The following is a 115343-nucleotide window of genomic DNA, read 5'->3' as shown; positions in this document are numbered from 1 at the left end:
AGCCGCGAACAGAACCAGAGACTGCTGCGCGACAGACATTGGCGCATACTGTTTCTGTTTCAGAAGCTCGGTCACTTTCTGACCATGGCTCAGCTGTTTACGTGTTGCATCATCCAAATCGGATGCGAACTGGGAGAACGCAGCAAGTTCACGATACTGTGCCAGAGCGGTACGAATACCACCGGACAGTTTTTTCATGATCTTGGTTTGCGCTGCACCACCCACACGGGATACGGAGATACCTGGGTTAACCGCAGGACGAATACCGGCGTTAAACAAGCTAGATTCCAAGAAGATCTGACCATCGGTAATCGAAATTACGTTGGTCGGAACGAACGCGGAAACGTCCCCTGCTTGAGTTTCAATGATTGGCAGAGCGGTCAAAGAACCGGTTTTACCTTTCACTTCACCCTTGGTAAAGGCTTCAACGTATTCAGCGTTAACACGCGCAGCACGTTCCAGCAAACGGGAGTGGAGATAGAATACGTCGCCAGGATAAGCTTCACGACCTGGTGGACGACGAAGCAGCAAGGAGATTTGACGATATGCAACAGCCTGTTTAGACAGGTCGTCATAAATAATCAGAGCGTCTTCACCACGATCACGGAAGTATTCACCCATGGCACAACCGGAATACGGTGCCAAGTATTGTAATGCTGCTGATTCAGAAGCCGTCGCAACAACCACAATGGTGTTAGCCAATGCGCCATGCTCTTCCAGTTTACGTACTACGTTGGAAACTGTAGAGGCTTTCTGACCGATAGCAACATACACACACTTGATGCCGGAATCGCGCTGATTGATGATCGCATCAATCGCCAGTGCAGTTTTACCTGTCTGACGGTCACCGATGATCAATTCACGCTGACCACGACCAATTGGGATCATGGCATCGACTGACTTATAGCCAGTCTGGACAGGCTCATCAACGGACTGACGTTCGATAACGCCAGGTGCGATAGCTTCAACAGCTGAGAAGCCGTCGTTTTCTACCGGACCTTTACCATCAACAGGTTCACCCAGAGTATTGACGACGCGACCCAACAAGCCACGACCGACTGGAACTTCTAGGATACGGCCAGTACATTTAACCTTCATGCCTTCGGCAAGATCGGCGTACGGACCCATAACGACTGCACCAACGGAGTCACGCTCCAAGTTCAGTGCGATTGCATAACGGTTGCCTGGCAGTGCGATCATCTCGCCCTGCATAACGTCGGCCAGACCGTGTACGCGGATGATCCCGTCACTGACGGAAACAATAGTACCTTCATTGTGAGCTTCGCTCACTACATTGAACTGAGCAATGCGCTGCTTGATCAGTTCGCTGATTTCGGTGGAATTCAGTTGCATATGCTCCAGTCCCCTTAAGACTGCAAGACGTCCGCCAGGCGTTCTAGACGACCGCGAACGCTGCCATCTATCACCATATCGCCTGCACGTATTACTACGCCGGCCATTACAGACTTATCAATTTTGCAATTCAGCTTAACTTTGCGTGACAGACGTTTTTCCATCGCAGCGGCAATTTTAGCCAGCTGTTCGTCATTCAGTGGGCTCGCTGAGCTCACTTCAACGTCGACGGTTGACTCCAGCGAGGCACGCAGTTGAATAAACTGCTGCAACACCTCAGGAAGAACCAGTAAACGGCCATTCTCCGCCATAACTCGAATGAAGTTCTGTGCGGGTTCATCGAGCTGATCACCACAAACTGCAATAAACGTCTTAGACATTGTTTCTGGTGCTACCGCACCGGAAAGCAATTCAGCGATTTGTTCATTGCGAGTCACTTGGGCAGTAAACGCTAGCATATTCTGCCAACGATCCACCGCTTGGTGCTCAACAGCAAAGTCAAAAGCTGCTTTGGCGTAGGGGCGAGCTACAGTTACAAATTCAGACATCAGCCCCTCCCTCCTTACAGTTCAGCGACCAGTTTATCAACGATGTCGCTGTTAGCAGCTTCATCCACGGAACGTTCGATGATCTTCTCGGCGCCAGCTATAGCCAACATCGCGACTTGCTTACGCAACTCTTCACGAGCGCGCTTACGTTCGGCGTCGATCTCTGCCTGCGCTTGCGCCACGATTTTGTTACGTTCCTGTTCAGCTTCTGCTTTAGCTTCATCAAGGATCTGAGCTTTGCGTTTACTTGCCTGCTCAATGATCACCTGTGCTTCTGCTTTCGCTTTCTTCAGTTGGTCGGTCGCATTGGCTTGCGCTAAGTCCAAATCTTTTTTGGCACGCTCTGCAGAAGAGAGACCGTCAGCAATTTCTTTTTGACGCTTCTCAATGGCAGCCATGATCGGCGGCCATATGTACTTCATACAAAACAGGACAAACAGGACAAACGCGATGGCCTGGCCGAGGATTGTTGCGTTAAGATTCACAGCACAATGCCTCTTTCAAAGTTAATAGTTTGGTGTAGTTTCACAGTAGAGAAAACTCTACTTACGCGACAGCAAACATCACGTACAGGCCCAGACCAACAGCGATCATTGGGATGGCGTCAACCAGACCCATGACGATAAAGAACTGTGTACGCAGCAGAGGAATCAGGTCAGGCTGACGTGCAGCGCCTTCCAAAAATTTACCACCCAGGATGCCGATACCGATCGCAGCACCGATTGCCGCTAAACCCATCATTATAGCGGCAGCCATGTACAGCAGATCCATATTCAGGTTTTCCATGACAGTCTCCAGTTTATTTCAGTTAAAACGCAGTAGTGTTATAAGAAAATCAGTGCTCTTCGGATGCCATCGATAGATAGACAATCGTCAGAACCATGAAGATAAAGGCTTGTAACGTAATGATCAGTATGTGGAAGATAGCCCAAGGTAAACTGAGCATCCACTGTGACCACCACGGCAACAGGCCAGCAATCAGGATGAAGATCAACTCACCCGCATACATGTTGCCGAACAGTCGCAGACCGAGTGAAACCGGTTTGGACAGCAGGCTGACACCTTCCAGAATTAAGTTAACTGGAATGAATATCGGGTGATTGAACGGCTGCATCGTTAATTCTTTTACGAAGCCGCCTACACCTTTCATTTTAATGCTATAGAACAGGATCAGGATGAATACACCCAATGCCATGGACAAGGTAATACTCACATCAGCCGTAGGTACCACACGCAGTGCCGGTAACCCAAAGACACGTTCGCCGATGAGAGGCAATAAATCGATTGGCAGTAAGTCCATCATGTTCATCAATAAAACCCAAACAAACACGGTCAGGGCTAATGGTGCGATGACTTTACTTTTGCCGTGGTACATATCCCGAACGCTGTTATCGACAAACCCGATAATAAGCTCAACTGCTGTCTGCAATTTACCCGGCACGCCACTGGTGGCACCCGCTGCAACTTTGCGGAAAATAAGCAGAAAAACTAACCCCAGCACGACAGAGAAGAACAAAGAGTCAATGTTCAACGTCCAGAACGTTGCAGGGCCAGGTGAGTGGGGATTGACCAACTCAAAGGTACGCAGGTCCAACTGAAGGTTATTCAGGTGGTGTCCTATGTAATCCCTTGGAGTAGAGATTTCTCCTGATGCAGACATGATGCCTCTTACCCTTTTGTAGTTAAATGCGATAACCGCTAAATACGATAACTGTTAAGTACGGTAGCCGCTTATCACGGCCGGTGCCAATATCTGCACAATTAGCACCGCTAAATAGGTTAAGCCTAGTGGCACAAATGCTGCTTTAAGCAACCCTAACGCCACAATCAGCAAAATTATCGTCACGATAACTTTTAACCCTTCACCAATGGCGAACGACCATGCAACACGACCCGGAGCTGCTGTTTTTGCCTGATGACGACTAGCAAACAACATAAATACGGCATTAGGTAACCATGCTGCCAGCCCACCTGCCAGAGCAGATACACTCCATTCCAGGCTTTTCAAGCCAAAAGCAGCACTGAGAACAACAAAAGTCATTAACTGCAACAACAGTAACTTTCGTGCGATTTTCCCACTGTACAGGGACACAGGCATGACGTTTGTTCTCTCTGAACCACACTTAGGGTGTACTGAGTGGGGTATAAAACTGCTTTTTACCCCATTGAGTCAAGCAGCAAAAAACGTGCAAATTATACGGGCCACTCAAACGAATTCAATCGATAAGTAACGAAAAGGTGAACAATTATTCAATTTTTTTACTTTTAGGCTTTTTTCACAAGATTGCTCTCGGAATATAACCCCATTTAAATTGTCCTATGATTCCAACTATTATCAATAAAGCGTGTATTGGATCACAAAAATTAAAACTAATTAATTTATAGCTCATAACGACCCGCTTTGTCTTTAACGAAAAGAGCGAATAAAAACTTCTATAAATCATAATGTTAAATTAAAACCATTATCAAACAATTTGTCTACTTAGTAAAAACGTCCCATTGACATTTCAGATAAGATTCATGCAACAGTTCAGATACATAAAAAACATCATATTCTCAGAAAAATAATGACCAAAGTTATTATTCACCCGATTCCGATATAGTTAAGACAGATGCCACCGTTGGTTTTGTAAACAAAAAGTAAAATATAATCATTTAGAAGCAGAGTAAAAGAATAAATACTCATCAAACGAAAAAACAATAAGTCAGGTAAAGCGACAGTCGTTAGCGAAAAATTTATTACTTTTTGTTGATAAATAGCAAAGTTAGTTTGACTTAAGAATGACCAAATGACGTTCACCATCTAACTCAGGCACCTGCAAACGAACAACAGACTCAAGAATGATACCTTCAGGCAAGGTCAACAATTCATCGTCTGGCCTAACGCCTTTAAGTGCATAAAAACGCCCTTCAGGCTTGCCAGGTAAGTGATGACACCAAGACAACATATCTTGTAGCGATGCGAATGCGCGGCTTATCACACCGTCAAATGGCGGCTCTGCTGCGAAGTCTTCAACCCGACTTTGCACTGGTTCGATATTGCTTAAACCCAGTTCATGCTGTACTTGTCGTAAAAAACGTACACGCTTACCCAAGCTATCAAGCAATGTAAAGTGAGCATTAGGACGCACAATGGCTAGAGGGATCCCTGGAAGCCCAGGTCCCGTCCCTACATCGATAAAACGCTGACCTTGTAGGTACGGATTAACCACAATACTGTCCAAAATATGCCGGACCAGCATCTGCATCGGATCACGAACAGAAGTCAGATTATAAGCTTTGTTCCACTTATGCAGCAGTTCGACATAGCCTATCAGCTGTAATTTTTGCTGATCGGGTAACTCAATACCTGCCGAGTTGAGTAGTGAATCTAATTTTTTTAACACAACAATATCCCCTGACAAAACGTTCAGTCAGCATCTAATGGGCCAATACGGAAATGATAATCGAGCTTGGTGAAGGTTTGTATCGTTCGTTTTAGCTTATAAGGCAAAAAACAATCTGGCTGTACTGATTATTATCTCATGATACAGCCAGATTGGATTGTTATGCACTGCGGCGCAACAATCCCTGTTTTTTTAACCAGACTAACAAAATCGAGATAGCAGCTGGCGTGATACCAGAAATGCGTGAAGCCTGCCCGATCGAGTTAGGTTTATGATCATTAAGCTTAGCAATGACTTCATTCGATAAGCCAGAGACCTGACGATAATCGAGATCGGCTGGCAATAAGGTATTTTCATTGCGTAACTGTTTTTCAATCTCTTCCTGCTGACGGGCGATATAGCCTTCATATTTTACTTGAATTTCAACTTGATCCGCTGCTTGAGGGTCCGTTAGCGTTGGACCAAAAGAAGGCAAAGTCGTCAACAAGCGGTAGTCAATTTCAGGACGACGTAGTAATTCTTCACCGTTTGCTTCTTTTGACAATGGTGCTTTCAATAATGCATTGATCTCATTAACGTTCTCTGAGTTAGGATGCACCCAAATATCACGCAAGCGCTGACGCTCTTTTTCGATCTGCTCAATTTTCTGGCTAAAGTGAGCCCAACGTTCATCGTCAACCAACCCTAACTTACGCCCCATCTCGGTTAAGCGTAAATCGGCATTATCTTCACGTAGCATCAAACGATATTCTGCACGTGAGGTAAACATGCGATAGGGTTCTTTGGTGCCTAAGGTGCTCAAATCGTCCACCAGCACGCCAAGGTAAGCTTCATCACGACGAGGTGACCATCCGTCTTCATCGTTCGCAAAACGGCCCGCATTAAGCCCAGCAAGCAGCCCTTGAGCCGCTGCTTCTTCATAGCCGGTTGTTCCATTGATTTGTCCGGCAAAGAACAAACCTTGAATATATTTACTTTCCAGCGTTGGTTTCAGATCACGTGGATCAAAGAAATCATACTCAATGGCATAACCTGGTCGAACAATACGCGCGTTTTCTAGCCCTTTCATCGAACGGACAATTTGCATTTGAACATCGAAAGGCAAACTGGTTGAAATACCATTCGGGTAGATCTCGTTACTCGTTAAGCCTTCAGGTTCAAGGAAGATCTGATGTGAATTACGATCAGCAAAACGCATAACTTTGTCTTCGATCGATGGGCAGTAACGTGGCCCGATCCCTTCAATGATCCCTGCATACATTGGGCTACGATCGAGATTATTACGGATCACTTCATGCGTTTTTTCATTGGTATAAGTGATGTGGCACGCCATCTGCTCAGGGTGCTGTTCTGCATGACCAAGGAAAGAAAATACGGGAATAGGTGTATCACCTAGCTGAGGAGTCAGCTGGCTAAAATCGATGGTTCGCGCATCAATACGTGGCGGCGTACCTGTCTTCAGGCGATTAACACGTAGTGGTAATTCTCTGAGGCGCTGTGACAGTGAGATTGACGGCGGATCACCGGCTCGGCCACCACTGTAATTTTCTAGCCCAATATGAATTTTGCCATCAAGGAAAGTCCCCACCGTGAGGACAACCGCTTTAGCACGGAATTTAAGGCCCATTTTAGTGACCGCACCAACAACGCGATCATTTTCAACGATGAGATCTTCTACAGGTTGTTGGAAGATCATCAAGTTAGGCTGATTTTCTAGTGCGGTACGGACAGCTTGGCGATACAGCACTCGGTCTGCTTGTGCACGAGTCGCTCGCACCGCTGGCCCTTTGCTGCCGTTTAGTATCCTAAACTGAATCCCGGCGAGGTCGGTTGCTTTTGCCATTAAGCCACCCAGAGCATCGATCTCTTTGACCAAATGTCCCTTACCGATACCGCCAATCGCTGGGTTACAAGACATCTGTCCCAGTGTGTCGATGTTATGCGTCAGCAATAAGGTCTGACGTCCCATGCGTGCCGCTGCCATTGCAGCTTCCGTGCCGGCATGGCCACCACCAATGATGATGACGTCAAATTGATCTGGATAAAACATGGTACTGCACCTCGCCGTTATGCGAATTTCTGTGTTTGCCCTGGGGTGGGGGATTCTACTCAAGTTTAGACGATCGACCAAGTAGCTTAGGATCGCCTTTAATTAAAAGAAGATCTTTTTATTTAAAGATCTCTTTATTAGATCTCTTATTAGGATCATGATCCTCTGTGGATAAGTGATTATTCACATGAAAGATCATAGGATTAAGGACGATCTATTGTTGTGAATGATCGGTGATCCTATTGCGTATAAGCTGGGATCTAAATGGCCTGTTATGCACAGGCACTTTGAGGTCACAAGGTTGTTATGTGGATATATACTGGTTTTACCCTGCTTTTAAGCATACTTATACACATTCGTTCGCGTGATCTTTAAGCAAATTAGAGCAAATTAATCCAATTTTTAACCCATACCTCAGCTGGATCCTCAGGAATTTCGTGTTGAATGACGTCAATTTCTAAAATATCACCCAACCTTTTTGCTCCCTGAACGATCAACTGTTGATCCAATCGTCTTATGGCACCGCAGAAAGTGTCATATTCTGAACTGCCCAAACCAACTGCACCAAAACTGACCTGAGACAAATCCGGCTTCTGTTGTTCGATTTGTTCTAATAATGGTTGTAGGTTATCGGGTAGATCACCTGCGCCATGGGTTGATGTGACAATCAGCCACATACCACTGAGCGTGAGTTCATCTAATTCTGGACCATGAAGCGTTTCTGTTGTGAAACCCGCCTCTTCTAATTTCTCAGCTAAATGTTCAGCAACGTATTCCGCACTGCCAAGCGTACTGCCACTGATCAAGGTAATGTCAGCCATATAGAACCCAACCGAAGTAATGAGCCGGTATTGTACGCTGTGAATCAGCTGGGATCTACCTGTGGATAATGTGGGTATAGTTATGATTGGATTACGGCACGATGGTCCGCATGATGGGGTTTTGCAGGGAAATGAGTGTCTCTGTAGATTGGATCTCATCAATCGTCTGGATCTTGTTGATAAGTACTTGTTGAAGGGCGTCGATTGATTTACACATCACTTTGATAAAGATGCTGTAATGCCCTGTTGTGTAATAAGCCTCAGTCACTTCTTCTAAACTTTCTAGTTTTTTCAGTGCTGAAGGGTAATCCTTGGCACTTTTTAAAATAATCCCGATAAAACAGCACACGTCATAACCCAGTTTCTTTGGATTTACATGCACGCAAGCCCCGGTGATGATGCCTGCCTGACGCATTTTCTCTACTCGTACATGAATGGTGCCAGGACTGACACCAAAATTTTTTGCTAATTCAGCATAGGGTGTACGTGCATTTTCCATTAATGCGTTGAGGATGCCGCGATCGAGATTATCGATCTGATAAATTTCGCCCATAATAGCCCCCTTTTTTTATTGAATATTCAATTATAGCGCTAAAAAAATGAATGATTAAAACTGTAATGGTAATATTTATTATTGGATATTGAATTTAATACTCATTCTGTTGCTTAATCGATGACAAGCCAAACGGCATAACCAAATTTGCATAACACGCAACCACGAATTGAGAAGACGGCAATGAAAAAACAATTTATCCAAAAACAACAACAAATCAGCTTCGTAAAATCCTTCTTTTCTCGCCAATTGGAACAGCAATTGGGTCTGATTGAGGTTCAGGCACCCATTCTGAGCCGCGTGGGCGATGGTACTCAAGATAACCTTTCTGGTTCTGAAAAAGCCGTTCAGGTCAAAGTGAAAACCTTACCAGATGCTACTTTTGAAGTGGTTCATTCATTGGCGAAGTGGAAACGTAAAACCTTAGGGCGTTTTGATTTTGGCGCTGATCAAGGTCTGTATACCCATATGAAAGCATTGCGTCCTGATGAAGATCGCCTGAGTGCTATTCATTCTGTGTATGTTGATCAGTGGGATTGGGAGCGTGTCATGGGGGATGGTGAACGTAACCTGGCCTACCTGAAATCCACCGTTAACAAGATTTATACCGCCATAAAAGAAACGGAAGCTGCTGCTAGCGCTGAATTTGGTATCAAACCATTCTTGCCAGAGCAGATTCATTTTGTGCATAGCGAAACCCTGCGTTCTCGCTTCCCTGATTTGGATGCGAAAGGCCGTGAACGTGCCATCGCTAAAGAGTTGGGTGCCGTCTTCCTCATCGGTATCGGTGGCAAGTTAGCCGATGGTCAATCCCATGATGTGCGTGCACCAGATTATGATGACTGGACGTCGCCTAGCGCGGAAGGTTTTGCTGGCTTAAACGGTGACATCATTGTCTGGAACCCTGTGCTGGAAGATGCTTTCGAAATTTCGTCCATGGGGATTCGCGTCGATGCTGAGGCACTTAAACGCCAACTCGCCCTTACGGCTGATGAAGATCGTTTAAAACTGGAATGGCACCAATCACTGCTCAAGGGGGAAATGCCACAAACCATCGGTGGCGGTATTGGCCAATCCCGTTTAGTGATGTTATTGCTGCAACAACAACACATTGGTCAAGTTCAATGTGGTGTGTGGGGGCCTGAGATTAGCGAGAAAGTTGCTGGCCTGCTGTAATACGCTTCATACTTGGCGTAGCAACGGGGTTAGCTGCAACGTCAAGTATTTTAGGGATATTATCTCCTTAGACCTGCTATTGCTGAATAAGCTGTAGCGGGTTTTTTTAACGTAAGTCGTTTTTTACTCTATGCTGTAGGTGGCATAATTATATGCCTCGTATCATGTTTTCTTTATATAACTACATGCAAGGTCGCTGACGTTATGGCCCTAATTCACCCCTTTCATCATTATTTACATGCTCGCCCAAGATTGTTGTTTTCAGCTGGCGCAGGTGTCATCACATATTTTCTGCTACCCACGCATTACACACTTTTATTGCGCTTGATGGTGAGCTGGAATGTTTCCGCTTGGCTCTATTTACTCTTTCTATGGTTGCAACTGTTACGTACTAGCCCTGCCCAAATCGGCAAAATAGCTAAGGTGCAAGATGAAAGTGCCACCATGGTTTTGACGATCGTCAGTATGGCGTGTTTAGCCAGTATTCTGGTGATTTTGTTTGAATTGAGTACGGCAAACCAATTGTCAGGTTCAGCCAAAGCATTTCATTTAATCCTGACGGGGCTGACGTTGTTGGTGTCATGGTTATTACTCCCGACGGCATTTACCATGCATTATGCCCATTTATTCTATCTCCCTCGGGATAAGTCAGAGACCATTCTCCCTTTGCTTTTCCCTAAAGAGGTTGCCACCCCTTCCTATTGGGATTTTCTTTATTTCTCATTCACGATTGGGGTAGCTTCACAAACCGCGGATGTTTCTACTGGGACGTCGGATATTCGCCGCGTGGTGTTATTGCAGTCGGTCTTATCCTTTATCTTTAATATGACGATATTGGGGCTATCGATTAACGTCGGCGCCGGCTTATTGAATTAACGTTTCCAGCGGCGCATTAAGCGGCTTTTTAAGCCTGTATCAAAGCGCCAAATATGATCAAAAATACGCATGATACCGGGCTTGCCATAGGCCGACATTGCCACAGCATGGAAACGGTGTTGGTGTGCTTGTTGCTGGATTTTTATCTTGCGGATCAACTCATCGGGTAGCCGTTGGGCAATGAAGTCTGAAATGATCACTGCATCAGCGTCATACCACTCTCTCTCCTCCATTTTGTTTAACGTACTGGCGAGGCAAGCGGCTAAATCAGTACCACCATGAAAATGCTGGCTGAGAAAACGTATCGCTTGTTCAATGCCGCTGGCTGACGATAATTCGTAGTGAATGATTTCGCTAGCAAATAGCATGATGTAACAGCGGCGATTATCAGCCAAAGCAATACGCAGTAGTGCCAAGCAAAATGCCTTGGCGCACTGTTCGTTAAATCCCCCCATGGAGCCTGAAGTATCCACGCAAACAATAAAAGGGCCGCGCGGTTGTTCATCGTGACTCTTCAGGCTAACGGGCCGTTGTAAGGTTTTTTCCTGCCAGTTATCCCCCTGCAAACGGTAGGTCAACAAACGTCGTTCCAGTAAACGGCGGTAAAACTCAAATTCCAGTTCACTCATCCCCAACATCACCAATTCTGTTGGTAGTAGCCGCAAAATATCATTGCTTTGATGAATGCCACTAACTTCTTCTGGCACGGTATCGGGCTGACGCACCATTAAGGTATAGGGCTCGTAGCGTGCATCGGGTGTGGGTTGTGCTTTAGCTGAACGGCTACGGCCCAATTGCTCAGCTAATTGCTGCAATTCAGGTTGATGCTGTAGAAAATCACCGTATTGCAGTAATAATTGATAATCACCGCGCTGTAGATGGCTTTGACTCATATCCCAAAGCCGCCCAGCGGCACCATCATTGGTAGCCAATATGGGTTCTAGCGCCCCACTAAGCGCGAGTCGCTGTTGTAATTCGGCTAAAAGTTGTTCTCGTTCTTGCTCGAGCAGTTGGTGATGAATCGTGATGGTTTGTAGCGTGAGGCTGATGCGCCAACGCTGCAAAAATAGCGTTTGTAGGCTATCGCCAACTTGTGGATTTCTTGCTAAATCAGCGGATTGTAGCAATGTATACGCCTGCGCAGCGAAGGGAGAATGCATCTGTTGCAACTGCGCTACTATCTCTGGCAGGTGAGCATAAAATTGCGGACTGCTCTCCAATAGGCTCTGTTGGTATAAGACAAATTCATTCGCTAGGCTTGGGGGAACTTTCGCCTCACGGATACGTTGCTGCAAGTTTTGCTTCCAGCCGGGAATATCCTTCATCAATGCGCGTTTGATACGCGGGAATTTTTCAAAAAATAGCGCCAATTGAGGTGATGCCAGCAATCCCACCACCATCTCTTCAATTAGCTCACTTTCACTGATGGAAAGCAGCAGATCGAGTGTTGCCAAGCTGAGCATCGATTAGTGCCCACTTAATTTTTGTTGCTGCTGTTTTAGTTGTTCTGCAACCTGCAACAGACTCGCTTCTATTTTTGCCAGCCAAGCAGAAGGAGTGAACAAACAGGGTTGATGCTGGCTGAATAACCGCCGTTGCTCGTTCAGGTTATTTTCAAGTTCTGCTAATGCCACCAGCAACTCCGGCGGCACGCTGGTGGTCACCGCGCCAGGCTGGGAGAGTATTGATGACTGTCGACTCACATCTAATACGGTGATATGTAGGTGATCATCAATCTCTGCATCGATGGATTGTGCATAACCGATACCATTTAACTTCGCGCGTAAAACGCCCCCTTTACTTAACCATTGAGCGAGAGCATCTTTCTCAATTTGTAGGTGATTGACTTGAATATCATGCAAGTTAAGCGGTTTTTGCAGCAAAAGTGTTAGCGTACTGTCGGTAAGTGATTCTGGCAGTACATATTGCTGTTTACGGCTGAACATACCATTTTGTTTAGTTACGGTGAGTGCTTGATGGTCGCTTTGTTGTTGTTGATGCTGTAACCATTGGCCATGAATATTTTGCAGTTTCATGAGTAAACTATGCTGCTGATATCCCTGTTCCGTTAACAGTTGCTCAAGTTGTTGTTGCAATAGTTTTAGGGAACTGAGGTCATGCCACAGGCAATCTTTCAATAGAATTAAGTCAATCGGGGTAACTTCGGTTCGGCCACTGAAAAAAGCGCTGGCTTGCAGTAGGCGCAATGCTTTTTTCCAACGCCGATCAGAGACGTAAGGCGCATGTTCTTGTGCACTGAGCTGCTGGCGTAATTGAAAAATAAGCTCGAAACAGTGGTCGGGTAAGGTAATTTTGTCGATTAAAGGTTGCCACTGTTGGAACTCTTCATCGCTGATACTGAGGTTTTCTGCCACCGGATTATGATTTTCGTTTTGTCGGCTGAGTAACAGTGAACGGAAATTTTGCTTCTCTTGTACGCGATCTAGCCATAGGCGGATCAGCATTCGGTCATAAAGTGCTTCTAGGCTACTGTCAGCATCGGGTAGCTCATTGGACGCAGTCACCAGTAAGCGCATCGGGATACTGTCTTCTCGGTCACCATTACGAAAACGCCGTTCGTTAATAGCCGTCAACAAGGTATTCAGGATAGCGGGGCCAGCTTTCCAAATTTCATCAAGGAAGACGATTTCAGCTTCTGGCAGGTAACCACTGGTCATGCGTTGATAACGCCCTTCTTCTTTTAGTGCCTGAATGGAAAGCGGGCCAAATACCTCTTCAGGTGTGGAAAAACGAGTCATCAGGTATTCAAATGCTCTGGCATGACGGAAGGCAAATTTCAGGCGGCGAGCAATCAAGCTTTTAGCGATACCCGGCGGACCGAGCAGGAAGACACTCTCACCACTGAGCGCAGCTAATAAACACAGGCGGATAGCTTCCTGTCTTTCATACAGACCACTTTCAAGGGCACTGCTCAATCGAGAGATTCTTTCAGCTAATTGCGATGATTGCGCCATAATTGTTCTACATGTTCCGTTAGTTGATTGATTTTTACCTGATAAGAGCAAATAAATCCTCTTTTTCTGAGTAAGATAGCGCTTTGATTACTAATATATTTGTATTACAGAACATTTGTAGCCGACTCATTTTGACCATTATCATATTACTATTTAAGAGTAGGCAATCTATTGAAATGGTGCATACTGTGCGCCTTTTAGTGGGCGTCAAGTTATACCCATCATCAAAATGAACGGGGTAAAGAACGGGGTTTCGCGGTTCTTAAACGCACACATCAGGCTATGGACGTTCTAGCAAAAAGAAATCAACTATGAGCACAGACCATAAACAGTCTTTATCGGCGGTAACCTTAGCAGCAATTGGGGTCGTTTACGGGGATATAGGGACTAGCCCGCTCTATACTTTGAGAGAGTGCTTTTCTGGTCATTATGGATTTGATGTCCGCCCAGATGTGGTGTTTGGTTTTTTATCGCTGATTTTCTGGATGCTCATCCTGATCGTCTCGGTTAAATATCTCACCTACGTGATGCGCGCGGATAACGCCGGTGAAGGGGGCATTTTAACGTTAATGTCCTTAGCGGGGCGCAATACCTCTTCCCGAACCACATCAATATTGGTCATTCTTGGGCTGATTGGCGGCAGCTTCTTCTATGGTGAAGTTGTCATCACGCCAGCAATATCGGTCATGTCAGCCATTGAAGGGTTAGAAATTGCCGCGCCTGCGCTTGATCCTTATATTGTCCCCTGCTCTATTGCGGTATTAACGCTGCTTTTTGTGATTCAAAAACACGGCACGGGGAGCGTTGGGAAACTCTTTGCCCCCGTCATGCTGGTGTGGTTCCTAACACTGGCATTACTCGGTTTGCGCAGTATTATCGCGAATCCCGAAGTTTTATCGGCACTGAATCCAAAATGGGCGATAGCATTCTTTACGGAATATAAAACGGTCTCATTTTATGCCCTTGGCGCAGTGGTACTGGCGATAACTGGGGTGGAAGCGCTGTATGCGGATATGGGGCATTTCGGTAAATTCCCTATCCGTTTAGCGTGGTTTACCGTGGTGTTACCGTCATTGGTACTGAACTATTTTGGTCAGGGTGCATTATTACTGAAGAACCCTGAAGCCATCAAAAATCCCTTCTTCCTGTTAGCGCCAGATTGGGCATTGATCCCACTGCTAGTGCTGGCGACACTGGCGACAGTCATTGCTTCACAAGCTGTTATTTCCGGCGTTTTCTCGCTCACTCGGCAGGCTGTGCGTTTAGGCTATTTACCGCCGATGCGCATTATCCATACCTCCGAAATGGAGTCTGGCCAGATTTACATTCCAGTCATTAACTGGACGCTGTATCTGGCGGTCGTACTGGTGATTGTTGGCTTCGAACGCTCCAGCAATTTGGCTGCCGCTTACGGTATTGCCGTAACGGGAACGATGGTTATCACCAGTATTCTGTTCTGTACGGTGGCGCTGAAAAATTGGCACTGGAACCGTGCTTTTGTCGGGTGCCTGCTGGTGGTTTTGCTGCTTATCGATGTTCCGATGTTCTCAGCCAACGCATTGAAATTGTTCTCTGGCGGTTGGTTGCCACTTTCTCTCGGTCTCGTGATGTTTATCATCATGACCACATGGAAGAGCGAGCGTTTCAGCTTACTACGGCGTATGCACGAACACGGTAATTCACTGGAGGCGATGATTGCGTCACTAGAGAAATCACCGCCTGTACGGGTGACAGGCACTGCGGTGTACATGTCTCGGGCAATGAATGTCATTCCTTTTGCATTACTGCATAACCTTAAGCATAACAAAGTGCTACATGAGCGGGTTGTGTTACTGACGTTGCGAACCGAAGATGCCCCTTACGTACATAACGTCAAACGGGTGACTATTGAGCAGCTCTCGCCGACTTTCTGGCGAGTGGTTGCCAGCTACGGTTGGCGCGAAACACCGAATGTGGAGGAAATTTTCCACCGCTGCGGCCTAGAGGGCTTGCCGTGTCAGATGATGGAAACCTCGTTCTTTATGTCCCACGAATCGCTCATTTTAACTCGGCGACCTTGGTATCTATTCCTGAGAGGCAAACTGTTTATTGCCCTTAGCCGTAATGCACTGCGGGCTGCCGATCAGTTTGAGATCCCCCCTAACCGAGTGATTGAGCTCGGGACGCAAGTCGAGATTTAACCTAGAGGCCGCGATAATAAGCGGCCTTTCTCATTTCAATGCCCCTCTCATTTATTCATTCAGCGAAACGTTTCGATGGCGATCACAATTTCATCAATTGAGGTTTGCCTTCTGCGCTATTTTTTCTAAACTCAGTATCAGCGAAACGTTTCGCTGTTGGAGTTGAAAATGAAAAAAGGCGCATTACTGAATTCTGAAATTTCTGCTGTTATCTCCCGCTTGGGTCATACCGATCAGCTGGTGATAGGTGATGCGGGGCTGCCGATACCGGCAACCACCACACGTATCGATCTGGCACTGACGCAAGGTGTCCCTGGTTTCCTACAGGTTCTTGAGGTGGTAACACAAGAAATGCAGGTTGAGATTGCGTACCTTGCACAGGAGATCGTCAAAAATAATCCGCAACTCCATGAAGCGTTACTCGCCCAGTTAACACAACTTGAGCAGCACCAGGGAAACCAAATAGTTTTACGCTATATCAGCCATGAAGCTTTTAAAGAACAAACTAAACAAAGCCGGGCAGTGATTCGTAGCGGGGAATGTTCCCCCTTTGCTAACATCATTCTCTGCTCCGGCGTAACCTTCTGAGGCATTTATGCAACCTTTGCTGCAACTGAAAGGGATTGATAAAGCCTTTCCCGGCGTCAAAGCACTCTCCGGTGCCGCGCTCAGCGTCTATCCTGGCAGGGTGATGGCACTGGTGGGCGAAAATGGGGCGGGAAAATCGACCATGATGAAAGTGCTGACGGGTATCTACAGTAAGGATGCCGGCAGTCAGCATTTCATGGGTAAAGAAGTGGTGTTTAATGGCCCAAAAGACTCGCAGGAAGCGGGCATTGGCATTATTCATCAGGAACTTAACCTGATCCCGCAACTAACCATCGCAGAAAACATCTTTTTAGGACGCGAGTTCGTTAATCGCTTTGGTGGCATCGATTGGAAAAAGATGTATGCCGAAGCTGATTTACTGTTGGCGCGCCTCAATATTCATTACAGCAGCCACCGGCTGGTGGGGGAATTGTCCATTGGTGATCAGCAAATGGTGGAAATCGCCAAAGTGCTGAGCTTTGAATCCAAAGTCATCATTATGGACGAACCCACTGACGCCCTTACTGATACCGAAACCGCTTCTCTATTTAACGTCATTAAAGAGTTGAAAGCTGAAGGCCGTGGCATCGTTTATATCTCTCATCGGCTAAAAGAAATTTTTGAAATTTGCGATGACGTTACTGTTTTCCGAGATGGGCAGTTCATTGCAGAAAAACCGGTTAGCGAGCTGACCGAAAATACCCTGATTGAGATGATGGTTGGCCGCAAGTTAGAAGAGCAATATCCACGCCTGAATTTACCCCGTGGCGAAAAGCGCTTGCAGGTCAAACAGCTGTGTGGCCCAGGCGTGAGTAATGTCAGTTTTACCTTGCATCGTGGTGAGATCCTCGGCGTGGCGGGTTTGATGGGCGCGGGTCGCACGGAATTGATGAAAATCATCTATGGCGCGCTACCACGTAAGTCCGGATTTATTATGTTGGATGGCCGTGAAGTGGTTACCCATTCACCTCAGGATGGTTTAGCAAACGGCATTGTTTACATTTCTGAAGATCGTAAGCGGGATGGCTTAGTGCTTGGCATGTCAGTTAAAGAGAATATGTCTTTGACTGCACTACGTTATTTCAGTCGCACGGGTGGTTCACTCAAACATGCGGACGAACAGCAGGCAGTCGCCGATTTCATTCGCTTATTTAATATCAAAACACCGTCCATGGAACAGCCTATTGGTTTGTTATCCGGTGGTAATCAGCAGAAAGTCGCGATTGCGCGCGGTTTGATGACTCGTCCGAAGGTATTGATCCTTGATGAGCCTACGCGTGGAGTTGACGTCGGGGCCAAAAAAGAGATTTACCAGTTAATCAATCAATTCAAAGAAGAAGGGTTGAGCATCATTCTTGTTTCCTCAGAAATGCCGGAAGTGCTCGGTATGAGTGACCGTATCCTTGTGATGCATGAAGGCCAGTTAAGCGGCGAGTTCTCGATTGAACAGGCTACCCAAGAAGTGTTGATGGCAGCAGCCGTCGGCAAACAATTTACTGATAAGTAGATTATCAATAAGCCCATTATTAATCAGTCGATCATCAATTAGCTGATTATTAATAGGTCATAGCGCGTAGAGCAGGAGTAACCAGATATGAGTTCCCAAACGATCCAGACAAAACGCTGGTTCAGTAAAGAATGGTTATTAGAACAAAAATCACTGATTGCGCTGCTGGTGCTGATTGCTGTGGTTTCGTCACTAAGCCCAAACTTTTTTACCGTCAATAACTTGTTTAACATTCTCCAGCAGACATCCGTCAACGCCATTATGGCCGTTGGGATGACACTGGTTATCCTGACTTCCGGTATTGATCTGTCAGTGGGGTCATTATTGGCACTGACCGGCGCAGTGGCCGCCTCAATCGTCGGATTAGAAGTTAATGCCTTGGTGGCCGTTGCCGCAGCACTGGCTCTGGGGGCATTCATTGGTGGTATTACTGGCGTCATCGTTGCCAAAGGTAAAGTGCAGGCGTTTATCGCCACACTGGTCATGATGCTGTTACTGCGTGGCGTGACCATGGTTTACACCAATGGTAGCCCGATCAATACCGGTTTCACTGATGTGGCAGACACCTTTGGCTGGTTCGGTATTGGTCGCCCATTCGGCATTCCAACGCCTATCTGGTTGATGGCAATCGTCTTTATTGCTGCATGGTACATGTTGCACCACACCCGTTTAGGTCGCTATATCTATGCGTTAGGCGGTAATGAGTCTGCCACACGGCTCTCTGGTATCAGTGTTGATAAAGTTAAAATTATTGTTTATTCGCTCTGTGGATTGTTAGCGGCATTGGCGGGAATTATCGAAGTGGCTCGCTTGTCGTCTGCGCAACCCACGGCCGGTACAGGTTATGAACTGGACGCCATTGCAGCCGTCGTTCTAGGCGGTACGAGCCTTGCGGGTGGGAAAGGGCGGATCGTCGGCACGCTGATCGGTGCGTTAATCCTCGGTTTCTTGAATAACGGTTTGAATTTATTGGGCGTCTCCTCTTACTACCAAATGATCGTGAAAGCAGTGGTTATCTTGCTCGCGGTGTTGGTAGATAACAAAAAGCAGTAGGCTATTTTACGCAGCAATAATGCCTACTAAATTGAATTTGCTAAATCCCTACAGGAATAGTGACCATGAAAATGAAGAAACTGGCTACCTTGATCTCAGTTGTTGCATTAAGCGCCACCGTCAGTGCTAATGCGCTGGCAAAAGACACTATCGCATTGGTTGTTTCCACGCTGAATAACCCGTTCTTTGTTTCAATGAAAGAGGGTGCCCAAAAAGAAGCAGACAAACTGGGTTACAACTTGGTGGTCTTGGATTCGCAAAACAACCCTGCTAAAGAGCTGGCGAACGTGCAGGACTTAACCGTTCGTGGCACTAAAATTCTGCTGATTAACCCAACAGACTCAGATGCTGTGGGTAACGCAGTAAAAATGGCAAATCAGGCTAACATTCCAGTTATCACCCTTGACCGTCTGGCTAACGCGGGCACTGTGGTGAGCCACGTTGCATCTGATAACCGTTTCGGCGGCAAAATGGCCGGTGATTTTATTGCCAAGAAATTGGGTAGCGATGCGAAAGTTATTCAGTTGGAAGGGATTGCTGGGGCATCTGCCGCCCGTGAACGTGGCGAAGGCTTTAAACAGTCAATGGAAAAGAACAAATTCCAATTACTGGCCAGCCAACCTGCTGATTTTGACCGCACTAAGGGCTTGAACGTCATGCAGAACTTGCTGACTGCGCATCCGACCGTGCAGGCTGTTTTTGCTCAGAACGATGAAATGGCATTGGGTGCATTGCGTGCCTTGCAGACCGCAGGCAAAACAGATGTGCTAGTGGTAGGGTTTGACGGCACCGACGATGGGATTAAAGCGGTTGAAAGCGGTAAACTGGGCGCAACTATCGCTCAACGCCCTGACCAAATTGGTGTGATTGGCGTTGAAACAGCAGATAAAGTCTTAAAAGGCGAGAAAGTACAGGCTGTTATCCCCGTTGACTTGAAGTTAGTCACCAAATAAAGATCAATTAAAATACCCATGGTAATTGAAGTTGCAGGAAATAATCCTGCAACTTCAAGGACAAAGGAATAAATACGATGGAAACAGGTAAGCTGGTGGTCCTCGGCAGTATCAATGCCGACCATATTCTGAACATTGAGCAGTTTCCACGTCCGGGTGAAACGGTGATCGGGAAGCAGTATAACGTTGCTTTCGGTGGCAAAGGCGCGAATCAGGCTGTTGCCGCTGGCCGTAGTGGGGCGAATATCGCGTTTATTGCTTGTGTGGGTGAAGATGATATTGGTGAACGAGTACGTCGGCAATTAGCCAGCGATAAGATTGATACCACTCCAATCGAGGCTGTTGTCGGAACGACTACAGGTGTGGCACTGATTTTCGTCAATGGTGAAGGTGAGAACGTTATTGGTATCAACGCGGGTGCGAATGCTGCTGTGACACCTGACTACCTCAGCCGATACCAACAACAAGTCATTGATGCTGAAGCATTACTCATGCAATTAGAATCCCCACTTGAGACAGTGATTGCTGCGGCTAAATTGGCGAAGCAGCATCAGACGAAGGTGATTCTAAATCCGGCCCCTGCGCGTGAGCTCCCCGATGAGCTGTTAACGCTGGTGGATATGATTACCCCGAATGAAACCGAAGCTGAGCGTTTAACGGGTATTCATATTGAGCAAGATGACGATGCCGCGAAAGCCGCACAAATTTTGCACGATAAAGGGATTGCAACAGTGATCATTACTTTGGGTAGCCGAGGCGTTTGGCTCAGCGAACAGGGTAAAGGTCAATTGGTTGCAGGTTTCAAAGTGAATGCGGTAGATACCATTGCTGCTGGTGATACGTTTAATGGCGCTTTACTCACCGCATTATTAGAAGGCCAAACAATGGGCCTCGCAGTACGTTTTGCTCATGCAGCCGCCGCGATTGCAGTGACTCGTGCGGGGGCGCAACCCTCTATTCCATGGCGAGCTGAGATCGACCGCTTCTTACAAGGCCAGGTATAACTTTGGCCACTATGAAAGATGTCGCCCGTTTAGCGGGCGTCTCAACATCGACTGTTTCCCATGTGATTAACAAAAATCGCTTTGTCAGCGACCCTATCCGCGACAAAGTGCAATCGGCTATTCGTCAACTCAACTATGCCCCTTCTGCGTTGGCCCGTAGCCTAAAACTGAAACAAACTCAGACTATTGGCATGCTGGTCACCGCCAGTAGTAACCCCTTTTATGCTGAAGTGGTTCGTGGTGTAGAACGCAGTTGTTATGAGCGCGGTTATAGTTTGATTCTGTGTAATACCGAAGGCGATATCGATCGCATGAGCCGTAGTCTTGAAACCTTAATGCAAAAACGGGTCGATGGTCTGCTGTTAATGTGTACCGAAAGTCATCGTCCTTCCCAAGATATTCTGCGTTGTTATCCCTCGTTGCCGATCATAATGATGGACTGGGCACCGTTCGAGGGCGTGAACGATGTCATTCAAGATAACTCGTTATTTGGCGGAGAAATGGCAACCTCATATCTGATTGCCAGAGGCTATACCCGAATCGCCTGTATTGCCGGGCCACAGGATAAAACTCCAGCGAAAGAACGTTTGGAAGGTTACCGTCAAGCCATGACACGTGCTGGTTTACCGGTGCCGAATGGCTATGAAGTTGCCAGTGATTTTGAATTTGGGGGTGGTTTGGCCGCCATGCAGCAGTTACTTGAACTGCCGGAGCCACCTGATGCCGTGTTTACCAGTAATGATGCCATGGCTGTTGGGGTCTATCAGGCCTTGCATCAGGCTGGGTTATCGATTCCGCAAGATATGGCTGTTATCGGCTACGATGATATTGAAATCGCACAATACATGACACCACCGTTAACCACGATTCATCAGCCAAAAGATGACCTTGGCGAACTGGCCATTGATACGCTGATTCATCGATTGAATAACCCGGAAGCGGAACCACAAATCCTGATTCTCACTCCCGAGTTGATCGAGCGTGGGTCGGTCGCTATTCGTTAAACTTCACTCTCTGCAGGGCGCGAGACTTTTTTAACATTGCGGCCCTGAATTAAGTTGTCGCCATCTTTTGGTTTGAGTAATAAGAACACCGCAGAGGAGAATAATGTCACCACGCCCATCGTAATAAAGGTGTAATGGAAGTGATCGACATTATTGCCAAACGACATCCCATCATAAAACCGTAATACCACCGCACTGATGGCAACCCCAAAACTGATAGCTAATTGTTGAGTAACAGCCAGAACACTGTTGCCTGAACTGGCATTGTTATCGGTTAAGTCTGCCAAGGTGATGGTATTCATGGCCGTGAACTGAGTCGACATCGCCATACCCAAAACAAAGAGTGGCAAGATCATCAACCAAGGCGACATGCCCGGTGATTGCAACGCAAATAATGCAATTAGCACACCGATAATGGCAGTGACACTCACTAAGACTTTGCGATAGCCCAGCGAACGTAATACCTGCGTCACGGCTGATTTCGCCATCATCGAACCAATGGCCGTGGGTGCCATCATGCAACCGGCAATAATGGCGGAGTAACCAAATCCAACCTGTAACATCAGTGGCATTAAGAACGGTACGCAACCTGTTCCTAATCGTGAGGCTACGTTCCCCGCAATACCCACCGAAAAGGTTCTGGTTTTGAATAGTGGCAAACCAATTAATGGATTCGGGTGGCCTTTGGCGTGGAATATATAGAAGAGAAGCATCAACAAACCGCTAATTAGCGTCAGGGCAGGTAGATAACTGGCAATATCGGGTCGCCCCATGATCTCTAAACTGACGGAAATAAGCACCAAACTACTACCGAACAGCAGGAAGCCGATAAAATCAAACGCGCGTTTAGGCATGGTGAAGTCAGGCATGAATTTACGTGCGTAAATAATGCCTAATATACCGATTGGGATATTAAGGATAAAAATCCAGTGCCAAGTGGCGTAAGTCACCAGTAGTCCGCCCAGTAGCGGCCCCAAAACTGGCCCAATTAATCCTGGAATCGTGACAAAATTGAGTACCGGTAACAATTCACTACGCGGATAGGCTCGAATAAGTGCAAGCCGAGCGACGGGCATCATCATCGCCCCACCGATACCTTGAATCACGCGTGAGGCAACGAGAAATGGCAATGAGCCTGACAGTGCACACAAAAGCGATCCCAGCGTAAAGAGAGATACCGCCAAAATAAAAACCCGCCGAGTGCCAAAACGGTCTGCTAACCATCCACTAACAGGAATCAACATGGCGACGGTTAGGGTATAGCTGATAATGGCGGATTGCATGGTCAATGGTGACCTGTTGAGGCTTTCCGCGATTGATGGCAAAGCGGTATTCAGTATGGTGGCATCCAAAGCCTGCATAAAGAAAGCCATGGCGGCTATCCAAGGAAGACCCGCCATGCTACGCGCAGATTTTATCATTGTCCGTCCTGATTTTATCGAGAGAGTGTTAGTACCCTCTTTCTATATAGAGATATAAATAACATCTCGCGGCTAATCTTTCTCTTTTAATAACACTTGGCAGGCTAATAAGGCCCCTTGGCTATCACTGGCGAGAATGGCATCAACAATATCCTGATGGTGTTGCAGCTGAAGTACTTCATCGCCGGTAATGGCACGAAAATAACTGTGATATACCGAACTGAACAAATTAGCGAAAGACGTCAAGAATGGGTTACCACTGGCTTCATAGATTAACTGATGAAACTGAGCATCCACCTGAATCCATCGCTCACGGTTAAAGTGGTTATGCAGCGCCCGCATCTCTGCAATTAATGAAGCTAGCAGCACGCGCTGTTCCTCATTGGCATTTATTGCGGCGAGTGAACAAGCTTGCGGCTCAAGTGATGTCCTTAATATAAGGAAGTGCTGCATCACTTGATCGAAATTCTCTTTGTTCATCCACCAGGTCAATAATTCCTGATCAAGGTAGTTCCAATTTGTTTTGGGCATCACTCGGGTACCAATACGGGGGCGTGGTAATAACATCCCTTTTGCTGCGAGCATTTTCACCGCTTCACGCACTGCTGTACGACTGACACCAAACTGTTCACCCAACTCTATCTCGCCAGGCAAGATGCTACCGGCCTCATATTCACCTATTAGAATGCGCTGACCAATTTTTTCGGCCAACAGATATGAAAGATTACGTTGGGCGGCCTGTTGTTGGGTATTGAGTTGCATGGTGATTTGTCCTATCTGTCTTCTTATATTTCTATTTTACTCTACTGTTTCATTCATAGATTGAATGTTTAGCGTAATAATTGTTTAAAAACCCGCCTATTACTTCATTATTGCTGAAAAAAAACACGGTTGAAAACTTTTTTGAAATTAAGGGTTGCAGCCTGTCAGGAACTCCCTATAATGCGCCTCCACTGACCGGGAACAACGACATAAACATCGCCGGGTTAGGAAGTGATAAGCAAGTTCTTTAAACGAAAGTTAAAAAGAAAATCTTGACACTTCAGCGGGAAAGCGTATTATCTGCCTCCCGCGTTACCGTCAGATTAACCGCAAGGTTAACAGGTAACGAACGCTCTTTAACAATTTATCAGACAATCTGTGTGGGCACTCGCAAGACGATATCGAAGCCTGTTTCGACAGGCAGAAGCAATATCAAAGTCTTGAAGAGTGACCAAAGCAGTAAACATTTGAACCTCGGTTCGAATGCATATTTGCAGAAAGTAATCTTTGAGCATCGCTACCTCGGTAGCAAATCAAACAAATCTTAAATTGAAGAGTTTGATCATGGCTCAGATTGAACGCTGGCGGCAGGCCTAACACATGCAAGTCGAGCGGCAGCGGAAAGTAGCTTGCTACTTTGCCGGCGAGCGGCGGACGGGTGAGTAATGTCTGGGGATCTGCCTGATGGAGGGGGATAACTACTGGAAACGGTAGCTAATACCGCATGACCTCGAAAGAGCAAAGTGGGGGACCTTCGGGCCTCACGCCATCGGATGAACCCAGATGGGATTAGCTAGTAGGTGGGGTAATGGCTCACCTAGGCGACGATCCCTAGCTGGTCTGAGAGGATGACCAGCCACACTGGAACTGAGACACGGTCCAGACTCCTACGGGAGGCAGCAGTGGGGAATATTGCACAATGGGCGCAAGCCTGATGCAGCCATGCCGCGTGTGTGAAGAAGGCCTTCGGGTTGTAAAGCACTTTCAGCGAGGAGGAAGGCATTGTGGTTAATAACCGCAGTGATTGACGTTACTCGCAGAAGAAGCACCGGCTAACTCCGTGCCAGCAGCCGCGGTAATACGGAGGGTGCAAGCGTTAATCGGAATTACTGGGCGTAAAGCGCACGCAGGCGGTTTGTTAAGTCAGATGTGAAATCCCCGCGCTTAACGTGGGAACTGCATTTGAAACTGGCAAGCTAGAGTCTTGTAGAGGGGGGTAGAATTCCAGGTGTAGCGGTGAAATGCGTAGAGATCTGGAGGAATACCGGTGGCGAAGGCGGCCCCCTGGACAAAGACTGACGCTCAGGTGCGAAAGCGTGGGGAGCAAACAGGATTAGATACCCTGGTAGTCCACGCTGTAAACGATGTCGACTTGGAGGTTGTGCCCTTGAGGCGTGGCTTCCGGAGCTAACGCGTTAAGTCGACCGCCTGGGGAGTACGGCCGCAAGGTTAAAACTCAAATGAATTGACGGGGGCCCGCACAAGCGGTGGAGCATGTGGTTTAATTCGATGCAACGCGAAGAACCTTACCTACTCTTGACATCCACAGAACTTAGCAGAGATGCTTCGGTGCCTTCGGGAACTGTGAGACAGGTGCTGCATGGCTGTCGTCAGCTCGTGTTGTGAAATGTTGGGTTAAGTCCCGCAACGAGCGCAACCCTTATCCTTTGTTGCCAGCACGTAATGGTGGGAACTCAAGGGAGACTGCCGGTGACAAACCGGAGGAAGGTGGGGATGACGTCAAGTCATCATGGCCCTTACGAGTAGGGCTACACACGTGCTACAATGGCAGATACAAAGTGAAGCGAACTCGCGAGAGCAAGCGGACCACATAAAGTCTGTCGTAGTCCGGATTGGAGTCTGCAACTCGACTCCATGAAGTCGGAATCGCTAGTAATCGTAGATCAGAATGCTACGGTGAATACGTTCCCGGGCCTTGTACACACCGCCCGTCACACCATGGGAGTGGGTTGCAAAAGAAGTAGGTAGCTTAACCTTCGGGAGGGCGCTTACCACTTTGTGATTCATGACTGGGGTGAAGTCGTAACAAGGTAACCGTAGGGGAACCTGCGGTTGGATCACCTCCTTACCTCACGATACGCATTGCGTAGTGTCCACACAGATTGTCTGATGAATGTAATAGAGCAAAGCACCTGTTGATGAGGGTGATGATTGTGCGATAAAACCTCGGCATCGAGTTTTAACTGCATCAGTCGTTCGAATGTGTCACCACATTCTCACCTTTACACAAAAATACTGAATCAGTGATTCAGTAGTCATTTTTGTGTCCCCATCGTCTAGAGGCCTAGGACACTGCCCTTTCACGGCTGTAACAGGGGTTCGAATCCCCTTGGGGACGCCAATCCGATAATGTGTGAAAGACATTATCACCGGTTCTGCGAAACCGAAAATATCTTAAAGATGACTTTCACAAGTCGTGTTTAAGCTATTGCTCTTTAACAATCTGGAACAAGCTGAAAATTGAAACCATACAGCTGAACATTATCTCACCGTAGAAGTATCGGGATAATCAGTAACCTGTGTGAGAGTCTCTCAATAATCACAGCATGAAGGTCTTTATCTTCACGATAAAACATCTTTGGGTTGTGAGGTTAAGCGACTAAGCGTACACGGTGGATGCCTAGGCAGTCAGAGGCGATGAAGGGCGTGCTAATCTGCGAAAAGCGTCGGTAAGCTGATATGAAGCGTAATAACCGACGATACCCGAATGGGGAAACCCAGTGCAATTCGTTGCACTATCGTTAGATGAATACATAGTCTAACGAGGCGAACCGGGGGAACTGAAACATCTAAGTACCCCGAGGAAAAGAAATCAACCGAGATTCCCCCAGTAGCGGCGAGCGAACGGGGAGGAGCCCAGAGTCTGAATCAAGTGGTGTGTTAGTGGAAGCGTCTGGAAAGTCGCACGGTACAGGGTGATAGTCCCGTACACCAAAACACACTGCTTGTGAACTCGATGAGTAGGGCGGGACACGTGACATCCTGTCTGAATATGGGGGGACCATCCTCCAAGGCTAAATACTCCTGACTGACCGATAGTGAACCAGTACCGTGAGGGAAAGGCGAAAAGAACCCCGGCGAGGGGAGTGAAATAGAACCTGAAACCGTGTACGTACAAGCAGTGGGAGCACCTTCGTGGTGTGACTGCGTACCTTTTGTATAATGGGTCAGCGACTTATATTTTGTAGCAAGGTTAACCGAATAGGGGAGCCGTAGGGAAACCGAGTCTTAACTGGGCGTCTAGTTGCAAGGTATAGACCCGAAACCCGGTGATCTAGCCATGGGCAGGTTGAAGGTTGGGTAACACTAACTGGAGGACCGAACCGACTAATGTTGAAAAATTAGCGGATGACTTGTGGCTGGGGGTGAAAGGCCAATCAAACCGGGAGATAGCTGGTTCTCCCCGAAAGCTATTTAGGTAGCGCCTCGTGAACTCATCTTCGGGGGTAGAGCACTGTTTCGGCTAGGGGGCCATCCCGGCTTACCAAACCGATGCAAACTCCGAATACCGAAGAATGTTATCACGGGAGACACACGGCGGGTGCTAACGTCCGTCGTGAAGAGGGAAACAACCCAGACCGCCAGCTAAGGTCCCAAAGTCATGGTTAAGTGGGAAACGATGTGGGAAGGCATAGACAGCCAGGATGTTGGCTTAGAAGCAGCCATCATTTAAAGAAAGCGTAATAGCTCACTGGTCGAGTCGGCCTGCGCGGAAGATGTAACGGGGCTAAACCATGCACCGAAGCTGCGGCAGCGACGCTTAGGCGTTGTTGGGTAGGGGAGCGTTCTGTAAGCCGTTGAAGGTGGTCTGTGAGGACTGCTGGAGGTATCAGAAGTGCGAATGCTGACATAAGTAACGATAATGCGGGTGAAAAACCCGCACGCCGGAAGACCAAGGGTTCCTGTCCAACGTTAATCGGGGCAGGGTGAGTCGACCCCTAAGGCGAGGCTGAAAAGCGTAGTCGATGGGAAACAGGTTAATATTCCTGTACTTGGTGTTACTGCGAAGGGGGACGGAGAAGGCTAGGCTAGCCGGGCGACGGTTGTCCCGGTTTAAGCATGTAGGCGGAGTGACTTGGTAAATCCGGTTGCTTATCAACGCTGAGGTGTGATGACGATGCACTACGGTGCAGAAGTAGTTGATGCCATGCTTCCAGGAAAAGCCTCTAAGCATCAGGTAACATGAAATCGTACCCCAAACCGACACAGGTGGTCAGGTAGAGAATACTCAGGCGCTTGAGAGAACTCGGGTGAAGGAACTAGGCAAAATGGTGCCGTAACTTCGGGAGAAGGCACGCTGGCGCTAGGTGAAGAGACTTGCTCTCGGAGCTGAAGCCAGTCGCAGATACCAGCTGGCTGCAACTGTTTAATAAAAACACAGCACTGTGCAAACACGAAAGTGGACGTATACGGTGTGACGCCTGCCCGGTGCTGGAAGGTTAATTGATGGGGTCAGCCGCAAGGCGAAGCTCTTGATCGAAGCCCCAGTAAACGGCGGCCGTAACTATAACGGTCCTAAGGTAGCGAAATTCCTTGTCGGGTAAGTTCCGACCTGCACGAATGGCGTAATGATGGCCAGGCTGTCTCCACCCGAGACTCAGTGAAATTGAACTCGCTGTGAAGATGCAGTGTACCCGCGGCAAGACGGAAAGACCCCGTGAACCTTTACTATAGCTTGACACTGAACATTGAGCCTTGATGTGTAGGATAGGTGGGAGGCATCGAAGTGTGGACGCCAGTCTGCATGGAGCCAACCTTGAAATACCACCCTTTAATGTTTGATGTTCTAACTCGGCCCCATAATCTGGGGTGAGGACAGTGTCTGGTGGGTAGTTTGACTGGGGCGGTCTCCTCCCAAAGAGTAACGGAGGAGCACGAAGGTTAGCTAATCACGGTCGGACATCGTGAGGTTAGTGCAAAGGCATAAGCTAGCTTGACTGCGAGAGTGACGGCTCGAGCAGGTACGAAAGTAGGTCTTAGTGATCCGGTGGTTCTGAATGGAAGGGCCATCGCTCAACGGATAAAAGGTACTCCGGGGATAACAGGCTGATACCGCCCAAGAGTTCATATCGACGGCGGTGTTTGGCACCTCGATGTCGGCTCATCACATCCTGGGGCTGAAGTAGGTCCCAAGGGTATGGCTGTTCGCCATTTAAAGTGGTACGCGAGCTGGGTTTAGAACGTCGTGAGACAGTTCGGTCCCTATCTGCCGTGGGCGTTGGAAGATTGAGAGGGGCTGCTCCTAGTACGAGAGGACCGGAGTGGACGAATCACTGGTGTTCGGGTTGTCATGCCAATGGCATTGCCCGGTAGCTAAATTCGGAAGAGATAACCGCTGAAAGCATCTAAGCGGGAAACTTGCCTCGAGATGAGTCTTCCCTGGGGCTTCAAGCCCCCTGAAGGAACGTTAAAGACGATGACGTTGATAGGCTGGGTGTGTAAGTGCAGCGATGCATTGAGCTAACCAGTACTAATGATCCGTGAGGCTTAACCTTACAACACCAAAGGTGTTTTGGTGGTATTGAGAGATTTTCAGCGAAGTTCCGAGATTGGGTTGACTGGCTGCGCGAAGAGACGTGTAGCGGGTTGATTGAAACAGAATTTGCCTGGCGGCCATAGCGCGGTGGTCCCACCTGATCCCATGCCGAACTCAGAAGTGAAACGCCGTAGCGCCGATGGTAGTGTGGGGTCTCCCCATGCGAGAGTAGGACACTGCCAGGCATCAAATAAGCCGAGACCCCATGCCAAAAGCGTGGGGTTTTTGCTATGGGTCAAAGTCAAAAGAAAAGCCTTCTGCACAGCAGAGGGCTTTTTTTATGCCGTCATTTAAAACTATGATGCCATCAGCTTAAAAAATACTTTATGCGTAGATAATAGCTCGAGATCACGAGTGCTCGACTATCACTTTGTTTTATTTCCATTTTTTTCTAGCCAACTGCAAATGAAAGCAGCGATCTCTTCCGGTTGGTTGATATCCAACTGCTCAACCGTGCTCTCGACCTGAGTGTCACTCGCCAACGCGATAACGTATTCATCAATCAAGCCGGCAAATGGCTTACCCACAGCTTCTCTATAAAGTGCTATTTTGCTGATCGGCTCATGTTTAAATCCTTCAACTAAGATTAAATCAATCGTCGAGGGGTCTAAGCGGCTGGCAAGATAGTGCAGATCTAAGGGAGATTGTTCGGGTGTTTCAGTCATCAATGCCCAGCGGCAATCACTTGCAACTAACGTCTGATGAGCTCCAGCCTTGCGTAACTCATAGCTATCTTTCCCTGGAGTATCAATTTCCATATTGTGGTGGGTATGTTTGATTAAGCCGACCCGAATTTGTCGCTGCAGCAGTAAGGGAATCAAGCTTTTCAGCAAAGTTGTTTTTCCTGTGCCGCTATAGGCGGCTATACCTAACAGTGGTGGTGTACCTTTGTTCATCACATCCCTCTTTTACCTTGTTCCCATAATTCGCAATCAGTGGGAGTATTTAGGTTGCTGAATTGGCTGGCTTGTTCACGAAACATCACAGGTTGCGCATGTAGGCTCTCCATGAATATCATTAATTTACGATCGCCTTGTGCCAAGAACTCAGTTAGGAATGGCTTCAAACTCACATGCATTAAAGCCAATGTCGGATGCGCTCGTTCACCATCGTGTACATAAGCTGCCAGTGCCTGCTGCTTCCCGAGCCACAGTTGAGAAACTAAATTTGAAGGAAGCATAGGAACGTCACAGGGAGCGAATATTACCCATTCGGTATGTGAATAGCTTAATCCTGCATGCATCCCTGCCAGCGGCCCGACAAAGCCTGTAATGATATCGCTTATGACGGGTATACCACTGACTTGATACAACGCCTGATGACGATTAGCATTAATGATGACTTCATCGACTTGAGGTTTTAATCGGTCAAAAACATGTTGAAACAGCGGTTTACCATTGAGAAGAATAAGTCCTTTATCGTTTCCCCCCATTCGGGATGAACGGCCTCCAGCAAGAATAACGCCTGTTATATTGGGCTGCATTGCTACCTCTCCGCTATATTCAACTCACTGCAGAATTGTATCGTTAAATAGAGGATCGGTCAGGATTTACTTTTATTGACAGTAGCCTCTCTTTCCCTGTGTGAATATCCCTGTTACTTTGTCTGCATATTTTTGAACAGGATAAATTTGCTATGAAATGTCATCGTGTTAATGAACTGATTGAGCTTTTACATCCGGCCTGGCAGCAAGAGCCGGATTTGAATTTGGTGCAATTTTTACAAAAACTGGCAACAGAAGCTGGTTTTGAAGGTGAGTTTTCAGATCTAACAGACGATATTCTTATTTATCATCTGAAAATGCGTGGTTCAGCTTCGACAGAAGCCATACCTGGTTTGAAAAAGGATTTCGAAGAAGATTTTAAGACAGCCATATTACGCGCGCGTGGTGTCATTAAAGATTAGTCATACTCCTTATCTGCGTAGAAAGGGCTTTGATGATACTATTTCTTATTCTCAGCGCGTCGCTGTCACTTATATAGATTGAATGTTGTTATGAACAGCTCTGCTTTTAATTTTCAGACGTTGTCTCCTGATCTCATTATGGATGCCCTTGAAGGGGTAGGACTACAAGTAGATTCAGGATTAACGGCGCTTAATAGCTACGAAAACCGCGTTTATCAGTTTATGGACGAAGATCGTAAACGCTACGTGGTGAAGTTTTATCGCCCCGAACGCTGGAGTGACGAACAAATTACCGAAGAGCATCTGTTTTCGTTTGAATTAGCAGAGTCAGAGATACCCGTTGTTGCCCCATTGCAGCTAAATGGACAGACCTTGCATACTCAAAATGACTTTTACTTTGCGGTATTTCCAAGTGTCGGCGGTCGCCAGTATGAAATGGATAATCTTGAACAATTAGAATGGGTTGGGAGATTTCTTGGCCGGATTCATCACGTTGGGCGTGATAAACTTTTTGTTACTCGCCCCACGATCGGTATCGAAGAATATCTAACTGAGCCACGCCAGTTGTTGGCCAGCAGCAACTTAGTGCCCGCAAAACAGCGGGATAATTTTCTGGCGGCGACCGATCTATTGATCAGCACCATCAAGCAATATTGGCATACCGATTGGCAACCACTACGGTTACACGGCGATTGCCACCCAGGTAATATTTTATGGCGTGATGGGCCAATGTTTGTTGACCTAGATGACGCCAGAAATGGCCCAGCTATCCAAGATCTTTGGATGTTGTTACATGGTGAACGCAGTGAGCAATTAATCCAGTTAGATATATTGCTGGAGGCTTATAGTGAATTCACTGATTTTGATTCGCGAGAACTTGCACTGATTGAACCTCTGCGTGCGATGCGGATGGTTTATTACCTTGCCTGGGTCGCCAGACGTTGGCAGGACCCAGCATTCCCTAAAAGCTTTCCGTGGATGGCTGAGTCTGATTTTTGGCTACAACAGACTAAGCTATTTACAGAGCAGGTTAAACTGTTGCAGGTACCCCCTTTGCAGCTGATGCCAATGTACTGAAGCAAATTAATGTACTGAAGCAAATTAATGCACTAAAGCTAAGATAGATAATGGAGATAGTTATAGTATGAAAAATGTTTGGTTGGCTCTCGTTGGCATGGTGATGGCATTTAGCGCATCAGCGGCACAATTTACAGACGGTACTCAGTACCAGACGTTGAACAAACCTGTAACAGGTGAACCTCAGGTTTTGGAGTTTTTCTCTTTCTATTGCCCACACTGCTACCAGTTTGAAGAGATTTACCATGTTCCTGAGACAGTAAAAAAAGCACTGCCGGAAGGGACAAAAATGACCCGCTATCATGTTGAGTTCCTTGGTCCATTGGGTAAACAACTGACTCAGGCATGGGCTGTTGCCATGGCATTAGGTGTTGAGGATAAAATCACCCCACTGATGTTTGAAGGCGTGCAGAAAACTCAAACCGTTCAAACTCCTGATGATATCCGTAATGTCTTTATCAAAGCGGGTGTAAGTGGTGAAGACTATGATGCGGCATTAAATAGCTTTGTAGTGAAATCGCTCGTTGTTCAGCAGCAAAAAGCAGCTGAAGATTTAGAATTACGCGGTGTTCCTGCAATGTTTGTTAATGGCAAATATATGATTAAAAATGATGGCATGGATACCAGTTCAATGGAAAATTATGCTAAACAGTATGCGGATGTTGTTAAGTTTCTACTGACGCAAAAGTAAATATACGTAAATAGGCGCTGGCTTTCGTTAGCGCCTATTTTACTTATTCAATACTTAACACTAAACGTCGATTTTCAATTTTATTCCTTTCTATGCCGTAAAATCTTCATATTATCTAGAATCTAGGTGGTGCATCTGAATGCCTATCTTCTATATTTTGTCGTGTTGCTTTCAATGTTTTCATCTATTTCAATGATGATTCGCGATGGATATTTCCGATGTCTAAACGCTAAAGTTAGGAAACGACGTGTAATAAAAACAGACATAAGATGGGTAACGAATATGTGAAAATTATTTATCTTAAGTTCATAACTAAATAAGTAATATCCACAATTTAGATAAAGGAAAAATGACAGTAAAATAATAAGCCAATAGCCATAACTTAATGATAATAATGAATTTAATAATCAGTCCTATCATAAAGGGCGAACGAATATAATCTGCACATATTTTTACTCACAAAGTTATCCACAGGATTGATCTTGACGATCTTCACGCAAAAATGTTCTCTTTTGCACAAGAATGGACGCTAAGATTCGTCTCTTGCCGTTAGCTATGGCATTCTTAGCGTCAGACCTTGCTGAATAAAGATGAAGAAACTCTATGGCCCAGATTGCAGAAAACCCATTGATCCTCGTTGACGGTTCCTCTTACCTCTATCGTGCTTACCATGCTTTCCCGCCGCTGACCAATAGCAGCGGTGAGCCAACTGGTGCGATGTATGGCGTGTTGAACATGTTGCGCAGTCTGTTGCTGCAATATCGTCCAAGCCATGTTGCGGTTGTTTTTGATGCTAAAGGAAAAACGTTTCGTGACGAGCTTTTCGCGGAATATAAATCTCATCGCCCTCCTATGCCCGATGATTTACGGTTGCAAATAGAGCCACTTCACCAAATGGTAAAGGCGATGGGATTGCCTTTATTAGTGGTTTCTGGCGTAGAGGCTGATGATGTCATTGGTACATTGGCACAAGAAGCAGAGAAAGCCGGTCATGCTGTATTAATTAGTACGGGTGATAAAGATATGGCGCAACTAGTTACGCCGAATATCACTCTCATTAATACTATGAACAACGCTATTTTAGGGCCACAGGAAGTGTGCGAAAAATATGGCGTTCCTCCTGAATTGATTATTGATTTTCTCGCCCTCATGGGTGACTCATCGGACAATATTCCAGGAGTGCCTGGTGTCGGCGAAAAAACAGCGCAGGCCTTATTGCAAGGTCTGGGTGGGTTGGATGCACTCTTCAGTAATTTAGATAAGATTTCTACGCTGTCATTCCGTGGCTCAAAAACGATGTCTGCCAAGTTAGAGCAAAATAAAGATGTTGCTTATCTTTCCTATAAACTTGCCACCATTAAAACGGATGTTGAACTGGAGGTGACCTGCGATGAACTGACCGTTTCCTCACCGGATGACGAGCAGTTACATCAGCTATTCGCCCGTTACGAATTTAAGCGTTGGTTGGCAGATGTCGAAGCCGGTAAATGGCTAGACGGTAAAAAAGAGCGACCAACAGGGCAGGGCAACAATAAAGCGTTTGTTGCAGCAGAGCCGGCACCGGCCGCTGAAGTGACGGCGGTATTATCGCAAGATAATTACCAAACCATCTTGGATGAGAAATCCTTAGCGGATTGGATTGAACGCTTGAAAAAAGCGGAAGTCTTCGCCTTTGATACTGAAACTGATGGCCTCGATACTCTTAGCAGCAATTTGATTGGTCTGTCTTTTGCTGTCGCGCCGGGTGAAGCTGCTTATCTGCCGTTAGCGCATGATTATCTTGATGCCCCTGAACAGCTCGATCGTGATTGGGTGCTCGCGACGCTAAAACCGCTGTTGGAAGATGAAAAAGCGCTTAAAGTTGGGCAAAACCTCAAGTTTGATCAAAGTATGCTGGCGCGTTATGGCATTGATCTGCGTGGAATCGCTTTTGATACCATGTTGGAATCTTATGTTCTAAACAGTGTAGCGGGTCGTCATGACATGGATAGCTTGGCGGAACGGTATCTCAACCATAAGACCATCACTTTTGAAGAGATTGCCGGTAAAGGAAAGAATCAGCTGACGTTTAACCAAATTGCATTGGAGCAAGCTGGGCCATATGCATCAGAAGATGCTGACGTCACCCTACAGTTGCACTTGGTTCTATGGCCAAAATTGCAGCAAAGTGATGGCTTGAAGCGAGTGTTCCAAGATATTGAGATGCCATTGCTGCCAGTATTGTCCCGCATTGAGCGTACCGGCGTATTGATTGACCAAAATATATTAGCAGCGCACTCCAAAGAGCTCACTCTTCGTCTCGATGAGCTGGAAAAACAGGCTCATGAGCTGGCTGAAGAACCTTTCAATTTGGCATCACCTAAGCAGCTACAGGTGATTTTGTATGAAAAACAAAAATTGCCGATTTTGAAAAAAACGCCTGGCGGCGCGGCGTCCACTAATGAAGAAGTGCTCGCGGAGTTGGCGCTGGATTATCCCCTGCCGAAAGTCATCCTCGAATACCGTGGATTGGCAAAGCTAAAAACAACCTATACCGATAAGTTACCGTTGATGATTAACCCCGTCTCGGGCCGGGTCCATACCTCTTATCATCAAGCTGTAACGGCCACAGGGCGTTTGTCATCCCGTGATCCTAACCTGCAAAATATTCCGGTGCGCAATGAAGAAGGGCGTCGTATACGTCAGGCTTTTATCGCGCCAAAAGGTTACCGCATCATGGCGGCCGACTATTCGCAGATTGAGCTGCGAATCATGGCACATTTGTCACAGGATGAAGGATTGTTGGCTGCGTTTGCTGCTGGGAAGGATATTCACCGCGCGACAGCGGCAGAAGTCTTTGGTTTGCCATTAGAAAACGTGACAACCGAGCAGCGTCGTAGTGCTAAAGCCATTAACTTTGGCTTGATTTATGGCATGAGCGCATTTGGTTTAGCGCGGCAGTTGAATATCCCTCGTGGTGAAGCACAGCGTTATATGGATCTCTACTTTGAGCGCTATCCGGGTGTGCTGGAATACATGGAGCGCACTCGCAAACAAGCCGCGGATCAAGGCTACGTCACCACATTGGATGGCCGCCGTCTCTATCTGCCTGATATTCACTCACGGAATGCCACTCGTCGTAAGGCCGCTGAACGTGAAGCTATCAATGCGCCAATGCAAGGAACTGCTGCCGATATTATCAAACGAGCGATGATCGCGGTGGATGCTTGGTTGCAGCAAGAATCTGAGCCTTTGGTGCGGGTTATCATGCAAGTACACGATGAATTGGTATTTGAAGTGCATGAAAGTGTATTGGAAAGTGCTGAGCAGAAAATCCGCGAGCTGATGGAGCAGAGTATGCAACTGGCGGTACCTTTGAAGGTTGATGTCGGGGTTGGAGATAATTGGGATCAGGCACACTAACTGAATGGGTAAGTGATGATAAATAAAGCACTTTATGTAATTAAGCTACATTTAGTGCCAATATTACTGGGAATGTGTGCGCTGAATCGTGCCAATTTGTGTAACTATACAACAAAAAATTCTTTTGCCCCGCGAAAAAATGATGTAGAGTTACAGATGTAGGGTACAGAGGTAAGATGTTCTATCTTTCAGACCTTTTACTTCACGTAATCGGATTTGGCTAAATATTAGCCGCCCCAGTCACATGTTGACTGGGGCGTTTTTTATTGTGCTTTTGCAACAAAATAGGCGAATTTTTAGTCAGAAAGGAACATTGCGAAGCATAAAGCGTTCGCGCCAAACATGGCGCAGCTTGAGATAATCGTTGTCGTAGTGGGTTTCTTTTTACAGCGCAGACGGTATTTTTACGATCCGACGGTTGTCTGCGCCATTTTAACTTTTGTGGTGGGATGTGTTACTCGTCTTGATCGTCATACTCATCAATCATGACTTCTGGTGGGATCTCGCTGAACCAAGTATCAAGTTTTTCCCGCAACTTATCGACGCCAATCTTTTTCAATGATGAGAAAGCCTCAACCTGAATATCCCCCATAAAAGGAACAATGGCTTCTCGTACCATATTCAGTTGTGCCTTACGAGCACCTGATGCCAGCTTATCTGCTTTAGTCAGTAATAGAAGAACTGGCGTGCCGACGGCAACAGCCCAAGTAATCATCTGTTGATCTAGATCTTTCAGTGGGTGGCGAATATCCATCAACACAACCAACCCTTTCAGGCAGTTGCGTTTCTGCAAATACTCCCCTAGTGCGCGCTGCCACTTGAGTTTCATCTCTTCTGGCACTTCAGCATAACCATAGCCAGGTAAGTCAACCAGACGCACACCTTCAACCACTTCAAATAAGTTAATTAGCTGGGTACGCCCCGGCGTTTTACTGGTTCTAGCCAGGCTTTTCTGGCTAGTTAACGTATTGAGTGCGCTAGATTTACCGGCATTTGAGCGGCCAGCGAATGCCACCTCGATACCTTCATCACGTGGTAGATGGCGGATATCCGGAGCACTGATGACGAAATGTGTCATGTGGTAGTTATAGTTTCTAATAGTCAAAATTTGTCGTCTCCGTGAGAGATAGCTTACATCGGGCGATTATAACTGCATCAGGACCAAAAAAGGGGGTTTATCTTCTTTCCCTTCCGAACTTGCTGCCATAAGAGAGATTGCTTACGCTCGTTGCATCACTTATCAAGGTATGCACATTGGGATTCGGCAGCTTTTTATTTTCCCTAATGAAATTGCCATTTTTGTGAGTTAGCGGTCATTGTCGCGAAAGTTAATAGCCTATCATTGAGGAATTGTTAAGAAAGTCTTTATTAAAATTGAGCTATTCTCATCAAGAGCTATTTCTCTTATAAGTTTTTTTTTGAATAAAAACAAACAGATGTTTGTTTTCTGGTTGCGCGGGATGTGCTAGCAAGGAGCAAATTTACTTAGGATGAGTAGCTGATGCTTAAGGAACGTAATGGATATACGATGAGCCAAGGATGATACACGGAGCGAATGTAAAAGGATGTTCAAGGATGCAGGCCGGAGCGCCGGATGAGTTGCCTCCAAGGTTGGGGGAACGGTAAGGATGGCGTATTGCAGGATGGAGAAACCGGGATGTTATGTAAGTGCAAGGATGCGCTGTAAGGATATCCTTCCGCAGAAGGTGCGAAAAAAGGCGACAGGTTAATCTGCCGCCTTTTTTCTTTCTCTGCTTTCTGCTAGATTCCGGCCCAATCCGATACCCAATATATTTTAAGTTGACGGGTATATACTCAATCCAATTCCATACTCATTAAGAGCACAGGTTATGAAGCAGCCAACTAAAGCACCACGCGCGAATATTGCAGGCCCGAAAAGCTCTGGCACACCAAAGCGCATTAAAAAGACCCGCGTAGAGCTTGATCTTGAAGCGCGTGAGCGTAAACGTCAGAAAAAACACAGTGGCAATCGCTCAGGTGCGAGAAGCAACGTTGAGAGTAGCAATAAGAAGGGGCAAACCCAGTCTCAAGAGAAAGATCCGCGCTTAGGCAGCAAAGTGCCTGTCCCGCTGGTGGTTGATAGCAAGGTAAAAGCTAAGCCAACCACTAAGCCGGTGGCAAAAACCGAAGCTAAACCTCGCCTGACGCCAGAAGAAGAGCTTTCTAAGCTGGAAAATGATGAACGCTTAGATGCATTGCTGGATCGCTTGGATAACGACGAAGTATTGAGCAAAGAAGATCAGGCTTACGTTGATCTGACGTTGGACCGCATTGATGCCTTGATGGAGCAATTGGGTATTGAGCTGGGCGACGATGAAGACGACGAAGAGAAAGAAGAAAAGCCGGAAGATATTTTGAAATTGCTGAAAGGCGGTAATCCAAACGACAAATTTTAAGCGATGCAATGGATCATTCCGACAATAGCCCTACTACTAACATGTTATCTATTGTGGTTATTGGGTAAACTATGGCGGCTGTCGCAACGTCGATCACGTTTGCGCAGCGCTACTGCGGCCAGACAACGAAAACATCTGCCCCTTAATCGGCCCGGTAAGCGCAAATATCGGAAGGAGTGAGCATGTCTGAGCACGCGATAGTTTGGGATTTATCCCTGATTCAAAAATATAATTATTCAGGGCCGCGTTATACCTCGTACCCTACAGCCCTTGAGTTCAAAGAAGATTTTAATGAAACGGCTTTTCAGCATGCGGTAAAGCGTTACCCGCAGCGGCCATTATCGCTGTATGTGCACATTCCGTTTTGTCATAAACTTTGTTACTTCTGCGGCTGCAATAAGTTGGTGACGCGCCAGCAACACAAAGCGGATGAATATCTGGCGGTGTTGGAAAAAGAGATCCGCCAGCGTGCCGTGTTGTTCGCCGGCCGTCAGGTCAGCCAAATGCATTGGGGCGGCGGTACACCCACTTATCTGAATAAAACGCAAATCACCCACCTGATGAATTTGCTGCGTGATAATTTTGATTTCCTGCCCGGTGCGGAGCAGTCGATTGAAGTGGACCCGCGTGAAATTGAGCTGGATGTGCTTGATCATCTTCGTGCTGAAGGTTTTAACCGCCTGAGCATGGGGGTGCAGGATTTCAATAAAGAAGTTCAGCGCTTGGTTAACCGTGAGCAAGACGAAGATTTCATTTTTGCTCTGATTGCGCGCGCTAAAGCTCTCGGCTTCAACTCAACCAATATCGATTTGATTTATGGTTTACCCAAACAAACACCTGAGAGTTTTGCATTTACCCTCAAACGAGTGGCGGAGCTCAACCCTGATCGCCTGAGCGTTTTCAATTACGCCCATTTACCGAGTCTGTTTGCCGCGCAGCGCAAAATTAAAGATGCAGATTTGCCTAGTGCAGAACAGCGGTTAGATATTTTGCAGCACACCATCCGTTTCTTAACCGAATCCGGCTATCAGTTTATCGGGATGGATCATTTTGCTCGTCCAGACGATGAGCTGGCTATTGCACAGCGGGAAGGGAAGTTACATCGCAATTTCCAAGGCTACACCACCCAAGGCGAGAGTGATTTACTCGGTTTAGGGGTTTCAGCCATCAGCATGTTGGGCGACAGTTACGCGCAGAACGAAAAAGAGTTGAAAACTTACTATGCCTGCGTGGAACAACGAGGCAATGCATTGTGGCGCGGCCTGACGATGACTGAAGATGATTGCTTACGTCGTGATGTGATAAAAACGCTGATTTGTAATTTCCAAATCAGTTATCAACCGATTGAACAGAATTATGGTATTCGTTTTGCGGATTATTTTGCTGAAGATTTTGAGCTACTCGCGCCCTTTGAGCAAGATGGGCTGGTGGAGCGGAATGAAAAGGGTATTCGAGTCACACCACGTGGGCGCTTACTCATTCGTAATATTTGTATGTGTTTTGATATCTATCTACGTCAACAAGCGCGTAAACAGCAGTTCTCCCGCGTGATCTGATGATAAAATCCACCCTCAGCGTTGAGGGTGGTCTTCACGTCGAACCGGTGGCAGGATCTCCAACAACTCGTTCCTACTCCATCCCCAGTTCTTTCAACTTACGCGTTAGAGTATTGCGGCCCCAGCCTAACAGGCGTGCTGCTTCCTGCTTGTGGCCTTGAGTGTGGCGCAATGCCGTGGTTAACAGCGTCCGTTCCATCTCGGGTTGTGCTTCTGATAATAAATCTTGATGGCCTGAGCGCAGTGCACGATCTGCCCATTGCGCCAGCAGCGTTGACCAATTATCCGGTGTCCGCTGGCCAGAAGCATCTGGCGTGCTGGTTTCAAACAGCTCAGAGGGAAGGTCTTGGATCAGCACTTCTTGCCCAGCAGCCATCACGGTCAGCCAACGACAAGTGTTTTCCAGTTGGCGAACGTTACCCTGCCAAGGTAGGCGAGTCAGCGCGACTTCCGTTTCAGGGTGCAGATTCTTGGCTTCTACCCCCAGCTCTTTGGCGGCCACTTGTAAGAAATAGCGAGCCAGACGCGGGATGTCTTCACGGCGTTCACGTAGCGGCGGCAAATGTACCCGAATGACGTTGAGGCGATGGAATAAATCCTCACGGAATTTCCCCTCCTGAACCCGTAATTCGAGATTTTGGTGAGTCGCAGCGATAATACGCACATCGACTTTAACCGGCGCATAACCCCCGACCCGATAGAATTGCCCATCAGCCAGTACCCGCAACAGACGAGTTTGCACATCCAGCGGCATATCACCGATCTCATCTAAAAACAGTGTGCCGCCATCAGCTTGCTCGAAACGGCCCTGACGCACCTGATTAGCACCAGTAAACGCGCCTTTCTCGTGGCCAAACAGCTCAGACTCAATCAAATCCTTCGGAATTGCCGCCATATTCAGGGCGATAAAAGGTGCTTTCGCGCGCGGGCTATGACGGTGCAACGCATGAGCGACCAATTCTTTACCGGTCCCTGATTCACCGTTGATCAATACACTGATTGATGAGCGGGACAACCGACCAATGATGCGGAAAACGTCCTGCATCGCCGGTGCTTCACCGATAATATCAGCGGTTGGGCCACTGGCGGGCTGGCTACGTGCAGGTTGCTGCTGCTCTTGATAATGGCTGATGGCTCGTTCAACCAGAGCGACCGCTTCATCGATATCAAAAGGTTTTGGCAGATAATCAAACGCACCTTGCTGATAGGCGCTAACCGCGGCATCTAAATCAGAATGTGCCGTCATTATGATGACCGGGAGCATTGGGTGACGCTGCTTAATCTGCTTTAGCAGTGCCAATCCATCCATGCCAGGCATACGAATATCTGACAACAACACATCTGGGGTTTGAGTCGCCAATGCATCCAACACCTGATTAGCGGTATCAAATGTTGCGCAGTTCAGACCGGCTCCTGTCAGTGCGCGTTCAAGCACCCAGCGGATGGAGCTATCGTCATCGACGATCCAGACTATCCCTCGTTGCATAGAAACCTCACTGGCGAATAGGCAGGTAAACCGAGAATTCGGTGTGTCCCGGCCAACTGTTAAATTCAATTTTACCCGAATGTTGATCGATAAGATTTCGGGCAATCGATAAGCCAAGGCCCGTACCGCCTTCGCGACCACTTACCATTGGATAAAAAACGGTATCTTGTAATTGCGTTGGTATACCAGGGCCATCATCTTCAATATCAATTCTTGCCGCTAAACGATAGCGCATGCCGTGAAGAGTGACCTGAAAAGCGGTGCGCGTGCGTAGAGTAATGGTGCCACCTGCTTCACCCAAAGCCTGTAATGCATTGCGGGTGATATTCAGCAGCACTTGTTCAATTTGGTCTGGATCATGGGCCAGCTCCGGCAAGCTCGGATCATAGTCACGGATTAACGTCACATTATCGGGTTTTTCCAGCGAGACTAACTGGCAGACTCGTTCAGCGACCTGATGGATGCTTTGCGTTACATGCTGACCGGGCCGTTGTGGGCCTAATAAGCGGTCAACCAAATTACGTAAACGGTCAGCTTGTTCGATGATCACTTTGGTGTATTCCAGCAACGCCGGATCAGGCAATGCCTTGGACAATAATTGAGCTGCTCCACGCAAGCCGCCCAATGGATTTTTGATTTCGTGAGCCAGCCCTCGCACTAAATCACGGGCTGCAACTTGCTGTGCATGCTGCAATTGCTCTTGGCTTAGCCGACGTTGATTATCCATCGGTGCCATTTCCAGCAGTATAAAACCTTCCGGCAGTGATTGTGCCGTCAGTGACAAAATATGCGCGCGGCCATCAACAACAAGCGTCACTTCGTTATCGGTAAAACCTTGCCCAGTCTCCAGACTTTCCCGCATCAAAGTGATATTCAGGGAAAAATAGCCTAATAGTTCAGGGAGGGGTGTACCGAAAAGTTTACGAGAGCTTTGCGCCAGCAGTTGTTGCGCAGCAGGGTTGGCATAATGAATTGCCAGAGAGTCATCTAATAGCAGAATGCTATTAATGAGAGAATTAAGGATCTGCCCAGCATCGGGCAGCGTGCCTGTTGCCATTACGCAGACTCCTGCACATTTTAGGTGCATCAATACCCTTTATCATCGACATTCACGGCTATCGCGCGAATTCAATTGTCTTGGGTATAATTGATTAGCTATTTGAAAGGTGGAGAAAAAAGCCCATCTAAAGATGGGCCAAAAGTTTCCACGGCAACAAAAAAACTAAAGCTAAAACTGAAAATTAAACGCTGTAATACAGTTCGAACTCAACTGGGTGCGGAGTCATACGAACGCGGTCCATTTCTTCTTTACGCAATTCGATATAAGCATCGATAGCGTCGTCAGTGAACACGCCACCACGGGTCAAGAACTCGCGGTCTTCGTTCAATGCAGCCATTGCTTCGTCCAGTGAACCTGCAACTTTTGGAATCTCTGCTTCTTCTTCCGGTGGCAAGTCATACAGGTTTTTGTCCATCGCATCACCAGGGTGGATTTTGTTGATGATGCCATCAAGGCCAGCCATCAGCAGTGCTGCGAAGCACAGGTATGGGTTAGCAGCTGGATCCGGGAAGCGCGCTTCAATACGGCGTGCTTTCGGGCTCGCAACCACAGGGATACGAATAGATGCTGAACGGTTACGGGCAGAGTATGCCAACATGACCGGCGCTTCGTAACCTGGGACCAAACGCTTGTAAGAGTTAGTCGTTGGGTTAGCCAAGGCGTTGATTGCTTTAGCGTGCTTGATAATACCGCCGATGTAGAACAGCGCCATTTCAGACAAGCCTGCGTATTTGTCGCCAGCGAACAGGTTAGTCCCGTTCTTGGACAAAGACATGTGGCAGTGCATGCCTGAACCGTTATCACCAAACATTGGTTTTGGCATAAAGGTCGCTGTTTTACCAAATGCGTGTGCCACGTTGTGTACCACGTATTTGTAGATCTGAATTTCGTCAGCTTTTTTGGTCATGGTGTTGAAGCGGGTAGCCACTTCGTTCTGACCTGCTGTGGCGACTTCGTGGTGATGCGCTTCAACCACCAGACCCATTTCTTCCATGGTCAAACACATGGTAGAACGCAGATCCTGTGAAGAATCGACTGGAGGTACTGGGAAGTAACCGCCTTTCACAGCTGGACGGTGGCCTTTGTTGCCGCCTTCATATTTAGTGCTTGAGTTCCATGCGCCTTCGATATCATCGATAGCGACGTGTGAACCACGAATGCTGCTACCAAAACGAACGTCATCGAACAGGAAGAATTCTGGCTCTGGCCCGAACAGGACGGTATCGGCGATACCTGAAGATTTCAGGAAATCTTCAGCACGTTTAGAGATAGAACGTGGGTCACGGTCATAACCTTGCATGGTGCCTGGTTCAAGGATGTCACAACGGATAATCAGTGTGGAATCTTCGAAGAACGGGTCCATAACAGCGGTGCTGGCGTCTGGCATCAGTACCATGTCGGATTCGTTAATGCCTTTCCAGCCACCAATCGAGGAGCCATCAAACATTTTGCCTTCTTCGAAAAAGTCAGCGTTGACTTGATGAGCTGGAATGGTGATGTGCTGTTCTTTACCTTTGGTATCGGTGAAACGCAAATCAACAAATTTTACTTCGTGCTCATTCAGCATCGTCAAAACATGTTCAGCGGACATACTTATATCTCCTGGATTTGTCATAGTCGTCGTCGTGGAACGATTACCGTGTATTACTAATAGGGTTATGGCCTTCGTATCACTCAAAACAGCAAACTTGTCACTATTTATTTCGTACAGTTATTCGCGCTAACGAATCATGCTAAAATACATTGCGAAATCTATGCCAACTTTCCAAACCCCCCGTTTATGCCATATCATACGGGGTCTACTGATAGTCAGTATGCACCAGGATAGCAATATTGCACTGTTCTGGTGCTTCATTTGCGCCATTGAGCACTATAATGGTGCAAGAATGGGCCGGGAGGCTATTTTTGCACCGTGAAAGGGATCACAAACTAACCGCCGTTAGGTTGTTTATAAGAGAAGTTTGTGATCTTGTTTAGTCCCTCGCTTATTACGTGTACAATAGCGCGCTATTTCTAAATGCCTGAGGCAAAAAAGCTGTGATCGAGAATCTGCGTAACATCGCCATTATTGCGCACGTTGACCATGGGAAAACTACCCTGGTCGATAAGTTGCTACAACAATCTGGTACTTTCGGTGAACGTACTGAAGCAACTGAACGTGTAATGGACTCCAACGATTTGGAGAAAGAGCGTGGGATAACCATCCTCGCGAAAAATACCGCCATTAACTGGAAAGACTACCGCATCAACATCGTGGATACCCCAGGACACGCCGATTTCGGTGGTGAGGTTGAGCGTGTAATGTCTATGGTTGACTCTGTGCTGCTGGTCGTCGACGCAATGGATGGCCCGATGCCGCAGACCCGTTTCGTGACCAAAAAAGCATTTGCTCATGGTCTGAAACCTATCGTGGTAATTAACAAAGTTGACCGTCCGGGCGCGCGTCCTGATTGGGTTGTGGATCAGGTGTTTGACCTGTTCGTGAACTTGGATGCTACCGACGAACAACTGGACTTCCCTATCATCTATGCATCTGCATTGATGGGTATCGCCGGTGAAGACCACAATGATATGGCGGCAGACATGACCCCGCTGTATCAAGCAATCGTTGACCATGTGCCTGCGCCAGACGTAGACAGCACCGGTCCATTGCAGATGCAAATCTCCCAGTTGGACTACAACAACTACGTAGGTGTTATCGGTATCGGCCGTATCAAACGTGGTGTCGTTAAACCTAACCAGCAAGTGACTGTTATCGATAGCGAAGGTAAAACTCGCAACGGTAAAGTCGGTAAAGTACTGGGCCATATGGGTCTGGAACGTATCGAAACCACACTGGCTGAAGCGGGCGACATCATTGCTATCACCGGTCTGGGCGAGTTGAACATCTCTGACACTATCTGTGACGTGAATGCTGTTGAAGCATTGCCAGCACTGTCTGTAGATGAGCCAACTGTGACCATGTACTTCTGCGTTAACACCTCTCCGTTCTGTGGTAAAGAAGGTAAGTACGTGACTTCACGTCAGATCCTTGACCGCCTGAATAAAGAGTTGATCCATAACGTTGCACTGCGTGTTGAAGAAACTGAAGACGCTGACGCATTCCGCGTATCTGGCCGTGGTGAACTTCACCTGTCGGTTCTGATCGAAAACATGCGCCGCGAAGGTTTCGAGCTGGCTGTATCTCGTCCTAAAGTTATCAACCGTGTTATCGACGGTCGCCATCAAGAACCATTTGAAAGCGTAACGTTGGACATCGAAGAACAGCACCAAGGTTCAGTCATGCAAGCCATGGGTGAGCGTAAAGGTGATGTGAAGGACATGGTTCCAGATGGCAAAGGTCGTATTCGTTTAGACTATATGATCCCAAGCCGTGGCCTGATTGGCTTCCGTACTGAATTCATGACCATGACTTCAGGTACTGGTCTGCTGTACTCCACATTCAGTCACTACGACGATGTGCGTCCGGGCGAAATCGGCCAACGTCAAAACGGCGTACTGATCTCTAACGGCCAAGGTAAAGCAGTTGCATTCGCCTTGTTCAAACTGCAAGACCGCGGCAAACTGTTTATCGGTCACGGTACAGAAGTGTATGAAGGCCAGATTATCGGTATTCACTCACGTTCTAATGACCTGACTGTAAACTGTCTGACCGGTAAGCAATTGACCAACATGCGTGCATCCGGTACTGACGAAGCAACCACTCTGGTTCCTTTCCTGAAGAAAACGCTGGAACAGGCTCTAGAATTCATCGATGACGATGAATTGGTTGAAGTGACCCCGCAATCAATCCGTATCCGTAAGCGTCATCTGACGGAAAACGATCGTAAGCGTGCAGGTCGCGGTCCTAAAGAAGGTTAATTCTTCTTTGTTCTTAGGGCGCCGAAAGCGCCCTGAGTTCTTATCCTCTTCGTCCTTGAAGCTGCAGCTGTGTTAGCTTCACTTGTTCACCTGAATCACTTACTGATGTAAGCTCATCGGGACTCACTCTCTTGCTGCCTTGCTGCAACTCCAATGCCTTTGAGGATATCCTCTGTCAGGTTGAAACCGCCGCTGTGTTAGCTTCACTCGCTCACCTGAATCACTTACTGATGTAAGCTCATCGGGATTCACTCTTTTGTTGCCTTGCTGCAACTCCAATGCCTTTGAGGATATCCTCTGTCAGGTTGAAGTCGCCGCTATGTTAGCTTCACTCGCTCACCTGAATCACTTACTGATGTAAGCTCATCAGGACTCACTCTTTTGCTGACTTCAATATTTTATTTTTTCTGATTGAACCCTCCTTTTTCTTCCTCTCCCTGTTCAGCCTAACCTTTTCCCGATACAGTGAAACTCACCATCTAATTGGGAGAGCGCCATGCTGTATATCTTTGATCTAGGGAATGTGATTGTTGATATCGACTTTAAACGCGTGTTGGGTGTCTGGAGTAAATTAAGCGGTGTGCCACTGGCGACATTGAGTGAGCGCTTTACCATGGGTGAGGTGTTCCAGCAACATGAGCGAGGGGAAATCAGTGATGAAGATTTTGCCCGTCAACTCAGTGACGAAATGGGCGTGGCCCTCAGTTTTGAACAGTTTGCTGAGGGATGGCAGGCGGTTTTTGTCTCGTTACGCCCTGAAGTGATCAAGCTAATGCATAAGCTGCGCGAGGACGGGCATCGGGTCGTGGTGCTATCCAACACTAACCGGCTGCATTGCAACCACTGGCCACAACACTACCCTGAAGTTGCCGCTGCTGCTGACCATATGTATTTGTCTCAAGATCTGGGCATGCGTAAACCGGAAGCCAGGATTTATCACCACGTATTAGAAGCGGAAAATATCCCAGCGGAACAAGCCGTGTTCTTTGATGATGTTGAAGCGAATATCGTGGCAGCGAGAATCGAAGGGATTACCGCTATCCATGTCACTGACCGAAAGGTCATTCCTGATTATTTTTCCTGATAAGTTCTTCATCCAACCATGAATGGGTTAGCCTTAGTGATCACGCTAACCCAACATTGGGCCAGATCGTGTTGACTGAGAGACGAACATGGCAAATTCTCTGCGTTATCGCTTAACCACCCCTTTAAAGCCCTGCATCACATTTGGGCGAATGCTTTACACCCGAATAGATAAAGATGGGTTAACGATGCTTGCTGGCCATTTAGCTTATGTATCGCTGCTATCGCTAGTGCCGCTTATTACAGTTGTTTTTGCATTATTCGCCGCTTTCCCGATGTTTGCTGATATCAGCATAAAATTGAAAGCCTTTATCTTCGCCAATTTTATGCCCGCCACAGGCGATATTATCCAAAACTATCTCGAGCAGTTTGTCGCGAACTCAAACCGGATGACGGTCGTCGGCACTTGCGGGCTAATTGTGACTGCATTACTGCTGATCTACTCGGTGGACAGTGTGTTAAACCAGATTTGGCGCAGTAAGACTCAGCGTTCACTGGTGTTTTCATTTGCGGTCTACTGGATGGTTCTGACGCTGGGGCCAATTCTGGTCGGTGCCAGCATGGTGATCAGTTCGTATTTGTTATCGCTACAATGGCTAGCGAATGCACAAGTCGACAGCATGATTGATGAGATATTACGGTTGTTCCCACTATTAATTTCCTGGGTTTCTTTCTGGTTATTGTACAGTGTGGTCCCCACCGTAAGGGTGCCTGCTCGCGACGCGCTGATTGGCGCATTGGTTGCCGCCTTGTTCTTCGAGCTAGGTAAGAAAGGATTCACGATGTATATCACCCTGTTCCCTTCCTATCAGTTGATTTACGGGGTGTTAGCCGTTATCCCCATATTATTCCTCTGGGTTTACTGGAGTTGGTGCATCGTGTTACTGGGGGCGGAAATTACGGTCACCTTGAGTGAGTATCGAGCACTGCGCCATAAAACGAACATAGAAGAGAACCAGAGTCAGGAGATGTAGGGCCTTATGATTGCGTTGATTCAACGGGCGCTCAGCGCCAATGTGGTGGTAGATGGGAATATTGTGGGTGAGATTGGCCCAGGATTATTGATATTACTCGGTGTGGAACAGGGAGATACCGAGCAAAAAGCACAACGTTTATGTGAGCGGGTGTTGGGATATCGTATCTTTGGTGATGAAAACGACAAAATGAATCTCAACGTCCAGCAAGCAGGGGGCAGTGTGCTGGTGGTTTCACAATTTACCTTGGTTGCCGATACCCAAAAAGGCATGAGGCCGAGCTTCTCCCGAGGAGCAATACCCGCAGAAGCGGATCGTCTTTATCAGTATTTTGTTGCTCAGTGCCGTGAGCGTGGTGTAAAAACTGAAACGGGATTATTTGCAGCGGATATGAAAGTCAGCTTGGTCAACGATGGCCCAGTGACGTTTTGGTTACAAGTTTAGCGGTTGGATATGACTTGGGCTTATGACATGGATTGAGGGTTAAGCCATAGATTTTATTGATAATATTAAAGAGAGAATGTGCCTATGTACCACTTGCGTGTGCCCATAACAGAACAAGAACTCAAAGACTATTATCAATTCCGTTGGGAGATGTTACGCAAGCCATTGCACCAACCCGTGGGTTCAGAAAAAGATGCTTATGACGCGATGGCCCATCACCAAATGGTGGTGGATGAGCAGGGTAAACCCGTTGCCATTGGCCGGTTGTATATTAATGCTGATAATGAAGCCGCTATTCGTTTTCTGGCCGTTGACCCCAATGTCCGTGATAAAGGGCTAGGGACTCTGGTTGCGATGACCTTAGAGTCGGTGGCGCGTCAGGAAGGCGTGAAGCGGGTTGTTTGTAGCGCCCGTGAAGATGCAGTCGATTTCTTTGCCAAGTTAGGGTTTGTCAGCCAAGGGGAGATAACCGCTCCGCAAACGACGCCCGTGCGCCACTTTTTAATGATTAAGCCAGTGGCGACCATGGATGACATTTTGCATCGCCCCGATTGGTGCGGTCAGTTGCAACAAGCATGGTATGACCATATTCCACTCAGTGAAAAAATGGGCGTACGTATCAGCCAATATACTGGCCAACGTTTTGTGACCACTATGCCAGAGGCGGGCAATCAAAATCCGCACCATACCCTATTTGCAGGCAGCCTTTTCTCGCTGGCAACCCTGACCGGCTGGGGGTTGATTTGGCTATTACTGCGCGAACGCCATTTAGGCGGCACCATTATTCTCGTTGATGCACACATCCGCTACAGTGCACCGGTAACAGGTAGGCCGCGAGCAGTGGCTGAACTGAGCTCGCTAAGTGGCGACCTGGACCGGTTAGCCCGTGGCCGGCGCGCCAGAGTGCAATTAGACGTAAAATTATTCGGCGATGAAGATGCGGGTTCCGTCTTTTCGGGAACTTACATGGTTCTCCCCGTTGCTGCTGGGGATGATGCCGTCCGCTAAAATCGGCATGTGTACTATTTTTTTATACTGCTCGCCCAAGCACTGCCCGTTCAACCGGTAACCGATGAACGGGCCGCTTTTATTCCCTCCCCGTCATTTCCTTCACGATTTCTTTTTCCTGTGACCGTCCGCACTATTTACGGAATTTCTTAGAAGGACATGTGCAATATCCAATAGATAACTTACAGTTATATATTCGTGATAATCTTTTCTTCCATTTTAAAGGTGAGGTGATCAGTCTCATATTAGGCAGGTGTCCAAAAAACAATGTCACTAAACTTGTTGATATAAATTAATAAAAATTAATTTAGTTGTTAATTTTCCCCATATTGTCATCACAGAAATCACCTCCAGATGGTTCGATTTTATTTCCCCATCCTTGGTGTCAAGGAGGGAGATATGCCGGTAGATGATAGCCATTCATCAATTAATGTTATTGGTTCATCCGAAGCCTTTAGACAACTTTTACGGTTAGTTGAGAAGGTTGCACCTTCGCAGCAAAGCTTGCTGATTTGTGGCCCTACCGGTTGCGGAAAAGAAGTGATTGCTCAATTAGTCCATCAACATAGTAAAAACCCGTCAGCACCTTTTATCGATCTTAACTGTGGGGCCATCCCTGAGCACTTGGTTGAAGCGGAACTATTTGGCCATGTGAGAGGCGCATTTACGGGTGCTGCGGGTGATCGGCGAGGCCATTTGGAAATGGTCGGAAGTGGCACCCTCTTCTTAGATGAAATTGGTGAAATGCCATTATCGGTACAGCCTAAACTGCTACGCGCATTAGAAACACGCACTTTTCGGCCCATCGGCAGTAGTGATGTGCGCCATTTTAAAGGGCGAGTGGTTGCCGCGACTCACCGGAACTTACTGACTCAAGTCAAAAGCGGGGTGTTTAGGGAAGATCTCTATTACCGCCTCGGGGTCATCACGCTGGATATTCCTGCCCTCAACCAGCGCAAAGAGGACATTCCTGCATTAATCGAATATTTCGCCTCACTGCAAACTCACCGTTTAGTCTTCAATGCCCACGCCATGTCTCACTTACAACAGTATCCTTGGCCGGGAAACGTGCGAGAACTACGTAACCTAGTGGACAGGTTAGCGGCATTATCGGATACCCACTTAATCACTCGCGAAGTACTCGACACGTTTATGCCGACTGCGCAGCTTGAGGTGAAACTATCATCGGATCTGCTTGCTGACGCCATGCTGGCACTACCGGGAGGCGATAAACTGGAGGTGGTGGAACAATTACTGATTGAGCGTGCATTACAGCGCACGACGGGAAATAAAACAGCCGCGGCACAATTATTGGGTATCAGTCGTAAATCGGTGGAACGGCGTATCCATGGCCGGATGGATAAGCGGCCCATCGCCCTACAGCATTTGCAAACCGGAATGCGCCTCATGCAAAGTGCTGCCTATCATGAAGCCATCGCGGATTTACAAAAAGGCTTACAACTGTTGGCAGGAATTACGCTAGATGAAGAAGTTCGGCAGCTACATTACAACCTCTATCGTCAACTGAGCCTCAGCTATCAAATATTGCATGGTTGGTTAAGTCATGATGCGCTGAAATATCATAACGATGCCATTTCATTGGGAAAAAAAACGGGTGATGAATCCGAGCTGGCGGGGCTGTTTTTTTGGCGTTGGTCAGCGCAGCTAATGGCGCTGGAATTACCTCATGTGCGTACTCTGGCCCAGGAGTTGTTGCAACACGGGCAAACAGAAAAAACAGCATTGATATGGGGTGAAGCGCATATCGCATTAGCCAGTACCCTGTTTTGGCTTGGCGATAATCAGGAGGTCTTGACCTGCTTGGCTCGTAGCAAATTACTCAATTCTTCCGCTGAATATACCGACCAACAAGGCTTGGATTTATTCGGCATGGCACTAACGTTAGAAGGGTTGGCATCATTTCAACGGGGTAAGTTTAAGCGAGCCAAAGAGATAGCCAAAAAACTGGAATTACGAGGTCATGATGAGACGTTAATTGTTTTTCATCGTGTTATCTCTCTACGAGGGGCAGCATGGCTGGCCTGTTTATTCGAAGACAGGGGTCGTTTAGGACCCTTAACCCACGCATTAGAAATACAGACACAGCAATATGGCTTTGCTTTTTATCAGGGACTGGGGAAGGTATTAAAAGGGTGTTATCTGCTGATGCAGCATGATTATGTGCAAGCAGAACAATATATGATCGACGGTTTTGATACCCATCTATTCAGCGAGGGCGGGAAGCTCTTTCACTCCTTCCACGCATGGAAACGTGGCGAACTATTACTCCTCTCCGGTCAGCCACAACAGTGCGACATCTTGATATCTCAGGCGTTAGATTTGGCGTTCAAACACCAAGAGCGTGCTTATCTCAGTGAGCTGATGATTATCCAAGCTCGCGCCAGATGGGCATTAAGTGATGCCACCGGCGCTGAACAAGGGTTCCGTTGCGCCATCGCGACCGCGCAGGCATTGGGTATTGTGCCCGCTCAAATCGCCGCAACTCATGAGTTGGCCAGCTTATTAGCGCAAACACAGCGAAAGCCGGAAGCCATTACCTTGCTGTCCAGCATCCTGAAAAGCATTGATTCTCAAGGGGGCCCACCCATTGTCAGCCGAGCCACTCAATTATTAGCCGAGTTAGATCAACCGAATTAAATAGGCATCAGCCTTCGTGGTCGTTTTCGGCCAATCTTCTTTTTTCCTTGGACAGAATCGTCCACTTTATGGGTTTTTCTACACTTGATTAATTAATTAATGATTGAAAATCAATGTGTTAATTGGTTGGCACGCCGGTTGCAATTTGTACTGTGGGTAGCGAAATAAACGAGCTACCTCATGATGTCTCCCTCTAAATACATAAGGAATACAATATGAGTACTCTATATACAATCAACGTAATCAATAACAGCCCAACAGCGCAGGATTTCTTCTTCTTCCAAAAACCGGCAATTTATACCGGTGGCGCTAAAGTCTACTCCAACAGTATCTACCAAGAAGTGTTGCAGCCGTTCGCTAGCTCAGGTTCTGTGCTGACCTTTGAATGCTTAATGCAATTCTATGCTGGTGCTCAAACTCAGTTACCGAATCTGTCGGTCGGGCAAGACTCTGGCTACATCACCTCTAGCCAACCTATCGATTTAACCTCTGCGACGGCGGGGGTACAAACCGCAAACACCACACTACTTTCAGTGGACCCTTCGCTTGGTTTGTCACCTGCCAGCTATACCGAAGGCGTACAACCCGGTGCTTATCGCATTATCACGCCTGCGTTCAACCCGATCACTGAAGTGTTGAATGCAGGGTTAGCAGTGCAAAGCGCCAGTGGTGGCACGGTCCTATCTAGCTTTATCAATGCTGAGCCGAGCAAAAATATCGATTGCCAACCGGTGCTGAGTTTCTACGTCCAAACAGGGACTTACCAGCCGGGGACGGTGATTAATTTCTCCACTTCATCCGTCGGTTCTGCAATTTGCGATACCACGCAAGGCATCACCGCCTTTAACGTGACCTATAACCCTCAAGGTACATGGACGGTCACTGCAGCGTCTTAATGCTTCTCTGAAGACGGCCAGCCTGATCAACTGCGCCGTTCCTGTATGACCACTTATGTTGAATTTTACGATTTCTATTAGGAGGCTATATGCCGAATCTGACAACCAGCATTCCACTGAATCTACTGTTAGGCCAACACCCAAACCCTGTTAACCAATTGACGCAACCACCGGCCAGTAATGAATGCGGTGCTTATGCACTCACTGCCACATTGGCTGCCTTTGCGCCTTGGCCGGAAAGTACCATCATTATCTATAAGGACAATACGAATGTGATTACCCAAGGTGATGATTTTGTTACGGCTAAGAGCAAAATCTATGGTCTAACAGGCATACTTAACCCCGCTGGAGGGCCAAACGTGGCAGGTGGAGGATACAATTCACCGGCAGCAATGGCCGCAGTTGCGATGGATTTCCATCGTGCAGTATCGGTGAATATCACCACTGAAGGGTTAATTGTTTTAGGGGAGGCGTATCCTGATGAACAGGCTGCGTGTGTGGATGTTGTTGGCCCAGAACATGTTCACACGAATGCCAATTACGCCGCGCCTAACGCTGGGGAAGTGCAATTGATTTGTGTGACTTCTGGCCCACACGCGCTTCATATACTGGCACGTGATTCCGATGGGTTGTATTACGATCCCGGCACCGGCATTCGTGATAACGATTGGGGTGATCCAACCGTAGATAAATTTAAGCAAGAGAGTGGCTATGAGTTTGCTGGTTTATGGTTAACTATTAGCTAGTGAATCTACGTTATAAAGCAGTCTACCTTGTAAAACAGTCAACCGATAAACAAAGTCTATCTGGGTTGTTTATCGGTTAGCCTAACGCTGCAATGCCTTTCATCGATAGTTCGCTACTTCGTATTCGGTGCCGAAATGGCTACTACGTTTTTAGCGCGCTTATTGGCTTACGTTGCTATGCACTTCACCATGCTGCATCACTTGATTAACTTGCTGCCCATGGCTGTCAGTGGCTTGTAAGGCGCCATTAACGGTGGGTTTCAATGGGGTATCTGCTGCCAGACTGCCTTTTATCTGCAATTTCAAATTACCCAGACCTTGCAGTGGTAACGCTGGCCAGCCCCAGTTTTGCAAAATATCCAAATCAACAGAACGGCCGGTCAACGACAATGAGAATGCTCGAGCAGGGTTTTGCTCAATGCTGGCGGTCGCTTCCAGTAAGCCCGCGCGGGTAAACGCACTTAACTCGCTCAAGGCAATTTGTTGTTCATTGGCACTTAACGACAGAGACGGGCGGCGAACATCATTTTTATTGAAGGTCGCATTACCTGCGTTCAACATCAGTGACCCCGACCAAACACCCCACTGATGATTTTTGGCTAACAGTAAGTTGGTGCCAGCCATATCCAATGACGTTATCTGGAAAGGGAAGTCTGGGCTGATATCAATCAACAAGTTACGGCTACCATTTAATTTCCCCACATAGACGTCAGACAGCCACTTGGGCAAAGTTTGTTGCCATTGCTGTTTCCAATCGCTGGGTAAGGTATAAACCAGAGCGACTAGGGTCAGTTCATTCAGTTGCAGGCGATGGGTATCACGAGCCCAAAGCCCTTGAGTTCTTAGCAGGCCATCCTGCCAACGTGTTGAGAACTGATTAATCGCCACGCCAGCGGGCGATAAAGCAAAGGTGGCGATCGGGTCAATCAGATGAATATTACCTTTAATAATATCGCCTGCATTGAAGGACATTTCTCCCTCATCACTTTGCCAATCACCCTGCTTAAAGGTGATGTTTTTTAGCATCAGGTCGAGATCATTGAAGGCCCAATTATTCCCTTCGACTCGTGCATCAATCAAATCCAAACGTTTCAATGTTATTGGCGGCAGTTTTAAAAAAGTATCCCAAACATCGTCTACGGTCGCGGAGGTTTGCAGGCGAATATTACTGAGGCGCAGGCGATCCACTATCCAACTGCCATCAGCGGATTGGCTGGCATTACCTGTTAGTTCCCCTTGAGCGATATCAGCACCGAATGTCGTCAGTGTCAGTGCATTTTTGTCTATCGAACCTTGCACATAGAGTCGCTGTGCGACGATGCCATTAATGGTCAATGTACCGGCACTAAACTGAAATTTAGCATTTTCCCCCAGACTATTACCTGCCATCGGCTGCCACGGCACTAACCCCCCCGTGACTTGCTGGCCAGTCATTTTCCATTGGCCTGCTGAATTTGTTGGCTCAATCGTCGTATTCAGCACCATATTGGTTAATTGCAGGGTATCAGCCTGTAAAGGCAGTGGGGAGGGACTGTTGCTAAGGGTTAAACTGCCATTTTGCAAATTCAGGCTAAGAAGATGACGAGGTTCGGTGAGTTGCCGCCAGCTCAGACCAAGGAGCGTCTGTTGGGCTACAAGTAGAGGGGGCTGATTGTCGCGCCCGAACGTCACATCAGTCAAACTGATTTGCCCAGGTGTGGACCAGGAGTGATCTATCTTCCCCAGAGAAAGTTGATATTCGCTGTTATCACTAACCCAGCGGCTCAGCCATTCGGCGGCCCAGCGGGTCTGGAGTAATACGTAGCAGAGCACTACGGATAGCACCAAGAGTAATAATAACGTTAGCAGCACTTTCCCGAGAAATTTCATCTGGTAAATCCACGCCTTTCGATACAAGGAACTCTGTTTATGCCGCAAATTGTCCATTAGCTCAAGCGACAATCTATCATCAGTACATAAAAAAATGGCCGGTATCGTTTACGACCGGCCATTTCAGTGATGAATGAGTGTAGAGATTATTTTTCTTGTGGGAAGAGTAAGTTAAGCACGATGGCAGTGATACCACCGGCGGCAATCCCAGAAGAGAGCAGTGTTTTGATCCAGTCAGGTGCAAATTGCAGGATCATCGGTTGTTGTGCGACACCCATACCGACCGCTAATGATAACGCCATAATCATAATTGCGCGGCGATTCAGGGTTTCACGCGACACAATACGCACGCCAGAAGCAGCAATAGTGCCGAACATGACGAGAGTTGCGCCTCCCAGAACCGGCTCAGGGATATGCTGCACAAATCCGGCAACCGCAGGGAACAGGCCCAGAACAATCAACATCAACGCGACAACAAAACCGACATAACGGCTGGCAACACCCGTCAGTTGAATCACCCCATTATTCTGGCCAAAGCAGGAGTTAGGGAAGGTGTTGAACACCGCAGACAGCATAGAGTTCAAGCCATTAGCCAGCACTCCCCCTTTCAGGCGCTTCATATATAGCGGGCCATGAACCGGTTGCTCTGACACATCTGAGGTCGCCGTGATATCACCGATGGTTTCGAGAGACGTCACCATAAAGATGAGCATCAGTGGTATGAGTAGATTCCAGTCAAAAGACAACCCATAGAACAAGGGTGTAGGAATGGTAATCAGAGCGGTATCCACGACTGGACGGCTCTCAGGCAGCATCCCCAATGACCAAGCCAATAAATAACCGACCGCCATGGCGATAACTAACGAGGCCACGCGCAAGTAAGGGTTACGTTGGCGGTTTAGCAAAATAATCACCGCCAAAACGGCACCGGCTAATAACAGGTTTTTCGGGGCGCCGAAGGTATTGTCACTCATCGCAGCATAGCCGCCGCCAATGGATGTCAGGCCAACTTGAATCAATGATAGACCGATAATCATCACCACAATCCCAGACACTAATGGGGTGATAATTCGGCGCGCCAAATGTAAGAAGCGCGAGAGAATAATTTCGGTACAGGAAGCGACCATCAGGGTACCGAACAGTGCTGCCATCATCGTTGGGATATCAGCCCCCCCATTTTTCAGCGCCAGCCCACCCATAATCAGCGGCGAAACAAAGTTAAAACTGGTGCCCTGAATCGATAACAGGCCAGAGCCTACCGGTCCCCACGTTTTAATCTGCAGTAGCGATGCCAAACCCGAGGCAAACAAGGACATGCTGATAATACGCTGAGTATCTTCTGCCGGTAATCCAAGTGCCTGACAAATGAGTAGGCCAGGAGTAATGACTGCGACAAACATCGCCAATAAATGCTGGCAGGCGGCAAACAGTGTTTGGGCAAGAGGTGGGCGGTCTTCTAAACGATATATTAATTCACTCGGACGAGTGGTTGGCTGCTGTGGCGCATCAAGTTCGGCAGATTGCGTAGACATGGAATGGAATACCCTGATCGGCAAAGAGGGCATTTTAATGATCCGCCTCACAAAAGCAATCGGTTGCGCTGCATTTTTATAAATATTTCTCTCCATCAATCAGCCAATTTTTTTAACGGCTAAACTTGTAATTAGGCGAGATTTTTTTTCTAATCCCCCCTCTACAGCTTTGGCGTTTATTAAGGAACTGTCTAACGTCATATTTTTATTCGATATTTTAATCGCATGGAGTACCAAGATGTTTCATCTCGATACCTATGGCACGCTCGTCGCGGCCTGTTTGGTTTTACTGCTAGGCCGTAAACTCGTAAAAACTGTCCCTTTTCTAAAAAAATACACCATTCCCGAACCGGTCGCTGGTGGTTTGCTCGTGGCATTTATGATGCTGCTGATGCAAAAGACACTCGGCTGGGAAATCAGTTTTGACATGTCACTGAAAGATCCCTTGATGTTGGCATTCTTTGCGACCATCGGGCTGAATGCTAATTTGGCCAGTTTACGTGCGGGTGGCAAGGCGCTGAGTATTTTTGTCTTTGTCGTCGTCGGTTTACTGCTCGTGCAGAATGCGATTGGGGTTGCCCTCGCGAAGTTGATGGGACTAGACCCATTGATGGGATTATTGGCCGGCTCCATTACCTTATCGGGTGGTCATGGCACTGGTGCGGCGTGGAGTAAAGTGTTTGTTGAGCGCTATGGCTTTGAAAATGCGACTGAAGTCGCGATGGCCTGTGCGACCTTTGGTTTAGTCCTCGGTGGGTTGATTGGCGGCCCAGTGGCCCGTTATTTGGTCAAGCACTCTTCCACCCCTGACGGCTCACCAGAAGACAGCGAAGTGCCTTCTGCGTTTGAAAAACCCTCTGCTGGCCGCATGATTACATCGCTAGTGTTGGTCGAAACTATCGCCATGATTGCCATTTGTTTGATGGCGGGCCATGTGATTTCCGGCTGGCTACAGGGCACGATGTTTGAGCTGCCCACCTTCGTCTGCGTACTATTTGTTGGGGTGATCCTCAGTAATACGCTGTCGACAATTGGTTTTTATAAAGTGTTTGATCGCGCGGTCTCGGTGCTGGGGAACGTCAGTTTGTCACTGTTTTTAGCGATGGCATTAATGAGCCTAAAACTGTGGGAGTTGGCATCTTTGGCCTTGCCGATGCTGGTTATCCTGTCGGCACAGGCGTTGGTGATGGCGCTATACGCTATTTTTGTCACTTATCGGGTGATGGGGAAAAACTATGATGCGGCGGTACTGGCGGCAGGGCACTGTGGCTTTGGTCTAGGTGCAACACCGACGGCCATCGCTAATATGCAGGCGATCACTGACCGTTTTGGTCCCTCTCATTTGGCCTTTTTGGTGGTACCGATGGTGGGGGCGTTCTTCATTGATATCGTCAATGTGCTCGTGATTAAACTTTATCTACTATTACCCATCTTCCCTACAGTCATTGGGTAATCGGGTTTGGGGCGGCCTATTTGTTAGGTTAGGCTGCCTCTGATTCATTCAATCAGCAATAAATTTCAAACTGGTCAATATTATGCGTTCGTATAGCGCGTTCGCTCGGGTAACCAACGCTCAATTAATGCGCGAGCATGTTCGGGGTATTGCTGATGCAGATGACGAGCGACGCGCTGCACTTCGGGGATCATGGCTTGGTCACGCAGTAAATCGGCCACTTTGAACTCTGCATTCCCCGTCTGCCGAGTGCCTAATAATTCGCCAGGGCCACGGATTTCTAAGTCGCGTTGTGCAATAACAAAACCATCGTTACTGTCGCGCAATACTTGCAAACGCATTTGGGCAGTCTTGCTCAGTGGCGTTTTGTAGAGCAGTACGCAGTGTGAGGCGACAGCGCCTCGGCCTACGCGACCACGCAATTGGTGCAGTTGTGCTAATCCCAAGCGTTCAGGGTTATCGATGATCATCAAGCTTGCGTTCGGTACGTCTACGCCGACCTCAATCACGGTTGTCGCGACCAATAACTGCAATTCACCCTGCTTAAATGCCAGCATAACGGCCTGTTTTTCGGCGCCTTTCATCCGCCCATGCACTAAGCCGACTTTAATCTCCGGCAAGGCATTTTTTAGCTCTTCACACGTCACTTCGGCGGCTTGGGCTTCGAGCACTTCAGATTCTTCAATCAAGGTACAAACCCAGTACGCTTGGCGGCCCTCTTCCAGACAAGCATTTTTAACCCGTTGAATCACATCGCTGCGGCGGGTATCGGGGATGGCGACGGTTGTCACGGGGGTTCTTCCCGGCGGCAGTTCATCAATCACGGAGGTATCGAGATCCGCGTAGGCGGTCATGGCGAGCGTTCGGGGAATTGGAGTGGCCGTCATAATGAGCTGATGCGGGTGGAACCCTTGCTCCTCGCCTTTTTCCCATAACGCGAGCCGTTGATGAACACCGAAGCGATGTTGCTCATCAATAATGACCAGTGCCAGTCCGGAAAAACGGACTTGTTCCTGAAACATCGCGTGGGTGCCAACGACCATTGCAACCTGACCACTGGCTATGGCATCTTGCTGCGCCAGTCGCGCTTTGCCTTTTTGCTTCCCAGCGAGCCAGCCCACCTCCAAACCTAATGGTTCTAACCATTGGCGGAAGGTATTGGCATGCTGTTCTGCGAGCAATTCGGTCGGGGCCATCAACGCCACTTGTTTGCCATGAGCAATAGCACGTAGTGCCGCCAGTGCGGCAACCAATGTTTTACCAGATCCCACATCCCCTTGAATCAGTCGCATCATCGGAAAATTATGCGTCATGTCCTGTTCAATTTCTGCCACCACTCGCTGTTGGGCGTGCGTGGGGGTGAACGGTAGTGCAGCTAGAAAACGTTGCTTCAGCTCATCTTCTGCCAACAAAGGCAGTGCCCGATAGCTCTGAGCACCCGCTCTAACGGCTAACATGCTGAGATTATGGGCCAGTAACTCTTCCATAATCAGCCGCCGCTGTGCAGGATGTTTCCCTTGCTCTAAGTCAATCAGTTGGATATCAGCGGGTGGGCGATGCAATGTATGAATAGCTTCAGGCAGGCTAATCAGCGAGCGACTTAATTCTATCGGTAATAACTCAGCAATGACGCAGGTATCCAACATGGCCAGAGCTTGATCAATTAGCTTGCGCAGTGTTGCCTGACGAATCCCTTCTGTGGTGGGATAAACAGGTGTCAGGGATTCTTGCAATTCAACGCCAATATTTTCGCCATGCACCCGATATTCAGGATGAATGATTTCTGGCCCCGTATTGCCCCGCTTGGCTTCGCCATAGGCAATAACATGCTTGCCCGGTGACAGGCTATTTTTCATGGCGGCATTGAAGTTAAAAAAGCGCAGGGTCAAAACGCCGCTACCATCGCTGATTTGGCAGGTCATCATACGGCGTCGACCAAAACTGATGTCAGAGCGCAGAACTTCACCTTCTACGGTGACAGAAAGACCGGGTAAAAGATCACCAATACGGTATAGACGAGTACGGTCTTCATAACGCAGTGGAAGGTGAAGCAATAAATCTTGAATGGTTTCGAGGCCCATTTTGGCCAGTTTCCCAGCCTGACTGGCACCCACACCAGAAAGTGTACTCAGGGGGACGGCGTCCAACAGGCGGCCTTTCATTTAAGACTCCGTGGCTTGCATGGCTGACCACCACTGCGGATCGGCAATAATCTGGCCTTGTTCATCAATATGAGGCTGAGGCAGTCCCTTCCGCTTAGCCACTTGCGCCAACACGGGATAACCCCCTTCAAATAAAAGCCGCTGCTGTACTTCGAGTGGCAGAACACTTTGCCCACGCTGATACATGCCTGCGTTTTGCCGCTGACGTTGAGCTTCATATAAAATAAGTGCGGAAGCGACAGAAACATTAAGCGATTGCACCATCCCGATCATCGGAATAATGATGTCTTTATCGGCTAACGCCAGTGCTTCTTGGGAGATCCCCGTTTTCTCTTGCCCCATCAAAATACAGGTTGGGCGGGTATAGTCGATCTCTCGAAAATCAACGGCTTTATCAGATAAATGCGTCGCTAATACCTGCATGCCTTGCGCTTTCAGATGGCTGATAGCATCACTAATATGGGGGTGTGTTTTGACCTGAACCCAGCTGTTACTTCCCGCGGCAGAAGAGAGCCGCGTGTACATTTCGGTCGTCGGCCAGATGGCATGTACCTGATGGATTCCGACGGCATCAGCGGTGCGAATAATCGCGGAGACATTATGAGGTTTATGAACTTGCTCCAGACAGACCGTCAGATCCGGCTGTCTGGTAGCAAGCATTTCACAAATCCGCGCATAGCGTTGAGGATTCATAGGCGTTAGTTACGATTACGGCTGACTTTAACCACGTCCGGCATGATACGAATTTTACGCATAATGTTAGCCAGATGGACCCGGTCGCGGGTAGTCAGGCGAATAAAGGCGCTGTATACCCGACCATCTTTTTCTTCGGTATTCAGGCTTTGAATATTAGATTCAGCTGCATTAATTGCTGCGGTGAGATTCGCCAGAGCGCCTTGTTGGTTGAACATATCAACCTTAATTTCAGCGATAAACTCTTGCTCAGTCTCCTGATCCCATTCAACCGCCATAAACTTCTCAGGTTCTTTCTGGTAGCCACGAATATTACGACAAGACTCATGATGGATAACCAAGCCTTTGCCTGGACTGATATGGGCAATAATTGGGTCACCAGGAATTGGGCGGCAGCACTTAGCGAAAGTGATTAATACACCGTCAGCACCTTTGATTGGCAATTTACGTGTGCCAGAAGCTGCCAATGTAGAAGGGTCACCCAAGAGGTTTTTAGCCACCACGACACTCATGGCATTGCCCAAGCCGATTTCCGCCAGCAAATCATCCATCGTCGCCAGCTTCATGCGGTCCAATTCATGCTTGATATTTTCTTCAGGAATATCAGCGATTTTACGGCCATTGCCTAACGCATGATTCAATAACCGGCGACCAAGGCTGACCGATTCATCACGCTTAAGGTTTTTCAGTAACTGGCGAATTTTGGCGCGGGCTTTTGAACTGACAACAAAATTCAGCCAAGCGGCGTTCGGCCTTGCACCCGGCGCGGTAATGATCTCTACGGTCTGACCACTACTCAGTGACTGGGAAAGCGGATAAGGTTGGCGGTCAACACGTGCACCTACACAGGCATGGCCGATATCGGTATGCACGGCATAGGCAAAATCGACAGGTGTCGCACCCGCAGGTAACTCAACAATGCGTCCTTCGGGGGTGAAAACGTAAATCTCATCAGGGAAGAGATCAGACTTCACGCTTTCAATAAATTCAAATGAACTGCCCGCACTTTGCTGTAATTCCAGCAAGCTTTGCATCCAGCGCTGAGCGCGGATTTGTGCGGTTGTGCCAGACTCACCCTGCTCTTTATAAGCCCAGTGTGCAGCAACCCCCATTTCGGCCATCTGATCCATATCTTCGGTACGGATTTGCACCTCAACGGGCACCCCATGAGGGCCAATTAATGAGGTATGCAACGATTGATAGCCGTTAGCTTTAGGGATGGCGATATAGTCTTTAACTCGACCAGGGCGTGGTTTATACAGGCTGTGAGCCTGACCTAGCACGCGGTAGCAAGTATCAACTTCTTTTACGATAACTCGGAAAGCATAGATATCCATGATGGAGTGAAAGCGCTGCTCTTTCAGGTTCATCTTGCAATAGATGGAATAGAGATGCTTTTCACGACCACTGACCCGACAAGGAATACCTGCTTCAGTCAGACGCCCTTCAATTTCCGCTAAGATTTTCTGAATCATCTCTTTGCGGTTACCGCGCGCGGCTTTCACCACTTCTTTAATCACACGATAGCGGTTAGGGTAGAGCGCTTCAAAACCCAGCTCTTCCAGCTCGGTTTTTAAATGATGGATACCCAGCCTATGTGCCAGCGGGCTGTATATCTCGAGGGTTTCACGGGCGATACGACGACGTTTATCGGGGCGTAAAGAACCCAACGTTCGCATGTTGTGAGTGCGGTCAGCCAATTTGATCAAAATGACGCGGATATCTTGCACCATCGCCATGATCATCTTGCGGAAGTTTTCCGCTTGGGCTTCTTTCTTATCACGGAAATTCAGCTTATCGAGTTTAGAAACACCCTCGACTAACTCGGCTACGCTTTTCCCAAATAACTGCTCCATATCTTGATATGTGGCAGGGGTATCTTCAATGACGTCATGTAACAGCGCCGCCATTAAGGTTTCGTAATCGAGGCGCATCTCCGCGAGAATACAGGCCACAGCAACGGGGTGAGTAATGTATGGCTCACCGCTGGAGCGTGTCTGTCCCTCGTGGGCATCACGTGCAACAAGATATGCCTGTTTGAGGCGCTTAATCTGCTCCTCTGGCAGGTAACGTTGAATCAGCAGATTCAGGCTTTCAAACAGGTACAAGGCAGACTCGCAGTCTAATTAACGACGACCTTCAGCAATCGCGGTTACCGCTTGGATCTCTGCGGCTTCCTGCTCTTGCTGTTCTTGGCGTTCACGAACATCGAGAATCTGATTAGTAATCAGGCCTTCTTCGATTTCACGCAGTGCAATCACAGTTACTTTATCGTTTTCTTCTGGAACCAGTGCGTCTTTACCACCGGACTGGATTTGACGTGCCCGACGAGCAGCGACCAACACCAGGTCAAAACGGTTACCAATTTTCTCTACAGCGTCTTGAACAGTTACGCGTGCCATAATTCTGCTACTCCACAGGTGACGAAATGACTGGGCATGATACTGAAACTCTGTTCAGTCTGCCAATAATTTGCTGATTAAAGCGTCATGCCGCTGTTTCTGGCGGCCTAAACGCAGGCGTTCTGCGCGAATAATGGTTTTCAAATCAGATAATGCCAGATTGAAATCATCATTTACGATTAAATAATCATACTCGGCGTAGTGGGTCATCTCAGCGACAGCTTGCGCCATACGCTTAGCGATAACCGCTTCGCTATCTTGCCCACGGCCACGTAAGCGGCGATCCAATTCTTCTTTGGAGGGAGGCAAAATAAAAATACTGCGTGCGGTGGGCATTTTTGCGCGAATTTGCTGCGCGCCTTGCCAGTCGATATCTAAAAATACATCAACCCCAGTTGCCAGCACTTGCTCAATCGCTAAACGTGAGGTGCCGTAGTAGTTTTCAAATACTTTGGCATGCTCAAGAAAAGCCTCGTCATCAATCATCTGGCAGAACTCATCTTCAGAAACGAAGAAGTAATGTTCACCGTGATTCTCGCCTGGACGCTTAGCACGCGTGGTATGTGAAACAGAAACCTGCGTGTCGTACAACGGTTGTGTTTTTAACAAAGCCTGAATCAGGCTTGATTTTCCTGCCCCACTGGGCGCGGAAACGATGTATAGCGTACCTTGGACCATGATGACGTTTCAGTTGATTAGGTTGATATATAGAAAGCAGAAGTGTGAATCTCCGCACAGTATACACGGCTGCTGCACGTCATGCAGCGTTACAACACATTTCACCTGAATGTTTTGTCGATAAATAGCCCGATTTTCTGATTTTGCGGGGAGGATTGCGTAATTTCGACCTGTTGCAGCAAATTTTAACGTCGTGTTCGGCAGGGTACGCATTTATCGTTTTTCGCCTTCGACGAGGTAAAAGATTTAGGTTTTACTGCCGGTCTCCAAGGAAAGGTGCCAATACATATGTCGAATCTACCAATACTGAGTTTTTTAATGGTGAGTTTTATCAGTTGGAGCAGTAGTGCGTTATCTCACTGCCCAGCGTGGTCGGTAGAAAGAATGTCTCTTGAAGTGAGTTCTCTTAAGCAACAGCTGGATAAATGGGATGTGGCTTACCATCAACAGGGCGTTAGCCTGATAGCGGATGACATCTACGATCAATTGCAGGATAAGTTACAAGGATGGCGACAATGTCATCGTCAGTCTGAAGATACAGAGAATCCACGGATACTTGGCTTCGGCGTATTTTCTCATCCTGTTGCCCACACCGGATTAAAGAAACTTAAAGATGAAACCGCTCTGGCTGACTGGATGCAGCGTCGAGAAAATCTCTGGGTACAGCCTAAAATTGATGGCGTTGCTGTCACACTGGTTTACCGAAACGGAAAATTGGCACAACTTTTAAGTCGTGGGAATGGTCGACAAGGCCAAAACTGGACTGACAAAGCCCTTTTTATTTCAGCCATTCCTCAATTCATTGCAACAGCTCCCCCTTTACTGACCCTGCAAGGGGAGTTATTTCTACAGATGGATGGGCATAACCAAGCCCAGCATGGCGGTCTCAATGCCCGATCTTCCGTTGCGGGGGCACTGATGCGCAAATCGTCATCTCCCTTACTGCCTAAGCTTGGTATTTTTATTTGGGCATGGCCAGATGGGCCCAAAAGCATGATAGAGAAAGCAACGCGATTACAGGAAATGGGCTTCTCTTTGACTGCTGAATACAGCAAGCCGGTTACTTCAACTGAGGATGTTGCTCAGTGGCGGGAACGTTGGTATCGCATGCCCTTACCTTTTGCCACCGACGGTATTGTCATTCGACAAGAGGATGAACCCTTAGGACGCTATTGGCAGGCAGTACCGGGGGGATGGTCTATTGCGTGGAAATACCCACCACAGCAGCAAATCTCTGAAGTAAAAGACATACAATTTACGATTGGGCGCACCGGCAAAATCACGGCCGTTCTACAGGTCTCACCGGTAAAAATTGATGATAAATGGGTACGGCGAGTGAACATTGGCTCTATTGCACGTTGGCGGCAGTGGAATATCACCATCGGTGATCAAGTCACGCTCGCTCTAGCGGGGCAGGGCATTCCACGGTTGGATAACGTAATCTGGCGGGTTAACCAGCGGCACGTCATCATACCTCCTGATCAAGACAAGTTTCATCCATTGAGTTGTTTTCACCATTTGCCTCCCGAGTGTGAGCCACAATTTTTATCTCGCCTGATATGGCTCAGTGGCTCGAAAGGGTTGGATATGCGCAATATCAGTGGTGGGCTGTGGCAATCGCTTATCCGCTCTGGGCATGTCAACGATTTAGTCGGGTGGCTATCACTGACTGCAGACCAAATTGCGGCTATTCCCGGGGTCAGTCGCGAGCGAGCGGAGAACATTTATCTGCAATTTCAGAATGCAAAGCTGAAACCCTTTGCCCAGTGGTTACAAGCACTGGGTTTCCCACAGATCGAACCCGGAGTTACTCACTGGCAAGCGTTGCAGCGCAAGACGCTTGCTGAGTGGCGATTAATTTCAGGTATTGGGTCGGTGCGAGCAACACAAATTGAGCACTTCTTACGTCATCCTGAGATACAAACAATGGCAGATATGCTATCGCAACAACGCATTACAGGTTTTTCGCCCGAAGAGTAAACAGGGTTTGCTTTAGTGATCTGAGTGCTCATATTTGAACACGGGCAGACCTAGACGGAATCTTAATGCTAACAATCGTGCGCTTAACCCAGTAATGAGGGTGATGATAATAACCCAGTTATGAGATAGCGGCGTGTATTGCAAGGCGATGTAGATCCACGCGGCAGCAAATGAGATGCCGGCATAGATTTCCTTCTGGAAAACCAGTGGAATGCAGTTGCAAAACATGTCACGTAGGACACCACCAAAAACACCCGTAATGACCGCAGCGATGGCCGCAATAATGGTGCTATGACCCATATCGAGAGCAATTTGTGCACCAATAATAGAAAAAACAATGAGCCCAATGGCATCTAGTACGAGAAATAAATGACGCAAGTGCTTCATTAATGGCGCCATCCACGTTGTCACAATGGCAGCGATAGCCACGATGACAATGTATTCAGGGTTTTTTACCCAGCCCAACGGGTAATGTCCTAGCAGCATATCTCTAACTGAACCGCCGCCGATTGCCGTAGCGGATGCGATAATAATGACGCCAAACATATCCATTTGGCGGCGACCTGCGGCCAATGCCCCTGTCATGGCTTCGGCGGTAATACCAATAATGTAGAGAACGCTGAGTAGCATAATGATCACGTTTCTTTAGGGCTGCAAAAGGCTGCAGAATAATCACTCAGGTTGATTATCGCGACTGAGATTTTCTAAGTCATGATTTTCGAATTATATAATCTAATCAATAAAATAATTATCTATTTAATATATATTAATAAAAAACATTCAAATTTAATATTTATCATTATTTATTCTTGTGAAAAAAAGCATCGATTTGGGGTTTGTCGCAATACTTCTGCTGCATGATTATGATGACCGAGTCCAATTGCAGTGTTTCTGATCCGATGGTAGTTTTTATCTTTTATTTCAGTGGGATTTTTACATGAATATGCATATTCATCGGCATCACTATCGGGTGAGTTTGTTTACCGGTATGGTTGCTATCGTCGTATTGTTAAGTGGCTGTGTTCATCGCACTGATTTCGAAAATAAGGGCCATGGAAATGCGGCCAATGATAAAACAACCCTGTCGAGGGTTTCGCCATCGGTCTGTAGCAGCGGTGAGCCTATGGTACAAACGACACTCTATTTCGGCCTGAATCGACCTCACGGTCCTGTGATTACTTCAGCTGAATGGCAGTCATTTGTTGATAATGATGTGACGAGTCGTTTCCAAGAGGGGCTGACCGTTATTGATGCCAAGGGGCAGTGGTTGGGAAATGACGGGCGTGTCGCCAAAGAAAGCAGCAAGGCGTTGGTGCTTATCCACAAAAATGATAGAAGTGCTGATATTGATACTGTGCGTTCTCGCTATAAGCAGCAGTTTGAGCAAGAGTCTGTGATGCGCGTTGATAACAGCGTATGCGTAGATTTTTAAAGACAAGCTTCGTATGACTGCGTGGCCTTTTATCTCATCATTGATGAATCAATGTTGTACAGCGATTCAATGAGAGATAAAAGGCTGATTATCCGAGGTGCTGTGTATGAATATACGGCTACAACGACAGGATAAGCCCTGTAACGGCGGCAGAAAGCAAGCTGACTAACGTTGAACCGTAAACGAGTTTTAAGCCGAATCGTGATACCACATTACCCTGCCGTTCATTCAATCCTTTAATGGCTCCCGCCACAATGCCAATAGAAGCAAAGTTGGCAAAAGAGACTAAAAACACCGAAAGAATTCCTAAGCCACGCGGAGACATTTCAGCAGCCACTTTTTTCAACTCAATCATGGCAACAAATTCATTGGCGACCAATTTGGTTGCCATAATACTCCCTGCTTGCAAGGCATCTTGAGCAGGAATGCCAATTAGAAACGCCAGTGGATAAAATAGATACCCTAGAACACCTTGGAAACTGATGTTGAATAGGCTACTAAATAAAGCATTAATAGCAGAAATGATGGCAATAAACCCGATTAACATTGCGGCTATTATCATGGCAATTTTAAAACCGGCTAGAATATATTCACCCAACATTTCAAAAAAACTTTGATCTTCGTGAAGCTTGCTTAGTTTTAATTCCGGTTCTTCACTGGGGTGATAAGGGTTAATGATAGAAAGAACAATAAAAGTACTAAACATATTCAAAATAAGTGCTGTTACCACAAATTTTGGCTCGAGCATGGTCATATACGCACTCACGATTGACATAGATACCGTTGACATCGCTGTTGCGGCCATGGTGTACATTCTGCGTGGTGAGATATCAACAATAACTCCTTTATAGGCAATGAAATTCTCGGATTGCCCTAGAATCAAGGTGCTTACAGCATTGAAGGACTCTAGTTTGCCCATTCCGTTTACTTTTGACAGCAGTGTACCCACAACCCGTATGATGAGTGGCAAGATATGGAAATGTTGTAAAATACCAATCAGTGCGGAAATGAAAATAATAGGGCAAAGGACATTCAAGAATATAAAGGCTAAACCTTGCTCATTCATATTCCCAAAAACAAAACTGGTGCCGACCGCTGCAAATTTCATCAATACTTCGAATAATCCTGCGAAATAAGTGATTGCGCCTAATCCACTTTCTGAGTGTAGGAAAAAATAAGCGAGTGCAATTTCTATAATCAGTAATTGGAAAATAAAGCGTAGCCTAATACTCTTACGGTCGCGGCTCGCCAGTAATGCCAGTATGGCAATGGTTATCAATGCCAGAAGAAAGTGCAGAATGTGCAACATAAAAAAATCCGTCAGGAATAAATTTTCAGTCAGCATTTTATCTGCAATATCAGATTTTTTTCATCTAAAATTCAACGCTCCCGAAAAGGTATATTCTACGTATTGCATAGCTGCGCGCTAAACATTCCGGTTATTTAATTTTTTACTGCTTTCCCCTCATTTATCCATTGAGTGACTCACTATTTAACTGCCAGCTTAGATTGCCGTGACTACGGTCTTTTGAGCGTTCCTCAAGGAGGATATGGCTTGAGAAGTCCTTTCCGTGTTCAACTAACTCATTGGATGGAATATGAATATGATCAATCTGCCTAGCTGCCGCCCTTTTACTGAAGCCGGCCATTTATCCCAAATATCGGCTTATTATGAAGAAGAGCGCAATATTATGTGGATGCTACTACGAGCTCATCCACGCCCTTGTTTTAATCTCGAGTTAATTGAAAATATTATGACGCTAGTACAGGCGGCTAAAGAGTCGAAATTGCCCTTCGACTTTTGGGTCACGGGGTCAGTCGTACCTAATATGTTTAATGTGGGAGGCGATTTAAGCTTTTTTGCACAAATGATTCGAAGCCGTAAACGTGAATCACTCATGGCCTACGCTCGTGCTTGTGTCGATTGCGTCCATGCAGCTTCTCGCGGGTTCGATACTGGTGCCGTATCGATTGCGATGATTGAAGGTAGCGCGCTAGGGGGAGGATTTGAAGCGGCACTCGCCCATCATTTTGTCTTGGCACAAACGACTGCCAGAATGGGCTTTCCTGAAATTGCCTTTAACCTATTCCCTGGGATGGGAGGATATTCACTGGTCGCGAGAAAAGCGGGTATGCGGGTGGCTGAACAACTGATTTGGACAGGAGAATCACATGCTGCTGAATGGTATGAAAGCCGAGGGTTAGTGGATAAGTTATTTCAACCGGGCGATGCGTATCTGGCGACTCGCACCTTTATAGACACAATCAGACCTAAGTTAAATGGTATGAGAGCCATGATTCGAGTCCGGCAGCGCGTTTTACAGCTAACACGTTCTGAATTAATGGATATTACTGAAGATTGGGTCGATTCTGTATTCTCAATTGAGCCAAAGGATATCGCTTATATTGAGCGATTGGTGATGCTACAAGATAGGCATACTTCGACAATGCCGAAAGCAATATAGCTTTTGTTATATAAGGAGTTTTTGGCACCTAATCTTGTAAAAGGTGAGGGTGTTGCGTGACCAGCCAATGCTCCAGTTCATCTGCGAGCATTGGTTTGGCGTAAAGAAATCCTTGTTTTTCATCAATACCAATCGAATCCAAGAACATCTCTTCACCTTTTGTCTCCACCCCTTCGGCAATGACCCGCATTTTAAGCGCTTCCGCAACCACAATAATGGCTCGAACCAGTGATTGTGAAATAGGATTATTATCGATGTCGCGAACAAAGCTTTGATCCAACTTAATGGCATCAATGGGAATACGTGCCAATTGGGAAAGCGAAGAATAACCGGTGCCGAAGTCATCCAAATGAACCTGTGCACCTAAGTGACGTAATTGTTTCATGATGTTGATAGCCGCATCTTCATCATCGATCAAGCAACTTTCGGTTAATTCTACATCCACCAAGCTATATTCTAGATTGCTTGCTTCTAGTGATTCCCTAAAACTGGTGACGATTGCCTCATCAATTAATTGCCGAGCAGAGACATTAACGGCAACTCGCAGATTAATTCCCCGCTTTTTCCAATCTACAGCTTGTTGCATTGAGGTTTGTAGAACCCATTTACCCAGTGGCCCTATTAACCCAGATTCTTCCGCATAGGAAATAAACATCAGAGGGGCGATTAAACCACGTTCAGGTGAGAGCCATCTCACTAAGGCTTCCACACTGTGCACTTTACCGGTTTGAGTCGATATTTTGGGTTGATAAAAGACTTGTAATTGATGCTGTTCTAAGCCTTTACGCAAATTGGTATCTAGCCAAACATACTCAGATACTTTTTTATTCATTTCTTGTGAAAAGATTGAGTAGGTACGCTTACCATGTTCTTTTGCGGTATACATGGCAGTGTCTGCACTGCGAATAATATTTTCCAGCGTATCGCCATGCTCTGGACATAATGCAATGCCAATGGAGCATCCCGTATAAACCTCGATCAAGCCGACTCTAAAAGGCGCTTTCATGCGATTAAGAATACGCTGTGTTGTCGTTTCTAACTCACTCATGCGGGCATTTTCGACTAGAACAATAAACTCATCACCGCCAAGTCGGGCAAGCATTTCGTTCTCACCCAAGCAACCTAAAATAGCCAGCGAGACGTCTTTAAGTAATCTGTCACCAAACATATGGCCATAATGGTCATTTACTTTTTTAAAGTTATCGAGATCGAGATAAATAATACCGACCGAAGTTTCACCACGAGTTTGGATCGCGCTATTAATGCGCTCATGAATAGCATGGCGGTTAGGAAGACCCGTAATCATATCGGTATTCGCTAAAATCCGGAGGCGTTCTTGAGCACGTCTCTCTTTTGTTATGTCTGTACCCGAACAGATAAGGTAACGTTCATTCTTACCACTACCGCTGTGAACAAATTTATTACGAAATAGGAATAGGCGCTTCCCTTTAACGGTATTGACCCAACGTTCAACTTCATAAGACGCACCGCGCTGGAAGAAGCCTTCAATATTCTTACGGGATGATGCCCCTTCTTTAGCGGTCATAAACAAGTCATAGACATTTTTGCCAATTACATCTTGTTCTTTTTTCCCGGTATATTCTTCGCTTAGATGATTGAAACGTTGGACGCAGCCTTCTTTATCAAGAATAACGATCACTGAATTTGCTTCAGAAACGACCTGTTCAGCAAAAGAAAGCCCTACCACTAAATCGCGTGCGACAGACTCGGTATCAGCATAAGCAGATGCCGTCCCTCCCCATTCTTTGTCATTAATTTTGCGGCCAACGAGGTGTAAGTGAAGCGGGTGTCCGTAAATCTTAATTTCGACATCTAAACTGGCGGTAATACCGGTTAAACTCCGGATTTTCATTGTTTGAACTGAATTGAGAGGAATCGCAATAATAGTCGTCCCTTTAATTGCTGATAACTCTAAAGCTTGGCTATCGAAAGCAAGTCGCCAAAAAGGACTGTGGGTACCAAAATAGGTATTGAGGATCGATGTGTCTTGGTCTTCGAACATGCGCGATCCCCCAAAAAATATCTATGTGTCTTTTAGTTACCTTAGCCAGTCATTAAAAATAGCTCATCCCTGGCCCACTTGGTTTTTTGTGATAATTCTAGCCTCTGTCGTGTGATGCTATCGAGACCACCCGACTGATACTGATAAAGTATATGTGTAATTTTTGCATACCTGACATTAGATAGTAGTCATAATCATATTAATTGTTATTTCTACTCTAACAGTGTGGCATAGAACGAAAGTTAAGCATGAAAAATATAATAAAACACGATGTTTTTTATGTTGTTATGCTCTTTTGAGGAAATTCTCAAAAGAGATACTGGCGGCTTGTTTCAGTGTGCGAGAGGGTAGATATACCGTTTTTATGGATTAGTGGCACTAAAGTATGGGGAATCTGTAATTAGGGCTTCTCACTTCAAAAAAACGTTAAAACCCGATATAAGTCATCGTGACTGAGTTGATTAAGATAGCCTGTGTTTGTTGTCACGCTTCTCAATCACTTGCTTTCTTATTATGTTAATCATGTCGTGGTGCTTCGCACAATATTGGCAGTCTTAATGACTGAAAGATATTAGCAAAGATCTCATTAACTCAAATAAGCCTAAAGGTAGAAAAACATCATATCTAAGTTGTTTGCCACTTTCCTTTGAACAAGATTAAGTTAAGCCCAGCATTACAGTCACGCTATCACGGATGATTGAGAACTATGACGCTAAGATAATGAATTAAAACTCAATTAAAGTTGGTGTAAAACATTATCATTTTCTCATGCTGATAATAAAACCATGTACTTAAAAACAGTATTGACATCTCATGTAGAACAAGTAGATTGGAATTTAACACCGGTGCAATGAGTAACGAAATTTTTATTTAGCCGGTGTCCATGTAGCACGATTTAAATAATGCGATAAAGGTCACGAAATACTTTTTTATGTGAGATTCACGGCGGTTTTTTTATAAATGACCATTGTGATGATGCTTTAAGGCCACGCAGTAAATCTTTACAATCGCATTCTGTGGACGATAACGCGATGAGTTAAGGCTTTGTTGTTAATAGTAATGTTCGCGATTTGTGTACGTGAGTATGAGATCGAGAATATCGCGACGAGAGTTAAAGCCATGTAACAAGAGTATATATCGCGAGGGGATGTACTAATTTAGTCTGTCTTATCATAGGCATGACTGAAATGAATTAAGCAGGAATTGTTACCATTCAGTTAAAATATTGGAGGGAGAGTTAACACTAAACAAAAAATTCCTGTAGAAACATGTACATCGATATAAACAGTACGTAGATAAGTAATACGTTATTAAGTTGATTAATGTTTAATTTTAAATTTGTAGTACCTTAAAAGCCCTGGCTAACACAGTCAGGGCTTTTATCATTTTAGTGCCAGTTATTATGTAACTCATTATATATTAAGGTTGTTTTTAGTCTGACTTAAATGGAGAGATATCATCAACTCTTTTTCGACACCGAAATTAACCTCACCTCTATAGTTACTGACCTTCTTATCTTCTTATCCAAGCTAAAATACGTATTTTGACGAATTTCTATCGCGGCTTTAATTTGTGTGAGATATATCAACATATTAGTTTTTGATATTGATTTAGGCGATATTGAACGGTGTTTTAGCTGCGATGTATTACTCAATAAAGGTGTCGCAATGTAAAATCCATGTGAATTATATGTGACTTCGTGCGCAAAAACACACCAATTTTATGCTGATTTCATAGAGAAAAACACGTCAAAAATCCTTCTGCTATACATTAATTCAAAATGATATCAATTATAACCAATTAATAATTAAGGTTATTCCCTGATTTCATTTTGATGTTTCTGCCGTTTTATTGGCGTTTTCCTTGAGCTTGATTGTACTTGTCTATACGAGTATATGTTAATAAAAGCTCAAGAGAAGTAATGTCGTCGACACCTGAAAAACTGGTTGAAGGAAATTGCCGTGACTGCCCAAAACAGATTTCGTGATAATGAGATTAGAGCCGCTCGTGGAACAAAACTGACTGCAAAAAGTTGGTTTACAGAAGCCCCGTTGCGTATGTTGATGAATAACCTTGATCCTGAAGTGGCTGAGAATCCTAAAGAATTAGTGGTTTACGGCGGTATTGGCCGCGCAGCCCGCAATTGGGAGTGCTATGACCAGATTGTAGAAAGTCTGACACACTTAAATGACGATGAGACCTTATTGATCCAGTCTGGTAAACCTGTCGGTGTCTTTAAAACCCACAGTAATGCGCCTAGAGTATTGATTGCCAACTCAAATTTAGTCCCTCATTGGGCTAATTGGGAACACTTTAACGAACTGGACGCTAAAGGGTTGGCGATGTACGGCCAAATGACCGCGGGTAGTTGGATCTATATCGGTAGCCAAGGCATTGTGCAGGGTACCTATGAAACATTCGTCGAAGCGGGTCGGCAGCATTTTGGTGGTGACCTGAAAGGGCGTTGGGTGCTTACTGCAGGGTTAGGCGGTATGGGGGGGGCACAGCCGCTGGCAGCAACGTTAGCGGGAGCCTGTTCCTTAAATATTGAGTGCCAACAGAGCCGCATCGATTTTCGCTTAAAAACCCGTTATGTCGATGAACAAGCTGCCGATCTGGATGATGCACTAGCACGCATCAAAAAATATACCGCTGCGGGTGAAGCCGTTTCTATCGCTTTATGCGGTAATGCGGCTGAAATTTTACCGGAATTAGTTCGCCGTGGTGTACGACCTGACATGGTGACCGACCAGACCAGTGCTCATGACCCATTGAATGGTTATTTACCAAAAGGTTGGAGTTGGGAACAGTATCGTCAGCGTGCTCAAAGTGAACCTATCTTGGTGGTGAACGCGGCTAAAGCATCGATGGCAGAGCATGTCGAAGCGATGTTGGCCTTCCACAACATGGGTATCCCGACGTTCGATTACGGCAATAATATTCGTCAAATGGCACAGGATATGGGTGTTACTCATGCATTTGATTTCCCTGGTTTTGTCCCTGCCTATATTCGGCCATTATTCTGTCGCGGTATCGGCCCATTCCGCTGGGCGGCACTCTCTGGTGACGCAGAAGATATTTATAAGACGGATGCTAAGGTTAAAGAGCTGATCCCTGATGATGAACACTTGCATCATTGGCTCGATATGGCCCGCGAACGTATCAGTTTCCAAGGTCTACCAGCACGGATTTGTTGGGTTGGATTGGGCCAGCGAGCAAAATTAGGTTTGGCTTTCAACGAAATGGTGCGCAGTGGTGAATTGTCGGCTCCCATTGTGATTGGCCGTGACCATCTGGACTCTGGATCAGTCTCCAGTCCTAACCGTGAAACGGAAGCCATGAAAGATGGCTCTGATGCTGTATCTGATTGGCCATTACTGAATGCACTGCTCAATACGGCGAGTGGTGCGACTTGGGTGTCATTGCATCATGGTGGTGGCGTCGGGATGGGCTTCTCTCAACATTCTGGCATGGTGGTGGTGTGTGATGGTAGCGATGAAGCCGCTGAACGTATCGCTCGGGTGTTACATAATGATCCGGCAACGGGCGTCATGCGTCATGCCGATGCAGGCTATGATATCGCTATTCAATGTGCCCAAGAGCAAGGATTAAATCTGCCAATGGTTGCCGCAACTCAGGGGAAACGTTCATGAAAACAGGAATCAATCCAACCATGGAAACGATGACACTGCGCCCAGGCCAAATGACTCTGGCGGATTTACGGCATATCTTCCTGCATCCAGTGAAGATCTCTCTTGATGAAAGTGCGCATGCACCGATTCAACAGAGTGTTGATTGTGTACAAGCCATATTAGCCGAGAAACGCACCGCCTATGGCATCAACACTGGCTTCGGTTTGTTGGCATCAACGCGTATTGCCACGGAAGATTTGGAAAACCTGCAACGCTCGATCGTGCTTTCTCATGCCGCTGGCGTCGGAGAGGCCAATGATGATGCCATTGTGCGCCTGATTTTGGTGCTTAAAATCAATAGCTTGGCTCGCGGCTTTTCGGGTATTCGCCTTGAGGTCATTCAGGCGCTTATCGCGTTGGTTAATGCCGAGGTTTATCCACATATTCCATTAAAAGGTTCGGTGGGAGCGTCAGGGGATTTGGCCCCATTGGCCCATATGAGCCTGTTGCTATTAGGTGAGGGCAAGGCTCGCTATCAAGGCGAATGGTTAGATGCCCGTAGCGCGCTGGCAAAAGCGGGCCTACAGCCACTCACATTGGCGGCGAAAGAAGGGTTAGCGCTGCTTAATGGCACGCAGGTTTCTACCGCTTACGCACTGCGTGGCTTATTTGAGGCGGAAGATCTCTATGCTGCCGCGTCTGTTTTTGGCAGCTTGACGGTTGAAGCCGCCTTAGGCTCCCGTAATCCATTTGATGCCCGTATTCATGCGGTGCGCGGCCAGCGAGGGCAGATTGATGCTGCAAGCACTTACCGCCATCTGTTAGGTGATCGCAGTGAAGTGTCAGAGTCTCATCGTAATTGTGACAAAGTACAGGATCCATACTCTCTACGTTGTCAGCCTCAGGTGATGGGTGCTTGCCTAACCCAAATGCGTCAGGCTGCAGAGGTGCTGGCTATTGAATCTAACGCGGTATCCGATAACCCTCTGGTATTTGCTGAGCAAGGTGATGTGCTTTCTGGTGGTAACTTCCATGCTGAACCTGTGGCCATGGCAGCGGATAATTTAGCATTGGCGTTGGCCGAAATGGGTTCATTATCAGAGCGCCGTATTTCGTTATTGATGGATAAACATATGTCGCAGTTACCGCCATTTTTGGTGGAGAACGGCGGAGTCAACTCTGGCTTTATGATTGCGCAAGTCACCGCAGCTGCACTCACCAGCGAGAATAAAGGGTTAGCCTTCCCTTCCAGTGTTGACAGTATTCCGACTTCAGCCAATCAGGAAGACCATGTTTCTATGGCTCCTCGTGCCGGTAAACGCTTATGGGAAATGGCTGAAAATGTACGCGGCATTTTAGCCGTTGAATGGCTGGCTGCGTGTCAGGGATTAGATTTGCGCAAAGGCTTGAAGACGTCGGATGCACTGGAGCCGGCGCGTCAGTTATTGCGCCAGCATGTAGCCTATTACGAAAAAGACCGCTTCTTTGCTCCAGATATTGAAGCAGCAAGCCAGTTGATTGCACAACGTCATATGAACGAACTGATGCCTCCGCATGTCTTACCTAGCCTCTAATAAATAAAAAGCAGCAATATTTTTTGCCTATAGGTGATCCCGTTCGCGGGATCGCCCTCTCTGAACCTCTGCCTGAAAGGGCACAAATCTTGCGAGAATGTACCATGAAGAATGATTCATCCACGCTCAAACGCGGCCTTAGTGCGCGACATATCCGGTTCATGGCATTAGGTTCCGCCATTGGTACGGGTTTATTTTATGGTTCTGCCGAAGCTATTCGTTTGGCGGGACCAGCAGTCCTACTCGCCTATTTGATTGGCGGTGCAGCAGTATTTATGGTGATGCGTGCACTCGGTGAAATGGCGGTGCATGATCCGGTTGCGGGTTCATTTGGTCATTATGCCAGTCGTTATCTTGGGCCACTGGCGGGTTTTCTGACCGGCTGGACCTATACCTTTGAGATGATTATCGTGGCGCTGGCCGATGTCACTGCATTTGGTATCTATATGGGATTGTGGTTCCCAGATGCCCCACAGTGGGTTTGGGTGCTGAGTATCATCTTCTTTATCGGTGCGCTGAATCTCTGCTCAGTTAAAGTCTTTGGTGAGATGGAGTTCTGGTTATCGCTGCTCAAAGTGACGGCGATTATTGCCATGATCGCTGCTGGGTTTGGCATTATGATGTTTGGTTTTGGTGCCGGTCATGAGAGCACTGGTGTTAGTAATCTATGGTCGCATCAAGGGTTTATGCCCAATGGACTGACGGGGGTGATTGCCTCGTTTGCGGTTGTTATGTTTGCTTTTGGTGGTATTGAAATTATCGGCGTGACGGCCAGCGAAGCAAAAAACCCGGAAAAAGTATTACCACGCGCCATTAACACCGTGCCAGTACGTATTCTTTTATTCTATGTTTTAACGCTCTTTGTTCTGATGGCGATCTATCCATGGAATAGCATTGGGCAAAATGGCAGTCCTTTTGTGGCGATTTTCAGCAGTTTAGGGATCAGCTCCGCAGCGAATATTCTAAATCTGGTGGTGATCAGTGCGGCCATCTCAGCGATCAATAGCGATATCTACGGCGCGGGTCGTATGATGTATGGCATGGCGCAAGAAGGGCTAGCACCCAAGTGTTTTAGCCGCCTGACACGTAATGGCGTGCCTTGGATGACCATCTTAGTGATGGCGATTGCGCTGCTATGCGGTGTGGTGCTGAACTACCTTATTCCAAAAAATGTGTTCCTAATTATTGCCTCAATTGCGACTTTCGCTACCGTTTGGGTATGGCTAATGATTTTAGTGTCGCAAGTGGCCATGCGCCGCAAGATGAGTAAGGAGAGTGTCGCCAAGCTTGCTTTCCCTGTCCCGTTTTGGCCAGTCGCCCCTATACTGACCATTCTCTTTATGGCTTTCATCATTATCGTTCTGGGGTATTTCCCCGCGACTCGCATTGCCATGTATGTCGGTTTGGCATGGGTTGCCTTAATGACGCTGGCATGGTGGATTTGGTTGCGTAAATCGCCCACGTCTGTTCCCCAACCGCAAGTTGAAAGCAGCGAAGCCTAACGGGGAGAATGCACAGCTTAGCCGCTGATAGTGCATTCAGCGGTTAAGATTATTCATTCTGAGTAACGGATTACTCTTCACAAATTAAGTCTTATATTAGGTGTAGTATTAAAATGAAAACCAAGAATGATAACCAAAGTCATTAATTGATTGGTCAGCATGATTATCTCAACATTGCCACAACACAAGATTAAATCAGATATTTTTAATTCCACAGGCATATTTAATACCGTCGTTATACGCAAGATATATCGCATAATGAAGCGGATCGTCGGTATTCAATTGACAACAATAACCACATACTGATTTATTTATATCGCACTCTATACCAAGAGAATATTTTGCGTTTAAAGTAGCAGCATCGCCAGATGGTGATAAACTGGCCTCAATTGTAAAAAAAATATAGACCTACGGAGTAACGGATCATGCTTTCCATAGCCATTAAGCGGTGGATTAAACGGATTATTCTAGTCTTGGTGGTAATTTCCGTTACCATACTGGCAATCCGAATTTACGATACACAGCGTGGTCCGAAGCTAGAGCTTTGGCACACTTTTGTTCCACATGAAATGCGCGCGGCTGAGATTGATAAAGCCAGTTGGGCGGATTACATGAAAGCTGAAAATAATATTTTTGATGAAGTTCGGAAAAATGTAACTGAAAAACTGGAACCAAGAACGGAGATTCCACTAAACCGTTACTATTCTGGCAGCTCGATTTATCCACCAAGTTTTAAAAACGACTGGAATCGTTCTTATATTCTGCAGCCCGATGGGAAACCTAAAGGTGCCGTGGTATTACTGCATGGTTTAACGGATACCCCCTATAGCTTGCGCCATATCGCTGAAAATTATCGTCAGCGTGGCTATGTTGCTATCGGTATCCGTTTACCCGCTCATGGTTCTGTACCGGGTGCTTTGACCGATGTTGAATGGCAGGATTGGTTAGCCGCCACACGTTTGGCTGTTCGAGAAGCTAAAACACTGAGTGGCCCAGATTTACCTTTGCATGTTGTTGGTTTCTCCAATGGCGGCGCACTGGCGATGAAATACACACTGGACTCATTAGATGACCCCGCACTGGCGAAACCTGAGCGGGTAATATTGATATCCCCGATGATCGGTGTGACGAGTTTTGCGCGTTTTGCTGGTATTGCAGGCTGGCCGGCTATCTTCCCAGCCTTTGCTAAAGCAGCTTGGTTAGGGATCGTGCCTGAGTTTAACCCGTTCAAGTACAACTCATTCCCAGTGAATGCTGCTCGCCAATCTTATTTACTGACGTCCGTATTGCAGCAGCAAATTGCACGTGATTCCAGAAACAATAAGATGGAAGAGCTTCCTCCAATTCTGACGTTCCAGTCATTAATGGATTCAACCGTCAGTACCCGTGCCGTGGTGACAGCGCTCTATAATCACTTACCAAAAAATGGCAGCGAAGTAGTACTGTTTGATTTGAACCGTGCTGCCAGCTTCGGCCCATTACTGAGAAACTCTTCTTACACCGCACTGGCTCGCTTATTGCCACCGCCACCACGTAATTACAGTACAACGGTGATTACCAACGTTTCTCCGCAAAGTAATGAGACCGTTGCAATAACAACACTGGCGGGTCAAACCAATGAGACTACTGTGCCAACAGGTTTGATATATCCGCCTGATATATTCTCGTTGTCTCATGTTGCGTTACCATTCCCGATGAGTGATTCATTGTATGGTCGCTATCCTGAGCCGCGGGACCAGTACGGTATCAGTTTGGGTACGTTTGCTGCGCGCGGTGAACGTGCTGTGCTGGTGGTGGGGCTGGATTCCTTGATGCGAATTTCGTCCAACCCGTTCTATCCCTATATGTTGCAGCGAATCGACGATAAAATTGATGCCCCAGCGCAGTAATTGATAACCCGCGCGGTAAGATGACTTTTGAAGCCCCCAAAATTGGGGGCTTTTTCATATGAGTGCCATACTTTCACGTTGTACCTGTTCTTCATCTTCATTGACCCTGAAAGGAAAGCACTATGTCTATCGAAAAAGTCGTATATCGCGCCAAAGCTAAAGCCACTGGCGGCCGTGACGGCCGAGCAACCTCCTCTGATGGCGTATTGGATGTGAAGTTGGGCGTACCAAAAGAAATGGGGGGCGCAGGTGGTGCGGTGACGAATCCTGAACAACTGTTTGCTGCGGGTTACTCTGCCTGCTTTCTTGGCGCACTGAAGTTTGTTGCATCAAAAGAAAAAATTAAAATTCCTGATGATGCCAACATTGAAGGGACTGTCGGTATTGGTGCCATTCCAACGGGCTTTGGTATTGAGGTTCAACTCGATATCAGCTTGCCGGGAATTGAACGAAGCGTGGCTGATGATTTAGTGAAGAAAGCGCATATTGTATGCCCTTATTCCAATGCTACTCGTGGCAATATCGACGTCACACTCAATATTAAATAAGCCAGTTCCTGCCTCGCAAGCCCATAAGACTTTTCTTGTGGGCTGTTCTTCGCCCTCGTACATGCTGCCTCGTTCTACACTGATTTAGGAAGGTTAAGCCCATATCTGCTATGGAGAGTTTGCGTTAGCTCGCGGACAGGACCGTTGAGAGTTGTTAAGATATTTCTCGCGAAAAATCTATAGCCTGCTTATTGATATCACACTGAACCTGATAGAGGGTTCATTGTCTGATTGATTCAAGCCTCAAATAGTGTCTCTGGAGACCGGGCGTTTTATGGACAGAGTAAAATCTTTATCACAGCAAAGTATTTCTTTGTTGTTGGCTGTTTATATTGGCATTTTCTTGAATATCTCTGTCTTTTATCGTCGTTTTGACTCCTTTAGCCAAGGTATCCAAGGGATAAAAGTCGTGACCGCTATCATTGAAGTGATGGCCATTATCCTGTTTACCTTTTTTGTGATGCGGGTGATTTCACTCGGTGGGCGGTGGTTTTATCGTGTTGTCGCGACTCTCTTGGTGCTTATTTCTGTTGCTGCCAGCTATTACATGACTTTTTTCAATGTCGTCATTGGCTACGGCATAGTGATTTCCGTTTTAACTACTGATACCGATCTTTCCAAAGAAGTGATTGGGTTGCATTTTGTTATCTGGATGGTGCTGGTCAGCGCTATGCCGCTGCTGCTGATCTGGAAAAATACTCTGCGCTTAACCCTACTTGAGCAATGCAAGACACCCGGTCAGCGTATGAGGCCGATTTTGTTGATGATAGTGGCAGTGGCGCTAGTTTGGTTGCCCCTTCGTTATCTAGATAAAGTGCAAGCGGCCAATGAGCAACTGCAAACGGTAGATTTACCCAGCTATGGTGGCGTAGTGGCTCACTCATACCTACCCTCTAACTGGTTGGCCGCGCTGGGGTTATACGCATATACGCAATACAACGAAAGATATGATGCGGCAACGCTGTATGATCCAGCTGAGCACCATACTTATGTGGCCCCCGCAGGCATTGATGACACCTATGTGGTGTTTATCATTGGTGAAACAACCCGCTGGGATCATATGGGCCTGTTGGGGTATTCACGTGACACCACTCCGCGATTAAGCAAAGAGAAGAATTTGGTCGCTTTTCGTGGTACATCGTGCGATACCTCCACGAAATTATCACTGCGCTGCATGTTTGTACGTGAAGGTGGTGCGGAAGATAACCCGCAGCGCACATTGAAAGAACAAAATATATTCTCAGTGATGAAATCATTGGGGTTCACTTCTGAGCTGTTCGCCATGCAGAGTGAGATGTGGTTCTACAATAATACCAACACCGATAATTATTCATTCCGCGAGCTTATCGCTTCAGAGAAGCGTAACGATGATAAACCTGTAGATGACATGCTACTGGTTGATGAGTTGAAAGAGTCACTGGGGCGTTATCCGCAAGGAAAGCATTTGGTTATTCTGCATACCAAAGGCTCCCACTATCTCTATTCCCAGCGTTATCCCCGCAGTTATGCTCGCTATCAGCCAGAATGTATGGGGGTGGATGATTTTTGTAGCAAGCAGCAACTGCTCAATGCATTTGATAACAGTGTGTTATACACCGACTCATTTATCGCCAATGTTATCGACGAAATGAGGCAAAAAAAGGCATTAGTGTTTTATGCCGCCGATCACGGTGAGTCTATCGATGATAATACTCACTTCCACGGTACGCCGCGTGAAATGGCCCCTCCAGAGCAATTCCGAGTGCCATTAATGGTGTGGGCTTCAGATAAATTTTTGGCTCAACCCGAGCACCTCGCTGCCTTTGAGCAACTACAAGCAGAACAGCGTGTGGGTAAAACGCACCGTCATGTTGAACTGTTTGATTCTATTTTAGGTTGTTTGGGCTACACCTCGCCGGATGGTGGGATAAATGAACAAAACAATTGGTGTCAGGCACCAAGCCGACATCCACAGCCTGTCATATAATTAATTAGCATAGATATAATTTATTCTGGCGCAATTCTCGACGCTAATCGCCATTCAAATATTCAGCTTGCGGTATACTCCAGCCTTGATCTATCACTGGCTGGAGCCTTCCATGACTTACCGTGTTGTCTTTATTGATGATCATGACATCGTGCGTTCAGGATTTGCTCAATTATTGTCGTTAGAAGAAGATATTCAGGTGGTCGGGGAGTTCAATTCTGCCAAACAGGCCCGCGCCGGTTTGCCGAGTCTACAGGCGAACGTCTGTATTTGTGATATTTCTATGCCAGATGAAAGTGGCTTAGATTTATTGAAGGATTTACCCTCAGGTCTGGCCGTTATTATGTTGTCGATGCACGATAGTCCTGCTCTGGTTGAGATGGCTTTAGAGCGTGGTGCCCGCGGTTTTCTTTCTAAACGATGCAAACCAGAGGATTTGGTTTCAGCTGTCCGTACTGTAGGCAGCGGTGGTGTCTATTTGATGCCTGAAATTGCCCAGCAACTGGCCCGTATTGCTGTCGATCCCTTGACTCGCCGTGAGCGTGAGGTGGCGGTGTTGCTCGCACAAGGAATGGAAGTGCGCGAGATTGCAGAATCGCTCGGGCTGTCTCCCAAAACGGTCCATGTCCATCGCGCAAACCTATTTGCCAAGTTGGGCGTCAGTAATAATGTTGAATTGGCGAAGCAGGTTCTGAACTCATGATGCAGCGTTTGATCATGTTGGTCGCGTTGATGTTTATTTATACCACCGCAGCTTTCTGTTTATGGTCAATTGGCACGCAACTGGTCGACAGGCCTTTACAGGCCTTACTGCTTTTTCCCTTCGGCCTGCGGATGGGCATTTTATTGCAAAGCCCACGTCAGTATTGGCCGGGTATTCTGCTGGGTGATGCCCTATTGTGGTGGCTGCTCACGGATCAGTTTGGTTACGTTGACCTGCTGTGGTACGCGCTTCCGCTGTTATTGGCGACCACGTTGTTGGCAGTCTTTGCTTCTCCTTGGTTATTACGCCATCAGAAAAATACCAGTGAGTGGCAATGGCCGTTGATGCAAGGTGCAGTGATATTAGCTGCCGCATTAATACAAGCATTAGGCTGGCAGATTGCCAGTCATCAGGGAGCGATGGCACTTTTGCTCGGGTTGGCGGGAGGCTTCACGATTGCACCAACCTGCCTATTGCTGTGGCACTATCTGGCTCGCCAAATCTGGTTGCCGCTAGAACCGGGGCTCATTCATAAACCGATAAACCTGCGTCTGCACCATATCATGTGGTATCTGTTGCTGTTTGCGCTGAGTATTTGGTTGCAATACGAAGTCACCGAAACGGATTTACATTTATTTGCGCCATTCTGTCTCGTCATTCCGATTGTTTTTATGTCTTACCGTTATGGTTGGCAAGGAGGAGCAGTAGCAACATTGCTTAATAGCATCGTGCTATTGATCAATACACCACTGCAATTGGATTCTCACCGCGACCTGTTGCTTTCATTGTTGGCGCAAAGTTTAACGGGCTTACTGTTGGGGGCCGGTATCCAGCGGCAGCGGGAGTTAAACCAACAGCTACAAATACGGCTCAATGAGAACCGTGAACTCGCTAAAGCATTAGTGGTGGCTGAAGAGCATGCTCGCCGTGATGTGGCGCGAGAACTACACGATGAAGTGGGGCAAACAGTCACTGTTATTCGAACTCAAGCCAGTATTATCAAACGGTTGACAGCAGAAGCACCGGTACTGAAAAGTGCGGAAATGATAGAGATGCTCGCTTTGAGGGTCTACGATGGCGTTCATGATGTTCTCGCCAAATTATGGCCAGCGGCATTGAATAACTTGCCGCTTTCGGCGGCAATTGCAGCGTTGATGCGGGAACTGATCCCACAAGATCAAACTGTTGTGGGTGTATTGAATTGGCAACTAGATGACCACCCGATAGATGAAACACTGAAAATCACGCTATATCGAATTTGTCAGGAAGGTGTGACTAATGCTTATCGCCATGGTGCGGCCAGCCGAATTGAGATCAATGCGCGGCAAGATAAGCAGAAGATATATCTAACGATTAGCGATAACGGAAAGGGCATCGATTTAGCCACATTGACTCCCGGTTATGGGCTACGTGGTATGCAATCTCGCGTGAGCGCACTTGGGGGTAGCTTCAACCTGAGTGTCAATCAGGGGACTTGCTTAAGTGTGATCCTTCCCACAGTTCCTTCGGTCGCTAATGAAAACTAGGAAATATTCTCGGATCTGGTGGGAATTTCTCTCAAGGATTTCACGCGCGCACGCATGATGATGATGGCACTTGTAATAATATCCTGAGGTTCAACATGTGGTCCTTCCTCAAAAGCCGCGATAACGTCGCTACAGTCACGGATCAAGCGCAAATTGATTCGTCCTATAAATATTGGCGTATCCAACTCATGTGGACGATGTATATCGGCTACGCGGCGTTCTATTTTACCCGTAAAAGTTTCACCTTCATCATGCCGGCCATGCTCAGTGACCTCGGCCTCACGATGTCTGATGTTGGGATTTTAGGCACCCTATTTTATATCACCTATGGCTGCTCTAAATTCATCTCTGGCATGATCAGCGATCGTTCAAATCCGCGCTACTTTATGGGGATCGGGCTGGTGATGACGGGGATTATCAATATCCTGTTTGGCATGAGTTCATCACTCATGGTCTTTGGTGCGCTGTGGATTTTGAATGCGTTCTTCCAAGGATGGGGGTGGCCACCTTGCTCCAAAATCTTAACCAGTTGGTACTCACGTTCAGAGCGTGGTGGCTGGTGGGCAATTTGGAATACCTCTCATAACTTTGGTGGGGCATTAATCCCCTTATTAGTTGGTGTCATTTCTCTCCACTTTAGCTGGCGCTACGGCATGATTATCCCTGGTATCATCGGTGTGGTGATCGGTCTGCTGATGTGTTGGCGCTTGCGTGATAAGCCAAGCACCATGGGGCTGCCAACGGTCGGTAAGTGGCGTAACGATGCCATGGAATTGGTGCAGGAATCAGAAGGTCAAGGGCTCTCAAATAAAGAGATCGTCAAACGCTATGTGTTAACCAATAAGTACATCTGGTTGCTGGCGGTGTCTTATGTACTGGTTTATATCGTTCGTACAGCAATTAATGACTGGGGCAATCTCTATTTAACCCAAGAGAAAGGTTACTCATTGATGACAGCCAACTCCGCTATTTCGTTATTTGAAGTGGGTGGGTTCATTGGTTCGCTAGTGGCTGGTTGGGGGTCTGATAAGTGGTTCCGTGGTAATCGTGGGCCAATGAACCTGATTTTTGCTATTGGGATCTTCCTCTCTGTTGCCTCGTTGTGGATTATGCCAGGGATCAGTTACGTGCTACAGGCTGGCTGCTTCTTTGCGATTGGTTTCTTTATTTTTGGCCCGCAAATGCTCATTGGTATGGCTGCTGCAGAATGTTCACATAAAGATGCTGCGGGAGCTGCCACAGGCTTTGTCGGTTTGTTTGCCTACTTAGGGGCGGCTTTATCTGGCTACCCTATTGCTCGCGTGATGGAGATTTGGCACTGGAATGGCTTCTTTGTGGTTATCTCTATTGCTGCCTGCTTATCTGCATTCTTCTTGCTGCCCTTCCTACGGGCACAATCGCCACAGTTGAAACCCGCTGAAGCCTGATAGAGACAAGAAGAAAAGCGTTAAATGATGTTGTTTTGACCGCTGGTGGCGATATTACCAACAGTCGCCAGCGGGTTGTTAAAAAGTGATTGACGCCCTAGAGCCGTAGCAGTAAGATGCGCCCCGATTCGGCGAGTAGCGCAGCTTGGTAGCGCAACTGGTTTGGGACCAGTGGGTCGGAGGTTCGAATCCTCTCTCGCCGACCAAATTTAAGAACCCTGACAGAAATGTCGGGGTTTTTTTTCATGTTTTTCTCTGCATTCATTCCTTTTTTATCCTCTCAATACTGAGGGAGGTACGTCATTATTCATTACCATAATATAAACTTAATACTTTTATATTAAGGGTACATTTGTTTTATATTATTGATTGTAGAAAAGTCCAACATTATATTATTTTCACATTTAATATCACCATGCGTTGCCGCTAATCAATAGAGATAGTTATTAATTCGATGATGAATTTTTATTTTATTAATGGTTTGTCACTCTATTGTGTTCGGCTATTGCTTGTTTTTATTTGAGTGAGGTTGATTAATGTGAAATTAAAAAATAAAACAAATGTGCGGAAAATACATGGATGCGAATATTGTTGGAGTAATGTGACACTTCTATTATTTCTTCACATGAATATCGGGTTATTCTCGACTCAGGTTGCTGCTGAGATAGTATCATCAAACTCTATTTCCCATGAGGACCAACGAGCCTGCGTGTTGGTTAACAACATTGAAATTAGCCATCTCTATGCATTCCCAAATGCAGCGAATTTGAAAAAGCTGGCATCAGATATTCTCGGGCAATGTCTAGGCGAGAAGGGATTGTTGTCATTGATGACGAAATTACAGGCGCAACTAGCATCTGATGGTTTCATTACGTCACGAGTGGTGTTCGCAGATAAGCATTATAGTGATGGTACGTTATACCTGAAGCTAATGGCCGGCAGAATTGAAAATATCAAGCACGATATAAACAGTACTGGCAAGGCTAACCTCGGTATGCTTTTTCCAAGCCAGCCCGGAGAATTAGTCAATTTACGCGATATTGAGCAGGGATTAGATAATTTACAGCGCTTACCCTCGGTGAATGCCACCATGGATATTGAAATAAATAAGGATGACTTAAGTAGCCAGATAAAAGTTAATCAACAGCAAGCACGTTTGTGGCGAGCCAAGGCGTACTTTGATGATGGTGGGTCTCATGCCTTGGGGCAACATCGTTTCGGTCTCATCCTCTCTATTGATAATCCTTTCTCGCTCGGTGAGTTGCTCTATCTTTCGCTTAATCGTGATGCTGATAAACACCATGACAAAGGTTACAGCAATTATGCACTTCATTACTCAGTCCCTTATGGCAATTGGTTATTGAGTATGACAGGGAGTCAAGGACGTCGTTATCAGTCGCTTATACTGGCAGATAATACATTTCAGTACAGTACTCGCTGGAATATGTTTGACGTACGAATTCAGCGGCTACTTTCACGTGGTGACCATGATAAAACGTCGGGATATGGCGGATTATTAATACGGCAGTCTGCTAGTTTTTTTGCCAATAAAGAGCTTCGTATCCAGCGAATTAAAACAACAGACTGGCAGTTGGGGATTGAATATTATCGCTCAATGCCATGGGCAACCCTCATGAGCAGTATTCGCTATCAACAGGGAGCGACATGGTGGGGAGCTAGGTCTACTCAAGGAAAAATAAATATGCCACCTGCACGGTTGATGGCGATCACCGGTTCACTGGATATTCCGTTCAAATTGGGGGCGCAAGTTTTCAATTACCAGCCCGCTTTCAGCCATCAATATACGTATTCAGCGATCAACGTGCAGGATAGATTTTCGGTTGGTGGTCGCCAGTCAGTACGCGGATTCAATGGCAATAGTGCGGTAGTTGGGCCGCAAGGGTGGTATGTGAGAAACGATGTTTTATGGCATGACCCGATCGCTGGTCAACAAACTTATTTTGGTATGGATTACGGGGAGGTGAGTGAAGGTGGCCATTCAGTTTTTCGGGGTAATCGTTTGGTAGGAGCTGTTGTAGGGGTTAGGGGCCGTTATCATTCAGTGGGTTATGATTTTAATGTGGGTATTCCTATCATCAAACCCGATAAAACTCATGCTGATCCTTGGATCTTTGGATTTTCGATGACTTGGCAATATTAGATTACTCTATTTAAAGTTATATGGTTTTCCCTGCATATAAATAAGTTAAGCTCTATTTTAATATAAGAGAGGATGAAAATGATAAATGTAGGCTTAATTATTGAGCATATTAATAAATATTATGCACTAATAAAATATTGCGGTTTGATTAGTGGTATTTATTTAATAAGCATATCTCACACATATGCTGATATTATTGTCGATAGCAGTGCACTATTAAATCAACAAGCAACAATCACGACGCATATTGAATTAAAAAACATGTGTAAAGAACAGAACGCGCGCTGTCAGGGGGGGACCTATTTTTATATCGATATAGTTACCCCTGATAAGCATGGACTATCACATAATAAATATCGGGATTTTAGTAATGAAAAAGGACATGGCTATAATAAAATTATATTTAATAACATTCTCTCGGATAACAAAGAATCTACGGGTAATCCTCACTTAATCGATAAAACAGCAAAAGTCATCTTGAATGAGGTCACAGGCAAACAGCCTAGTGAGTTATATGGTTCACTTTTTGTGGAAGGTGATAAGGCGCATGTCATTATTGCCAACCCCTCAGGCATCAGCTGTGACAGCTGCCGTTTCAACAATACAGGCCATGTTACGTTAACGACGGGTATCCCCGTGACTCATGCAGGTAGACTCATTGGCTATGATGTGAATCATGGTGCCATTCAGATTAAAAGTGGTGGTCTGAGGCAAAGTTCCTATTCTGATACCTTCTTAGACCTCTTCGCACATTCATTAAAAATAGATGGCGAATTAATCGGTAATGATATCTTAGCGATCATTGGTAAGCACGCTGTCAGTTTCGCTCCAATAGGGAAAAATATTGATATCAGACCAATAGGCGGTTTTACGAGCGATTATCAAAAAAGTGTGAATGTCGAAGTGAGTAGTGTGGGAAAGATGTATGCCGATAGAATATTCATTAACACTAATGGTGGCAGTCTATCGAACAAAGGTCTGATCGATTCTGATGATATCGTTAAGATTTTCTCGAGTGCATCGATTAAAAATAGTGGAAAAATAATGTCCCGAAAAGTGGCATTACGAGGGGCAGATTATATTGATAATAGTGGCGGGTATATTAAGACAGAACGGCAATCTTACCCCTTTGATAAAAAAGATAAATTATCAATCCGAATGTTCGGTGGCGATATTTTTAATCGAGGAGGGAATATCTATTCTAATAGCGGTAATATCTCATTGAAAGCAACCGAGCTGGTTGATAATAACAAAGGCATGATTAAGTCAAATTCAACCTCTGGACCTGCCAATATAAAGATAAAATCGAGGGGGTTGAATAATTCAATAGGGAGTATTATAACCTCCAGCGATATAGATATTAGTACCAGTCGCTTAAATAACAATCGAGGTAAGATAATCAGTGTGATGGGGAGAGTCGATTTAACTTATCGGCGGTTAACTGAACATCAAGGAGCGATACATGGTGGTCTCGACGTATACAGAACCATTAAGCACTAATGTATGGATGTTATTGCGGATTAATATCGTTTGATGCCCGAGTCGTTTTAGCCTGAGATGACAGAAACAATGCAGACACCTTAACTGCATTTTCTGGCTAAATATCGGGCTGGAATGAGCCTCGATTAACGCCATAAAAATACTATGCCCTATTTTGGTGCGTCATTATCGTGCTCTTCTTCACCATCAAGACTCTCGCTTGGGAAATGAGGGATGGAGCAAGTCAGTAATGCTTTTTTAACGCCACGCAAGATGTGTTCGATTATGGCTGAATGTGACAGTGCTCACGTCACTTATCGGCTGCAACAGCAGCATTTCCTCCTGTTTTCTGTCGAGATTACAAAAAAATCTGAACGGTTAAGCATCATTTAGCAACAAAGTTTTTTGCTTTGTCATTGGGTGTTACCACTGCTTAATTTTAATTCCCTAGTTAATTTGGCTGGTATAGCACTGCTAGCACAATTTTTCATGCTAATAATGTTAATGGAAAGTTTTTTTTATGTTTGCATGCTGTTTCTCATTGTCTTGATAAATCCTTGTAGACCGTATTGACGTTGCCATCAACTGTTGCCAAATTGGTAGCCTCAGGGCGAGTAATAGAGTGCAATTTGGGTGATTCCACGCACCCAAAATTGTGGTCGCGATAAGATTTATCCGGCATCTCAATCCCGCATCCCTGCGGCAAATAAGCCAAAACGGTACAGACAACGGGCTAAAAAATTATAGGGTCTGGCCGAACACACAACACACATCACCATAATGGAGCACAAGCGATGACGATTTCCTTGGGAAAAACAGGGATACTGAAATTCGGTATTGGGCTGATTGCACTGACCGTGGCGGCCAGTGTACAGGCGAAAACATTAGTATATTGTTCTGAGGGTTCACCAGAAGGTTTCAACCCGCAGCTCTTTACTTCGGGCACGACCTATGACGCAAGCTCCGTTCCTATCTACAACCGTCTGGTTGAATTCAAGCTCGGGACAACCGAAATCGAACCGGGTCTGGCTGAGAAATGGGAAGTCAGTGAAGATGGTAAGAGTTATACCTTCCACCTGCGCAAAGGCGTGAAGTGGCAAGATAATAAAGATTTCAAACCGACCCGTGATTTCAATGCTGACGATGTGATTTATTCCTTCATGCGTCAGAAAGATGATAAACATCCGTACCATAAAGTGTCTGGCGGCAGCTATGAATACTTCCAAGGCATGGGGATGGGTGATTTGATCACCAATATCGTTAAAGTTGACGATAACACGGTTCGTTTCGAGCTGGCCCGCCCAGAATCACCTTTCTTGGCTGACTTGGCGATGGACTTTGCGTCAATCCTGTCTGCCGAATATGCGGACAATATGCTGAAAGCCGGCACACCAGAAAAAGTCGATTTGAACCCAATCGGTACTGGCCCGTTCCAATTACAGCAGTATCAAAAAGACTCTCGTATCCTGTACAAAGCATTTGATGGCTACTGGGGGACTAAACCAAAAATCGATCGTCTGGTCTTCTCTATCACCCCAGATGCATCAGTGCGTTACGCTAAATTGCAGAAAAACGAATGTCAGGTTATGCCGTACCCTAACCCTGCTGACATCGCTCGCATGAAAGAAGATAAAACCATCAACCTGATGGAGCAACCTGGCCTGAACGTCGGTTACCTCTCTTTCAACGTTGAGAAAAAACCACTGGATAACGTTAAGGTTCGCCAAGCGTTAACCATGGCTGTCAACAAAGAAGCCATTATCGACGCGGTTTATCAGGGTGCTGGCCAAGCGGCTAAGAACCTGATCCCACCAACAATGTGGGGCTACAACGATGATGTAAAAGATTACGCTTATGATCCCGCTAAAGCGAAAGAGCTGTTAAAAGAAGCAGGTTTACCAGATGGTTTCTCCATCGACCTGTGGGCAATGCCAGTTCAACGTCCATACAACCCGAATGCACGTCGTATGGCTGAAATGATCCAGTCTGACTGGGCGAAAGTGGGCGTGAAAGCCAAGATTGTTACCTACGAGTGGGGCGAATACCTCAAACGTGCTAAAGACGGCGAGCATGAAACGGTGATGATGGGTTGGACCGGGGACAATGGGGACCCAGATAACTTCTTCGCTACTCTGTTCAGCTGTGATGCGGCCAAACAAGGTTCTAACTATTCCAAGTGGTGTTATAAGCCGTTCGAAGACGTGATCCAGCCAGCCCGTGCTGAGTCTGATCATGACAAGCGTGTCGCGCTTTACAAACAAGCTCAGGTTGTTATGCATGATCAAGCGCCAGCGCTGATTGTTGCTCACTCAACGGTATACGAGCCAGTGCGTAAAGAAGTGAAAGGCTATGTTGTTGATCCGTTAGGTAAACACCATTTCGAGAACGTGTCACTGGATTAATTTTAACCGAGTAGTTGACCGGTGGATGTGCAAGCGGCATGTTCACCGGTTTCTTTGTTTAGGTTAAAACAGATACAGATGTGAGCCATATAACCTCTCCCAGTCAGTGTCATTGTCGCCGTAACTTTGAGCATGGATTGCGCCCAACCACCGAAACACCTTATACGTGACGGTGATGAGCACTGTTCTCTCAAAATGATGCACAAAATAGCCTAATGGGATGGGTTTAATAAGCTGGGTTGCCCACGAGCAGCTTGGCATTCTACACAGAGAGTTCGGGATATGTTGCAGTTCATACTCCGACGTTTGGGGCTAGTTATCCCAACGTTTATCGGCATTACGTTGCTCACCTTTGCTTTTGTCCATATGATCCCCGGCGACCCGGTGACCATCATGGCTGGGGAACGCGGTATCTCCGCAGAACGTCATGCGCAAATCATGGCGGAAATGGGGCTGGACAAGCCTCTATATCAACAATACTTCCAATATGTGCATGGCGTATTACATGGCGACCTCGGCATTTCGCTAAAAAGCCGTATTTCCGTATGGGAAGAGTTCGTCCCGCGCTTTAAAGCGACGCTGGAACTTGGGATCTGCGCGATGCTGTTTGCCATCGCCGTAGGGATTCCGGTTGGGGTGTTAGCTGCTGTCAAGCGGGGTTCAATATTCGATCATACTGCTGTGGGCGTCTCCCTGACGGGCTACTCAATGCCCATCTTCTGGTGGGGCATCATGCTGATCATGCTGGTGTCGGTGCAATGGAACCTGACCCCTGTCTCAGGGCGAGTCAGTGATACCGTATTCCTAGATGATAGCCTACCGCTCACCGGTTTCATGCTGATAGACACCTTTGTTTGGGGCGAACCGGGTGATTTTAAAGATGCCGTGATGCATATGATTCTACCGGCCATCGTCTTGGGCACCATTCCTTTAGCCGTCATCGTGCGTATGACTCGTTCCTCCATGTTAGAAGTGCTGGGCGAAGACTATATCCGTACTGCACGGGCCAAGGGCTTGAGCCGGATGCGCGTGATTGTCGTTCATGCTTTGCGTAATGCCTTACTGCCTGTCGTCACGGTTATTGGTCTGCAAGTCGGCACCATGCTGGCTGGAGCGATTCTGACGGAAACCATCTTCTCCTGGCCGGGGTTAGGCCGCTGGTTGATGGATGCATTGCAACGCCGTGATTACCCAGTGGTACAAGGTGGCGTGTTGCTGGTCGCTATCATGATTATTTTAGTTAACTTGCTGGTAGATGTGCTCTATGGCGTAGTTAACCCGCGTATTCGTCACAAGAAATAAGGGGCGCAGAATGTCTCAACTTACTGAGTCTACAGTAAAAAGTGCGCCGAAGCCGATGACTCCTTTGCAGGAGTTTTGGCATTATTTCAAGCGCAATAAAGGGGCTGTTATCGGCCTGTTTTACATCATTATCATGCTGGTTATTGCTGCTGGCGCGACTTGGCTTGCCCCACATGGGCCAGCAGAACAATTTCGCGATGCGTTATTGAAACCGCCAGTCTGGGAAGAAGGCGGTAGTTGGAAGTTTATTCTCGGTACTGATGATGTGGGCCGTGATGTCTTATCCCGTCTAATGTATGGCGCACGACTCTCGCTGTTAGTCGGTTGTCTGGTTGTGGTGCTGTCGTTAGTGATGGGCGTCATTTTTGGTTTACTGGCTGGGTATTTTGGCGGCGTTGTCGATGCCATCATCATGCGTATTGTCGATATCATGCTGGCATTGCCAAGTTTGTTACTGGCACTTGTCTTGGTAGCGGTATTCGGGCCTTCCATTGTCAACGCCTCGTTAGCGCTCACCTTCGTCGCTTTGCCACATTATGTGCGGTTAACCCGCGCAGCCGTACTGGTTGAGGTCAATCGAGACTATGTCACGGCCTCAAGAGTGGCGGGTGCGAGTGACTTGCGCCAAATGTTTATCAATATCTTACCCAACTGCCTTGCGCCATTAATTGTGCAGGCATCTCTCGGCTTCTCTAACGCTATTCTCGATATGGCCGCTCTCGGCTTCCTTGGCATGGGTGCGCAACCGCCAACACCGGAATGGGGTACCATGCTCTCTGACGTGCTGCAGTTCGCTCAAAGCGCTTGGTGGGTCGTGACCTTCCCGGGTGTGGCGATCTTGCTAACGGTTCTAGCGTTTAACCTGATGGGGGACGGCCTGCGTGATGCTCTCGACCCCAAACTCAAGCAGTAACAGAGGTAGAGAGAGATGGCACTTTTAAATGTAGATAAATTGTCGGTGCACTTCGGTGACGAAGGTGCGCCGTTCAAGGCCGTAGACCGTATCAGTTACAGCATTGATCAAGGGCAGGTGGTCGGGATTGTCGGTGAGTCTGGCTCCGGTAAATCGGTCAGTTCACTGGCTATCATGGGGCTAATCGATTTCCCCGGCAAAGTCATGGCTGACAAACTGGAATTCAATGGCCGCGACTTGACCAAGATTTCAGAAAAAGAGCGGCGTCAGTTGGTGGGCTCGGAAGTGGCGATGATCTTCCAAGACCCGATGACCAGCCTTAACCCATGCTACACCGTCGGTTTCCAAATTATGGAAGCGCTGAAGGTGCATCAGGGGGGGAACCGTAAAACGCGTCATCAACGGGCGGTAGACCTGCTCACATTGGTCGGTATTCCTGATCCGGCTTCGCGTTTGGACGTATATCCGCACCAGCTTTCTGGCGGGATGAGCCAGCGCGTCATGATCGCCATGGCGATCGCGTGTCGACCAAAATTACTGATCGCTGATGAACCCACAACGGCGCTGGATGTGACCATTCAGGCGCAAATCATTGAGCTACTGCTGGAATTACAGCAGCGTGAAAATATGGCGCTGTTGTTGATTACCCATGACTTGGCTCTGGTCGCCGAAGCGGCCCATCACATTATTGTGATGTATGCCGGCCAGGTGGTGGAAACCGGTAAATCATCAGAAATTTTCCGCGCGCCGCGACACCCGTATACGCAGGCATTACTGCGTGCCTTACCGGAGTTTGCTCAGGATAAAGCGCGGCTTGCCTCATTACCGGGTGTGGTGCCGGGTAAGTATGACCGCCCTGAAGGCTGCCTACTTAACCCACGCTGCCCGTATGCCAATGATCGTTGCCGCCGTGAAGAGCCTGAACTGCTGGGGCCAGCGGGGCGTCAGGTTAAATGCCATACACCGCTCGATGATGCGGGGAGGCCGACCCTATGAGCCAGAATAACACCGAAATGAAACCAGAATCCCAAGGCGCTAAGCCCTTGTTACAGGCCATTGACCTGAAAAAATACTATCCGGTCAAGAAAGGATTATTTGCGCCAGAACGCTTAGTTAAAGCACTCGATGGTGTTTCATTCACCTTAGAGCGGGGCAAAACCTTGGCCGTGGTAGGGGAGTCTGGTTGTGGTAAATCCACGCTGGGCCGCTTATTGACCATGATTGAAATCCCGACGGGCGGTGAGCTTTATTACCAAGGGCAGGATCTACTCAAGCCGGATGAAAGTGCGGAAAAACTGCGTCGGCAGAAAATCCAGATTGTGTTCCAGAACCCCTATGGTTCGTTGAACCCGCGCAAGAAGGTGGGGCAAATCCTGGAAGAGCCGCTGCAAATCAATACTAAGCTCAGCAGCAAAGAGCGCCGTGAAAAAACATTGGCGATGATGGCGAAGGTCGGCCTGAAAACCGAGCATTATGACCGTTATCCTCATATGTTCTCCGGCGGTCAGCGCCAGCGTATCGCGATCGCTCGCGGCTTAATGTTGAATCCTGATGTGGTGATTGCGGATGAGCCTGTCTCAGCACTGGACGTATCAGTGCGAGCACAGGTCTTGAACCTGATGATGGATTTACAGCAGGAGCTGGGGCTGTCTTACGTCTTTATCTCCCATGATCTGTCCGTGGTTGAACATATTGCCGATGAAGTGATGGTGATGTACTTGGGGCGTTGTGTTGAAAAAGGCAGTAAAGAGGCCATTTTTAACAATCCACGTCATCCTTATACGCAAGCATTGCTATCAGCGACACCACGGCTCAATCCCGATATGCGGCGTGAGCGTATTAAGCTGACGGGCGAGTTACCAAGTCCAATGAGCCCACCTCCAGGCTGCGCGTTTAATGCGCGTTGCCGTCGAGCCTTTGGTACCTGTACTCAGTTGCAGCCGCAACTGAAACAGTATGGTGACCAAATGGTGGCTTGTTTTGCCGTTGATCAGGATGAAGAGGAAAAAGCCAGCTAAGCCCAAATGGTTCTCTGACCATGGAGGCTGAAGTGATGTCACTGTGAGTGCCATGTACTGGTTTTAGGCCCTTTGCTGTATTGTTTTGTCTGAAAAAACCACATCAGAGTGAGAAATTGCACTCTGATGTGGTGATCATGATAGGAAAACACTGAAACCCACGGTATTCTTCCATTCCGGTCTTTTATCACCAGATAAAATCTGAAAGCGATCGAGTATACTCAGACAGAATCGACGGGTAGCCTATGACGTGGCCACCATTTTTTTTATTCAGTCGGCATTGGCGGAGAGCGAGTTTGCGGGTAAGGCGTTCATTAACGATTAAACAAATGGCGGCAGTGGCTGTTGTTGCATTGGTCACCATTTGTATTTTTATCGTCCTTCAGTTATTCCACTTTGTGCAACAGCGCAAGGATGATTACGCCAGGCAACTGGAGAGCATCGCTTATTCCGTGCGCCAACCCCTGTCTGAGGCTGTATTAAGCGTTGATATTCCCCAAGCAAAAAAAATCCTCAATAGCCTATTGCCAATAGGTATTCTCAGTCGCGCTGAAGTTATTTTGCCCAATCAAATTCAGGTATTACATGCTAACTTTCCCACTGAGCGGCCAGTACCTCGTTGGGCAAAACGTATTTTTTATCTACCGGTAGAAATAACTGTTCCCCTGTATGCGCTGGAACGGGTATCTGCGAATCCACAACCCTTAGCACATTTAGTCTTGCGTGCAGATTCGTACCGAATCTATCAGTTTATTCTCAGCGCGCTGTCAGCCATGCTATCGACCTATCTGTTGTTGGCATTGGTGCTCTCAGTTTCTATCGCTTGGTGTATTAATCGCCTCATTATTCATCCACTACGCGCGATGGCGAAAGAGTTGGAAAGAATGGGCCAGCAAGGCGTGCTTAATCACCAACTGACTTTACCTGCTCACCATCAAGATGATGAGTTAGGGGTACTGGTACACAATTATAATCGTAACCAGCAACTCTTAGCGCAAGCCTATACGGACATGAACCGTATCAATACGCATTATCCGGTTGCTGACCTGTCAGATCCGTATTTTGCAGAAGAAATACAAAGGCGACTGTCACAGAAAAACGATATTTTGCGGGCAATTGAAAATGGCAATTTCGAACTGTTTTTGCAACCGCAATGGAATATGTCAGAACAACGTGTTGTCGGGGCTGAAGCATTACTGCGCTGGCGTCAGCCTGATGGTCACTACCGGTTACCTGCCGAGTTTGTTCATGCAGCAGAAGAAAGTGGTGCAATGGTGCCGCTGGGTAGTTGGGTGCTGGAAGAAGCGTGCCGTATTATGGCCGACTGGAAGGCGCGAGGAGTCACCTTGTCGCTTGCGGTCAATATTTCAGGCTTACAGGTACAGAGCGATCAGTTCCTCCCACATTTGAAAGCCCTCATCAGTCAGTATGCAATTGATCCGCATCGACTCATCTTGGAAATTACCGAGACAGCGCGTTTACAGAATCTTGATGAAGCACTGATGTTGTTACGTGAAATTCGTGAGCTTGGGCTGTCCATTGCCTTGGATGATTTTGGGACAGGGTATTCGAGCCTACAGTACCTAAACCATCTAAAAAGCTTACCCATCAACATGATTAAGTTGGATAAGAGTTTTGTGAAATCCTTGCCACAAGATGATGTAATGGCACGTATTATCGTCACGGTTTCTGAAGTATTGAAGTTGAAAGTAATGGCCGAAGGGATAGAAACAGATGAGCAGCGCCAATGGTTGCTGCAATATGGCATCCAATGTGGGCAGGGTTTTTTGTTTTCGGAGGCGTTGGCGCGGGAGGAGTTTGAGTCTCGTTATACCCTTCGTCCTTGACGCCACAGCGTTGTTAGCTGCACTCGCGCACCCGAATCACTGACCAGTGTCAGCTCATCGGGATTTACTCGCTGGCTGCCTAGCTGTAACGCCAATGTCTTTGGGTAGCCCCTTCCTTCTGATGCCACAGCGTATATCCTTCGTCCTTGGCGCTACAGCGTTGTTAGCTGCGTTCGCGCACCCGAATCACTGACCAGTGTCAGCTCATCGGGATTTGCTTGCTGGCTGCCTAGCTGTAACGCCAATGTCTTTGGATATGGCTTCGGTTATTCCTTTTTTGTGTACATTTATTGCTGTGTTATGGCTGAAAATTAGTTTTTTCGTCTTCTGGGGAAAATCAAAATATTACCTCTTTATCTATTAAGTAATACTTATCTTTATGCCAGAATTCCTCCTAGATGGGCCCTGATAACTATCGATTGAGTCATTTCTTATAAAATCTGATAACAAAATTTAAAATATGTAAAAGTACTTAAACCTGATAATAATACCGTTAAGAAAATATTGGGCTGAAATCTATATTTCATTTTTTTACAGTCTTACAATATTATTACCCGCCGCGTCAACAATATTTTTCATGCGAATTTACCTTCCGAAAATAGTGCCAATCCCTTGTCACATCTGCGATATAACAGAAAAATTACAAAGCTTTGCTATGAGATAAATTTAATTTACTTTGAACCTTGTCACATAAGTGGATATTTGTGTCATTAATTTTGAACTATCAGTCATGGATCTCGGAACTTTATATCAAAATAAATAGAATGCTGTTTCATAACTATTGTTTGTATTTTTTTTGGGATATCGATGTTCTATTAAAATAAGGTAACCGTAATGAAAATTAAATTATTATCTCTGGCAGTAGCAACACTTCTTAGCACCAGTGCCGTCGCGGTAACAATTGACTATCGCCATGAAATGCAAGACCAAAGTGGCAACACTCATAAAGACCGCTTATTAATGTCCCACCGCTTCGCAAATGGCTTTGGATTGTCTCTAGAAGGTAAGTGGAAAGGCGCTCAAGATAAAGATAAGGCGTTTAATGAGACTGTCAGTAATGGGACTGAAGTTGTCGCGAGTTATGTTTATAAAATTGATAACACATTCTCTATTGAACCAGGCTTCTCATTAGACTCAAACTCTACCTCAAATAACTATCGTCCTTACCTGCGTGGTAAGGCAAATATCATTGACGATCTCTCTGTTTCCTTACGTTATCGCCCCTATTACAAACGCACCAGCGCCAATATTAATACCAGCAAAGACACATCTGAAAATGGTTATAATTTAACGAGTGTTATCAGCTATAAAATAGCTAAAGATTATCAATTAGATTATGAAATCGACTACAAAAAAGCCAATAAAGCCGGCGTCATATTATCGAACAATGAAAGCTACGATTGGACGCACGATTTTAAATTAACTTACAAGTGGGATAAGAATTGGTCCCCTTATATGGCTGTCGGTAATGTCTCAGGCAGTAAAGCTACTGACGAGCGCCAAACTCGTTACCGCGTCGGGATAAAATACAGTTTCTAATCCATGAGTGAAATTATCAGATTCTGATATTTGGGGTCACACCACACCATAACGGTTTTAACAGATAACAATTTTTGGCAGGTAACGGGTAATGAAAAAAAGAGCGTTATTTTTGAGTATGGCAGCATTGGCAACGCTGTATATACCAGCCGGACATGCAGCGGATACCGATCGCCTGACGGTAGTAAAGCAGTATGTCGATAATGTACTGAGCAAAGCCTCGGACACTTATCACGGTGATAAGCCCAGCCCGCTGCTGGCAGATGGTGTTGACCCCCGTACAGGGCAGCAAATGGAATGGATATTCCCCGATGGTCGTCGGGCGGTATTATCAAACTTCTCGGCACAACAAAATTTGATGCGTGTCATGAGCGGCTTGAGCCAGCTAAGTGGCGATAATCGCTATCAAAAGCGCGCTGAAGATATCGTTCGCTACCACTTCCAGAACTATCAGGATCCAAGTGGTTTACTCTTCTGGGGTGGGCACCGTTTTATTGACCTGAAAACGCTGCAACCAGAAGGGCCGAGTGAAAAAGAGATGGTACATGAGCTGAAAAATGCTTATCCCTACTATGACTTGATGTTTAGTGTTGACCGCGATGCCACCTCGCGCTTTATTCGTGGCTTTTGGAATGCCCATGTTTATGACTGGCGTATCCTTGAAACCAGCCGCCACGGTGAATATGACAAGCCGATGGGGGAGTTGTGGGAGAGCAAATTCGAACAGCAGCCGCCTTTCTTTGCCACCAAAGGACTCAGTTTCCTCAATGCGGGTAATGACCTGATTTATTCGGCTTCATTACTCTACAAATACCAGCAGGATCAAGGGGCATTAGTGTGGGCTAAACGTTTAGCTGATCAATACGTCTTGCCGCGAGATGCGAAAACAGGCCTTGGTGTTTATCAGTTTACACAAGCTCTGAAGCGAGAAGAGCCAACGGATGATGCTGATACGCACTCTAAATTTGGTGACCGTGCACAGCGCCAGTTTGGCCCTGAGTTCGGTGCAGGAGCGCTTGAAGGCAATATGATGCTCAAAGGGCGCACCAGTACGATTTATTCTGAAAATGCGTTGATGCAGCTGCAATTAGGCAAGGACTTAGGCCCTCAAGGGCAGGACTTGCTGAAATGGACTGTCGATGGCCTAAAAGCGTTCGCCAAATACGCTTACAACGAACAGGATAATACTTTCCGCCCGATGATTGCCAACGGGCAGGACTTATCAAACTATACCCTGCCGCGTGATGGCTACTATGGCAAAAAAGGCACGGTGATCAAGCCGTATAAAGCAGGTAACGAATTCCTAATTTCCTATGCCCGTGCCTATGCCATTGATAATGATCCGTTGCTTTGGAAAGTTGCTCGCGGTATCGCAAATGATCAGGGGTTAGGTGATATCGGTACAGCGCCGGGTAAAGAGATGAAGGTCAAGCTAGATACCACGAATAGCGACCCGTATGCCCTGTTTGCCTTGCTGGATCTCTATAACGCGAGTCAGGTTGCTGATTATCGGGTATTAGCAGAGAAAATCGGCGATAACATCATTAAAACTCGTTATATCGACGGCTTCTTTATGGCCTCACCGGATCGCCAATATGCTGATGTCGATGCTATCGAACCTTATGCATTACTGGCACTGGAAGCTTCACTGCGTAACAAGCCGCAAGCTGTCGCACCTTTCCTGAATGGGGCTGGTTTTACTGAAGGTGCTTATCGAATGGATGATGGTTCCGCGCGTATTTCGACCCGTGACAATGAAATCTTCTTGCTCAATGTCGGTGAGAAGCTGAAACCAAACGGTCGTAAATAGACCCAACAGTGGCCCGTGCTGGGGTCACTGCTGGTAAAAGTGTCGAGCAACGGCTTCCCAGGGTCTCTCTGCTCGGCGCTTTTCCCTTCGGGGGCTCATTTTTGCCCCCATCTTGAATACGATTTGCAACTGAGTTTCTGCAATCGAAGTTACAGCAATCAAAGTTACTGTAATCAAAATTACTGCAATTGAGCCACAATCAGCGGCCAGCGTGCATCGAACTCTTGTGTCGGTCTATAACGGAATTCAGAGCGAACAAAACGCGACAGCATCCCTTCACAAAATGCCAACAGCTGCGTTGCCAGTAAAGCCTCATCATGGATAAAGCCTTGCCCATCACGCAGTTTTTTCTCACGCAGCACCTGACGAAGTTGAACTTCAATACGCTCAAACAACTGGTTGATTCGGCCTTGCAAGCGATCTTGCTCAAACATTAATGCGTGCCCAGTCATAATCCGAGTGAGTCCTGGATTACGTTCGGCAAACCCTAATATCAACAAAAGGATCAACCGGAGACGATTGAACGTCTCTTTTTCATCTTGCAGAATCAAATTTATGCGGGACATCAAACTATCTTCGATGAACTCGATCAGGCTATCAAACATCCTCGTTTTACTGGGGAAGTGACGATAAAGAGCCGCTTCTGACACCCCCACAGTGGCGGCGAGTTTGGCGGTCGTTATGCGTTGGCTGCCATCGCTGGATTCCAGCATTTGCGCTAAAGCCTGCAAAATTTCCTCGCGCCTGTTCCTTTTCGTATTTTCTTTTTCTGCCATGTCCGAGTAGACCCTTGCTAAAAATAACTTAATAACAAAAACCCAAATACCGGCCACAGGGGATACCCAACCCCGGTGGCTTATGTGATAGCTTTTTTACGGTATCAAGGTCTGGGGGAGGTTATTGGCGTCCAGAATGACCAAAACCACCAGTACCACGTTCACTCAGGTCAAAATCTTCAACCAGATTGAATTCTGCTTGCACTACCGGTACAAACACCATTTGTGCAATACGTTCGCCGGGTTCGATAGTGAAAGGCTGTTGACCACGGTTCCATACGGACACCATTAACTGCCCTTGGTAATCAGAGTCAATCAAGCCAACCAGATTACCCAGTACGACACCATGCTTATGCCCTAACCCAGAGCGAGGCAAAATAACTGCGGCCAGTGCATTGTCACCAATATGTATCGCTAAACCTGTCGGCAGCAAGGTGGTTTGACCTGGTAATAGATCAACGGCCTCGTCTAAACAGGCACGTAAATCCAGCCCAGCAGAACCTTCGGTTGCATACGTTGGTAAAGGAAATTCATTGCCAACACGTGGGTCCAGAATTTTAATGTCGATTTTTTTCATCATAACGGCTGACAATCTCGTCTATTAAATGCTGACTGAGCAAGTGTTTATCGCTGAGCGGTAAACGTTTCTCTCCAGTCGGCCAAAAAAGGTGCAAGGCATTGGTGTCACTGTTAAAACCATGCTCTGCGAGCGATACATCATTAGCGCAAATAAGATCCAGGTTCTTTCGCGCCAGTTTTTGTCGCGCGTATTCTTCCACATTCTGGGTTTCAGCCGCAAATCCTACAACAAATGGACGGTTTTTCGCCATCGAAGCCACCCCTGCGACAATATCAGGGTTTTTCACTAACTTAAGGGTAATTTCGTCGCCCTGCTTTTTTATCTTCTCGTCAGAAACATGTACGGCGCGGTAATCCGCTACAGCGGCACAAGAAATAAAAATATTCTGCTGAGCGGCCAAATTCTGAACGGTTTGCTGCATTTCAAGCGCACTGACGACATCAATTCTATCCACACCTGCGGGCGTTGGGAGATTAACCGGCCCGGCAACCAGCGTAACTTTCGCCCCTCGAGCGGCGGCTGCTTGAGCGATGGCGAACCCCATCTTGCCTGAACTTTGATTGCTGATAAAGCGCACAGGATCAAGTGCTTCACGTGTTGGACCGGCAGTAATCATGACACTCAAATGTTGCAGGTCTTGTTTCGCAGAAAAATAATCATGCGCTAATTCGACGATTTCCAACGGGTCTAGCATTCTTCCTGGCCCAACATCACCGCAAGCTTGGCTACCACTGTCTGGCCCCCACAAAAGCACTCCGCGATTGGCGAGCGTTTGCAAATTCGCTTGGGTCGCTACTGCGCGGTACATTTGTTGGTTCATGGCGGGGACCGCTGCAACCGGTGCCGCTGTTGCCAAGCAGAGCGTCGTCAGTAGGTCATTCGCCATACCTGCAGCCACTCTGGCCAATAAATCGGCGGTGGCAGGAGCCATAATCACCAAATCAGCCCATTTACCCAGTTCAATATGGCCCATCGCGGCTTCAGCCGCAGGGTCGAGTAAATCATCAGAGACGGGATAACCCGAGACAGCCTGCAATGTGAGGGGCGTAATAAATGCCTTCGCAGCGGCGGTCATCACCACACGTACATCTGCACCTCTATCGCGCAAGCGACGTACTAGCTCTGGTGATTTATAGGCGGCTATACCTCCGCTAATCCCGAGCACAATCTTCTTGCCGGAGAGATGTTTGCCGGAAAGTCCCGTCATCATGATTGTCCGTATGAAAGCCCTAAGAGCCGATATTTTAGCATAATCGCCGAGCAGAATAGCTATCAGGGCATCTCCTGATGCCACCAATCATCAAATTTGCGAGACGTTACGCATGCTCTTCATGACGATGTCGCGTGACATAAAGCCTTCTGTCATGCTGCTTGCAAGATTTAGGGATGAGTGGAGCCAAGGAATGGATGAGTGGAATGGGCAGCTTGCGCCAAGAGAAAAATTACTTAAATACGGCGCTGCCGTGTTGTCAGATGCCGAATTACTTGCGCTTTTTCTGCGCACAGGTATCCCAGGTATGCATGTCATGAAAATGGCTGAAAGTCTGATTGAAGCTTTTGGTTCTCTTCACGGGCTGATATCGGCCGATTATAAGACGTTATGCGCACATAAAGGGGTAGGGACATCGAAGTACAGCCAGATTCAGGCGATAGGTGAACTGGCCAGTCGCTGCTTTTCCTCACACTTAATGCAAGAAAGTGTCCTGCTTAATCCCGAGGTTACGCAAAAATTTCTGCAAAATATTCTTTCTCACCGTGAACGAGAGATTTTTTTAGTGATGTTTTTGGATAATCAGCATCGTGTTATTCGCCATGAAGAGATGTTTACTGGTACCATCAACAGCGTTGAGGTCCATCCGAGGGAAATTGTGCGTGAAGCGCTGAAGGTGAATGCCGCCGCGCTGATTCTGGCGCATAATCACCCCTCCGGCATGGCTGAACCGAGCCAAGCTGACCGTTTAATGACAACGCAGGTGATTAAAGCCTGTTCATTATTAGACATTCGGGTGCTCGATCATTTAGTGGTAGGCCGAGGTGAATGTGTCTCATTTGCTGAACGCGGATGGCTTTAGTGAAATAATAATTGATCCTTTTAGGATCTTTAGCTGTTCGGGACTTGAGCACTTACGCTTCAGAGCGTATACTACGCCACCTTTGAGAATCTTGGGTTTGGCGTGAAGAGCCTATCTCAGCAGGTTTATAACCTGGTGACAGGGGTTTCTGACCTGATGACAGTGAGTCTTCTCAGTGAATTTGCTGAGATGGGCTCTAAAGCCTGACGAGGCGGCCAAATCCTATACGAAGCTCGAGCTGATTTGATTTTTGGAGAATAGACATGTCCCGAGTCTGCCAAGTTACTGGCAAGCGCCCGGTGAGCGGTAACAACCGTTCCCACGCAATGAACGCGACCAAACGCCGTTTTCTGCCGAACCTTCACTCTCACCGTTTTTGGGTTGAGGGCGAGAAGCGCTTTGTAACTCTGCGTGTATCTGCTAAAGGTATGCGTGTTATTGATAAGAAGGGTATCGAAACGGTCTTGGCCGAACTTCGTACCCGCGGTGAGAAGTATTAAGGAACTGAATCATGGCTAAAGGTGTTCGCGAGAAGATCAAGCTGGTTTCTTCTGCTGGTACTGGTCACTTCTATACCACTACGAAGAACAAGCGTACTAAGCCGGAAAAATTGGAACTGAAGAAATTCGATCCAGTTGTCCGTCAACACGTGATCTACAAAGAAGCTAAAATTAAATAATTTTAATTTTGGTGGATTAAGAAAACCCAGCTTCGGCTGGGTTTTTTATTATATAAAGTCCAGTGAGATACGTTTAGGGAGGTGACATGCCTGAATTACCAGAAGTTGAAACCAGCCGACGCGGGATCGAACCTTATCTTGTCGGCCAGACGATTTTGTATGCAGTGGTCAGAAACGCGCGCTTACGTTGGCCGGTGTCCGATGAAATTTTGGCACTCAGTGATCAACCGGTGTTGAGTGTGCAGCGTCGGGCAAAGTATTTATTGCTAGAGCTACCTACGGGCTGGATTATCGTGCATTTGGGGATGTCAGGCAGCTTGCGTATTTTGTCTGAAGAATCTGAAGCAGAAAAACATGATCACGTCGATTTGGTGATCAGCAATGGCAAAATACTGCGTTATACCGATCCACGCCGTTTTGGCGCTTGGTTATGGGCAAAAGACCTTGAAACCAGCAATGTGCTCGCGCATTTAGGGCCAGAGCCACTGAGTGATGATTTTACGGCTGAGTATTTGTTTGAAAAATCACGCAATAAACGCACGGTGATCAAGCAGTGGGTGATGGATAACAAAGTTGTGGTCGGGGTCGGCAATATTTACGCCAGCGAATCTTTATTTGCTGCCGGTATTTTACCTGATCGTGCCGCCGGTTCATTGATACAGGCTGAAATCGCGCGATTGGTCGCTACGATAAAGGCGGTGTTATTGCATTCTATCGAGCAGGGTGGCACGACATTGCGCGACTTTTTACAGTCGGACGGCAAACCAGGCTATTTTGCGCAAGAATTGCAGGTGTATGGGCGAGCAGGAGCGCCATGCCGCCATTGTGGGCAACTGATTGAAATAGCGAAACATGGGCAGCGCAGTACGTTCTTCTGTCGCCACTGCCAGCATTGATTTCCATCCAATAATAGCGATGAAAGTTAACTGAAATTAGGCCAGTTTCGATAATAGTGCTTTGGTCACTGGCGCAGGTAAGAAAGGCGTGATATCGCCACCGTGCCGCGCTACTTCTTTTACCAAGGAAGAAGAGATAAACGACCATTTTTCTGATGGCATCAGGAACACACTTTCTAGTTTTGGCATCAAATGGCGGTTCATATTGGCGAGCTGCCATTCATACTCAAAGTCAGATACAGAGCGTAAGCCCCGCACTAAAATTGTCGCATTGTGTTTTTTGGCAAATTCCGCCATCAGTTCACTGAATCCCACCACTTCAACATTTTTTAGCGGCGCGGTGACTTGTTTGGCTAACGCCACTCGTTCGTCCAACGTGAACATCGGTTTTTTGCTGGAACTGTCGGCGATAGCCAGAATCACATGACTGAACATTGCTGAAGCCCGTGTCACTAAGTCCAAATGCCCATTGGTCATTGGATCAAATGTTCCTGGGTAAATGGCTTTGGTCGTCATGAATTCTCACTTTTCTGAAGTTGATGGCTTAATGCCCACAGAGCCGCATATTTATTGAAAGTATATTGTGCATTGACCACAGCCAGCAAGAACCCTTGTTTACCATCAAGGAAGCCAGCACGTAGCAGCCATGTCTTACAAAATGCCCCAAGAGTATGACTGAGAATAGAAAAATAACCGCAACTTTTGCCTTGCTGATGGCGTTGAGTCGCCCATGCTTCAGCATAGTTAAGTTGTTTACGTTGAAAAGCAAAGAAGTCGCGGCAAGTTAGATGCAGTAAGTCGCCCGCCAAGGGAATAACCTTGGCAGATCCACTCGCAAGGGATTCATGAACTAAATCATCGTTGTAACGGAATTGGTGATGCGGGTACAAGCGGGTGACTCTATCAGGATACCAGCCGCTATGGCGCATGAAACGGCCTAAGAATAGGTTGCGCCGTGCAAGGCTATAAACTGCCCCCTCTTCTGGAGCTAATAGCACAGATTCGATAGCGACTTTCAGTTCAGGGGTAACACGCTCATCAGCGTCCAGCATCAGAATGTAATCACCACTGGCATATTGCTGAGCTAACTGCCGCTGTTTACCGTAACCCGGCCATTCGGTATTGCTATACACTTTCGCGCCAAATTGTTGAGCGAGTGCGACGGTTTCGTCTTCACTGCCTGAATCTAAAATGACGATTTCATCAGCCCAATTAACGGATGCCAAACAATCTGCCAGTAGTGAGGCTTCATTCTTGGTAATCATCACAACAGACAGACGCTTTTTGGCACTCATTAGTGGCTCCGTTGCGGTAGATAAGGCTCCAGCAAATGTAAAAGCCGTTGTAGGGCGCCCTGATTTTCATGCAGCACATCAACCGCATGGCGGCCATAATAGAGGCGGCAATCTTCATCTGTCAGCAGCAGGGTTATCTCTTTCACCAGCGATGAAGTGTCGGTGACGGTAATCAGGCCTTCGGCCTGTTCCAGCTTGGCACAGATGTCTTTAAAGTTAAACGTATGTGGCCCCATTAGCACGGGTATCGCATGTGCGGCTGCTTCCAGTGGATTATGACCACCACGCTCAACTAAGCTACCGCCAACAAAGGCTAAATCTGCGATTCCGTACAAGAGCATGAGTTCACCCATGGTATCGCCTATCACCACTTGTGTACTGGCTGAAGGAATCTCGCCTTTGCTGCGTAAGGTGTAACTCAACCCTGCTTTTTGCGTCAGTTCGACCGCTTTTGGAAAACGTTCGGGATGACGTGGCACCAGAATCAGCAGTAAGGTTGGGAAATGCACCAATAATTGCCGATGAGCCTCTAGCAAAATGGTTTCTTCGCCATCATGGGTACTGGTTGCAATCCACACCGGGCGGTGTGCTGCCCATTGGCTGCGTAATGTGACTGCTCTGGCGGCTAGTTCAGGGGTGACAGAAATATCAAACTTTAGGCTACCCGTTACCGTCAGTTGTGAGCGTTTGAGGCCCAACTCAATGAAACGATCCCCATCTTCTTTATTTTGTGCGGCGATCAATGTGATACGTTGCAGCATATTGCGCATAAAGCTGCCGATCTTTTTGTAGCCAGTAGCAGAACGAGCGGAGAGGCGCGCATTCGCAATCACCAGTGGTATCTTGCGGCGATAAAGGGCATTGATCAGGTTTGGCCACAGCTCTGTTTCCATGATGATCACCAGCTTTGGGTTGACCTGATCCAAGAAGCGATTGACAGAACCGGGGAGATCATAAGGCAGATAAACGTGATGAACATCTTTACCAAACGCTGACTGGACGCGCTCAGACCCAGTGGGGGTCATGGTCGTGACGGTGATAGGTAACGATGGGTAGCGGTGACGTAATGCCCTGACTAATGGGATAGCGGCTAAGGTTTCACCGACTGAAACGGAATGCAGCATGATACCGCCAGCAACCACTTTACCGGCACAGAAACCATAACGTTCACCCCAGCGCTTACGATAAGCGGGGGCTTTACGGCTACGTAACAGCAATCGTAACCAAATCAAAGGTTGAATAAGGTAGAGCAGTACCTGATATAAGCGCAGCAACATTCTATCAATTTCATTTATATGGATTACTAAGAATAATACCATATTTGTGCAAGAAAGGCTCTTTTCAGCGGGACACCGAAGATTGCCTGAATAGAGACAGGTTATTCATAAAAAAGAATATATATTCTGAACATTATGAGTAAACGAAAGCGGTAAAATGGATTTCATCTATTCAAAATTGAGAATGGGTTTCATTTCCATCCTTAGGCTGTTAGATATTTGGCTATAGATGCTATCACTCCATTTATCCATGGTGCTTTTACCTGATTTTAATCCTTTATTCAGCGAGTTATTATTTATCGTTCCAATTTGAGTTTTGTTGGTATGCTATTTCGTCATGAATGACTTAAGTAGATAAATCAATATGGATTATTAACAAAACCTGAGTTATATAATCCCCTTAATTATCTATAAAATTAATTAGCAGTGCTTAACAATAGTAAAATCAATAACCGCCGACTCTGATAATTACCAGAGCCGATTGTTATTAAAGAATAAACGCTTGGCGGCGAAAATTTAACCGACCAATCACTGCGGGATTAACACATTATTGTTTATGAAATCAATGCTTCTAATCGCGCCATAATGGTTTCAGCTGTAATAGTATCCATACTTTTTTGCTCGGAAATAACGGCAATCTGGTTTTCACCGTAACCCCCAATTAAACCTGGGTCGGTGGGACCGTACAACGTGATATTGGGGCGATTCAATGCGGCAGTAAGATGGCTTAGGCCCGTATCAACAGATACTACGGCTTTTGCACCGGCTAGAACCTCTGCCACTTGTTGGAGGCTGAGCTTAGGCAATACCTCAACATGAGGAAAATGCTCCGCTAGCCGTAAAGCACGTTGGTACTCATGCTCTGCGCCCCAAGGTAATTTGATTTTTAACCCCGTCGCGGCGACCTGCTCAATCAATTGCAGCCAACGGCTCTCAGGCCAGTGTTTACTGTCACGGGTTGTTGCATGCAAGAAAACCAAATACTGACCAGCATCGGCGGGCAACTGACTTAAAAAACGTGGCGCGATAGCATAGTCACCATAGCTTTCGGGTTTGTCATAACCCAGACTTTTGGCGAATAGCTGACGTGTGCGTTCAACCGCATGTTGCTTAGTGTCGATTTCATGTCGGCAGTTATAAAACCAACTGGCAAATGGTTCTCGCGCACTTTTGCAATCAGGACCATGCTTGACGCCTTTGGCGATGCGGGTAATGAGTGCGGCACTTTTAATGAGGCCCTGCGCATCAATCACCAGGTCATAACTCCGCTGTTGCACGACACGCTTAAAATCACAGCGTTCTTGGCGCGTGTCGGCACCAAACCAATTTTTGCGCCAACGCCGGATAGCCACTGGAATGACTTTATCTACCGCAGGATGCCAAGCCGGGACTTGGCTGAACCCCTCTTCGACCACCCAATCAAAGCGAATATCTGGTATTGCATGCATCGCATCTGTCAGCGCCGGAAGCGTATGTAAAACGTCGCCCATGGAAGAGGTTTTAACGATTAATACGTGCATTAATCTTCCTCTTTGGCTGAGCATTTTTGCGCAGCAAGCTGTTTTTCAAGGGCATCCATAACTTGCTCTGGCTGGATATCAATCAAACTCTGATGATAGCCCTGAGCGCTATCGCCTTTGCGCACTTTATGGTAGCCAGTAATCAGGCGAATGACGGTCGCTTTGTCAGACAGCGGCGGGGTAAAATCTGGGCTGCTTGGGCCATACAAGGCCACCAAAGGCTTATTTAAGGCTGCGGCAACATGCATTAGGCCTGAATCGTTACTGACGACAGCACAGCAAGCGGCAATCAGTACCACCGCCTGTTCCAGTGACGTTTGGCCTGCCAGATTGAGGCAATATTCACGGGAATCTTCACCCAGAGCCTGACGAATCTCTTCACCGGCTTCATTATCTTTCGCCGAGCCAAGCAAGATAACCTGATAACCCGCATCAATCAGTTTCTGCGCCAACGTAGCATAGTGATAGTGTGGCCAGCGTTTTGCTGGGCCAAATTCAGCGCCGGGGCAAAAACCAATAATCGGGCGGTTATCGCTAAGCTTATATGACTTTGTAATTTCTAAGATTTCGTCATCGTGAACCTGCAACTGGGGCCACAGTAGCGGCTGCGGTAAATCGGCCGCCGAATGAATTCGCTCTTTATCGTAGGCCAACGCAACATAGCGCTGAACCATCATTGGGAAGGCTTCTTTATCCAGTATTCGCATATCATTGAGCAAGAAATAGCGCATCTCGCCACGCCAGCCAATACGATGCTTAATCCCTGAAAAATAAGGTATCAGGGCTGATTTAAATGAATTTGGTAGCACGTAAGCACGGTCATAACCTGATTCACGTAAGGCCAAGCCCAAGCGTCGACGCTCATCAAAAGCAAAAGACCCGTGTCCTAGTGGCATGGGGATTGCGTGCCGCACTTCCGGCATTCGAGCCAAAAGCGGACGGCACCACGCGGGTGCCATCACATCAATAACGGCTGCCGGATATTCGGCCTTCAGGGTGCGGTAAAGACTTTGCGACATCATCATATCGCCAACCCAAGAAGGGCCGATGACCAGTATTTTCATACCGTTTATCAATTCCTTGCAGCAAATAATTTAGATTGAGCGGTTAAGCCACGCCAGATATTCTTTGACGCCTTCAGCGACAGTTTTGAATGGCTTGTCATAACCGGCAGCACGCAAATTAGTCAGATCGGCTTGCGTGTATGCCTGATAGCGGCCCTTCAGTTTCTCTGGGAATTCAATATATTCCACTGGCCCACTTTGGTGGAAATCAACCACGGCATCGGCGACAGCTTGGAATGATTCAGCGCGACCCGTACCGCAGTTGAAAATGCCGGATACACCGTTTTGCCAGAACCACAGATTAACGTCAGCCACATCACCCACATAGATGAAGTCACGTTTGAAGTTTTCGCTACCAGAGAACAACTTTGGTCTTTCTCCGGCATTGATCTGGTTATTCAGATGGAAAGCGACGCTCGCCATGCTGCCTTTGTGGCCTTCACGTGGGCCATAAACGTTGAAATAACGGAATCCACAAATTTGGGAATCAGCTTGCGGTAGGATCTCGCGTACATACTGATCGAACAAGAATTTGGAATAGCCATAAACGTTAAGCGGTTGCTCGTACTGGCGATCTTCGATGAAATTATCTGTACGCCCACCGTAAGTGGCAGCAGAAGAGGCGTACAAGAACGGAATACCGCGATCCAGACAGAAGTGTAGGATATCTTTTGAATACTGATAGTTGTTATCCATCATGTACTTGCCATCCCACTCGGTGGTGGAAGAGCAAGCACCTTCGTGGAAAATCGCATCAATATCGCCCATGTCGTCGCCGGCAACAATACTGGCAACAAAATCTTCTTTATCCATGTAATCAGCGATATCCAGATCTACCAGATTGACGAATTTAGTGCCGTCTTTCAGGTTATCTACGACTAAAATATCCTTATAGCCGATATTATTCAGTGCCTTAACAATGTTGCTGCCAATGAAGCCGGCGCCGCCAGTGACGATGATCATCAGGTTCACCCTTGTCAATCTTCTTGGTCGGGCACAATACCCGACACGCTAGTTGGCAATATCATAACATTTCATCGGGTAGCGCACAGCCGGAAGGGGTTAATCTCTCGCTTTCTGTGCTGCTTTAGGATTGTTCACCGTGATATGTGCTGCATTTTTTGCAATATAAGCCAAGGTTACTCGTCAGTTCACGTGTCAGACAGTAAAATGTAAGGCGAAACCGCCATTCTGGAGATAACTGCATGTCCCTGCCTTCTGAAAGA

General features: G+C 46.9%; 91 protein-coding genes, 2 tRNA genes and 3 rRNA genes (2 of these 96 cut by a window edge). 56 read left to right on the top strand and 40 right to left on the bottom strand.

The genetic code is table 11. The features are described 5' to 3' along the window. The 10 genes from atpA to asnC all read right to left on the bottom strand — a co-directional run. Positions 1-1353: the 5' portion of a F0F1 ATP synthase subunit alpha gene (gene atpA / locus DA391_RS22980; RefSeq protein WP_019212628.1), read on the bottom strand. The gene continues 189 nt to the left of window position 1, outside the view; only the first 1353 of its 1542 coding nucleotides appear in the window; it begins with the start codon at positions 1351-1353; its stop codon lies beyond the left edge, outside the window. 14 nt (positions 1354-1367) lie between these two features. Next, the gene (gene atpH / locus DA391_RS22975; protein WP_049610308.1) at positions 1368-1901 is read right to left on the bottom strand and encodes a F0F1 ATP synthase subunit delta; all 534 of its coding nucleotides are present in this window, start codon (positions 1899-1901) and stop codon (positions 1368-1370) included. A 14-nt stretch (positions 1902-1915) separates the two neighbouring features. After that, positions 1916-2386: a F0F1 ATP synthase subunit B gene (gene atpF, locus DA391_RS22970; protein ID WP_004393038.1), complete on the bottom strand. Its 471-nt coding sequence runs from the start codon at positions 2384-2386 to the stop codon at positions 1916-1918. Between the two features lie 61 nt (positions 2387-2447). Beyond that, positions 2448-2687, bottom strand: a complete 240-nt coding sequence (gene atpE, locus DA391_RS22965) for a F0F1 ATP synthase subunit C (protein ID WP_004393045.1) — start codon at positions 2685-2687, stop codon at positions 2448-2450. A gap of 49 nt (positions 2688-2736) precedes the next feature. After that, positions 2737-3561, bottom strand: a complete 825-nt coding sequence (gene atpB, locus DA391_RS22960; protein ID WP_050083542.1) for a F0F1 ATP synthase subunit A — start codon at positions 3559-3561, stop codon at positions 2737-2739. Between the two features lie 54 nt (positions 3562-3615). Then, positions 3616-3999 (bottom strand): F0F1 ATP synthase subunit I, encoded by a 384-nt coding sequence (gene atpI / locus DA391_RS22955; protein ID WP_050083541.1) that lies wholly within the window; start codon positions 3997-3999, stop codon positions 3616-3618. 667 nt (positions 4000-4666) lie between these two features. Continuing rightward, a complete protein-coding gene (rsmG, locus tag DA391_RS22950) occupies positions 4667-5287 on the bottom strand; it encodes a 16S rRNA (guanine(527)-N(7))-methyltransferase RsmG (protein ID WP_050083539.1) in 621 nt (206 codons plus the stop codon). 160 nt (positions 5288-5447) lie between these two features. Further along, complete coding sequence (mnmG, locus tag DA391_RS22945; RefSeq protein ID WP_050287113.1) at positions 5448-7337, bottom strand: tRNA uridine-5-carboxymethylaminomethyl(34) synthesis enzyme MnmG; 1890 nt, start codon at positions 7335-7337, stop codon at positions 5448-5450. Positions 7338-7717: 380 nt separating this feature from the next. Continuing rightward, on the bottom strand, positions 7718-8158 hold the full coding sequence (gene mioC / locus DA391_RS22940; protein WP_050083537.1) for an FMN-binding protein MioC: 441 nt from the start codon (positions 8156-8158) through the stop codon (positions 7718-7720). Between the two features lie 91 nt (positions 8159-8249). Beyond that, on the bottom strand, positions 8250-8711 hold the full coding sequence (gene asnC, locus DA391_RS22935) for a transcriptional regulator AsnC (RefSeq protein WP_050083535.1): 462 nt from the start codon (positions 8709-8711) through the stop codon (positions 8250-8252). A gap of 183 nt (positions 8712-8894) precedes the next feature. Between asnC and asnA the strand changes: the two genes are divergently transcribed. Next, entirely contained in the window at positions 8895-9887 is a 993-nt protein-coding gene (gene asnA / locus DA391_RS22930; protein ID WP_019212620.1) for an aspartate--ammonia ligase, read from the top strand. 204 nt (positions 9888-10091) lie between these two features. Continuing rightward, the gene (locus DA391_RS22925; RefSeq protein WP_050083533.1) at positions 10092-10763 is read left to right on the top strand and encodes a DUF1345 domain-containing protein; all 672 of its coding nucleotides are present in this window, start codon (positions 10092-10094) and stop codon (positions 10761-10763) included. Here the strand turns inward: DA391_RS22925 and viaA are convergent. Both viaA and ravA read right to left on the bottom strand, forming a co-directional pair. Further along, entirely contained in the window at positions 10760-12226 is a 1467-nt protein-coding gene (gene viaA, locus DA391_RS22920) for an ATPase RavA stimulator ViaA (RefSeq protein WP_108088226.1), read from the bottom strand. The two genes, DA391_RS22925 and viaA, sit on opposite strands and share 4 nt — an antisense overlap. Before the next feature lie 3 nt (positions 12227-12229). Continuing rightward, positions 12230-13738 carry an ATPase RavA gene (gene ravA, locus DA391_RS22915; RefSeq protein ID WP_108088225.1) on the bottom strand — a complete coding sequence of 503 codons (1509 nt, stop codon included), beginning with the start codon at positions 13736-13738 and terminating at the stop codon, positions 12230-12232. A 311-nt stretch (positions 13739-14049) separates the two neighbouring features. Here ravA and kup point away from each other — a divergent pair, with 311 nt between their 5' ends. From kup to rbsR, 7 genes are all read left to right on the top strand, one after another. Further along, positions 14050-15918, top strand: coding sequence for a low affinity potassium transporter Kup (gene kup / locus DA391_RS22910; protein ID WP_019212617.1), 1869 nt, complete (start codon positions 14050-14052; stop codon positions 15916-15918). Positions 15919-16086: 168 nt separating this feature from the next. Next, entirely contained in the window at positions 16087-16506 is a 420-nt protein-coding gene (gene rbsD / locus DA391_RS22905; protein ID WP_049610329.1) for a D-ribose pyranase, read from the top strand. Positions 16507-16513: 7 nt separating this feature from the next. Further along, the gene (gene rbsA / locus DA391_RS22900; RefSeq protein ID WP_019212615.1) at positions 16514-18013 is read left to right on the top strand and encodes a ribose ABC transporter ATP-binding protein RbsA; all 1500 of its coding nucleotides are present in this window, start codon (positions 16514-16516) and stop codon (positions 18011-18013) included. 87 nt (positions 18014-18100) lie between these two features. Beyond that, positions 18101-19066: a ribose ABC transporter permease gene (gene rbsC, locus DA391_RS22895; protein ID WP_019212614.1), complete on the top strand. Its 966-nt coding sequence runs from the start codon at positions 18101-18103 to the stop codon at positions 19064-19066. Positions 19067-19131: 65 nt separating this feature from the next. Continuing rightward, positions 19132-20019, top strand: coding sequence for a ribose ABC transporter substrate-binding protein RbsB (gene rbsB / locus DA391_RS22890; protein WP_019212613.1), 888 nt, complete (start codon positions 19132-19134; stop codon positions 20017-20019). Between the two features lie 77 nt (positions 20020-20096). Continuing rightward, the gene (gene rbsK, locus DA391_RS22885; RefSeq protein ID WP_050083530.1) at positions 20097-21023 is read left to right on the top strand and encodes a ribokinase; all 927 of its coding nucleotides are present in this window, start codon (positions 20097-20099) and stop codon (positions 21021-21023) included. Positions 21024-21025: 2 nt separating this feature from the next. Continuing rightward, on the top strand, positions 21026-22027 hold the full coding sequence (gene rbsR, locus DA391_RS22880; protein ID WP_108088224.1) for a ribose operon transcriptional repressor RbsR: 1002 nt from the start codon (positions 21026-21028) through the stop codon (positions 22025-22027). On the opposite strand, the gene mdtD is transcribed toward rbsR, so the two are convergent. Together mdtD and DA391_RS22870 are read right to left on the bottom strand one after the other, a co-directional pair. After that, positions 22024-23448, bottom strand: coding sequence for a multidrug transporter subunit MdtD (gene mdtD / locus DA391_RS22875; RefSeq protein ID WP_050083528.1), 1425 nt, complete (start codon positions 23446-23448; stop codon positions 22024-22026). The two genes, rbsR and mdtD, sit on opposite strands and share 4 nt — an antisense overlap. A gap of 72 nt (positions 23449-23520) precedes the next feature. Continuing rightward, complete coding sequence (locus tag DA391_RS22870) at positions 23521-24210, bottom strand: FadR/GntR family transcriptional regulator (RefSeq protein ID WP_019212609.1); 690 nt, start codon at positions 24208-24210, stop codon at positions 23521-23523. A 546-nt stretch (positions 24211-24756) separates the two neighbouring features. Here DA391_RS22870 and DA391_RS22860 point away from each other — a divergent pair. The 4 genes from DA391_RS22860 (at position 24757) to rrf (ending at position 29952) form a co-directional block, all read left to right on the top strand. Next, positions 24757-26299: ribosomal RNA gene (locus DA391_RS22860) — 16S ribosomal RNA — on the top strand. Between the two features lie 197 nt (positions 26300-26496). After that, positions 26497-26572, top strand: a tRNA-Glu gene (locus DA391_RS22855). A 248-nt stretch (positions 26573-26820) separates the two neighbouring features. Continuing rightward, positions 26821-29726: ribosomal RNA gene (locus DA391_RS22850) — 23S ribosomal RNA — on the top strand. A 110-nt stretch (positions 29727-29836) separates the two neighbouring features. Further along, positions 29837-29952: ribosomal RNA gene (rrf, locus tag DA391_RS22845) — 5S ribosomal RNA — on the top strand. The 16S, 23S and 5S rRNA genes sit together here with 1 tRNA gene alongside, the layout of an rRNA operon. 180 nt (positions 29953-30132) lie before the next feature. Here the strand turns inward: rrf and mobB are convergent. Together mobB and mobA are read right to left on the bottom strand one after the other, a co-directional pair. Beyond that, entirely contained in the window at positions 30133-30663 is a 531-nt protein-coding gene (gene mobB / locus DA391_RS22840) for a molybdopterin-guanine dinucleotide biosynthesis protein MobB (protein ID WP_050874691.1), read from the bottom strand. Next, the gene (gene mobA / locus DA391_RS22835) at positions 30663-31250 is read right to left on the bottom strand and encodes a molybdenum cofactor guanylyltransferase MobA (RefSeq protein WP_050874693.1); all 588 of its coding nucleotides are present in this window, start codon (positions 31248-31250) and stop codon (positions 30663-30665) included. The genes mobB and mobA overlap by 1 nt, the downstream gene beginning before the upstream one ends. 152 nt (positions 31251-31402) lie before the next feature. On the opposite strand from mobA, the gene DA391_RS22830 reads away from it, so the two are divergent. From DA391_RS22830 to polA, 4 genes are all read left to right on the top strand, one after another. Then, positions 31403-31672, top strand: a complete 270-nt coding sequence (locus DA391_RS22830; RefSeq protein WP_050082724.1) for a YihD family protein — start codon at positions 31403-31405, stop codon at positions 31670-31672. A 90-nt stretch (positions 31673-31762) separates the two neighbouring features. Further along, positions 31763-32749, top strand: a complete 987-nt coding sequence (locus DA391_RS22825; protein ID WP_050286686.1) for a serine/threonine protein kinase — start codon at positions 31763-31765, stop codon at positions 32747-32749. A gap of 67 nt (positions 32750-32816) precedes the next feature. Next, a complete protein-coding gene (dsbA, locus tag DA391_RS22820) occupies positions 32817-33440 on the top strand; it encodes a thiol:disulfide interchange protein DsbA (protein WP_019213108.1) in 624 nt (207 codons plus the stop codon). 603 nt (positions 33441-34043) lie between these two features. After that, complete coding sequence (polA, locus tag DA391_RS22815) at positions 34044-36842, top strand: DNA polymerase I (protein ID WP_050082726.1); 2799 nt, start codon at positions 34044-34046, stop codon at positions 36840-36842. 454 nt (positions 36843-37296) lie between these two features. On the opposite strand, the gene yihA is transcribed toward polA, so the two are convergent. Then, positions 37297-37947: a ribosome biogenesis GTP-binding protein YihA/YsxC gene (gene yihA, locus DA391_RS22810; protein WP_050082727.1), complete on the bottom strand. Its 651-nt coding sequence runs from the start codon at positions 37945-37947 to the stop codon at positions 37297-37299. A 745-nt stretch (positions 37948-38692) separates the two neighbouring features. Here yihA and yihI point away from each other — a divergent pair. After that, entirely contained in the window at positions 38693-39259 is a 567-nt protein-coding gene (yihI, locus tag DA391_RS22800) for a Der GTPase-activating protein YihI (RefSeq protein WP_050286687.1), read from the top strand. Between the two features lie 182 nt (positions 39260-39441). Continuing rightward, on the top strand, positions 39442-40815 hold the full coding sequence (gene hemN, locus DA391_RS22790; protein WP_050874697.1) for an oxygen-independent coproporphyrinogen III oxidase: 1374 nt from the start codon (positions 39442-39444) through the stop codon (positions 40813-40815). A 73-nt stretch (positions 40816-40888) separates the two neighbouring features. On the opposite strand, the gene glnG is transcribed toward hemN, so the two are convergent. The 3 genes from glnG to glnA all read right to left on the bottom strand — a co-directional run bounded on the left by glnG (position 40889) and on the right by glnA (position 44952). Further along, positions 40889-42301: a nitrogen regulation protein NR(I) gene (glnG, locus tag DA391_RS22785; protein ID WP_019213103.1), complete on the bottom strand. Its 1413-nt coding sequence runs from the start codon at positions 42299-42301 to the stop codon at positions 40889-40891. Positions 42302-42308: 7 nt separating this feature from the next. Continuing rightward, positions 42309-43358, bottom strand: coding sequence for a nitrogen regulation protein NR(II) (glnL, locus tag DA391_RS22780; protein WP_019213102.1), 1050 nt, complete (start codon positions 43356-43358; stop codon positions 42309-42311). A 184-nt stretch (positions 43359-43542) separates the two neighbouring features. Continuing rightward, positions 43543-44952 carry a glutamate--ammonia ligase gene (glnA, locus tag DA391_RS22775; RefSeq protein WP_019213101.1) on the bottom strand — a complete coding sequence of 470 codons (1410 nt, stop codon included), beginning with the start codon at positions 44950-44952 and terminating at the stop codon, positions 43543-43545. Positions 44953-45398: 446 nt separating this feature from the next. Here glnA and typA point away from each other — a divergent pair, with 446 nt between their 5' ends. The 8 genes from typA to DA391_RS22735 all read left to right on the top strand — a co-directional run bounded on the left by typA (position 45399) and on the right by DA391_RS22735 (position 55031). Further along, positions 45399-47222 (top strand): ribosome-dependent GTPase TypA, encoded by a 1824-nt coding sequence (gene typA / locus DA391_RS22770; protein ID WP_050082730.1) that lies wholly within the window; start codon positions 45399-45401, stop codon positions 47220-47222. A gap of 496 nt (positions 47223-47718) precedes the next feature. Beyond that, positions 47719-48306 carry a glucose-1-phosphatase gene (gene yihX, locus DA391_RS22765; protein WP_050286688.1) on the top strand — a complete coding sequence of 196 codons (588 nt, stop codon included), beginning with the start codon at positions 47719-47721 and terminating at the stop codon, positions 48304-48306. 88 nt (positions 48307-48394) lie between these two features. Then, entirely contained in the window at positions 48395-49279 is an 885-nt protein-coding gene (locus DA391_RS22760; RefSeq protein ID WP_050082732.1) for a virulence factor BrkB family protein, read from the top strand. Between the two features lie 6 nt (positions 49280-49285). Continuing rightward, positions 49286-49723 (top strand): D-aminoacyl-tRNA deacylase, encoded by a 438-nt coding sequence (gene dtd / locus DA391_RS22755; RefSeq protein WP_049608777.1) that lies wholly within the window; start codon positions 49286-49288, stop codon positions 49721-49723. An 84-nt stretch (positions 49724-49807) separates the two neighbouring features. Further along, on the top strand, positions 49808-50731 hold the full coding sequence (fabY, locus tag DA391_RS22750; RefSeq protein WP_050082733.1) for a fatty acid biosynthesis protein FabY: 924 nt from the start codon (positions 49808-49810) through the stop codon (positions 50729-50731). A 399-nt stretch (positions 50732-51130) separates the two neighbouring features. Then, positions 51131-53389 carry a sigma-54 interaction domain-containing protein gene (locus DA391_RS22745; protein WP_050082734.1) on the top strand — a complete coding sequence of 753 codons (2259 nt, stop codon included), beginning with the start codon at positions 51131-51133 and terminating at the stop codon, positions 53387-53389. 215 nt (positions 53390-53604) lie between these two features. Then, positions 53605-54285 carry a hypothetical protein gene (locus DA391_RS22740; RefSeq protein WP_057643347.1) on the top strand — a complete coding sequence of 227 codons (681 nt, stop codon included), beginning with the start codon at positions 53605-53607 and terminating at the stop codon, positions 54283-54285. Positions 54286-54374: 89 nt separating this feature from the next. Further along, entirely contained in the window at positions 54375-55031 is a 657-nt protein-coding gene (locus DA391_RS22735) for a hypothetical protein (RefSeq protein ID WP_050082736.1), read from the top strand. 159 nt (positions 55032-55190) lie between these two features. Here the strand turns inward: DA391_RS22735 and DA391_RS22730 are convergent, their stop codons facing one another. Both DA391_RS22730 and DA391_RS22725 read right to left on the bottom strand, forming a co-directional pair. After that, positions 55191-56900, bottom strand: a complete 1710-nt coding sequence (locus DA391_RS22730; protein WP_108088223.1) for an AsmA family protein — start codon at positions 56898-56900, stop codon at positions 55191-55193. Between the two features lie 146 nt (positions 56901-57046). After that, entirely contained in the window at positions 57047-58432 is a 1386-nt protein-coding gene (locus DA391_RS22725) for a uracil-xanthine permease family protein (RefSeq protein WP_050082738.1), read from the bottom strand. 238 nt (positions 58433-58670) lie between these two features. Here DA391_RS22725 and gltS point away from each other — a divergent pair, with 238 nt between their 5' ends. Next, positions 58671-59885: a sodium/glutamate symporter gene (gltS, locus tag DA391_RS22720; RefSeq protein ID WP_050082739.1), complete on the top strand. Its 1215-nt coding sequence runs from the start codon at positions 58671-58673 to the stop codon at positions 59883-59885. 80 nt (positions 59886-59965) lie between these two features. Here gltS and recG read toward each other — a convergent pair whose 3' ends face one another. From recG to gmk, 5 genes are read right to left on the bottom strand one after another with little or no spacing between them, the layout of a single operon-like run. Then, positions 59966-62047, bottom strand: coding sequence for an ATP-dependent DNA helicase RecG (gene recG / locus DA391_RS22715; protein ID WP_019213089.1), 2082 nt, complete (start codon positions 62045-62047; stop codon positions 59966-59968). Further along, complete coding sequence (trmH, locus tag DA391_RS22710) at positions 62048-62740, bottom strand: tRNA (guanosine(18)-2'-O)-methyltransferase TrmH (protein ID WP_050082740.1); 693 nt, start codon at positions 62738-62740, stop codon at positions 62048-62050. Positions 62741-62745: 5 nt separating this feature from the next. Next, complete coding sequence (gene spoT, locus DA391_RS22705) at positions 62746-64848, bottom strand: bifunctional GTP diphosphokinase/guanosine-3',5'-bis pyrophosphate 3'-pyrophosphohydrolase (RefSeq protein ID WP_049608753.1); 2103 nt, start codon at positions 64846-64848, stop codon at positions 62746-62748. Between the two features lie 18 nt (positions 64849-64866). Next, positions 64867-65142, bottom strand: coding sequence for a DNA-directed RNA polymerase subunit omega (gene rpoZ, locus DA391_RS22700; RefSeq protein ID WP_004392061.1), 276 nt, complete (start codon positions 65140-65142; stop codon positions 64867-64869). Positions 65143-65196: 54 nt separating this feature from the next. Continuing rightward, positions 65197-65820, bottom strand: coding sequence for a guanylate kinase (gmk, locus tag DA391_RS22695; RefSeq protein WP_050082741.1), 624 nt, complete (start codon positions 65818-65820; stop codon positions 65197-65199). Between the two features lie 282 nt (positions 65821-66102). Between gmk and ligB the strand changes: the two genes are divergently transcribed. Then, positions 66103-67800 (top strand): NAD-dependent DNA ligase LigB, encoded by a 1698-nt coding sequence (gene ligB / locus DA391_RS22690; RefSeq protein WP_167398244.1) that lies wholly within the window; start codon positions 66103-66105, stop codon positions 67798-67800. A gap of 12 nt (positions 67801-67812) precedes the next feature. Here ligB and DA391_RS22685 read toward each other — a convergent pair whose 3' ends face one another. Continuing rightward, positions 67813-68430 (bottom strand): trimeric intracellular cation channel family protein, encoded by a 618-nt coding sequence (locus DA391_RS22685; RefSeq protein WP_050082742.1) that lies wholly within the window; start codon positions 68428-68430, stop codon positions 67813-67815. A 307-nt stretch (positions 68431-68737) separates the two neighbouring features. On the opposite strand from DA391_RS22685, the gene DA391_RS22680 reads away from it, so the two are divergent. Further along, positions 68738-69232 (top strand): DUF3574 domain-containing protein, encoded by a 495-nt coding sequence (locus DA391_RS22680; protein ID WP_108088222.1) that lies wholly within the window; start codon positions 68738-68740, stop codon positions 69230-69232. A 118-nt stretch (positions 69233-69350) separates the two neighbouring features. Here DA391_RS22680 and DA391_RS22675 read toward each other — a convergent pair whose 3' ends face one another. After that, positions 69351-70541, bottom strand: coding sequence for a NupC/NupG family nucleoside CNT transporter (locus DA391_RS22675; protein WP_057651123.1), 1191 nt, complete (start codon positions 70539-70541; stop codon positions 69351-69353). A gap of 289 nt (positions 70542-70830) precedes the next feature. On the opposite strand from DA391_RS22675, the gene DA391_RS22670 reads away from it, so the two are divergent. Continuing rightward, positions 70831-71697, top strand: a complete 867-nt coding sequence (locus tag DA391_RS22670) for a crotonase/enoyl-CoA hydratase family protein (protein ID WP_049608741.1) — start codon at positions 70831-70833, stop codon at positions 71695-71697. 28 nt (positions 71698-71725) lie between these two features. On the opposite strand, the gene pdeR is transcribed toward DA391_RS22670, so the two are convergent. Then, positions 71726-73720, bottom strand: a complete 1995-nt coding sequence (gene pdeR, locus DA391_RS22665) for a cyclic di-GMP phosphodiesterase (protein ID WP_050082745.1) — start codon at positions 73718-73720, stop codon at positions 71726-71728. A gap of 1961 nt (positions 73721-75681) precedes the next feature. Between pdeR and hutU the strand changes: the two genes are divergently transcribed. The 18 genes from hutU to DA391_RS22575 all read left to right on the top strand — a co-directional run bounded on the left by hutU (position 75682) and on the right by DA391_RS22575 (position 100609). After that, a complete protein-coding gene (hutU, locus tag DA391_RS22660; protein ID WP_050286696.1) occupies positions 75682-77373 on the top strand; it encodes a urocanate hydratase in 1692 nt (563 codons plus the stop codon). A gap of 20 nt (positions 77374-77393) precedes the next feature. Continuing rightward, a complete protein-coding gene (gene hutH / locus DA391_RS22655) occupies positions 77394-78926 on the top strand; it encodes a histidine ammonia-lyase (protein ID WP_050082829.1) in 1533 nt (510 codons plus the stop codon). Positions 78927-79030: 104 nt separating this feature from the next. Continuing rightward, on the top strand, positions 79031-80428 hold the full coding sequence (locus DA391_RS22650; RefSeq protein ID WP_050082747.1) for an amino acid permease: 1398 nt from the start codon (positions 79031-79033) through the stop codon (positions 80426-80428). A 425-nt stretch (positions 80429-80853) separates the two neighbouring features. Continuing rightward, the gene (locus DA391_RS22645) at positions 80854-82317 is read left to right on the top strand and encodes an alpha/beta hydrolase (RefSeq protein WP_050082748.1); all 1464 of its coding nucleotides are present in this window, start codon (positions 80854-80856) and stop codon (positions 82315-82317) included. A gap of 122 nt (positions 82318-82439) precedes the next feature. Then, a complete protein-coding gene (locus DA391_RS22640) occupies positions 82440-82865 on the top strand; it encodes an organic hydroperoxide resistance protein (protein WP_050082749.1) in 426 nt (141 codons plus the stop codon). Positions 82866-83139: 274 nt separating this feature from the next. Continuing rightward, positions 83140-84831, top strand: a complete 1692-nt coding sequence (gene eptB, locus DA391_RS22635) for a kdo(2)-lipid A phosphoethanolamine 7''-transferase (protein ID WP_050082750.1) — start codon at positions 83140-83142, stop codon at positions 84829-84831. Positions 84832-84943: 112 nt separating this feature from the next. Continuing rightward, a complete protein-coding gene (uhpA, locus tag DA391_RS22630) occupies positions 84944-85534 on the top strand; it encodes a transcriptional regulator UhpA (protein ID WP_019213075.1) in 591 nt (196 codons plus the stop codon). Beyond that, positions 85531-87060, top strand: a complete 1530-nt coding sequence (uhpB, locus tag DA391_RS22625) for a signal transduction histidine-protein kinase/phosphatase UhpB (protein ID WP_050082751.1) — start codon at positions 85531-85533, stop codon at positions 87058-87060. The genes uhpA and uhpB overlap by 4 nt, the downstream gene beginning before the upstream one ends. A 95-nt stretch (positions 87061-87155) precedes the next feature. After that, positions 87156-88487, top strand: a complete 1332-nt coding sequence (locus DA391_RS22620; RefSeq protein WP_050286698.1) for an MFS transporter — start codon at positions 87156-87158, stop codon at positions 88485-88487. 129 nt (positions 88488-88616) lie between these two features. After that, positions 88617-88693 (top strand) — tRNA-Pro (locus tag DA391_RS22615). Between the two features lie 395 nt (positions 88694-89088). Then, positions 89089-90648, top strand: coding sequence for a ShlB/FhaC/HecB family hemolysin secretion/activation protein (locus tag DA391_RS22610; protein WP_240624780.1), 1560 nt, complete (start codon positions 89089-89091; stop codon positions 90646-90648). A 78-nt stretch (positions 90649-90726) separates the two neighbouring features. Beyond that, positions 90727-92148, top strand: a complete 1422-nt coding sequence (locus DA391_RS22605; protein WP_240624778.1) for a filamentous hemagglutinin N-terminal domain-containing protein — start codon at positions 90727-90729, stop codon at positions 92146-92148. Between the two features lie 773 nt (positions 92149-92921). Further along, a complete protein-coding gene (gene dppA / locus DA391_RS22600; protein WP_050082756.1) occupies positions 92922-94529 on the top strand; it encodes a dipeptide ABC transporter periplasmic-binding protein DppA in 1608 nt (535 codons plus the stop codon). 282 nt (positions 94530-94811) lie between these two features. Further along, entirely contained in the window at positions 94812-95831 is a 1020-nt protein-coding gene (gene dppB / locus DA391_RS22595) for a dipeptide ABC transporter permease DppB (protein ID WP_050082757.1), read from the top strand. Between the two features lie 10 nt (positions 95832-95841). Then, the gene (gene dppC / locus DA391_RS22590; RefSeq protein ID WP_050082758.1) at positions 95842-96744 is read left to right on the top strand and encodes a dipeptide ABC transporter permease DppC; all 903 of its coding nucleotides are present in this window, start codon (positions 95842-95844) and stop codon (positions 96742-96744) included. Between the two features lie 15 nt (positions 96745-96759). Continuing rightward, positions 96760-97740: a dipeptide ABC transporter ATP-binding protein gene (dppD, locus tag DA391_RS22585; RefSeq protein ID WP_019213068.1), complete on the top strand. Its 981-nt coding sequence runs from the start codon at positions 96760-96762 to the stop codon at positions 97738-97740. A gap of 17 nt (positions 97741-97757) precedes the next feature. Further along, complete coding sequence (gene dppF, locus DA391_RS22580; RefSeq protein ID WP_050082831.1) at positions 97758-98762, top strand: dipeptide ABC transporter ATP-binding subunit DppF; 1005 nt, start codon at positions 97758-97760, stop codon at positions 98760-98762. 296 nt (positions 98763-99058) lie between these two features. Further along, a complete protein-coding gene (locus tag DA391_RS22575; RefSeq protein WP_080994103.1) occupies positions 99059-100609 on the top strand; it encodes an EAL domain-containing protein in 1551 nt (516 codons plus the stop codon). On the opposite strand, the gene DA391_RS24275 is transcribed toward DA391_RS22575, so the two are convergent. After that, positions 100591-100737 (bottom strand): hypothetical protein, encoded by a 147-nt coding sequence (locus tag DA391_RS24275; RefSeq protein ID WP_159074580.1) that lies wholly within the window; start codon positions 100735-100737, stop codon positions 100591-100593. The genes DA391_RS22575 and DA391_RS24275 overlap by 19 nt on opposite strands. A gap of 706 nt (positions 100738-101443) precedes the next feature. Between DA391_RS24275 and DA391_RS22570 the strand changes: the two genes are divergently transcribed. Together DA391_RS22570 and DA391_RS22565 are read left to right on the top strand one after the other, a co-directional pair. Beyond that, a complete protein-coding gene (locus tag DA391_RS22570) occupies positions 101444-102148 on the top strand; it encodes an oligogalacturonate-specific porin KdgM family protein (RefSeq protein WP_050082760.1) in 705 nt (234 codons plus the stop codon). A 91-nt stretch (positions 102149-102239) separates the two neighbouring features. After that, positions 102240-103958 carry a pectate lyase gene (locus tag DA391_RS22565; RefSeq protein ID WP_050082761.1) on the top strand — a complete coding sequence of 573 codons (1719 nt, stop codon included), beginning with the start codon at positions 102240-102242 and terminating at the stop codon, positions 103956-103958. Between the two features lie 179 nt (positions 103959-104137). On the opposite strand, the gene slmA is transcribed toward DA391_RS22565, so the two are convergent. The 3 genes from slmA to coaBC form a co-directional block, all read right to left on the bottom strand. Continuing rightward, positions 104138-104734: a nucleoid occlusion factor SlmA gene (gene slmA, locus DA391_RS22560; RefSeq protein ID WP_019213062.1), complete on the bottom strand. Its 597-nt coding sequence runs from the start codon at positions 104732-104734 to the stop codon at positions 104138-104140. A 121-nt stretch (positions 104735-104855) separates the two neighbouring features. Continuing rightward, positions 104856-105314 carry a dUTP diphosphatase gene (gene dut / locus DA391_RS22555; RefSeq protein ID WP_042807039.1) on the bottom strand — a complete coding sequence of 153 codons (459 nt, stop codon included), beginning with the start codon at positions 105312-105314 and terminating at the stop codon, positions 104856-104858. After that, positions 105292-106524 (bottom strand): bifunctional phosphopantothenoylcysteine decarboxylase/phosphopantothenate--cysteine ligase CoaBC, encoded by a 1233-nt coding sequence (gene coaBC / locus DA391_RS22550; protein WP_050874345.1) that lies wholly within the window; start codon positions 106522-106524, stop codon positions 105292-105294. The genes dut and coaBC overlap by 23 nt, the downstream gene beginning before the upstream one ends. A 193-nt stretch (positions 106525-106717) precedes the next feature. Between coaBC and radC the strand changes: the two genes are divergently transcribed. The 4 genes from radC (at position 106718) to mutM (ending at position 108961) form a co-directional block, all read left to right on the top strand. Then, on the top strand, positions 106718-107386 hold the full coding sequence (gene radC / locus DA391_RS22545; protein WP_050082763.1) for a RadC family protein: 669 nt from the start codon (positions 106718-106720) through the stop codon (positions 107384-107386). A gap of 263 nt (positions 107387-107649) precedes the next feature. Beyond that, the gene (rpmB, locus tag DA391_RS22535) at positions 107650-107886 is read left to right on the top strand and encodes a 50S ribosomal protein L28 (RefSeq protein ID WP_019213058.1); all 237 of its coding nucleotides are present in this window, start codon (positions 107650-107652) and stop codon (positions 107884-107886) included. An 11-nt stretch (positions 107887-107897) separates the two neighbouring features. Then, entirely contained in the window at positions 107898-108065 is a 168-nt protein-coding gene (rpmG, locus tag DA391_RS22530; RefSeq protein WP_004392084.1) for a 50S ribosomal protein L33, read from the top strand. Positions 108066-108151: 86 nt separating this feature from the next. Then, complete coding sequence (gene mutM / locus DA391_RS22525; protein WP_108088220.1) at positions 108152-108961, top strand: bifunctional DNA-formamidopyrimidine glycosylase/DNA-(apurinic or apyrimidinic site) lyase; 810 nt, start codon at positions 108152-108154, stop codon at positions 108959-108961. Between the two features lie 36 nt (positions 108962-108997). Here the strand turns inward: mutM and coaD are convergent, their stop codons facing one another. The 6 genes from coaD to rfaD form a co-directional block, all read right to left on the bottom strand. After that, positions 108998-109477, bottom strand: a complete 480-nt coding sequence (gene coaD, locus DA391_RS22520; RefSeq protein WP_050082765.1) for a pantetheine-phosphate adenylyltransferase — start codon at positions 109475-109477, stop codon at positions 108998-109000. After that, positions 109474-110256, bottom strand: coding sequence for a glycosyltransferase family 2 protein (locus DA391_RS22515; RefSeq protein WP_050082766.1), 783 nt, complete (start codon positions 110254-110256; stop codon positions 109474-109476). Before DA391_RS22515 ends, coaD begins: the two co-directional genes overlap by 4 nt. Continuing rightward, the gene (gene waaA, locus DA391_RS22510) at positions 110256-111533 is read right to left on the bottom strand and encodes a lipid IV(A) 3-deoxy-D-manno-octulosonic acid transferase (protein ID WP_050874343.1); all 1278 of its coding nucleotides are present in this window, start codon (positions 111531-111533) and stop codon (positions 110256-110258) included. The genes DA391_RS22515 and waaA overlap by 1 nt, the downstream gene beginning before the upstream one ends. Positions 111534-112087: 554 nt before the next feature. Beyond that, positions 112088-113053 carry a lipopolysaccharide heptosyltransferase RfaC gene (rfaC, locus tag DA391_RS22505; protein WP_108088219.1) on the bottom strand — a complete coding sequence of 322 codons (966 nt, stop codon included), beginning with the start codon at positions 113051-113053 and terminating at the stop codon, positions 112088-112090. Then, positions 113053-114117 carry an ADP-heptose--LPS heptosyltransferase RfaF gene (gene rfaF / locus DA391_RS22500; RefSeq protein WP_050874338.1) on the bottom strand — a complete coding sequence of 355 codons (1065 nt, stop codon included), beginning with the start codon at positions 114115-114117 and terminating at the stop codon, positions 113053-113055. Before rfaF ends, rfaC begins: the two co-directional genes overlap by 1 nt. A gap of 30 nt (positions 114118-114147) precedes the next feature. After that, the gene (gene rfaD, locus DA391_RS22495) at positions 114148-115080 is read right to left on the bottom strand and encodes an ADP-glyceromanno-heptose 6-epimerase (protein ID WP_019213051.1); all 933 of its coding nucleotides are present in this window, start codon (positions 115078-115080) and stop codon (positions 114148-114150) included. 242 nt (positions 115081-115322) lie between these two features. On the opposite strand from rfaD, the gene kbl reads away from it, so the two are divergent. After that, positions 115323-115343 carry the 5' portion of a glycine C-acetyltransferase gene (gene kbl, locus DA391_RS22490; RefSeq protein WP_050082771.1) on the top strand. Its footprint extends 1191 nt past the window's final position, so the window shows 21 of its 1212 coding nt (coding positions 1-21); the start codon lies at positions 115323-115325; its stop codon lies beyond the right edge, outside the window.

The sequence above is a fragment of the Yersinia massiliensis genome, assembly GCF_003048255.1.
Taxonomy (GTDB): domain Bacteria; phylum Pseudomonadota; class Gammaproteobacteria; order Enterobacterales; family Enterobacteriaceae; genus Yersinia; species Yersinia massiliensis_A.
The sequence above is the reverse complement of the archived record's forward strand: the minus strand, read 5'-3'. Positions and strand labels throughout refer to the sequence as shown.

What these genes read in the sequence shown, in the direction of transcription:
- rpoZ (WP_004392061.1), bottom strand. Translation starts at nt 65,142, where the DNA reads ATGGCACGCGTAACTGTTCAAGACGCTGTAGAGAAAATTGGTAACCGT.
- dppD (WP_019213068.1), top strand. Translation starts at nt 96,760, where the DNA reads ATGGCACTTTTAAATGTAGATAAATTGTCGGTGCACTTCGGTGACGAA.
- polA (WP_050082726.1), top strand. Translation starts at nt 34,044, where the DNA reads ATGGCCCAGATTGCAGAAAACCCATTGATCCTCGTTGACGGTTCCTCT.
- gmk (WP_050082741.1), bottom strand. Translation starts at nt 65,820, where the DNA reads ATGGTCCAAGGTACGCTATACATCGTTTCCGCGCCCAGTGGGGCAGGA.
- DA391_RS22675 (WP_057651123.1), bottom strand. Translation starts at nt 70,541, where the DNA reads ATGTTGCACATTCTGCACTTTCTTCTGGCATTGATAACCATTGCCATA.
- DA391_RS22725 (WP_050082738.1), bottom strand. Translation starts at nt 58,432, where the DNA reads ATGTCTACGCAATCTGCCGAACTTGATGCGCCACAGCAGCCAACCACT.
- DA391_RS22565 (WP_050082761.1), top strand. Translation starts at nt 102,240, where the DNA reads ATGAAAAAAAGAGCGTTATTTTTGAGTATGGCAGCATTGGCAACGCTG.
- DA391_RS22760 (WP_050082732.1), top strand. Translation starts at nt 48,395, where the DNA reads ATGGCAAATTCTCTGCGTTATCGCTTAACCACCCCTTTAAAGCCCTGC.
- dppC (WP_050082758.1), top strand. Translation starts at nt 95,842, where the DNA reads ATGTCTCAACTTACTGAGTCTACAGTAAAAAGTGCGCCGAAGCCGATG.
- DA391_RS22680 (WP_108088222.1), top strand. Translation starts at nt 68,738, where the DNA reads ATGAATATGCATATTCATCGGCATCACTATCGGGTGAGTTTGTTTACC.
- gltS (WP_050082739.1), top strand. Translation starts at nt 58,671, where the DNA reads ATGTTTCATCTCGATACCTATGGCACGCTCGTCGCGGCCTGTTTGGTT.
- DA391_RS22830 (WP_050082724.1), top strand. Translation starts at nt 31,403, where the DNA reads ATGAAATGTCATCGTGTTAATGAACTGATTGAGCTTTTACATCCGGCC.
- DA391_RS22730 (WP_108088223.1), bottom strand. Translation starts at nt 56,900, where the DNA reads ATGAAATTTCTCGGGAAAGTGCTGCTAACGTTATTATTACTCTTGGTG.
- DA391_RS22605 (WP_240624778.1), top strand. Translation starts at nt 90,727, where the DNA reads ATGATAAATGTAGGCTTAATTATTGAGCATATTAATAAATATTATGCA.
- mioC (WP_050083537.1), bottom strand. Translation starts at nt 8,158, where the DNA reads ATGGCTGACATTACCTTGATCAGTGGCAGTACGCTTGGCAGTGCGGAA.
- mobA (WP_050874693.1), bottom strand. Translation starts at nt 31,250, where the DNA reads ATGCAGCCCAATATAACAGGCGTTATTCTTGCTGGAGGCCGTTCATCC.
- rfaD (WP_019213051.1), bottom strand. Translation starts at nt 115,080, where the DNA reads ATGATCATCGTCACTGGCGGCGCCGGCTTCATTGGCAGCAACATTGTT.
- uhpB (WP_050082751.1), top strand. Translation starts at nt 85,531, where the DNA reads ATGATGCAGCGTTTGATCATGTTGGTCGCGTTGATGTTTATTTATACC.
- DA391_RS22670 (WP_049608741.1), top strand. Translation starts at nt 70,831, where the DNA reads ATGAATATGATCAATCTGCCTAGCTGCCGCCCTTTTACTGAAGCCGGC.
- dppB (WP_050082757.1), top strand. Translation starts at nt 94,812, where the DNA reads ATGTTGCAGTTCATACTCCGACGTTTGGGGCTAGTTATCCCAACGTTT.
- kup (WP_019212617.1), top strand. Translation starts at nt 14,050, where the DNA reads ATGAGCACAGACCATAAACAGTCTTTATCGGCGGTAACCTTAGCAGCA.
- coaBC (WP_050874345.1), bottom strand. Translation starts at nt 106,524, where the DNA reads ATGATGACGGGACTTTCCGGCAAACATCTCTCCGGCAAGAAGATTGTG.
- asnA (WP_019212620.1), top strand. Translation starts at nt 8,895, where the DNA reads ATGAAAAAACAATTTATCCAAAAACAACAACAAATCAGCTTCGTAAAA.
- asnC (WP_050083535.1), bottom strand. Translation starts at nt 8,711, where the DNA reads ATGGGCGAAATTTATCAGATCGATAATCTCGATCGCGGCATCCTCAAC.
- DA391_RS22870 (WP_019212609.1), bottom strand. Translation starts at nt 24,210, where the DNA reads ATGCAACTCAATACCCAACAACAGGCCGCCCAACGTAATCTTTCATAT.
- fabY (WP_050082733.1), top strand. Translation starts at nt 49,808, where the DNA reads ATGTACCACTTGCGTGTGCCCATAACAGAACAAGAACTCAAAGACTAT.
- DA391_RS22650 (WP_050082747.1), top strand. Translation starts at nt 79,031, where the DNA reads ATGAAGAATGATTCATCCACGCTCAAACGCGGCCTTAGTGCGCGACAT.
- yihI (WP_050286687.1), top strand. Translation starts at nt 38,693, where the DNA reads ATGAAGCAGCCAACTAAAGCACCACGCGCGAATATTGCAGGCCCGAAA.
- pdeR (WP_050082745.1), bottom strand. Translation starts at nt 73,720, where the DNA reads ATGTTCGAAGACCAAGACACATCGATCCTCAATACCTATTTTGGTACC.
- slmA (WP_019213062.1), bottom strand. Translation starts at nt 104,734, where the DNA reads ATGGCAGAAAAAGAAAATACGAAAAGGAACAGGCGCGAGGAAATTTTG.
- glnG (WP_019213103.1), bottom strand. Translation starts at nt 42,301, where the DNA reads ATGCAACGAGGGATAGTCTGGATCGTCGATGACGATAGCTCCATCCGC.
- mnmG (WP_050287113.1), bottom strand. Translation starts at nt 7,337, where the DNA reads ATGTTTTATCCAGATCAATTTGACGTCATCATCATTGGTGGTGGCCAT.
- mdtD (WP_050083528.1), bottom strand. Translation starts at nt 23,448, where the DNA reads ATGATAAAATCTGCGCGTAGCATGGCGGGTCTTCCTTGGATAGCCGCC.
- DA391_RS22825 (WP_050286686.1), top strand. Translation starts at nt 31,763, where the DNA reads ATGAACAGCTCTGCTTTTAATTTTCAGACGTTGTCTCCTGATCTCATT.
- dut (WP_042807039.1), bottom strand. Translation starts at nt 105,314, where the DNA reads ATGATGAAAAAAATCGACATTAAAATTCTGGACCCACGTGTTGGCAAT.
- dppF (WP_050082831.1), top strand. Translation starts at nt 97,758, where the DNA reads ATGAAACCAGAATCCCAAGGCGCTAAGCCCTTGTTACAGGCCATTGAC.
- mobB (WP_050874691.1), bottom strand. Translation starts at nt 30,663, where the DNA reads ATGAACAAAGGTACACCACCACTGTTAGGTATAGCCGCCTATAGCGGC.
- waaA (WP_050874343.1), bottom strand. Translation starts at nt 111,533, where the DNA reads ATGTTGCTGCGCTTATATCAGGTACTGCTCTACCTTATTCAACCTTTG.
- glnA (WP_019213101.1), bottom strand. Translation starts at nt 44,952, where the DNA reads ATGTCCGCTGAACATGTTTTGACGATGCTGAATGAGCACGAAGTAAAA.
- mutM (WP_108088220.1), top strand. Translation starts at nt 108,152, where the DNA reads ATGCCTGAATTACCAGAAGTTGAAACCAGCCGACGCGGGATCGAACCT.
- atpB (WP_050083542.1), bottom strand. Translation starts at nt 3,561, where the DNA reads ATGTCTGCATCAGGAGAAATCTCTACTCCAAGGGATTACATAGGACAC.
- rbsC (WP_019212614.1), top strand. Translation starts at nt 18,101, where the DNA reads ATGAGTTCCCAAACGATCCAGACAAAACGCTGGTTCAGTAAAGAATGG.
- viaA (WP_108088226.1), bottom strand. Translation starts at nt 12,226, where the DNA reads ATGCTCAGCTTGGCAACACTCGATCTGCTGCTTTCCATCAGTGAAAGT.
- atpE (WP_004393045.1), bottom strand. Translation starts at nt 2,687, where the DNA reads ATGGAAAACCTGAATATGGATCTGCTGTACATGGCTGCCGCTATAATG.
- eptB (WP_050082750.1), top strand. Translation starts at nt 83,140, where the DNA reads ATGGACAGAGTAAAATCTTTATCACAGCAAAGTATTTCTTTGTTGTTG.
- DA391_RS22925 (WP_050083533.1), top strand. Translation starts at nt 10,092, where the DNA reads ATGGCCCTAATTCACCCCTTTCATCATTATTTACATGCTCGCCCAAGA.
- uhpA (WP_019213075.1), top strand. Translation starts at nt 84,944, where the DNA reads ATGACTTACCGTGTTGTCTTTATTGATGATCATGACATCGTGCGTTCA.
- DA391_RS22640 (WP_050082749.1), top strand. Translation starts at nt 82,440, where the DNA reads ATGTCTATCGAAAAAGTCGTATATCGCGCCAAAGCTAAAGCCACTGGC.
- trmH (WP_050082740.1), bottom strand. Translation starts at nt 62,740, where the DNA reads ATGAATCCTCAACGCTATGCGCGGATTTGTGAAATGCTTGCTACCAGA.
- rpmG (WP_004392084.1), top strand. Translation starts at nt 107,898, where the DNA reads ATGGCTAAAGGTGTTCGCGAGAAGATCAAGCTGGTTTCTTCTGCTGGT.
- dppA (WP_050082756.1), top strand. Translation starts at nt 92,922, where the DNA reads ATGACGATTTCCTTGGGAAAAACAGGGATACTGAAATTCGGTATTGGG.
- DA391_RS22740 (WP_057643347.1), top strand. Translation starts at nt 53,605, where the DNA reads ATGAGTACTCTATATACAATCAACGTAATCAATAACAGCCCAACAGCG.
- DA391_RS22745 (WP_050082734.1), top strand. Translation starts at nt 51,131, where the DNA reads ATGCCGGTAGATGATAGCCATTCATCAATTAATGTTATTGGTTCATCC.
- rbsD (WP_049610329.1), top strand. Translation starts at nt 16,087, where the DNA reads ATGAAAAAAGGCGCATTACTGAATTCTGAAATTTCTGCTGTTATCTCC.
- rfaF (WP_050874338.1), bottom strand. Translation starts at nt 114,117, where the DNA reads ATGAAAATACTGGTCATCGGCCCTTCTTGGGTTGGCGATATGATGATG.
- dtd (WP_049608777.1), top strand. Translation starts at nt 49,286, where the DNA reads ATGATTGCGTTGATTCAACGGGCGCTCAGCGCCAATGTGGTGGTAGAT.
- rfaC (WP_108088219.1), bottom strand. Translation starts at nt 113,053, where the DNA reads ATGCACGTATTAATCGTTAAAACCTCTTCCATGGGCGACGTTTTACAT.
- DA391_RS22570 (WP_050082760.1), top strand. Translation starts at nt 101,444, where the DNA reads ATGAAAATTAAATTATTATCTCTGGCAGTAGCAACACTTCTTAGCACC.
- rbsA (WP_019212615.1), top strand. Translation starts at nt 16,514, where the DNA reads ATGCAACCTTTGCTGCAACTGAAAGGGATTGATAAAGCCTTTCCCGGC.
- rbsB (WP_019212613.1), top strand. Translation starts at nt 19,132, where the DNA reads ATGAAAATGAAGAAACTGGCTACCTTGATCTCAGTTGTTGCATTAAGC.
- yihX (WP_050286688.1), top strand. Translation starts at nt 47,719, where the DNA reads ATGCTGTATATCTTTGATCTAGGGAATGTGATTGTTGATATCGACTTT.
- dsbA (WP_019213108.1), top strand. Translation starts at nt 32,817, where the DNA reads ATGAAAAATGTTTGGTTGGCTCTCGTTGGCATGGTGATGGCATTTAGC.
- hutH (WP_050082829.1), top strand. Translation starts at nt 77,394, where the DNA reads ATGGAAACGATGACACTGCGCCCAGGCCAAATGACTCTGGCGGATTTA.
- glnL (WP_019213102.1), bottom strand. Translation starts at nt 43,358, where the DNA reads ATGGCAACAGGCACGCTGCCCGATGCTGGGCAGATCCTTAATTCTCTC.
- radC (WP_050082763.1), top strand. Translation starts at nt 106,718, where the DNA reads ATGGATGAGTGGAATGGGCAGCTTGCGCCAAGAGAAAAATTACTTAAA.
- DA391_RS22645 (WP_050082748.1), top strand. Translation starts at nt 80,854, where the DNA reads ATGCTTTCCATAGCCATTAAGCGGTGGATTAAACGGATTATTCTAGTC.
- DA391_RS22515 (WP_050082766.1), bottom strand. Translation starts at nt 110,256, where the DNA reads ATGAGTGCCAAAAAGCGTCTGTCTGTTGTGATGATTACCAAGAATGAA.
- rbsK (WP_050083530.1), top strand. Translation starts at nt 20,097, where the DNA reads ATGGAAACAGGTAAGCTGGTGGTCCTCGGCAGTATCAATGCCGACCAT.
- ravA (WP_108088225.1), bottom strand. Translation starts at nt 13,738, where the DNA reads ATGGCGCAATCATCGCAATTAGCTGAAAGAATCTCTCGATTGAGCAGT.
- coaD (WP_050082765.1), bottom strand. Translation starts at nt 109,477, where the DNA reads ATGACGACCAAAGCCATTTACCCAGGAACATTTGATCCAATGACCAAT.
- atpI (WP_050083541.1), bottom strand. Translation starts at nt 3,999, where the DNA reads ATGCCTGTGTCCCTGTACAGTGGGAAAATCGCACGAAAGTTACTGTTG.
- hemN (WP_050874697.1), top strand. Translation starts at nt 39,442, where the DNA reads ATGTCTGAGCACGCGATAGTTTGGGATTTATCCCTGATTCAAAAATAT.
- recG (WP_019213089.1), bottom strand. Translation starts at nt 62,047, where the DNA reads ATGAAAGGCCGCCTGTTGGACGCCGTCCCCCTGAGTACACTTTCTGGT.
- DA391_RS22620 (WP_050286698.1), top strand. Translation starts at nt 87,156, where the DNA reads ATGTGGTCCTTCCTCAAAAGCCGCGATAACGTCGCTACAGTCACGGAT.
- DA391_RS22735 (WP_050082736.1), top strand. Translation starts at nt 54,375, where the DNA reads ATGCCGAATCTGACAACCAGCATTCCACTGAATCTACTGTTAGGCCAA.
- rpmB (WP_019213058.1), top strand. Translation starts at nt 107,650, where the DNA reads ATGTCCCGAGTCTGCCAAGTTACTGGCAAGCGCCCGGTGAGCGGTAAC.
- DA391_RS22685 (WP_050082742.1), bottom strand. Translation starts at nt 68,430, where the DNA reads ATGCTACTCAGCGTTCTCTACATTATTGGTATTACCGCCGAAGCCATG.
- atpH (WP_049610308.1), bottom strand. Translation starts at nt 1,901, where the DNA reads ATGTCTGAATTTGTAACTGTAGCTCGCCCCTACGCCAAAGCAGCTTTT.